The sequence below is a fragment of the Sphingomonas hankookensis genome (assembly GCF_028551275.1).
GTDB classification, from domain to species: domain Bacteria; phylum Pseudomonadota; class Alphaproteobacteria; order Sphingomonadales; family Sphingomonadaceae; genus Sphingomonas; species Sphingomonas hankookensis_A.
The window spans coordinates 57672-168808 of sequence record NZ_CP117026.1 but is presented as its reverse complement, the minus strand read 5'-3'; the positions used below and the strand labels follow the sequence as shown (position 1 = coordinate 168808).

The 111137-nt window shown below is 65.1% G+C and carries 120 protein-coding genes and 9 pseudogenes (2 of these 129 cut by a window edge); 91 read left to right on the top strand and 38 right to left on the bottom strand.

Annotated elements, in window-relative coordinates; all coding sequences use genetic code 11:
• From PPZ50_RS17850 to PPZ50_RS17840, 3 genes and pseudogenes are all read left to right on the top strand, one after another.
• A protein-coding gene (locus tag PPZ50_RS17850; RefSeq protein WP_062126477.1) for a strawberry notch family protein crosses the window boundary here: on the top strand, nt 1–3454 show its 3' portion. The gene continues 761 nt to the left of window position 1, outside the view; the window shows 3454 of its 4215 coding nt (coding positions 762–4215); its start codon lies off the left edge, out of view; the stop codon is at nt 3452–3454.
• A 164-nt stretch (nt 3455–3618) separates the two neighbouring features.
• Nucleotides 3619–5667 (top strand): ParB/RepB/Spo0J family partition protein, encoded by a 2049-nt coding sequence (locus tag PPZ50_RS17845; protein WP_037447387.1) that lies wholly within the window; start codon nt 3619–3621, stop codon nt 5665–5667.
• A 125-nt stretch (nt 5668–5792) separates the two neighbouring features.
• Nucleotides 5793–5948 (top strand): annotated as a pseudogene (locus PPZ50_RS17840) (ArdC-like ssDNA-binding domain-containing protein); the annotation flags it as partial.
• Nucleotides 5949–6294: 346 nt separating this feature from the next.
• Here PPZ50_RS17840 and PPZ50_RS17835 read toward each other — a convergent pair.
• Nucleotides 6295–7410: an IS110 family transposase gene (locus PPZ50_RS17835; RefSeq protein ID WP_004206949.1), complete on the bottom strand. Its 1116-nt coding sequence runs from the start codon at nt 7408–7410 to the stop codon at nt 6295–6297.
• Nucleotides 7411–7486: 76 nt separating this feature from the next.
• The gene (locus tag PPZ50_RS17830) at nt 7487–10456 is read right to left on the bottom strand and encodes a Tn3 family transposase (protein WP_093068233.1); all 2970 of its coding nucleotides are present in this window, start codon (nt 10454–10456) and stop codon (nt 7487–7489) included.
• 136 nt (nt 10457–10592) lie between these two features.
• On the opposite strand from PPZ50_RS17830, the pseudogene PPZ50_RS17825 reads away from it, so the two are divergent.
• A pseudogene (locus PPZ50_RS17825) lies at nt 10593–11192 on the top strand (recombinase family protein); the annotation flags it as partial.
• 24 nt (nt 11193–11216) lie between these two features.
• On the top strand, nt 11217–11381 hold the full coding sequence (locus PPZ50_RS18960) for a DUF7673 family protein (protein WP_420794433.1): 165 nt from the start codon (nt 11217–11219) through the stop codon (nt 11379–11381).
• A gap of 359 nt (nt 11382–11740) precedes the next feature.
• On the opposite strand, the gene PPZ50_RS17820 is transcribed toward PPZ50_RS18960, so the two are convergent.
• The 6 genes from PPZ50_RS17820 to PPZ50_RS17795 form a co-directional block, all read right to left on the bottom strand.
• Nucleotides 11741–12778, bottom strand: a complete 1038-nt coding sequence (locus PPZ50_RS17820; RefSeq protein WP_272815848.1) for a zinc-dependent alcohol dehydrogenase family protein — start codon at nt 12776–12778, stop codon at nt 11741–11743.
• Nucleotides 12779–12861: 83 nt separating this feature from the next.
• On the bottom strand, nt 12862–14037 hold the full coding sequence (locus PPZ50_RS17815; protein ID WP_272815847.1) for a serine hydrolase domain-containing protein: 1176 nt from the start codon (nt 14035–14037) through the stop codon (nt 12862–12864).
• A 255-nt stretch (nt 14038–14292) separates the two neighbouring features.
• Nucleotides 14293–15648 carry an IS1380-like element ISKpn23 family transposase gene (locus PPZ50_RS17810; protein WP_003168745.1) on the bottom strand — a complete coding sequence of 452 codons (1356 nt, stop codon included), beginning with the start codon at nt 15646–15648 and terminating at the stop codon, nt 14293–14295.
• Between the two features lie 210 nt (nt 15649–15858).
• The gene (locus tag PPZ50_RS17805) at nt 15859–16392 is read right to left on the bottom strand and encodes a DUF4142 domain-containing protein (protein WP_052811626.1); all 534 of its coding nucleotides are present in this window, start codon (nt 16390–16392) and stop codon (nt 15859–15861) included.
• Between the two features lie 40 nt (nt 16393–16432).
• Nucleotides 16433–17338, bottom strand: coding sequence for a DUF1259 domain-containing protein (locus tag PPZ50_RS17800; RefSeq protein ID WP_042491071.1), 906 nt, complete (start codon nt 17336–17338; stop codon nt 16433–16435).
• Between the two features lie 29 nt (nt 17339–17367).
• A complete protein-coding gene (locus tag PPZ50_RS17795) occupies nt 17368–17733 on the bottom strand; it encodes a Rap1a/Tai family immunity protein (protein ID WP_042491069.1) in 366 nt (121 codons plus the stop codon).
• Nucleotides 17734–17819: 86 nt separating this feature from the next.
• Between PPZ50_RS17795 and PPZ50_RS17790 the strand changes: the two genes are divergently transcribed.
• The 11 genes from PPZ50_RS17790 (at nt 17820) to PPZ50_RS17740 (ending at nt 25651) form a co-directional block, all read left to right on the top strand.
• The gene (locus PPZ50_RS17790; RefSeq protein WP_245613536.1) at nt 17820–18767 is read left to right on the top strand and encodes a chromate resistance protein ChrB domain-containing protein; all 948 of its coding nucleotides are present in this window, start codon (nt 17820–17822) and stop codon (nt 18765–18767) included.
• Nucleotides 18768–18847: 80 nt separating this feature from the next.
• Nucleotides 18848–20011, top strand: a complete 1164-nt coding sequence (gene chrA, locus PPZ50_RS17785) for a chromate efflux transporter (protein WP_052149378.1) — start codon at nt 18848–18850, stop codon at nt 20009–20011.
• 136 nt (nt 20012–20147) lie between these two features.
• A complete protein-coding gene (locus PPZ50_RS17780; RefSeq protein ID WP_004206949.1) occupies nt 20148–21263 on the top strand; it encodes an IS110 family transposase in 1116 nt (371 codons plus the stop codon).
• A 365-nt stretch (nt 21264–21628) separates the two neighbouring features.
• Nucleotides 21629–22399, top strand: a complete 771-nt coding sequence (locus PPZ50_RS17775) for an ArdC family protein (protein WP_336314568.1) — start codon at nt 21629–21631, stop codon at nt 22397–22399.
• 15 nt (nt 22400–22414) lie between these two features.
• The gene (locus PPZ50_RS17770; protein WP_016510938.1) at nt 22415–22906 is read left to right on the top strand and encodes a hypothetical protein; all 492 of its coding nucleotides are present in this window, start codon (nt 22415–22417) and stop codon (nt 22904–22906) included.
• Between the two features lie 40 nt (nt 22907–22946).
• On the top strand, nt 22947–23261 hold the full coding sequence (locus tag PPZ50_RS17765) for a DUF7673 family protein (RefSeq protein WP_010408907.1): 315 nt from the start codon (nt 22947–22949) through the stop codon (nt 23259–23261).
• An 84-nt stretch (nt 23262–23345) separates the two neighbouring features.
• Nucleotides 23346–23537: a hypothetical protein gene (locus PPZ50_RS17760; protein WP_024310640.1), complete on the top strand. Its 192-nt coding sequence runs from the start codon at nt 23346–23348 to the stop codon at nt 23535–23537.
• A gap of 51 nt (nt 23538–23588) precedes the next feature.
• Nucleotides 23589–24233 carry a hypothetical protein gene (locus tag PPZ50_RS17755; protein ID WP_010408914.1) on the top strand — a complete coding sequence of 215 codons (645 nt, stop codon included), beginning with the start codon at nt 23589–23591 and terminating at the stop codon, nt 24231–24233.
• A 37-nt stretch (nt 24234–24270) separates the two neighbouring features.
• Entirely contained in the window at nt 24271–24894 is a 624-nt protein-coding gene (locus PPZ50_RS17750) for a DUF6927 domain-containing protein (protein ID WP_126015169.1), read from the top strand.
• Entirely contained in the window at nt 24891–25136 is a 246-nt protein-coding gene (locus tag PPZ50_RS17745; RefSeq protein WP_079247040.1) for a hypothetical protein, read from the top strand. The genes PPZ50_RS17750 and PPZ50_RS17745 overlap by 4 nt, the downstream gene beginning before the upstream one ends.
• Complete coding sequence (locus PPZ50_RS17740; RefSeq protein WP_024310646.1) at nt 25133–25651, top strand: thermonuclease family protein; 519 nt, start codon at nt 25133–25135, stop codon at nt 25649–25651. Before PPZ50_RS17745 ends, PPZ50_RS17740 begins: the two co-directional genes overlap by 4 nt.
• 63 nt (nt 25652–25714) lie before the next feature.
• On the opposite strand, the gene PPZ50_RS17735 is transcribed toward PPZ50_RS17740, so the two are convergent.
• Nucleotides 25715–26239 carry a hypothetical protein gene (locus PPZ50_RS17735; RefSeq protein WP_024310647.1) on the bottom strand — a complete coding sequence of 175 codons (525 nt, stop codon included), beginning with the start codon at nt 26237–26239 and terminating at the stop codon, nt 25715–25717.
• Between the two features lie 75 nt (nt 26240–26314).
• On the opposite strand from PPZ50_RS17735, the gene PPZ50_RS17730 reads away from it, so the two are divergent.
• Nucleotides 26315–27622 carry a hypothetical protein gene (locus PPZ50_RS17730; RefSeq protein ID WP_024310648.1) on the top strand — a complete coding sequence of 436 codons (1308 nt, stop codon included), beginning with the start codon at nt 26315–26317 and terminating at the stop codon, nt 27620–27622.
• A 60-nt stretch (nt 27623–27682) separates the two neighbouring features.
• Here PPZ50_RS17730 and PPZ50_RS17725 read toward each other — a convergent pair whose 3' ends face one another.
• A complete protein-coding gene (locus tag PPZ50_RS17725) occupies nt 27683–27865 on the bottom strand; it encodes a CsbD family protein (protein ID WP_024310649.1) in 183 nt (60 codons plus the stop codon).
• 132 nt (nt 27866–27997) lie between these two features.
• Here PPZ50_RS17725 and PPZ50_RS17720 point away from each other — a divergent pair, with 132 nt between their 5' ends.
• From PPZ50_RS17720 to PPZ50_RS17570, 31 genes are all read left to right on the top strand, one after another.
• On the top strand, nt 27998–28186 hold the full coding sequence (locus PPZ50_RS17720; RefSeq protein ID WP_024310650.1) for a hypothetical protein: 189 nt from the start codon (nt 27998–28000) through the stop codon (nt 28184–28186).
• Nucleotides 28156–28563, top strand: coding sequence for an antibiotic biosynthesis monooxygenase (locus tag PPZ50_RS17715; protein WP_196803788.1), 408 nt, complete (start codon nt 28156–28158; stop codon nt 28561–28563). The genes PPZ50_RS17720 and PPZ50_RS17715 overlap by 31 nt, the downstream gene beginning before the upstream one ends.
• 94 nt (nt 28564–28657) lie before the next feature.
• Nucleotides 28658–29326 (top strand): DUF7007 domain-containing protein, encoded by a 669-nt coding sequence (locus PPZ50_RS17710; protein WP_164523912.1) that lies wholly within the window; start codon nt 28658–28660, stop codon nt 29324–29326.
• A gap of 13 nt (nt 29327–29339) precedes the next feature.
• Entirely contained in the window at nt 29340–29894 is a 555-nt protein-coding gene (locus tag PPZ50_RS17705; protein ID WP_024310653.1) for a hypothetical protein, read from the top strand.
• 16 nt (nt 29895–29910) lie between these two features.
• A complete protein-coding gene (locus tag PPZ50_RS17700; protein ID WP_010408937.1) occupies nt 29911–31116 on the top strand; it encodes a helicase HerA domain-containing protein in 1206 nt (401 codons plus the stop codon).
• The gene (locus tag PPZ50_RS17695) at nt 31113–32387 is read left to right on the top strand and encodes a hypothetical protein (protein WP_024310654.1); all 1275 of its coding nucleotides are present in this window, start codon (nt 31113–31115) and stop codon (nt 32385–32387) included. Before PPZ50_RS17700 ends, PPZ50_RS17695 begins: the two co-directional genes overlap by 4 nt.
• Nucleotides 32384–32569, top strand: a complete 186-nt coding sequence (locus tag PPZ50_RS17690) for a hypothetical protein (RefSeq protein WP_024310655.1) — start codon at nt 32384–32386, stop codon at nt 32567–32569. Before PPZ50_RS17695 ends, PPZ50_RS17690 begins: the two co-directional genes overlap by 4 nt.
• A 93-nt stretch (nt 32570–32662) precedes the next feature.
• Nucleotides 32663–34360 (top strand): ATP-binding protein, encoded by a 1698-nt coding sequence (locus PPZ50_RS17685; protein WP_062126492.1) that lies wholly within the window; start codon nt 32663–32665, stop codon nt 34358–34360.
• A 1-nt stretch (nt 34361) separates the two neighbouring features.
• Nucleotides 34362–34556: a hypothetical protein gene (locus PPZ50_RS17680; protein ID WP_062126497.1), complete on the top strand. Its 195-nt coding sequence runs from the start codon at nt 34362–34364 to the stop codon at nt 34554–34556.
• A complete protein-coding gene (locus tag PPZ50_RS17675; protein WP_062126500.1) occupies nt 34553–35518 on the top strand; it encodes a hypothetical protein in 966 nt (321 codons plus the stop codon). The genes PPZ50_RS17680 and PPZ50_RS17675 overlap by 4 nt, the downstream gene beginning before the upstream one ends.
• Nucleotides 35519–35561: 43 nt before the next feature.
• A complete protein-coding gene (locus PPZ50_RS17670; protein WP_062126565.1) occupies nt 35562–35921 on the top strand; it encodes a DUF3768 domain-containing protein in 360 nt (119 codons plus the stop codon).
• Between the two features lie 50 nt (nt 35922–35971).
• Complete coding sequence (locus PPZ50_RS17665) at nt 35972–36976, top strand: deazapurine DNA modification protein DpdA family protein (RefSeq protein ID WP_066278431.1); 1005 nt, start codon at nt 35972–35974, stop codon at nt 36974–36976.
• A gap of 11 nt (nt 36977–36987) precedes the next feature.
• Complete coding sequence (locus PPZ50_RS17660; protein ID WP_062126506.1) at nt 36988–37794, top strand: Mom family adenine methylcarbamoylation protein; 807 nt, start codon at nt 36988–36990, stop codon at nt 37792–37794.
• Between the two features lie 77 nt (nt 37795–37871).
• Nucleotides 37872–38165 carry a hypothetical protein gene (locus PPZ50_RS17655; protein WP_010409087.1) on the top strand — a complete coding sequence of 98 codons (294 nt, stop codon included), beginning with the start codon at nt 37872–37874 and terminating at the stop codon, nt 38163–38165.
• A gap of 16 nt (nt 38166–38181) precedes the next feature.
• On the top strand, nt 38182–38496 hold the full coding sequence (locus PPZ50_RS17650; protein ID WP_010409090.1) for a hypothetical protein: 315 nt from the start codon (nt 38182–38184) through the stop codon (nt 38494–38496).
• Nucleotides 38497–38560: 64 nt separating this feature from the next.
• A complete protein-coding gene (locus PPZ50_RS17645; RefSeq protein WP_010409093.1) occupies nt 38561–39070 on the top strand; it encodes a hypothetical protein in 510 nt (169 codons plus the stop codon).
• A gap of 44 nt (nt 39071–39114) precedes the next feature.
• Nucleotides 39115–39831 (top strand): hypothetical protein, encoded by a 717-nt coding sequence (locus tag PPZ50_RS17640; protein WP_062126508.1) that lies wholly within the window; start codon nt 39115–39117, stop codon nt 39829–39831.
• 6 nt (nt 39832–39837) lie between these two features.
• Nucleotides 39838–40959, top strand: coding sequence for a phosphoadenosine phosphosulfate reductase domain-containing protein (locus tag PPZ50_RS17635; RefSeq protein ID WP_010409098.1), 1122 nt, complete (start codon nt 39838–39840; stop codon nt 40957–40959).
• Between the two features lie 22 nt (nt 40960–40981).
• Nucleotides 40982–41530, top strand: a complete 549-nt coding sequence (locus PPZ50_RS17630) for a hypothetical protein (protein ID WP_035386550.1) — start codon at nt 40982–40984, stop codon at nt 41528–41530.
• Entirely contained in the window at nt 41527–41721 is a 195-nt protein-coding gene (locus PPZ50_RS17625) for a hypothetical protein (RefSeq protein WP_010409103.1), read from the top strand. The genes PPZ50_RS17630 and PPZ50_RS17625 overlap by 4 nt, the downstream gene beginning before the upstream one ends.
• Before the next feature lie 72 nt (nt 41722–41793).
• Nucleotides 41794–42078: a hypothetical protein gene (locus PPZ50_RS17620; protein ID WP_066675310.1), complete on the top strand. Its 285-nt coding sequence runs from the start codon at nt 41794–41796 to the stop codon at nt 42076–42078.
• A gap of 22 nt (nt 42079–42100) precedes the next feature.
• Nucleotides 42101–42619 (top strand): hypothetical protein, encoded by a 519-nt coding sequence (locus PPZ50_RS17615; protein WP_272815846.1) that lies wholly within the window; start codon nt 42101–42103, stop codon nt 42617–42619.
• Between the two features lie 113 nt (nt 42620–42732).
• Nucleotides 42733–43260, top strand: a complete 528-nt coding sequence (locus tag PPZ50_RS17610; protein WP_033967159.1) for a hypothetical protein — start codon at nt 42733–42735, stop codon at nt 43258–43260.
• A 165-nt stretch (nt 43261–43425) separates the two neighbouring features.
• The gene (locus PPZ50_RS17605; protein WP_033967161.1) at nt 43426–43947 is read left to right on the top strand and encodes a DUF736 domain-containing protein; all 522 of its coding nucleotides are present in this window, start codon (nt 43426–43428) and stop codon (nt 43945–43947) included.
• A 321-nt stretch (nt 43948–44268) separates the two neighbouring features.
• On the top strand, nt 44269–44727 hold the full coding sequence (locus PPZ50_RS17600) for a hypothetical protein (RefSeq protein ID WP_052192542.1): 459 nt from the start codon (nt 44269–44271) through the stop codon (nt 44725–44727).
• Between the two features lie 187 nt (nt 44728–44914).
• The gene (locus tag PPZ50_RS17595; RefSeq protein ID WP_024310589.1) at nt 44915–45391 is read left to right on the top strand and encodes a DUF736 domain-containing protein; all 477 of its coding nucleotides are present in this window, start codon (nt 44915–44917) and stop codon (nt 45389–45391) included.
• 268 nt (nt 45392–45659) lie between these two features.
• Nucleotides 45660–45926 (top strand): type II toxin-antitoxin system Phd/YefM family antitoxin, encoded by a 267-nt coding sequence (locus PPZ50_RS17590; RefSeq protein ID WP_010409116.1) that lies wholly within the window; start codon nt 45660–45662, stop codon nt 45924–45926.
• A gap of 136 nt (nt 45927–46062) precedes the next feature.
• Nucleotides 46063–46320 (top strand): hypothetical protein, encoded by a 258-nt coding sequence (locus PPZ50_RS17585; protein WP_062126514.1) that lies wholly within the window; start codon nt 46063–46065, stop codon nt 46318–46320.
• Nucleotides 46321–47010: 690 nt separating this feature from the next.
• The gene (locus PPZ50_RS17580) at nt 47011–47349 is read left to right on the top strand and encodes a single-stranded DNA-binding protein (RefSeq protein ID WP_010409121.1); all 339 of its coding nucleotides are present in this window, start codon (nt 47011–47013) and stop codon (nt 47347–47349) included.
• 137 nt (nt 47350–47486) lie between these two features.
• On the top strand, nt 47487–47960 hold the full coding sequence (locus tag PPZ50_RS17575) for a hypothetical protein (RefSeq protein ID WP_062126517.1): 474 nt from the start codon (nt 47487–47489) through the stop codon (nt 47958–47960).
• A gap of 561 nt (nt 47961–48521) precedes the next feature.
• Complete coding sequence (locus tag PPZ50_RS17570) at nt 48522–49526, top strand: SLOG family protein (RefSeq protein WP_010409124.1); 1005 nt, start codon at nt 48522–48524, stop codon at nt 49524–49526.
• A gap of 368 nt (nt 49527–49894) precedes the next feature.
• Here the strand turns inward: PPZ50_RS17570 and PPZ50_RS17565 are convergent, their stop codons facing one another.
• Nucleotides 49895–50272, bottom strand: coding sequence for a hypothetical protein (locus PPZ50_RS17565; RefSeq protein ID WP_010409127.1), 378 nt, complete (start codon nt 50270–50272; stop codon nt 49895–49897).
• A 370-nt stretch (nt 50273–50642) separates the two neighbouring features.
• Here PPZ50_RS17565 and PPZ50_RS17560 point away from each other — a divergent pair, with 370 nt between their 5' ends.
• Entirely contained in the window at nt 50643–51197 is a 555-nt protein-coding gene (locus tag PPZ50_RS17560) for a hypothetical protein (protein WP_010409130.1), read from the top strand.
• A 180-nt stretch (nt 51198–51377) separates the two neighbouring features.
• On the opposite strand, the gene PPZ50_RS17555 is transcribed toward PPZ50_RS17560, so the two are convergent.
• Nucleotides 51378–51596 carry a hypothetical protein gene (locus tag PPZ50_RS17555; protein ID WP_010409132.1) on the bottom strand — a complete coding sequence of 73 codons (219 nt, stop codon included), beginning with the start codon at nt 51594–51596 and terminating at the stop codon, nt 51378–51380.
• Nucleotides 51597–52231: 635 nt separating this feature from the next.
• On the opposite strand from PPZ50_RS17555, the gene PPZ50_RS17550 reads away from it, so the two are divergent.
• From PPZ50_RS17550 to PPZ50_RS17490, 13 genes are all read left to right on the top strand, one after another.
• Nucleotides 52232–52405 (top strand): hypothetical protein, encoded by a 174-nt coding sequence (locus PPZ50_RS17550; protein ID WP_154651477.1) that lies wholly within the window; start codon nt 52232–52234, stop codon nt 52403–52405.
• Complete coding sequence (locus PPZ50_RS17545; protein WP_033967470.1) at nt 52398–54917, top strand: type IV secretion system DNA-binding domain-containing protein; 2520 nt, start codon at nt 52398–52400, stop codon at nt 54915–54917. Before PPZ50_RS17550 ends, PPZ50_RS17545 begins: the two co-directional genes overlap by 8 nt.
• A 3-nt stretch (nt 54918–54920) precedes the next feature.
• Nucleotides 54921–57995, top strand: coding sequence for a MobF family relaxase (gene mobF, locus PPZ50_RS17540; RefSeq protein WP_010409137.1), 3075 nt, complete (start codon nt 54921–54923; stop codon nt 57993–57995).
• A complete protein-coding gene (locus tag PPZ50_RS17535) occupies nt 57992–58234 on the top strand; it encodes a hypothetical protein (RefSeq protein ID WP_010409139.1) in 243 nt (80 codons plus the stop codon). Before mobF ends, PPZ50_RS17535 begins: the two co-directional genes overlap by 4 nt.
• A gap of 312 nt (nt 58235–58546) precedes the next feature.
• The gene (locus PPZ50_RS17530) at nt 58547–59278 is read left to right on the top strand and encodes a hypothetical protein (RefSeq protein WP_010409143.1); all 732 of its coding nucleotides are present in this window, start codon (nt 58547–58549) and stop codon (nt 59276–59278) included.
• Complete coding sequence (locus tag PPZ50_RS17525; RefSeq protein WP_010409145.1) at nt 59265–60026, top strand: hypothetical protein; 762 nt, start codon at nt 59265–59267, stop codon at nt 60024–60026. Before PPZ50_RS17530 ends, PPZ50_RS17525 begins: the two co-directional genes overlap by 14 nt.
• Before the next feature lie 91 nt (nt 60027–60117).
• Nucleotides 60118–60327: a hypothetical protein gene (locus PPZ50_RS17520; protein WP_010409146.1), complete on the top strand. Its 210-nt coding sequence runs from the start codon at nt 60118–60120 to the stop codon at nt 60325–60327.
• Between the two features lie 26 nt (nt 60328–60353).
• Nucleotides 60354–60683, top strand: a complete 330-nt coding sequence (locus PPZ50_RS17515) for a hypothetical protein (RefSeq protein WP_010409148.1) — start codon at nt 60354–60356, stop codon at nt 60681–60683.
• A 10-nt stretch (nt 60684–60693) separates the two neighbouring features.
• Complete coding sequence (locus tag PPZ50_RS17510) at nt 60694–61533, top strand: CsgG/HfaB family protein (RefSeq protein ID WP_016509815.1); 840 nt, start codon at nt 60694–60696, stop codon at nt 61531–61533.
• Nucleotides 61530–62684, top strand: a complete 1155-nt coding sequence (locus tag PPZ50_RS17505; RefSeq protein ID WP_010409151.1) for a nuclease-related domain-containing protein — start codon at nt 61530–61532, stop codon at nt 62682–62684. Before PPZ50_RS17510 ends, PPZ50_RS17505 begins: the two co-directional genes overlap by 4 nt.
• Nucleotides 62681–63178, top strand: a complete 498-nt coding sequence (locus PPZ50_RS17500) for a hypothetical protein (RefSeq protein ID WP_010409153.1) — start codon at nt 62681–62683, stop codon at nt 63176–63178. Before PPZ50_RS17505 ends, PPZ50_RS17500 begins: the two co-directional genes overlap by 4 nt.
• Nucleotides 63175–63666 carry a hypothetical protein gene (locus PPZ50_RS17495; RefSeq protein WP_010409155.1) on the top strand — a complete coding sequence of 164 codons (492 nt, stop codon included), beginning with the start codon at nt 63175–63177 and terminating at the stop codon, nt 63664–63666. The genes PPZ50_RS17500 and PPZ50_RS17495 overlap by 4 nt, the downstream gene beginning before the upstream one ends.
• A 96-nt stretch (nt 63667–63762) precedes the next feature.
• Complete coding sequence (locus tag PPZ50_RS17490; protein WP_010409157.1) at nt 63763–64167, top strand: hypothetical protein; 405 nt, start codon at nt 63763–63765, stop codon at nt 64165–64167.
• Here the strand turns inward: PPZ50_RS17490 and PPZ50_RS17485 are convergent.
• Nucleotides 64152–64583 carry a response regulator gene (locus PPZ50_RS17485; protein WP_010409159.1) on the bottom strand — a complete coding sequence of 144 codons (432 nt, stop codon included), beginning with the start codon at nt 64581–64583 and terminating at the stop codon, nt 64152–64154. The two genes, PPZ50_RS17490 and PPZ50_RS17485, sit on opposite strands and share 16 nt — an antisense overlap.
• Nucleotides 64584–64622: 39 nt before the next feature.
• Nucleotides 64623–65075: pseudogene (locus tag PPZ50_RS17480) on the bottom strand (transposase); the annotation flags it as partial.
• Nucleotides 65076–65200: 125 nt separating this feature from the next.
• On the opposite strand from PPZ50_RS17480, the gene PPZ50_RS17475 reads away from it, so the two are divergent.
• From PPZ50_RS17475 to PPZ50_RS17465, 3 genes are read left to right on the top strand one after another with little or no spacing between them, the layout of a single operon-like run.
• Nucleotides 65201–65416, top strand: a complete 216-nt coding sequence (locus tag PPZ50_RS17475; RefSeq protein WP_062126525.1) for a hypothetical protein — start codon at nt 65201–65203, stop codon at nt 65414–65416.
• Complete coding sequence (locus PPZ50_RS17470) at nt 65394–66170, top strand: energy transducer TonB family protein (RefSeq protein WP_063113157.1); 777 nt, start codon at nt 65394–65396, stop codon at nt 66168–66170. The genes PPZ50_RS17475 and PPZ50_RS17470 overlap by 23 nt, the downstream gene beginning before the upstream one ends.
• Nucleotides 66167–66607 carry a hypothetical protein gene (locus PPZ50_RS17465; RefSeq protein WP_062126531.1) on the top strand — a complete coding sequence of 147 codons (441 nt, stop codon included), beginning with the start codon at nt 66167–66169 and terminating at the stop codon, nt 66605–66607. Before PPZ50_RS17470 ends, PPZ50_RS17465 begins: the two co-directional genes overlap by 4 nt.
• Here PPZ50_RS17465 and PPZ50_RS17460 read toward each other — a convergent pair.
• From PPZ50_RS17460 to PPZ50_RS17435, 6 genes are all read right to left on the bottom strand, one after another.
• On the bottom strand, nt 66602–66874 hold the full coding sequence (locus PPZ50_RS17460; RefSeq protein WP_062126535.1) for a WGR domain-containing protein: 273 nt from the start codon (nt 66872–66874) through the stop codon (nt 66602–66604). The genes PPZ50_RS17465 and PPZ50_RS17460 overlap by 6 nt on opposite strands.
• Nucleotides 66875–67255: 381 nt before the next feature.
• A complete protein-coding gene (locus tag PPZ50_RS17455; RefSeq protein ID WP_024310576.1) occupies nt 67256–67519 on the bottom strand; it encodes a DksA/TraR family C4-type zinc finger protein in 264 nt (87 codons plus the stop codon).
• A 127-nt stretch (nt 67520–67646) separates the two neighbouring features.
• On the bottom strand, nt 67647–68543 hold the full coding sequence (locus PPZ50_RS17450; RefSeq protein ID WP_062126538.1) for a bestrophin family protein: 897 nt from the start codon (nt 68541–68543) through the stop codon (nt 67647–67649).
• Between the two features lie 67 nt (nt 68544–68610).
• Nucleotides 68611–68688, bottom strand: coding sequence for a DUF2474 family protein (locus tag PPZ50_RS17445; protein WP_240893678.1), 78 nt, complete (start codon nt 68686–68688; stop codon nt 68611–68613).
• A 38-nt stretch (nt 68689–68726) separates the two neighbouring features.
• Complete coding sequence (gene cydB, locus PPZ50_RS17440) at nt 68727–69731, bottom strand: cytochrome d ubiquinol oxidase subunit II (RefSeq protein WP_062126541.1); 1005 nt, start codon at nt 69729–69731, stop codon at nt 68727–68729.
• Between the two features lie 2 nt (nt 69732–69733).
• Entirely contained in the window at nt 69734–71146 is a 1413-nt protein-coding gene (locus tag PPZ50_RS17435; protein WP_062126544.1) for a cytochrome ubiquinol oxidase subunit I, read from the bottom strand.
• Between the two features lie 288 nt (nt 71147–71434).
• On the opposite strand from PPZ50_RS17435, the gene PPZ50_RS17430 reads away from it, so the two are divergent.
• The 13 genes and pseudogenes from PPZ50_RS17430 (at nt 71435) to PPZ50_RS17370 (ending at nt 87292) form a co-directional block, all read left to right on the top strand.
• Nucleotides 71435–71725, top strand: a complete 291-nt coding sequence (locus PPZ50_RS17430) for a metal/formaldehyde-sensitive transcriptional repressor (RefSeq protein ID WP_062126547.1) — start codon at nt 71435–71437, stop codon at nt 71723–71725.
• Nucleotides 71726–72051: 326 nt separating this feature from the next.
• Complete coding sequence (locus tag PPZ50_RS17425; RefSeq protein WP_062126550.1) at nt 72052–72972, top strand: LysR family transcriptional regulator; 921 nt, start codon at nt 72052–72054, stop codon at nt 72970–72972.
• Nucleotides 72973–73203: 231 nt separating this feature from the next.
• The gene (locus PPZ50_RS17420) at nt 73204–74415 is read left to right on the top strand and encodes a glutathione-independent formaldehyde dehydrogenase (RefSeq protein WP_020486678.1); all 1212 of its coding nucleotides are present in this window, start codon (nt 73204–73206) and stop codon (nt 74413–74415) included.
• Nucleotides 74416–74756: 341 nt separating this feature from the next.
• Nucleotides 74757–75866, top strand: coding sequence for an S-(hydroxymethyl)glutathione dehydrogenase/class III alcohol dehydrogenase (locus PPZ50_RS17415; protein WP_017980840.1), 1110 nt, complete (start codon nt 74757–74759; stop codon nt 75864–75866).
• 52 nt (nt 75867–75918) lie between these two features.
• Nucleotides 75919–76317, top strand: coding sequence for a VOC family protein (locus tag PPZ50_RS17410; protein ID WP_062126553.1), 399 nt, complete (start codon nt 75919–75921; stop codon nt 76315–76317).
• Nucleotides 76318–76464: 147 nt separating this feature from the next.
• Nucleotides 76465–77295, top strand: coding sequence for an S-formylglutathione hydrolase (fghA, locus tag PPZ50_RS17405; protein ID WP_062126555.1), 831 nt, complete (start codon nt 76465–76467; stop codon nt 77293–77295).
• A gap of 20 nt (nt 77296–77315) precedes the next feature.
• Complete coding sequence (locus tag PPZ50_RS17400; protein WP_062126557.1) at nt 77316–78650, top strand: NAD(P)/FAD-dependent oxidoreductase; 1335 nt, start codon at nt 77316–77318, stop codon at nt 78648–78650.
• A gap of 40 nt (nt 78651–78690) precedes the next feature.
• Complete coding sequence (locus PPZ50_RS17395; protein WP_082824897.1) at nt 78691–79965, top strand: DUF3422 domain-containing protein; 1275 nt, start codon at nt 78691–78693, stop codon at nt 79963–79965.
• Between the two features lie 64 nt (nt 79966–80029).
• On the top strand, nt 80030–82006 hold the full coding sequence (gene uvrB, locus PPZ50_RS17390; protein ID WP_062126562.1) for an excinuclease ABC subunit UvrB: 1977 nt from the start codon (nt 80030–80032) through the stop codon (nt 82004–82006).
• Between the two features lie 22 nt (nt 82007–82028).
• Nucleotides 82029–84683, top strand: coding sequence for an excinuclease ABC subunit UvrA (locus PPZ50_RS17385; RefSeq protein ID WP_126014096.1), 2655 nt, complete (start codon nt 82029–82031; stop codon nt 84681–84683).
• A 56-nt stretch (nt 84684–84739) separates the two neighbouring features.
• Nucleotides 84740–85837, top strand: coding sequence for a Dyp-type peroxidase (locus tag PPZ50_RS17380; RefSeq protein WP_082824898.1), 1098 nt, complete (start codon nt 84740–84742; stop codon nt 85835–85837).
• Nucleotides 85830–86658, top strand: a pseudogene (locus tag PPZ50_RS17375) (family 1 encapsulin nanocompartment shell protein). Before PPZ50_RS17380 ends, PPZ50_RS17375 begins: the two are co-directional and overlap by 8 nt.
• Before the next feature lie 52 nt (nt 86659–86710).
• Nucleotides 86711–87292 carry a PRC-barrel domain-containing protein gene (locus PPZ50_RS17370; protein WP_062127261.1) on the top strand — a complete coding sequence of 194 codons (582 nt, stop codon included), beginning with the start codon at nt 86711–86713 and terminating at the stop codon, nt 87290–87292.
• Between the two features lie 11 nt (nt 87293–87303).
• Here PPZ50_RS17370 and PPZ50_RS17365 read toward each other — a convergent pair whose 3' ends face one another.
• The 3 genes from PPZ50_RS17365 to PPZ50_RS17355 form a co-directional block, all read right to left on the bottom strand.
• Entirely contained in the window at nt 87304–87600 is a 297-nt protein-coding gene (locus PPZ50_RS17365) for a type II toxin-antitoxin system RelE/ParE family toxin (protein ID WP_021233331.1), read from the bottom strand.
• Nucleotides 87597–87875, bottom strand: a complete 279-nt coding sequence (locus PPZ50_RS17360; RefSeq protein ID WP_021233332.1) for a type II toxin-antitoxin system ParD family antitoxin — start codon at nt 87873–87875, stop codon at nt 87597–87599. Before PPZ50_RS17360 ends, PPZ50_RS17365 begins: the two co-directional genes overlap by 4 nt.
• A gap of 116 nt (nt 87876–87991) precedes the next feature.
• Nucleotides 87992–88357, bottom strand: a complete 366-nt coding sequence (locus tag PPZ50_RS17355; protein WP_198356474.1) for a hypothetical protein — start codon at nt 88355–88357, stop codon at nt 87992–87994.
• A gap of 68 nt (nt 88358–88425) precedes the next feature.
• Here PPZ50_RS17355 and PPZ50_RS17350 point away from each other — a divergent pair.
• A pseudogene (locus tag PPZ50_RS17350) lies at nt 88426–89258 on the top strand (IS3 family transposase); the annotation flags it as partial.
• Between the two features lie 214 nt (nt 89259–89472).
• On the opposite strand, the pseudogene PPZ50_RS17345 reads toward PPZ50_RS17350, so the two are convergent.
• Nucleotides 89473–90769 (bottom strand): annotated as a pseudogene (locus PPZ50_RS17345) (IS110 family transposase).
• Between the two features lie 154 nt (nt 90770–90923).
• On the opposite strand from PPZ50_RS17345, the pseudogene PPZ50_RS17340 reads away from it, so the two are divergent.
• A pseudogene (locus PPZ50_RS17340) lies at nt 90924–91262 on the top strand (integrase core domain-containing protein); the annotation flags it as partial.
• A gap of 34 nt (nt 91263–91296) precedes the next feature.
• Here PPZ50_RS17340 and PPZ50_RS17335 read toward each other — a convergent pair.
• Nucleotides 91297–91653 (bottom strand): annotated as a pseudogene (locus PPZ50_RS17335) (IS21 family transposase); the annotation flags it as partial.
• Between PPZ50_RS17335 and PPZ50_RS17330 the strand changes: the two are divergent.
• Nucleotides 91654–91944, top strand: a pseudogene (locus PPZ50_RS17330) (integrase core domain-containing protein); the annotation flags it as partial.
• Nucleotides 91945–92048: 104 nt separating this feature from the next.
• Entirely contained in the window at nt 92049–94193 is a 2145-nt protein-coding gene (locus PPZ50_RS17325) for a TonB-dependent receptor (protein ID WP_037569529.1), read from the top strand.
• A 65-nt stretch (nt 94194–94258) separates the two neighbouring features.
• Here PPZ50_RS17325 and PPZ50_RS17320 read toward each other — a convergent pair whose 3' ends face one another.
• The gene (locus PPZ50_RS17320; protein WP_037569531.1) at nt 94259–94714 is read right to left on the bottom strand and encodes a hypothetical protein; all 456 of its coding nucleotides are present in this window, start codon (nt 94712–94714) and stop codon (nt 94259–94261) included.
• A gap of 471 nt (nt 94715–95185) precedes the next feature.
• Here PPZ50_RS17320 and PPZ50_RS17315 point away from each other — a divergent pair, with 471 nt between their 5' ends.
• The 4 genes from PPZ50_RS17315 (at nt 95186) to PPZ50_RS17300 (ending at nt 97558) form a co-directional block, all read left to right on the top strand.
• Entirely contained in the window at nt 95186–95860 is a 675-nt protein-coding gene (locus PPZ50_RS17315) for a YgjV family protein (RefSeq protein ID WP_082731248.1), read from the top strand.
• Between the two features lie 119 nt (nt 95861–95979).
• Nucleotides 95980–96423 (top strand): GNAT family N-acetyltransferase, encoded by a 444-nt coding sequence (locus PPZ50_RS17310; protein WP_050794213.1) that lies wholly within the window; start codon nt 95980–95982, stop codon nt 96421–96423.
• A gap of 306 nt (nt 96424–96729) precedes the next feature.
• Nucleotides 96730–96990: a hypothetical protein gene (locus PPZ50_RS17305; RefSeq protein ID WP_021320008.1), complete on the top strand. Its 261-nt coding sequence runs from the start codon at nt 96730–96732 to the stop codon at nt 96988–96990.
• A gap of 259 nt (nt 96991–97249) precedes the next feature.
• A complete protein-coding gene (locus tag PPZ50_RS17300; RefSeq protein ID WP_010409222.1) occupies nt 97250–97558 on the top strand; it encodes a hypothetical protein in 309 nt (102 codons plus the stop codon).
• A gap of 2 nt (nt 97559–97560) precedes the next feature.
• On the opposite strand, the gene PPZ50_RS17295 is transcribed toward PPZ50_RS17300, so the two are convergent.
• Together PPZ50_RS17295 and PPZ50_RS17290 are read right to left on the bottom strand one after the other, a co-directional pair.
• The gene (locus PPZ50_RS17295; RefSeq protein ID WP_007406368.1) at nt 97561–98820 is read right to left on the bottom strand and encodes a Y-family DNA polymerase; all 1260 of its coding nucleotides are present in this window, start codon (nt 98818–98820) and stop codon (nt 97561–97563) included.
• A 5-nt stretch (nt 98821–98825) separates the two neighbouring features.
• Nucleotides 98826–99239, bottom strand: coding sequence for a LexA family protein (locus PPZ50_RS17290; RefSeq protein ID WP_007406310.1), 414 nt, complete (start codon nt 99237–99239; stop codon nt 98826–98828).
• Nucleotides 99240–99355: 116 nt separating this feature from the next.
• Between PPZ50_RS17290 and PPZ50_RS17285 the strand changes: the two genes are divergently transcribed.
• The 3 genes from PPZ50_RS17285 (at nt 99356) to PPZ50_RS17275 (ending at nt 103211) form a co-directional block, all read left to right on the top strand.
• The gene (locus PPZ50_RS17285) at nt 99356–99805 is read left to right on the top strand and encodes a hypothetical protein (protein WP_007406364.1); all 450 of its coding nucleotides are present in this window, start codon (nt 99356–99358) and stop codon (nt 99803–99805) included.
• A gap of 225 nt (nt 99806–100030) precedes the next feature.
• A complete protein-coding gene (locus PPZ50_RS17280) occupies nt 100031–101500 on the top strand; it encodes an ISNCY family transposase (RefSeq protein ID WP_231729986.1) in 1470 nt (489 codons plus the stop codon).
• Between the two features lie 280 nt (nt 101501–101780).
• Nucleotides 101781–103211, top strand: a complete 1431-nt coding sequence (locus tag PPZ50_RS17275; RefSeq protein ID WP_066760133.1) for an ISNCY family transposase — start codon at nt 101781–101783, stop codon at nt 103209–103211.
• Nucleotides 103212–103344: 133 nt separating this feature from the next.
• Here PPZ50_RS17275 and PPZ50_RS17270 read toward each other — a convergent pair whose 3' ends face one another.
• From PPZ50_RS17270 to PPZ50_RS17250, 5 genes are all read right to left on the bottom strand, one after another.
• Nucleotides 103345–104109 (bottom strand): molybdopterin-dependent oxidoreductase, encoded by a 765-nt coding sequence (locus PPZ50_RS17270; protein ID WP_066760134.1) that lies wholly within the window; start codon nt 104107–104109, stop codon nt 103345–103347.
• Entirely contained in the window at nt 104106–104897 is a 792-nt protein-coding gene (locus tag PPZ50_RS17265; RefSeq protein WP_066760136.1) for a cytochrome b/b6 domain-containing protein, read from the bottom strand. The genes PPZ50_RS17270 and PPZ50_RS17265 overlap by 4 nt, the downstream gene beginning before the upstream one ends.
• 259 nt (nt 104898–105156) lie before the next feature.
• Nucleotides 105157–105888 (bottom strand): DUF1223 domain-containing protein, encoded by a 732-nt coding sequence (locus PPZ50_RS17260; RefSeq protein ID WP_066760138.1) that lies wholly within the window; start codon nt 105886–105888, stop codon nt 105157–105159.
• Between the two features lie 30 nt (nt 105889–105918).
• Entirely contained in the window at nt 105919–106635 is a 717-nt protein-coding gene (locus tag PPZ50_RS17255; protein ID WP_241215454.1) for a cytochrome c biogenesis CcdA family protein, read from the bottom strand.
• A 19-nt stretch (nt 106636–106654) separates the two neighbouring features.
• A complete protein-coding gene (locus PPZ50_RS17250) occupies nt 106655–107050 on the bottom strand; it encodes a thioredoxin family protein (RefSeq protein ID WP_082731213.1) in 396 nt (131 codons plus the stop codon).
• A 265-nt stretch (nt 107051–107315) separates the two neighbouring features.
• Here PPZ50_RS17250 and PPZ50_RS17245 point away from each other — a divergent pair, with 265 nt between their 5' ends.
• Nucleotides 107316–107843, top strand: a complete 528-nt coding sequence (locus PPZ50_RS17245; RefSeq protein WP_066760140.1) for a sigma-70 family RNA polymerase sigma factor — start codon at nt 107316–107318, stop codon at nt 107841–107843.
• A 5-nt stretch (nt 107844–107848) separates the two neighbouring features.
• Nucleotides 107849–108499, top strand: coding sequence for a DUF1109 domain-containing protein (locus PPZ50_RS17240; RefSeq protein WP_066760187.1), 651 nt, complete (start codon nt 107849–107851; stop codon nt 108497–108499).
• A 9-nt stretch (nt 108500–108508) separates the two neighbouring features.
• Here the strand turns inward: PPZ50_RS17240 and PPZ50_RS17235 are convergent, their stop codons facing one another.
• The 5 genes from PPZ50_RS17235 to PPZ50_RS17215 all read right to left on the bottom strand — a co-directional run.
• Nucleotides 108509–108970, bottom strand: a complete 462-nt coding sequence (locus PPZ50_RS17235) for a YkgB family protein (protein WP_066760141.1) — start codon at nt 108968–108970, stop codon at nt 108509–108511.
• A gap of 474 nt (nt 108971–109444) precedes the next feature.
• Nucleotides 109445–109639, bottom strand: coding sequence for a hypothetical protein (locus tag PPZ50_RS17230; protein WP_010409232.1), 195 nt, complete (start codon nt 109637–109639; stop codon nt 109445–109447).
• A 174-nt stretch (nt 109640–109813) separates the two neighbouring features.
• A complete protein-coding gene (locus tag PPZ50_RS17225; protein WP_066760143.1) occupies nt 109814–110095 on the bottom strand; it encodes an HU family DNA-binding protein in 282 nt (93 codons plus the stop codon).
• A gap of 43 nt (nt 110096–110138) precedes the next feature.
• On the bottom strand, nt 110139–110762 hold the full coding sequence (locus PPZ50_RS17220; protein ID WP_066760145.1) for an SOS response-associated peptidase family protein: 624 nt from the start codon (nt 110760–110762) through the stop codon (nt 110139–110141).
• A 68-nt stretch (nt 110763–110830) separates the two neighbouring features.
• Nucleotides 110831–111137: the 3' portion of a hypothetical protein gene (locus tag PPZ50_RS17215; protein ID WP_272815859.1), read on the bottom strand. Its footprint extends 89 nt past the window's final position; the window shows 307 of its 396 coding nt (coding positions 90–396); the start codon falls outside the window, past its right edge; the stop codon is at nt 110831–110833.

Here is a 111137-nt window from a genome sequence, read left to right as displayed (position 1 = left end):
GCGCACCTCGATCCGGCTGACCCATGCCTATGGCAAGCACGGCACCGGAGTCGCGGTGCGACTCTATGTCATCGACAAGACGGTGGGTGATACCACGACGGTCACGCTCCAGCGCGGCGCCGTAAGCGACCTGGTCGAGGCGCTGGTCATCCCGCCCCGGCAGGATCTGATCCCGGAGGCCGCCACTCCGGCGCCGGTCAAGCGGGGCGGGGGGCTGTCCCTCCTGCGCAGCGTGAGATCGAAGCCCGCTGCCACCCCGCGCATCTTCCGCGCTCTCGCCAGGAACGAGGTTCTCCCGGTCGGCTACCAGGTACTCGAGACGCCGGCGCCACTCGCCGAGCAGTCCGGCGTCTATCTGCCCTATCGGCCGAGCCGTATCGTGTTCGACGCTGCCGGCGAGCATCCGACCGCGCTGGTGGAATCGATCGCGATGGGCTCGATCCCCGCGCCGATCCCCGTCCATGTTCCGTCGCTGCCCGAACGCACCGTCACCGAACGCCTCCTGTCCTCCTCGCAGCTCGAGACCGTCGTTTACGCCGGCCATGCCTGGACCCAGTATATCCCGGGCCTGAGCAAGCCAGACAAGGAGGGCGTGGGGCTGGTGCTCTCCGACGACGGACGCGCGTACCGCAAGGGCTATTTCCTGGGCGACGGCACCGGGGCAGGGAAGGGGCGGCAGGTCGCGGCCGTCATCCTCGACAACTGGCTGGCGGGTCGTCGCAAGAACATCTGGATCAGCAAGAACGAGGCGCTCCATGCCGACGCGATCCGCGACTGGACCGCGCTCGGCGGTCTCGCGGCCGATGTGCAGCCGCTCTCGCGCTGGAAGATCGACGAGCCCGTCACGATGGACGAGGGCGTCCTGTTCGTGACCTATCCGACGCTGCGCTCCAACCGCGGCGACGCCACCCGGCTCGATCAAATCATCGCCTGGGCCGGTGCCGACTTCGACGGCGTCATCGCGTTCGACGAGGCGCATGAGATGGGCGGCGTCGCGGGTGGCGAAGGGTCGATGGGCACCAAGAAGGGCTCGCAGCAGGGCATCGCCGGCGTTCTCCTGCAGAACCACCTGCCCGACGCCCGCGTGCTCTACGCCTCGGCGACCGGCGCGTCGGAGGTGAACAACCTCGCCTATGCCGTGCGGCTCGGCCTGTGGGGGCCGGAGACCGCCTTCGCCAACCGCGAGGCGTTCATCACCCAGATCCGGCAGGGCGGGATCGCGGCGATGGAACTGGTCGCGCGCGATCTCAAGGCGACCGGCCTCTACACCGCGCGCGCGCTGAGCTTCGCCGGGGTCGAATATGACATCCTCCGCCACGAGCTGACGCCTGAACAGATCGCGGTGTACGACACCTATGCCGATGCCTGGGCGATCATCCATCGCGGCCTTGAAAAGGCGCTCGAACTCACCGGCGTCGTCGACGGCAACGAGGGCAAGACGCTCAACTCGGGCGCGAAGGCCGCGGCGCGCTCGCGGTTCGAAAGCTGCAAGCAGCGGTTCTTCGGGGCGCTCCTCCTGTCAGCGAAGCTCCCGACCGTCATCGCGGCGATCGAACAGCATCTGGCGGCCGATCAGTCGGTCGTGCTGCAGCTGGTCAGCACCGCCGAGGCGATCCTCGACCGCCGCCTGGGCGAACTGTCGCCCGACGAGCGCGCCGACCTCGACATCGATCTCTCCCCGCGCGAGGCCGTGATCGACTATCTGACGCGGGCATTCCCGGTCCAGCAGATGACCTTCTTCCGCGATGACACCGGCGAGGTGCGCTCGCGACCGCTGTTCGACGAGAGCGGCCACCCGGTCACCAACCCCGAAGCCGAAGCCGAGCGCGACAATCTGGTCGAGCAGCTTTGCGCGCTGCCGCCGATCGCGGCCGTGCTCGATGCCATCATCACCCGGTTCGGCACCGAGATGGTCGCCGAGGTGACGGGGCGCACCAAGCGCCTCATCACGGTGAGCGGGGGAGGGCAGAAGCTCGAATCGCGCTCGGCCCGCGCCACGCAGGCCGATTCCGCCGCCTTCATGGAAGGCACCAAGCGCATCCTGGTCTTCTCCGACGCCGGCGGGACCGGGCGGTCTTATCATGCCAGCCTCGATGCGAAGAACCAGCAGCAACGCGCGCATCTGCTCCTGGAGCCGGGCTGGAGGGCCGATCGCGCGATCCAGGGCCTGGGACGTACCCACCGCACGCATCAGGCCTGCTCGCCCCTGTTCCGGCCCGTCACGACCGACTGCAAGGGCGAACTCAGGTTCACCTCGACCATCGCGCGGCGTCTAGACAGCCTCGGCGCTCTGACGCGCGGCCAGCGCCAGACCGGGGGGCAGAATCTGTTCGACCCGGCCGATAATCTCGAAAGCGACTACGCCAAGGCGGCGCTCATCAGCTGGTATCACCTGCTCGTCGCGGGGAAGCTGACCAGCACCAACCTCACCGATTTCCAGCATCGCACCGGCCTGGAACTGCTCGATACCGACGGCGTGTTGAAGGAGGATCTCCCGCCCATCCAGCGCTGGCTCAACCGGTTGCTGGCGCTGCCGATCGGGCTCCAGAACTGCATCTTTGACGAATTCCTGGCGCTGGTCGAGGCACGGGTCGCGGCCGCGCGCGAGGCGGGGACACTCGATGTCGGCGTCGAGACGATGACGGTCGAGACCGCGACCGTGCTCGACGATACGATCCTGCGCACCGACCCGGTCAGCAAGGCGACCTCGCACCTGCTGACGATCGAGGTGACCCGGCGCCGCAACCCCATGTCGCTCGAGCGCGTGCTGCGCATCGCCGATACCGACCAGACCGCCGTGTTCGTGCGCAACGGCAAGTCGGGCAAGGTCGCGCTGCGCACCAACGCGCGCTCCTGGCTGACCGAGGACGGGGTGGCGGTGTCGCGCATCGAACTGATGCGTCCGACCCGGCACGAATATCTCGCACTCGACGATCTCTACGAGACGGCCTGGGAGGAATGCAGCCGCGCACGGTTCGAGGCGGAATGGTCGGCCGAGGTCGACGAGATCCGCGGCAAGCTCGACGTCGAGACGATCCGGCTCGCGACCGGCCTTCTGCTGCCGATCTGGTCGGCGCTGCCGAGCGACCATCTCGTGGTCAACCGCGTGGTCGATGCCGAGGGTCGCTCCTGGCTCGGGCGCATGGTGTTCCCGGGCGACGTGCCGGCGCTGTTCTCGAAGATGGGCCTCGACAGCAACGACGTGCTCAGCCCGGCCGAGGTCGCGCGCGCCGCGATGGAGGGCGGGACGGTCACGATCCGGCGACCGTTCGTGTGCGAGGTGAAGCGCGTACGCGTCAACGCCAAGCCGCGCATCGAGATCAGCGGCGCACCGGCCGACCAGCTCGCGTGGCTCAAGTCGATCGGCTGCTTCACAGAGATCATCGCCTACAAGACGCGCGTCTTCATCCCCGTCGAGACGGCCGATGCGGTTCTCGCAAAGCTGATGGCCTGACCGACACGATAACAGCCAGCTAGCAGCAAGGTAGCCGCTTGTCGGCGAGCCCCAGTCGCCCTCCCGCCCAAGCGGGAAACGAGAGGGGAGAAGGAGCGGGGAGGGTGTCCGGGTCGGGGGAAACACCCGTGCACCGGACACTTTCCCGCTCATGGAGACGATAGATGACCCAGACCGTCAAACTCGCGAAGCTGAAGCGTTCCGAGAAGAACGTGCGCACCACCCCGCCCAAGAATATCGAGGCGATGGCCGCCAGCATCCGCGCTCGCGGCATCATGCAGAACCTGCTGGTGACCGCCGCCCGCCCGAAGGGCATGTTCGAGATAATCGCCGGCGATCGCCGCTATCTCGGTGCGATGATGCTGGCCGAAGCCGGCGAGATCGTTGCCGCCGACTATGACGTGCCGGTCAAGATCATCACCGGCGACGAGGCGGACCTGCGCGAGGTGTCGCTGACCGAGAATTTCCAGCGCGAGCAGATGACCGTCGCCGAGGAATGCGTCGCGTTCCAGCACTTCCTCAAGACCGACGGTGACGTCGACGCGGTCGCCAAACGGTTTGGCCAGACCCGCCGCTTCATCGAGGGACGGCTGCGCCTCGCCGATCTTGCCGAACCGATCTTCGAAGCCCTGGCCGCGGGCAAGATCTCCTACGAGATGGCCAAGGCCTACGGCTCGACGGCCGACAAGGCCAAGCAGGAGCGCGTGTTCGAGCAGTATGGTCACTCGTCCTACGTCAACGCCGACCAGATCCGTCGCGCGATCGCCAACGACACGATGAAGGCGACGGATCCGATCGCGATCCTGGTCGGTGCCGATGCCTATGTCGCCGCGGGCGGCCGCATCGAGCGCGAACTGTTCAGCGAGGACGGTGACCGCTGGACCGACCCGGAACTCGCGCAGACGCTCGCTGCCTCGCTGATGGAGGCCGAGGCCAAGCGGCTCGGCGAGGAACTGGGCGTCGCATGGGTGCGCCCCGTCGCCACGACCAGCCTCTACGGCATCACGTCCGACCTCCACCGCGTGACGCTGCCGGCAGCGCCGCTGACGGACGAGGAACAGACGCGCTGCGACAAGATCGAGGAGCGCGTGCAGGTCATCGAGAGCGATATGGAGGACGAGGGTATCGATGACGACACCTATGCCGCGCTCGATGCGGAATCGGATCGGCTGCGCGAGGAATATCAGGCGATCCACGACAAGGCGCCCGAGCTGACCGACGAGGTCAAGGGCCAGGTCGGCGTCTTCCTGACGCTCGGCCGCGACGGCAAGATGACGCTCGACACGACCTATTACAGCGAAACGCCGATCCGCCTGCCCGGGGACGATCGGCCGCTGCCGTCGTCGCCGTCGTCGCGTCGCACCGCCGACCTGCCGCCCGAGGCGGTCGCTCCTGGCGGCAAGCCGCTCAGCGCGCGGCTCCATGACGAACTGGCGGTCCAGCGCCGCGACATCCTCGCCGCCTCGATCCTCGGCGATCCGGGGCTCGCGCTCGACTATATGCTGTTCTGCCTCGCCGACCCCAGCCACGGCTACGGCCGCTACGGGACGACGGTTCGGGCAGGGCGTCCGCAGGACCCGCAGATGCCCAAGGATCAGCCCGCCACGCAGGCGCAGGTCGCGATCGCCGAAGCCCGCGAGGGTCTCGACACGTCGTGGACGGAAGGGTCGAACCCGGTCGAGCGGTTCGAGGCGTTCCGCGCGCTCAGCGACGACGCCAAGGCGGCCTGGCTCGCGGTCGTGGTGGCGACCTCGCTCGAGGCCAAGCCCGATTACAGCTCGGTCACCACCAACCCGCTCCATGCGCGGCTCGCCTCGATCCTCGAGATCGAACCCGCCAAATGGTGGCGCCCTACCTCGGCGAACTTCTTCGACCGCGTGTCGAAGGGTACGCTGCTGGCGCTGCTCACCAACGTCGGGGGCGCGCCGCTCGCGGCCCGCTACATGGCCTCGAAGAAGGGCGAGATCTCGACCAGCTGCGAGAAGCTGTTCGCCGGCGAAGCGATCACCGAGGCGGAGACCAAGGACGCGGCGCTGGCCTGGGTGCCCGACGCGATGCGGTTCGATCTCGTGTCGGTCGCCGGTGCCGACGAGGCAATCGACGACGAGCCCGGCGATGAGGGCTTCGACGACGACGACTACGGCGACACCGATGATCTCGGTGCCGACGATGCCGGGATCGACAGCGACGAGGCGCTGATCGCGGCCGAATAGCCCCCCGATACCCCCGGCCCGTTCGTCTCCCGGGCACACCTTGGCGGCTGTCCCTCACCGGGGCGGCCGCCTTCTTTTTACCCGCGGACCGTCACGCGTGGCCCGCGCATCGAGGGAGCTTTCCCATGACCTTTCACCGCAAATCGACTGCGCCACGCCGCGATGTCGCGGCCGAGATCACCAACCTCATAATCGCCAAGCTTGAAGCCGGCGTCCTGCCCTGGTCGCGCCCCTGGGGACTGACCGGGGCAGGGGGGCGACCGCTGCGGCATTGCGGCACGGGGGCCGGTGAGAGAAGGCCCGAAAACGTACGCTCTCATGACTGCCATCCGAGACGCTGGCCGAGTTTACTCCTTCGCTGGCCTCGAGACCAGCGGTCGCATTGACCTTGGCGGGTGTGCCGCGGGCGCCTGATCGACGACGATTGATCATGCTCTCATCCGCGGGTTGATTACCGCACTACCCGTATCCGTCGCTGGGCCTATCCTCCGTCTAAGTTCGGGCGTCGGACGAACCTGCCCCACCGTACACCGTGGATTGCCCATCACAGTCGGGTGCCCGCGGCACGCCGGCCAAGGCTATGCAGTTGGTGCGCTGGCGCCTCCTCTCGTTAATGTCGTGGGTGGATCAGCCGGCTATCGCCGGCGACACCCGACGGGCGATGTCCCAGGCATAGCCGACCAGTTCACGCGCGATCGCGGTGGTCACCTTGGGCTGAGGCTTGCCCGTGGCCGCCAGGCGACGGTAGCGCTGGCACAGGCGAACCTGCGCTTTCCACCCGATCGCCTGGATGTCCTCGGACAAGTCGATGACCCGCTCACGGTAGCGTCGTTCCTCGCGAGCGGGCAGTCGATACGACCAGCCCGCCTCAATCAGCATGGTTCGTGCCTGCGCGTTGCCCGCGCGGGTGATCCGGCCCCGTTTGGTCCGAGCGCCGCTGGAGTGCTCGGACGGCACCAAGCCGACATACGCCATCAGTTGCTTGGGATTGTCGAAGCGGGTGAGATCGCCTACTTCAGCGACCAGCGTCGCAGCGCTGACCAGCCTGATACCGCGCAGGACCTGTAGATTGCGGACCAGCGGCGCAAAACACCATGCGTCCACCGCTTCAGTCAGCGCCGCTTCTAAGCGCCCAACCCGTGCCTGCGCCTCCAGCACCCGCTTCTGCATTTCCTCGAATGCCAGCTGTTGGTGGGGAAAATCGAACCGCTGCTCGGACAACCACCGCCAGTACATTTTCGTCCAGGCCGCCTTGCCACCGAAACGACGATCATGACGCAACAGGAAGCTGCGCACTGTCTGCTTGGCTCCGATGGCATCATCTTGCGCGCTGCGTCGCGCGCGGATGAGATCGCGTACCGCCTCGTGCGCTTCGTCCGGTATCCAGATTGCGGTGAGTTCGCCAGCGCGTAGCAGCCGCGCCAGGGTCATCGCGTCACGCCGGTCCGTCTTTACATGGTCACCCGGGCGCCGCGGCATCATCGAGGGGGCGATGACGATGCAATTCTGTCCCAGCTTCGTCAGCAGCCGATGCAAGCCATACCCGCAGGGACCAGCTTCGTAGCAGACGTTCAACGTCACGCCCGGTCCAGTCAGCCGCTTGACCAGCTTCCTGATCGCATCGTCCTCGTTGGCGACCGTGCCGACGAAACGCACCTCGCCTCCGCGTTCCCCATCGGCAACCGCGACCGCAATGGTTTCCTTATGAACGTCCAGACCAACGTATTTCACCGTCTCCGTCATGACTCGTCTCCGCTGCTGACAAATCCATCATCAGCATCTCAGATTCGAGCCTCCGAGGCTCTGGCAGTCATGGGGTCTAAGCCCGTCGGTCAGTTGCGGTGAGCCGGAGCGGCCTGAACCGCTCGCGCGGGCGGTCGAGTTCGCTCCAAAGATAGTCGCCGGTCAGCCCGATGTGCTCCCACCCGAGCGGAGCCACGTGGGCGAGCAGTTCATCCGGCACGTCGACGCCGGTCGACCGAAGATGCCGGACGGCGCGGTCGAGGTACACCGTGTTCCACAGCGTCACCGCCGCGGTGACCAGCGTCAGCCCCGAGGCTCGGTGCCGCTGGTTCTCGAACGTCCGGTCGCGCAGCTCGCCAAGGCGGTTGAAGAAGATCGCGCGGGCAAGCGCGTTCCTGGCCTCGCCCTTGTTGAGGATGCTGCCGGTTCGGCGCCGCTGCTCGGGATCGTCGAACCAGTCGAGCATGAACAGCGTGCGCTCGACGCGGCCGACCTCGCGAAGCGCCCGGGCGATCGGGTTCTGGCGAGGGTAGCCCGCCAGCTTGCGGAGCATTGCGGACGCGCTCACCGTGCCCGCCCGGATCGAGGCGGCGAGGCGCAGCGTCTCGTCCCAGTTCTCCTCGATCGCGCGGACATTGACCGGCCCGGCTACCAGAGGCTGAAGCGTCGGCCAGCTCTCGAGCGGTGACAGGCTGTATAGTCGCCGCTCGTTCAGATCGCGGATGCGCGGCGCGAACCGGAATCCAAGCAGGTGGCAGAGCCCAAACACATGGTCGACTGCTCCCGCGGTGTCGGTCGCGTGCTCGCGGATGACGAGTTCGCTTTCATGGTCGAGCAGCCCATCGATGACGTGCGCGGCTTCGCCCGCGTTTGCGGCGATCACCTTGGTATGGAACGGTGTGAACCGGTCGGAGACGTGGGTGTAGAACAGCACCCCCGGCTCCGAGCCGTAGCGGGCGTTGTGATCGGCCCGCGCCTCACCGCGACCTCCCGCCCGGAAGAACTGCCCGTCGGACGACGACGTATCGCCCGGTCCCCACACCGCCCCGAGCGGGTGCGCGGTATGCGTGTCGACCATCGCGGCGAGGGCCGACAGGTACGTCTCGTCGCGGACGTGCCATTCGGCTGTCCAGCGCAGCCGGGCGAGCGTCAATCCGCGCGAACTTTCGGCCATCCGGCCCAGCCCCAGGTTGGTCGCGTCGGCGAGGATTGTGCCCATCAGCGCCGACTGGTCGGACGCCGGCTCGCCGCTGCGCGCATGAACGAACTGGTCCGCGAAGCCCGACCACGCAGCGACTTCGACCAGAAGATCCGTGACGCGCACGCGCGGCAGCATCGCATAGAGGCGAGCTTTCAACGCTTCAGCCTCATCGGGAACCGAACGGCGCAGCGGTGAGATGGTCAGCTCCCCGCCCGTGATGGCGACGTCAACCAGTTCACCGGCAGCCGCGGCCTGCTCGACCTCGGTCATGCGCCGGGTAAGCAGATCGCGCCGTTCGACGTGCCAGTCCCGGAACCCGGAGGCCACCGCGAGTCTAAGCCGTCCTTCGGCGCGCATCGCGGCGAACGCGGGCTGAGGCAGAAGATAATCGTCGAGGGTGCGATAGGCGCGACTGCCATCGACCCAGATGCCACCCGACGCCAACCGCTCGCGCAGATGAACGACAACGGCAATCTCATAGGCACGCCGGTCGATGCCACCCCCGGCCGCGAACACCACCTTGCGCCAGCGCGGGCGAAGAAAGGTGGTCGGGACGCGCTTGGGCAGGACCGAGCGGCCGTCCTGGTACATGCGCCGCAGCACCTCGATCGCGCTGAGCAGCGGGTCGCCGGAACGAGCGGCGTGGAACGAGAACGCAGCCAGGAAGGTAGGTGCGAACTTGCGGACCGCGGGGTAGCGCTCGACCACCTCGTCCAGACCGTCGTCGGTGGGTCGGGTCAGCTCCTCGGCATCGCGAACGCTGCGTTCGAGCTGCTCCCATCCGATGCCGTCGGTGATCGCGCGCAGCGGGTCGCGGCCGCTCGCGCGCGTTTCCATCAGCAGGCGACCGAGCCGCGCGTGGACGCGAGCGGTGTCTTTGAGCAGCCGGGCGGCCCCAAGCAGTCGTTCGGAGCGCATCCGGTCCGCCCGCCGAAACAACGAGCCGACCAGCTTCTCGACCATGACCAGAGCGGCGTCAGTTAGCGCCGCCTCCATTTCGATTGCGAACGCGATCAGCGTGGCCAGTCGCCGGCGACGCTCCAGGCGGCGAAGGTGCTGCGCTGTCACAATGCTCGCGACGCGCGCGATCACGGCATAACGTGCGCCGTGAATGCGGCGGGCTCGGTCGGGTTCGATCCCGAGAGAGCGAACTCGATCGAGGCGCTCGACCAGCGCTTTCAGGTTGGACGCTGAGGGTGCCTCCGACCAGTCCCGGATCCAGCCCAGGCCCGTCCGGCCGTGTTCGCCAGCGTCGATCAGTTCATCGAGCCCTGCTTCTTGGTCGTCCGAGCAGTCGCGGATCAGGCCTGCGAACGCGGATCGGCGTGCCTGAGTGCGCGCGATCAGGGCAACCCGTTCCAGCGACGATGCCGCGGGGACCACCACGCGGGTCAGCCGCAGTCGTTCAACCATCGCCGCGACGATCGGCTCGCCGCGATCGGTCGATGTCGCGACCTCAATGCCGAGCGTCAGCATGGCGCGCATGTCGGCACGTTCGAACGCGCGTAGCACGAGCAGCGTCTCGATCTCGGCGCGGTGCTCGCGCAGGGTCGGTCCGCGATCGGCGTAGCCAAGGAAGGCGGCAGGCTCGCCACCCAGCTGCTCGCACAAGGTCGCAAGCATAATGGCGGGCGGTGCCTCACCTGGCGCGAGCGCTCGCCCGGGATGGCGAAGATAGCAGAGCTGGACCGCGTAGCCGATCCGGTTGGCACCGCGTCGACGGCGACACACTTGGACGAGGTCATCCGGCCCAAGCGTGTAGAGCCGATCGATCGTTTCCCGATCGGTCGGCGGGTCGAAGATCGCGGCACGCTGCCCGGGCGAAAGGATCGTCTTGGTCGACATCGCACCGGTTCCCCGCAATTGTCACATATTCTTCTACTCAGGCTGTTGGTGGAGCATAGACAGGAACACGGGTTAAGTGACAAAGTAGCGGGATCGTGGCGAGCATTCCGGTTTTGTCACGCAGACGGACGAATATGTGACAACGCTCATCGGCTATGCACGGGTCTCGAAAACGGACGGCAGCCAGGTCCACGATCTGCAGCGCGACGCGCTGATCGGCGCCGGGGTCGATCCCGACCACATCTACGAGGATACGGCCTCGGGGCGGCGCGACGATCGCCCCGGTTTAGCGGGCGCGCTCAAGGCGCTCCGCTCAGGCGATACGCTCGTCATCTGGAAACTCGACCGGCTCGGGCGCGACCTGCGCCACCTAGTCAATACGGTCGGCGATCTAACCAAGCGCGGCGTTGGCCTGAAAGTGCTGGCGGGGGAAGGCGCGTCGATCGACACCACCACCGCCAATGGTCGGCTGATCTTCGCGATCTTCGCCGGACTCGCCGAATTCGAGCGCGAACTGATCGTCGAACGCACCAAAGCGGGCCTTGCCTCGGCACGCGCCCGCGGCAGACATGGCGGGCGACCGTTCAAGATGACGCCCGCCAAATTGCGGCTCGCCCAGGCCGCGATGGGGAAACCGGAAACTAAGGTGGGTGAGCTGTGCGTCGAGCTCGGCGTCACGCGTCAGACGCTCTACCGGCATGTCACGCCCGATGGTCAGATCCGCTCCGATGGTGAGAACGGGCATTTCCCGATCATCCACTTGTGCAACGTCGATGCCGTCGATGCCGTCATTGCCGAGGATATGCTTACGGTCATGGCCTATCTGGCGCAGGAGTCGACCACCTACGCCGATGCCTGGGGCTACCGCGACGCGATGGGCGACCTTTGGGTGCGCTATCGCGGCGACCCCGCAGAGAGCGTTTAAAGCCGGATCGCCCGGCCGGCGCGCCAGAGCGGCGATCTTTTCGGGCAGGTTCTCGACTATTTGGCTGAAAGCAACAGCCATGTGGAGACCATCTACCGGCTGGACCAGCGGAGCGCTTTCAAGGACGGGGCGGATGGGCCGGCGCGTGACTTCGTGCTGGACCGGGCGGCCTTCGGCGCTTCGATGTTGCGGGACATGTTGTATCGGGCCTGGCTGGAAAGCGCCGAGGCTGGGACCGGGGAAGCCCGTCCGCAAGACCCCGGGGCACCGCGTTACGATCCCCAGACAGGAAGCGCGCCTGCCCCCTGACGGGGGCGAGGCGGCTCCATGGATGCGCCATAGCGCGCTTCACCCGCTCGTCAGGCGGTGAGTATCACCTTCATCGCCTTTTCCTCCGCCGCATTGCCGAATACGTCATAGGCCTTGGTGATGTCGTCCAGTGCGAAGCGATGAGTGATCAGCCTGGACGGATCGACCCGGCCGGAAACAACGGTCTTGAGCAGCATGGGCGTGGTGTTGGTGTTCACCAAGCCCATGGAAATATTGATATTCTTGATCCACAATTCTTCGATCCGCAACTCGACCGACCGGCCGTGAACGCCCACATTGGCGATGCTTCCGCCAGCGGAAACGATCTTTTGGCAGATGTCGAACGTGGCCGGGATGCCGACCGCCTCGATCGCCACGTCCACCCCCTGACCGTCGGTCATCGCCAGGATCGCGGCGGCGGGGTCTTGCGCGCCGACCTGCACGGTGTCGGTCGCGCCGAACTGGCGGGCCAGTTCCAGGCGTGCGGGGTCCATGTCCACCATGATGATGCGCGAAGGGGCATAGAATTGGGCCGTCAGCAGAACGGACATGCCGACCGGGCCGGCCCCCACGATGGCGACGGTGTCGCCCGGCTTCACATTGCCATATTGGACGCCGATTTCCAGCCCCGTGGGCATGATGTCCGACAGCATGACCAATGCTTCTTCGTCGCTGCCGGCGGGAATGGGATAGAGCGAGTTTTCGCCATGGGGGATACGCACATATTCGGCCTGCGTACCGTCGATCAGATGGCCAAGGCGCCAGCCGCCGTCCGCGCAATGGGCATAGAGCTGACGCTTGCAATTGGTGCACCGCCCACAGGAGGTGATACATGAGATGAGCACATGGTCGCCAGGCCGGAAATTGCTGACTGCCGCGCCTACGTCTTCGACGATGCCCACGCCTTCATGGCCCAGCGTGCGTCCTTCCGCGACAGCCGGCACGTCGCCTTTCAGGATATGCAGGTCGGTGCCGCAGATCGTCGTGCGCGTAATACGGACGATAACGTCCGTCGGCTCTTCGATCACGGGTTTGTCCTTATCGATCCAGGCCTTGCGGCCCGGACCTTGATAGACCAGTGCTTTCATGTCTGTTCTCCATGTACGGCATCGCGCGTCATGCGTATGCCGGGCTGAACATGCCCGGACACTATAGCGCATCCGCAGGCCAATCAGTCGAGATAATCGTAGAAGGCGGTTTCGAATGCCATATATTGGCTGAACGAAACCGGATCGCCAAATGGCAGGATTTGCGTGGCCCAGAAGCCGCCATAGCCATTCTTGCGATCTATCCAGTAGAAGAGATTGGCCAGACCGGCCCAGCCCAGCGACCCCGCCGGGCGGCCCGTGGGCGCGGTGGCGTTGTTGACCATGAAGGTGAAGGACCAGGATTTCGGCAGGCCGGGAAAAAATTCGGCGTCATTCGACAGGGTGGGGTCTACCCCCTTGAGCATCCCGATCCTCATGTCGCCCATCTGGTTGCGTTCCGCCATCCGAACCGTGTCGGCTTTCAGCACGCGGCCATGTTCGCCCATCCCGTCGTTCAGCCACATGCGGATGAAGCGCATATAGTCGGGAACCGTGCCATATAGGCCATGGCCGCCCATATGCACTTCCGGGTCCGCCGGCAGCTTCAGGTCCAGCGGGGTCAGGCTGCCGTCGTCATTGCGGGCATGGATCGGCGCCAATGTCCGTTCGACCCGCCCGTCAATCTCAAAGGTCATGGTCGATATGCCCAATGGCGCGAATATGTCGTCCCGGAATACCTCGCCCAGTCGTCGCCCGGTGATATGTTCGACGATCTGCCCGCACCAGTCGATGTTGGACCCATATTCCCATGCCTCGCCGGGGTCGAACAACAAGGGGGTCATCAGGCTGAGCTTGGAACTGGAAACGATGCTGGGGTGACCTTGTTCAACCAGTCGCAGATAGGCGGCGTTGAAGAAGTGATAGCCAAATCCGGCTGTATGGGTCATCAGCATCCGGGTGGTGACGGGGCGCTTGGGCGCGCGCAATTTCGGCGTGCCGTCGGCCTGGAAGCCCTCCAGAACCTGAAGCTTGCCGATTTCGGGCGCATAGTTGCTGGCAGGCGCGTCTAGGTCCAGCCTGCCCTGTTCCACCAATTGCAGCACCGCTGTTCCGGTGATCGCCTTGGTGGTTGAAAACAGGGCGAAATGGTCGTCCGTCGCTATCGCCGTTTCGCCGTCCTCCTGCCGTTTGCCAGCGGCCCCTTCATAGATGTTGCCGTTCCGGTCGGTGACCATCGCCACCACGCCGGGCACATGGTCGCCCGATTCCGCGGCCGTTTGCAGAACCCTGTCCGCAGCCTCCTTGAAACCGCTTTTCATTGTTGTTCCTCTCCGGTTGAGCTGTTGTTTTCAGCATACATTCCCCAAGTGGCATGCCGTCTGACGTGAGTTTCGCCTGAATCCGACCGCAGGACAATCATTTTCCGTCCCGAGCGGCGTCGTCGGGCGCGCAAGGCGCTGAGACAGGGCAGATCGGCCCGCGAAGCCGCCGTGTTGTGCCCTGGTGGCGGTGTTTTTCAGCGCAGCGGACAGACCCATCCTGCCGTTTTCGTTCAGTTTGGGCGTGGATGGCGGTCATGCGCATAGCGGAGGCGCTCGCAATCGGCGGATGGCGGCGAGGATGGCGCGGACCATCGGACCGGTGACGGCCACCTCGGCCAGCTGGAAGGTGATGGCGCGGGCATGGCGGACGACACGTGCCCCGATCTTGATCAGCTTCAGTTGCAGGCTGGTCAACGACCAGTCGGCCATCGTCTCGGGCAACTCGATGCAGCGCAAGAAGATGGCCAGGTTGTAGGCCAGCGCATGCAGTTGCAGTCGCACCTCATTGTCGCGGAACTTCCGGCATGACAGCCGCGTCCAGTGGAAGGCATATTTACCTTCCTTGATGTGCTGCTCGGCGGTGCCGCGCTGGTTATAGAACCGCACCACCCAGTCGGGCTCCATCGGCAGGTTGGTGACGATGAAGCCGACACGCGGGAACAGTTCGCCCGGATGCCATTCGATCTTGGCGATCACCCGGCGTTCCTTGTCCCAGGATGCCGCCTGATACTCGAAGTCTTCGTAGAAGCGCTTGACCTTGGTCAGCGAAGGTCGCCCGACAGGGCGCGTCAGCCGATGCGCGATCTTCTCGCGCAGGACGTTGTTCGCAGGCAGCCGGATGGCGTAGAAGAATCGGGCTTCTTCCAGCCGCTCATAGATCGCGGGGATCGCGTAGGCGGCGTCAGCCCGGAAGAACCGGCCGCAAAGGTCGCGCTCCGCGTAGCGGGCGATGACGGGGTCGAGAACGTCCCGCCAGCCATCGGCGCTGTGGACGTTGCCATGGCGCAAGGCGCAGCGCTCCAGCATGCCGAACTGGTTGAACAAAAAGTTCGGGTGATAGCAGGTGCAGTCGAAATGCCCGTTCCAGGCCGCGCCCTCCTGATCGCCATGGGTGGGGCTGACCGAACTGTCCATGTCCAGAACGATGTACTTCAGCCCGTTACGGTCATGGAACCGGTCGATCCATTGGCCATTCAGGTCGGCCAGCGCGGCACGGTTCTCGGGCTGTGCCAGTGTCTCGGTCTCGAACCGTCCCATCTGCGAGGCCGAGGCCGCTTGCGCATCGACAGCCCTTCCACCCACGACCTGGCGCATCACCGGATCGAGGGCCAGGCGGTCGGCGTCGTTCACATCCTCGTATCCGGCCAGTCGCCCGAACACCGATTGCCGGAACAACCCGTCAAGCCGGTGGACCGTGTTCTTGCCGCGCCGGGTGTCGCGCAATGCTTTTGCCGCCAGATCGGACAGCCCGAGCGCGTCATCCAGCTCGCGCATCACCAGCAGGCCGCCGTCGGAACTGAGCTGCGCACCTCGGAACTCCACATGCACCCGGCGGTCGAACTCGACCCGATCTGCCCGCTTCGAACCCGCACCCTCTGGGTGATCCATCAAACGCGCCCCTCACGGCCATCAACACCATGATTTATATCGGAAATATTGAGATCCTGACAGCAAAATCAGCGATTTACTTGGGGAATGTGGGGAGAAGCTGCTCGAGCAAAGATCGCTACGTACAACTGCCTGACGGTCATATGATCATTCTCGATCGGAGCGACTCACCAACTGGATAGTTGCGCTCGCGTGCCGGCCGAAACTGTTTCAGGCTCCGGGCAGCTTCCGCGCTTTATCGAGGTGCTTCCGGGTCACGAGCCCGCCCGCTTTAGCCTTCTCCCGCACCGCCGCGTTACTACCCTTCGTCGCGTAGGCGTTATGGACCTTCAACGCTTCCTCGTGCGCCGCGATCTGTCCCCGCTTGTACGCCGCGTCGAATTCGGCGCGGGGCGTGTTCTCTAGCGTGTCCAGCATCTGAGACAGAGGCCCGACCAGCGCGCTTCCGGAATCGGTGGCGGCGGGCATGCTCAGTACGCTGGCGTGCTCCGCCATCATACGGGTGTGATGGTCGACCATCGTTTGCGCAAACAAGCGTGAAGCTTGGGATTGGGATCTGGTCAGCACGAGCCGGCTCGCATCGACCTCGTACCTACTCAGCGCGTGCATGGCACCGAGATAATCCCTGGTTTCGACAGGAGCAGGGTTCGTGCTGATCCCGGCCTGCGCGAGGGACGCCGACAACGGCGCAGCAAGACACGCCACCGTGATCGCGGTCAGAGCCGCGCCGACTGACTTTCGCATTGGTCCACCTCCTGATTTTCGTTCTTGTTCATGCATGTGCTCAACTCGCGCCGGGCCGTGCGACGTTGGTCTTGTCCAGCGCCGCCCGGAGTCCGCGCGCAAGCTTCGCCGCGTCATCGATCGCCCAGAAGTGCATAAAGAACAGCCGCGGCTGGTCATCAAGCATGTGATTGTGGAGCGCGGTCACCTCGATCCCGTTGGTGCGCAACGCCTTGAGCACCGGGTCGACCTCGGCCGCGGTCAGCACAAAATCACCCGTGATCGCCGCCCGCCCGGAGCCGGTCGGCTGGAAGTTGATCGCGGTCGCCGTCCCCATCGAGGCGGGCGCGGGCATCCCGCCGTCGGTCAGCTTCTCGGCGCGCGGAAAGCTGAACTGATATACACCGCCGTTCGGCTTGCCCTTGATCCCCATCACCTGGTCGAGCGCCGCGGTGTCGAGCGCGATCGGTGATGACGAGCCCGCGCCGGCCGAAGGTGGCTGCGAGTCCCTGGACGGGGCCGCGAGAGGGGTTCGGCTGGCGGCGAGCGCTTCGCGAAGCGCGGTCGCGAGCTTCACCGGGTCGCCATGGCCGCCGATGTGCATATACATCGTCGCCGGCGCGGAACGGAGCAGGTGGTTGTGGAGCGCCGTGATCGTGAACCCGCTCGCCAACAGTCGGCTCATCACCGGGTTCACTTCCGCATGAGTGAGAACCAGGTCGCCCATGACCATCACCTGATCACCCATCGGCTGGAACGCCGCCCAGGAGCCCAGCGCCAAGGCGGGCTTCACGGCAACGCCGTCAAGCGTCACGTTAAGGTCCGATCGTGGAAAGCCGTAGCGACGGACGCCGCCCGCCTGTTCGGTCCCGACGCGGCCGAGCGCGCGGTCGACCGCGGCCCAGTCGGGGGCGGCCGACGCCGGCGCGGCAAAGGTCACGGCGACCGCGACCGCCAGGGGGAGCATTAGGTGGCGCAAAACTTCTCTCCTCGATCTCAACTGGTCGGCCGGCATGGAAAATGCTGGCGCAACGCTATCGTCACACCCGCAAGCCGGGGCATGTTCGCCATTTGCCGGTTGTCGGCCGCCCATGCCAGAAAGATGCGGCTCAACTCACCGGCCCTGACACCCCGCCCGCAAATGCCGGCCTCGCTGCCGCCGTTGCCGAACGCGGAAAGCGTCTCGGCCGCGCCGGCGAGGTACGCCTCGCAACGACCGTTCACCTTTTTCTTCTGCTCGTCGGCGCACATCTGGTGAAACTGCGCCACCGTCTCGTAACGTGGTTGCGCCAGAGTGGGCGAGGCGGTCGCGAGCGCGAGACCCGCCAGGATGGCAGAAGCACTTGATTGGACGGTTTGCATCAAAGTCTCCTCGCCCCAAGCTTTAACTCGCCACCCTCAAACGATACAAGTGTACGGTTGTATCCGCCTCATGATACAGGCGCTGCATGGCTGATGCTTCTCCATCTACGCCGCACGACTGGCTGCTGCTGATCCCCCAACTCCCGGCTAAGCCCGCCTACCTGCGTGTCCGGGTGTGGCGGCGCTTGCAGGCGATCGGTGCCGCCGCGCTCAAGAACGCCGTCCACGCGCTTCCTTCGCGCGACGACACGCGCGCGCTGTTTGAGGAGCTGAGAACGGAAATCATCGCAGGCGGCGGCGAGGCGCTGATCCTGGAAGCGCGGCTCGTGGATGGAATGACGGACGCAGAGCTTCGCGCCGTGTTCGATGCGGCCCGCGACGCCGACTATGACGAGCTTACGCGCGAGGCGCGCTCGCTGAGCGACGCCGGCGACGCGACCGACACTCGGCGCTTGCGCAAGCGCCTGGACGAGATTGCCGCCATCGACTTCTTCGGCGCGCATGGTCAGCAAGTAGCGTTGGCGGCCCTCGCAGATGCGGACCGCCGCGACCATGAACATCCCGACGTGAGCGGGGCGGGTGCGCCGGAGCTGATGCCCGCGGAGTTGAAAAGCCGCACCTGGGTCACGCGCCGACACGTCCATGTCGACCGCATCGCGTCTGCTTGGCTGATCCGGCGGTATATCGACGTGGATGCCAGCTTCAAATTCGTGGACGGCAAGGAATACACCCCCCAGCCGAGCGAGCTGCGATTCGACATGGCGGACGCGGAGTTTACGCATGAAGGCGACCGCTGCACCTTCGAGACGCTGGTGTCCCGCACCGGGCTCGATGGCGACCAGGCGCTCCGCGCGCTCGCCGAGATCGTCCATGATCTCGACATCGCCGATGGCAAGTTCGGTCGTCCGGAGACGGCGGGCATCGGCGCGCTCATCAACGGCATCTGCGCTGGCACGGACGACGACATTGAGCGCATCGCGCAAGGATCGGGCGCGCTCGACGGCTTCTACGCGCACTTCGCCAAGCGGCGCTGAACAGATGGGAGTTGATCATGGCGAGCATCGAACAACCCGTTCCGACAAGCGCGGTCGGCGATGACACCCGCCCGCCCGACCTGAGCTATCCCGCGCTATTTGTCCGATTCCTACGCTTCGGCATGATGGCGTTCGGCGGTCCTGTTGCGCAGATCGCGATGATCCGGCGCGAGCTGGTCGACGAGGAACGCTGGATCGGGAGCGACCGGTTCAACAAGCTCTTGGCCGTCATGCAGGTGTTGCCCGGGCCGGAGGCGCATGAATTGTGCGTGCATCTCGGCGTCCGGGCCAAGGGGCGGCTGGGCGGCTTGCTCGCCGGGCTCGGCTTCATGCTGCCGGGCTTGGTCCTCATGCTCGCGCTGGCATGGCTCTACACTCGGCTGCCGATCCAAGGAACGCTACTCGGAGCGGCGCTCCTCGGCGTCCAGGCGGCGGTGATCGCGGTAATCGTCCGCGCGGTGCATAGGATCGGCGAGCACATCCTGCTTGACCCATGGCTCTGGGCTGCGGCTATCGCCGCAGCGATCGCCTCGCTCGCCGGTGTCAGTTTCTGGATCGTGCTGCCAGCCGCAGGCGCTGCCTATGCGCTCGCATCGACCGGGCGCTACGCGCTCCCTGCGGTCGTCGTCGCGATCGCCGTTGGCTTGGCGGCCCTGACCTGGGCAGGAAGCCTCGGGAATGCCAGCGTGGCGGTCGCTCGGGAACCGGCGCCCACGGTCGCCGCGCTCTTTTGGACCGGGCTGAAAGGCGGGCTGCTGACGTTCGGCGGGGCCTATACCGCCATTCCGTTCATCCGGAACGACACGGTGGGCCGGGGCTGGATGACGGACGCGCAGTTCCTCGACGGCTTAGGGTTGGCCGGCATCCTGCCAGCCCCACTCGTAATCTTTGCGACCTTCGCCGGCTGGATCAGCGGCGGCCTCGCCGGGGCGCTCGCGATGACGGCCGGCATGTTCCTCCCCGCGTTCGCCTTCTCGCTCCTACTCTACGACCGGTTGGAAGCGGTGGTAGAGCACAAGCGGCTGCAACTCTTCTTGGCGGGCGTCGCGGCCGGGGTCGTTGGCGTTATCGTGGTGACGGTCACGGACCTCGCCCGGACCACGGCCGCACGCACCTCAAGCCCAATCGCGAGCGCGCTCATCTTCGCCATCGCGCTGGCCATCATGTACCGCTGGAAAAGCAAGCTCGCCACGCCGGTTGTCCTGGCGATTGGGGCAGTGATCGGGGCATCCGCCCTGAGCTAGAAGACCGTGCGGTCGCCGTAAGTCGAGGTCTCGATAATCGATCGATACCAATTCACTTAGACCCCATGACTGCCAGAGCCTCGGAGGCTCGAATCTGAGATGCTGATGATGGATTTGTCAGCAGCGGAGACGAGTCATGACGGAGACGGTGAAATACGTTGGTCTGGACGTTCATAAGGAAACCATTGCGGTCGCGGTTGCCGATGGGGAACGCGGAGGCGAGGTGCGTTTCGTCGGCACGGTCGCCAACGAGGACGATGCGATCAGGAAGCTGGTCAAGCGGCTGACTGGACCGGGCGTGACGTTGAACGTCTGCTACGAAGCTGGTCCCTGCGGGTATGGCTTGCATCGGCTGCTGACGAAGCTGGGACAGAATTGCATCGTCATCGCCCCCTCGATGATGCCGCGGCGCCCGGGTGACCATGTAAAGACGGACCGGCGTGACGCGATGACCCTGGCGCGGCTGCTACGCGCTGGCGAACTCACCGCAATCTGGATACCGGACGAAGCGCACGAGGCGGTACGCGATCTCATCCGCGCGCGACGCAGCGCGCAAGATGATGCCATCGGAGCCAAGCAGACAGTGCGCAGCTTCCTGTTGCGTCATGATCGTCGTTTCGGTGGCAAGGCGGCCTGGACGAAAATGTACTGGCGGTGGTTGTCCGAGCAGCGGTTCGATTTTCCCCACCAACAGCTGGCATTCGAGGAAATGCAGAAGCGGGTGCTGGAGGCGCAGGCACGGGTTGGGCGCTTAGAAGCGGCGCTGACTGAAGCGGTGGACGCATGGTGTTTTGCGCCGCTGGTCCGCAATCTACAGGTCCTGCGCGGTATCAGGCTGGTCAGCGCTGCGACGCTGGTCGCTGAAGTAGGCGATCTCACCCGCTTCGACAATCCCAAGCAACTGATGGCGTATGTCGGCTTGGTGCCGTCCGAGCACTCCAGCGGCGCTCGGACCAAACGGGGCCGGATCACCCGCGCGGGCAACGCGCAGGCACGAACCATGCTGATTGAGGCGGGCTGGTCGTATCGACTGCCCGCTCGCGAGGAACGACGCTACCGTGAGCGGGTCATCGACTTGTCCGAGGACATCCAGGCGATCGGGTGGAAAGCGCAGGTTCGCCTGTGCCAGCGCTACCGTCGCCTGGCGGCCACGGGCAAGCCTCAGCCCAAGGTGACCACCGCGATCGCGCGTGAACTGGTCGGCTATGCCTGGGACATCGCCCGTCGGGTGTCGCCGGCGATAGCCGGCTGATCCACCCACGACATTAACGAGAGGAGGCGCCAGCGCACCAACTGCATAGCCTTGGCCGGCGTGCCGCGGGCACCCGACTGTGATGGGCAATCCACGGTGTACGGTGGGGCAGGTTCGTCCGACGCCCGAACTTAGACGGAGGATAGGCCCAGCGACGGATACGGGTAGTGCGGTAATCAACCCGCGGATGAGAGCATGATCAATCGTCGTCGATCAGGCGCCCGCGGCACACCCGCCAAGGTCAATGCGACCGCTGGTCTCGAGGCCAGCGAAGGAGTAAACTCGGCCAGCGTCTCGGATGGCAGTCATGAGAGCGTACGTTTTCGGGCCTTCTCTCACCGGCCCCCGGCACGCCCTACACCGGCATCAACGCGCTCTATCTCTGGGCGATCGGCGACGCCCAGGGGTTCTCTGGCCGCAACTGGATGACCTACCGACAGGCGACCGAGTTGGGCGGACAGGTACGGCGCGGCGAGCATGGCGCGCACAGCGTCTATTATTCGACCTTCTCGAAAACCGAGGCGGACCGCGTCACCGGCGAGGCGGCGACGAAGAATATCCGGTTCCTGCGCTCGTACACGGTGTTCAACGTCGATCAGATCGACGGTCTCCCGGCGTATTATTATCCGGTGCCCGCACCGCCCGAACCGCGCATCGAGAGCCGGCACCGCGCCGCGATCGATGCCTTCTTCGGAGGCCTGCCGGCGACCGTGCGGCATGGCGGCGATCAGGCATTCTATTCGCCGATCGGCGACTATATCCAGCTACCGCAGCGCGGCGCGTTTCGCTCGGACGATCATTACGCCAGCACGCTCGCGCACGAATATGTCCATTATTCGGGCGCGCCGCAGCGCCTCAACCGCGAGTTCGGCAAGAAGTTCGGCGACAACGCCTATGCGTTCGAGGAGCTGGTCGCCTGCATCGGCCAGTGTCTGGTGTGCGCCGACCTCAATCTGCCCGGCGAGCTGCACGACAACCACGCCAGCTACGTCGATCATTGGCTGAAGATCCTGAAGGGCGATTCAAGCGCGATCATCAAGGCCGCGGCGAAAGCCGAGCAGGCGGTGACCTGGCTCCATAACGCCGCCGCGGGTGGCGCGCCCGGGATCGACCAACCCGAAGCCCTCGCAGCATGACCTGGAGATCGCACCATGCACATCGAATTGCGCAAGCTGAAGGTGGTCGACGCTTTGTCCGAGGAAACGACCTGCTACTCGGCCGAGATCTGGATCGATGGGCAGCGCGCCTTCCTCGCCTCGAACCGCGGTCATGGCGCCGCGGACGATTACCATGCCGTCGGCAGCGTCACCGAACAGGCGGTCGATGCCTGGCTCGCCGCCAACCGGCCCGTCTCGCGGCTCGGCGACAGCGTCATGCCGCACTGCCTCGAATTCGAGGTGGCGGCGCTCATCACCCGGATCGAGGAGGCGAAGCGGCTGCGCCGGCAATGCCGGACGAAGCTGGTGACGATCGAGGGCGACCAGGTGTTCTGCTATCGGCTCAAGGGCAGGACACCCGCCATCGTGTTCGCCGGCGTGCAACGCCTCACCCCGTCGGCGCGCATGGTCAACGGCGATGACGCCGCGCTCGACGAGGCGGTCGCCGTGATGATCGCCCAGGCCGGGAAGCACGCCCCATCCTGATCGCATGACAGCTTCCACCCGACAGGACAGGATACGCACCATGCAACCGCAACGCCGCCCCCTCATCCGCGCACTCGCCTTCGACGAGGTCGGCGCCGCGATCGGCCGCCTCGTGGATGTCGCCTCGTCCGATACCGGGCAGGCCGCGCGCGTCGCGGACTTCCTGCTGGCGTGGTGGAATGGTGACGACAACGGCCACTTCCCCATCCTCCACCTCAGCAACTGCGACGCGATCATTTCCGAGGACATGCTAATTGTCATGGCCTGGCTCGCGCAGGAGCCTGCGATCTATCCCGATGCGTGGGGCTATCGTGACGCAATGGTCGACCTTGTCGGCCGATGGAGGCTGCGATGAGCGCACGGCCGTTACAACCATTATGGGCCTGCTTTCGTTTGCCCCGAACGCAATCATGGCGGCAGACCGTAGTGGGAGACTGGCATGAGCGATAATATACGGCTCGCGCTAATGCGGCAGGCGCTCGCGCTTTATGACGCGACCGACGACGGAGCGACCGTTGCCGCCTGTCATCTGCAGGCCGCGGTCGATGCGGAGCAGGGTCTGCGGCCTATGCAACCGGGCGAGGACATCGATCCTGAAATACCGGAGCAATTACGTAACTGGTTATCGTGAAGGGGAGGGGGAGCGAATTTCTGAGCGCGTGAGGCGCTCGGGAGATCGCTCATGCCCTACGATGTCGCCTTCCGCCACCAGCAGGCGCTCGACCCGAGCGCGCTGGTCACGATTGGAGCAAGCCTTCACGCCATCACCCGCGCGATCGACGACTGCCGCAACGCCGGCATCGCCTTCGAGACCGATCCCGCGGTCATCCTGCTCGCCCGCCATCTCGCAAGCGTCACCGCGCGGCAGTCCGAAGACGCGCTCCTCAAGCGGCGCTGCATGGACCGTATCGCCGAGCTGCGACAGCACCCGGCGCTGCTGACGCTCGCGGTGCGCGGCGTCGCGCACGATGCGGCCGCCAAGGATCGCTTCCACAGCGACGGACGCAAGGCGCTGCGCCGGCTCGCCGAAACGCTGGGGCTCGACCCCGCGCACTACGACCTTCGCTCGAACCGCAGCCACGCCTCCCGGTCCGGCGAGATCACCCTCCACGGCGAGGAGCTGTGGATGCAGCTATCGCTCCACGGCACCATGGCCGACCGCGAGGTCATCTACCGCCGCGTCAGCGGTCGTCACGATCACCTCGGGGAGCGCGACTGCTACGCCTCGATCCGCGACCTGCTCGCGCCCGAGCGGTTCGCCGTGCGGCTGCGCAAGGAATTGCGGCTCACACCGCCGGTCGCCGAGCCGGTCAGCCTGTTCGGCTGATCGATCACCCGTCCACACACGCGAAAGGACCGCCATCATGGGCTGGCTAAGCATGCCGCTGTCGTCGATGTTCCCGCACACAGGCCCCAAAGCCTATCTCGACGCGCAATTCACCTACGACAACCGCAATGCCGACGGGAAGGGCAAGGCGCTGCGCGTCATCGCCTCTTCCTGCCTGCGCAACAAGGTCTGGTACGCGGCCGTGGTGCCGTCGACCGACGGCACCGACGAACCCGCCTTCGCGGCCGTCTGCCTGGTCAGCTGGAATCCGCGTGCCAAGGACGGATTCGTGTTCGCCTACAAGGATATGACCGAACACGCCGGGCCATGCGAGGCCGAATGCCCCGAGCGCATCCTCTCGCTGCTCGGCGATACCGACGATCCCGGTGCGCTCGACTGGCGCCGACGCTGCCTCGAGCGGCTCGCGACCCCGGTACGCCCGCTCGAACACGGCATGCACATCCGCTTGCCGAGCAAGGTCACCTTCGTTGACGGCTATGAGGGAGACGAGTTCATCGTCCACAAGCGCGGCCGCAAGATCTCGCTCGCGATCCCCGGCAACAGCTACCCGAAATATCGGATCGGTAACCTTCGCAAATGGGCGTGGACACTCGTGCCGCCCAAGCCCGAAACTCGCGTCCACAAGACGGTGTTCGGTTGATCGCCGACATCCCCCACGTCAGGATCATCGCCATGTCCGCCCCGTATCCGCCCGTCACACCCAGCCCGAAGCGGTCGCAGCTCTGCAGCCGCGCCCATGCCCAGCGCGTCGCCATGCGGATGTTCGATGCCGGCGCACGCCAGGTCTCGATCGTGCGCACCGGCGATCCGCTGCAACCCTTCCGCGTCCTCCCGGTCATCGTCGACGGGCCGAACGTCGAAGTCGAATTGCGCTACGCATGAGGGGCGCGCTGCTCCTCGGCATCGCCGCGCTCGCCGCCTGCGGGGCAGGGGCACCCCAGGGCCACGACGGTGCGACGATCACCGGCGAGGGGCGGGCGATCGACGGCGACACGGTTTCGGTCGATTTCCGCCTGTCGGGGGCCGACGCCTTCGAGCGCAAGCAGATGTGCTCGAAGGACGGTGCCTGCTATCCATGCGGCAAGTTTGCTCAGGATTCCGCCTCGCGTATCCTCAAGAGCGGTGTCGCCACGATCCGCATGACCGGCGCGAGCAGCTATGGCCGCCCGATCGCCATCGTGACGGTCGACGGCTACGACCTGGGCGAGCAACTCATTTTGCAGGGTCTGGCGGTGCCGGCGACGCAATATCTGCGCGGCGATCCGCAACGCGCCGCGCGCTATGTCGCCGCGGCAGAACAGGCCCGGTCAGCGGGTCACGGTGCCTATGCGGGGGAATTCATCGATCCGGCGCGCTGGCGGCGCGGGGAACGCCTCGCGTGCGAGGCGCGTTATTGATATCCCCCCCTTGGAAGAGGCGGTCCGGCATGCTCCCTTGCCGAACCGCCTTTTCTTTTGTCGTCAGCCCTTGAGCTTCGGACCGGGGCCACGATCGTCGGAATCGTAATCGGGTCCCGGGTCATGCGACCAGGACGCGCCGATCGCGAACGCCGCGTCGAACCGGCCCAGCGGACCGTCCGGCTCGGCCGCGACATACGGGTTGACCAGCGGCTTCACCGGCAGCTTGTTGCGGTAGATGTGCCCGGCGATGCGACCGCGCGCCTCCAGCAGCTTCTCCAGCCAGACGAGATCGTCGAGCATGGTCACGACGCCCTTGCCGGCGACGCAATAATAGAGGCACCGCTGGAAATCGTCGCACGCGGTGCTGAGGATCGTGGTCAGCTTGACCTTGCCCTCGTTCTCGCCCTCATGAATCCATTCGAGCGATTCCCGCAACTCGCGCGCCGAGAGATACGCATCCTCCGGATTGCTGCCGATGCACGCTCCGGCGAGCATGCGCCGGGTGACGCGAATATCCAGATCGACCGACAATTCGGTGAGCACCGCGTCGAGGTCGAACTCTCCGATAAATTCCGAACGCTTCATGGCCAGCTCCTTTGTTCATTGAACGTAACGTGAACAAAGGCGACAAGGCAAGCATTATGGAGTAGCATCACCACCATGTGGCTCGTCCCGCGCGATACCCGGGGTCTAACCTCCCGCTCGCCCGTCCCCGACGTGGTGCGCGAGGCGCTGGTGCGCTGGTATACCGGCGAAGGCGAGGACAGCGATCACCGCGCGTCGGTCATCATGGTGGTCAAGGCACGCGACCATCACCAGTGGATCGCCTGCGACTGCCTGGGGGAGGGGACGGACCCACCGCTACTCTCGCCGGCCTATCTCTCCGAAGCCGAAACCTATTACCTGCGACGCCTTACCAGTATCCGCCAGCGTCGCCCCGAGCATGACGTCGACTGCCCCTTCTTCCGCGAGCAGGCACCGCCCCGCATCCGCGAGAAAGCGACCGCCACCCCGCGCACGATCAACGAGCCGGACGGGCTGTTCTCGGCGCACCGGCTCGCCCCCGAGAAACTGGCGCAGCTGCCCGACGACAGCGAACCCGACGATCGCACCCGCGGCGTCGCGATCCCGCGCCTCGCGCGGCTGCTGTGGCAGCTGATGGAAATGGCGCAGGTCAACGTCGTCGAGCCGCTTGAGGTCGGCGAGCCGCGCACCACGTCGATGGCGAGCGAATTCGCGGCGATGCGCGCCGCGGCCGAACGGGTCCAGATCGCACCGGGTATCCCGCTCGCGCGCCATCTCTACACCCACATCGACCCCTACGAACGCGGCATCGTATTCGCGAAACTGCGCGAGGCGGCGAAGAAATGGCCGAGCGAGCACGCCCCGCAGGCCTTCCTCCTCCTGTATGCGATCGACGTCTCCGGCTCGACCATCACGCTTGCCGAAGGGCGCGAGCTGATCGTCAAGAACCGCATCCGCCACATCGGCGTCCACCAGCGCCACATCGGACCGCCGTATCTGGTCCTGGCCGTCGTCGGCGAGCACAACCCGCGCGAGGGCTATGCGTGCCTGCGCGCCTATGCGCAGCCGATCGCGCGCCCCGCCAATTTCGTCGCGATCCACAATCTCGCCGAACGCAAGACGATCGTCGGCCTGCTCGATCTCCAGTACCGGCTTCGCCGGCGCGGCATCGGCGTCGGATTCAAGCGCCTCCTGTTCGACATCGCGACGTCGATCGGCGACGTCCGCCCCGACCTCATCCTGGACCTGCGGGACTTCACCACCGGCGAGGTGATCGAGGCGGCGCTCGAAGTCGTCACCGGCGACAATCCCGATGCGCTGGGGCTGAAGCTGCGCCAGGTCGAAAAGCTGCGTGAGATCGCGCCCGTCGTGACGATCCATGCCGAGGATCTCGAAGGCGATAATCTGGAAAGCGCCGTTCTCGATCAGCTTCATATCGGCTGATACCGAAACGGCCGCCCCGGTTTCCCGAAACGGCCCTCGTCTTCACACCGGAATCTGCGGTCAGATGTTGTCGCCGAGCGCGCCCTTGACCGAGCCCTTTACGTCCTGAGCGGACCCCTTCAGCTTCTGGGCCTTGCCCTCCGCTTCGAGGCTCGCGTTGTCGGTCGCCTTGCCGATCCCTTCCATGACGTTGCCGGCCAGCTTGTTGCCCGCAGCGTTCACCTTGTCGGTTGCTTCACCCATGATCGAACTCGTTTGAGCGATATGTTGATGGGTGAAAACCAGTACCCACCAGCCACGGTTCCGTAATGGCTGGCGTACCGCTGTTCTCCCGGATACTCCTTTCGAGCCCGATCACCGGGCAGGAGATTAGAGATGCGCACAATCGTCGCCGCTACTGCCGCGCTTTCACTTCTCGCTGGTGTCCCGGCACTTGCCGCCCCCTGCAAGGATGCCAAGGGCCGCTTCGTCAAATGTCCCGAGAAGCCCGCCAAGCCCACGCGCTGCAAGGATGCCAAAGGCAAGTTCGCCAAGTGCGGCACGCCCGGCAGCAAACCCGCCTGACCACCATGCCGGACCGGGTGCCCCCGGTCCGATCCTTCGCATCCGGGAGAGAACGCCTGACCAGCTCCGTCTACAAGGTCGACAAGTTCGCCGTCCCTGCCGCCAGCATCGACGCCTTCGTCGCGAAGCTTACCGAGACGCATGCCTTTCTCGACGATATGGAGGGCTGCATCCAGAACCTCATCCTCACGCAGGAAAGCGGCCCGGGCGGCTATAACATCGTGACCATCGTCGAGTGGCGCGACCAGGCCTGTCTCGACCGTGCCAGATCGCTCGCGGCCGAACGGTACCGCGAAAGCGGCTTCGAGCCGGCGACCATGATCGATGCGCTCGGCATCCGGGCGGACCTCGGCAACTATCGCGTCGTCGAGCATTGAACGGCCCTCGGCCGCCGGCGAGGAGACCGGGACGCCTCTTCGCCCGGTAGAGGAGGGGGAGGGATAGCTGTCAGATCCATGAGGGAGATGACAGATGACCCGGTTCAAGCCCAGCCCCCGACCCGACACGACCCCTTGGGACACGCCCGATCGCGCCGACCAGGTGCTGCCCGGCATCTGGCGCGTGTGGACGCCCAGCCATGGCGGCTATGTCCTGTCGGACGAACGCCAGTCCGCGATGCCCGACGCGCTGCGCCGCGACGATCCGTTTTATGAGGAAGACGTCGATTACGCGCTGGTACTCTACGCCTTCGGCAGCGAGTTTCGCCGCTTACCCATCCCCGGCATCGCGCTGCAGGTCGAGAACGCGCGCCGGTCGGTGCGCTGCTGGCATCCCGACCGCTGGACCGCGCTGACCGGCGAGGACGTGCCGGTCCACGACAGCCACGTCGTTCGCCGCCGCGCCGCCTATCAGGCGATCATCGGCCAGTATGAGAGTGTCTCGGCGTCGGGTTCCTGGGCGGACTGGGTGCCCGAGGGCAAGGTCGGCTGCGTCTTCCGCCGCGTTGTCAGCGTCGATGCGCTCGGCTTCGCGCGCCACGAGGGCGCGCCGATCCACGGTCTCGTCGACAAGGACCGTTACGAACGCCGCCAGATGCCCGAGACGTTCGAGAGCCTGGACGCGGTCCGCGTCGAGAGCACCGCACCGATCTCCAAGCAGGTCGACGCGAGCGCGCTCGCGCACCTCCTCCCCAGCGCCTGAAAGGACCGCCACGATGAGCGTCTATCTCTATCTGTTCCACGGCCGCGCCACGCCCGACGAGGACGTCGAAGACTGGGGCTGCGAAGGCCCCGCGATCGGACCGCTCGACTATATCCACACCACCTATGGCAGCGAGGTGAAGATCCGCGGCGCGAAGGCGGTCCTGGAAAAGTTCTTCCCGAATTCGGAAATCCATTTCCACGAGGGCTATGGCGAACACGCCATCCAGCTCGCCGGCGACTGTCTTCCGCACGACGGCAAATTCTACGGTGACTGGTCGATCTGCACCGAGGATCGCCTCCGTTTGCCCGCCGCCTCGCGGATCAAGCCGGTGTGCGACGAGTGCGGCAGCGACAACGTCACCAAGGACGCCGTCGCGGTGTGGGATGAGGCCGAACAGGCCTGGGTGCTGCTCAGCACCTACGATTCCACCACCTGCCAGACCTGCGAGCGCGAGAGCGACGACATGCTCGAATGGCGGACGCTCGACGGTGCGCCCGCTCCCGATCCCGACGCTCCCGCCGTCCCTACCAACGACCCGGCGCCGCCCGATGCCGATGCCGCCTGACCCGGAGGACCGCGCCATGACCTGTGTTACCCCGATCCGCGCGCCCGAGGCCGCGGACAATCGCGTACCGCTGGGCCATCATTCGACCGGCACGCTCAGCCTTGACCTCGATCGCCTGCTTGCCGGACGCCTGCTCATCCAGGGCAGCTCCGGGGCGGGCAAGAGCAGGACCTTGCGCCGGATCATCGAGGAGGCGTTCGACTATACGACGCTTGCGATCGTCGACCCCGAGGGGGAATTCGAGAACCTCGCCCGCCATATCGGCGCGACCACGATCCGCGCGGTCGAACTCACCGCCGACGGGCTGACGGCCGCGGCGACGCGCAGCCGGCGACATCGGCTGTCGATGCACATCGACCTCACCGACCTCGATCCCGACCAGCGGATCATCAAGGCAGCCGCGTTCTTTGCCGGCCTGGTCGGCGCACCGCGCGAGGACTGGGCGCATACCATGCTGGTGTGCATCGACGAGGGCCATCTGCTCGCACCGCATGTCGCCGGTTCCGCGCTCGATGCCGATGCCCGCCGGCTCGGCGTCGCCACCCTGACCGACCTGTGCGCGCGCGGCCGCAAGCGCGGTCTCGCCCCCGTCATCGCCACCCAGCGCCTCGCGAAGCTCTCCACCTCGGTCGTGTCCGAGCTGCAGAACGTGCTGGTCGGGCTCAACGTCTTCGACCGCGACATCGCGCGCGCGGCCGACCTGCTCGGCTTTCCCGCGCGTGACGCCGACCTGCTGCGCAACCTCGCCCCCGGCGATTTCTTCGCGATGGGTCCGGCGCTGTCGGCAACCCCGGTGCTGGCGCATATCGATCCCACCATCACCGAACATCTCGGCAAGACCCCGGAACTGCGTGCCGCCGCGTCCGTCGATGCCGACGAGGCGGCGAAGCTGCTCGATCTCGCGGGCCTGGCCGAGGTCGCGGACCACGGCCCCGCCATCGCCCTCAAGGGCACGCGCGCGCTCGACGCGTTCCTGCTCGATCCCGCTGCGACCGACGCGGCCGCGATCATGGACGCGCTGAAGCGCATCTCCCCCAACGCCAGCACCGCGCGCGACCTCGCACGGCACCTGTCGCTCGACGCCGAGCGCACCGACCGCGCGCTCAACCTCCTGTCGGCGATCGCCGCGGTCGACACCATGCCCAAGGGCGACGACCGCATCGCCCGCCTGCATGCACGGCTGCGCGCGCGGCTGAGCGACGTCGCCGTGGTGTCGCTGTGACCGACCTCGCGCCCGATATCGTCGAGCTGGTCGCGTGTCCGAAGCTGCCCGAGCCGTGCGGGCGCCTGCGCGAGATGCCGTTCCGGCACGATGCCTGGACCCCCGACGAGATCGCCACGGTCGAACGCATGTTCTGCGACGACGCTGCGATCGACGACATCGTCGCCGCGCTCGGTCGCGGCCGCGCCGGCGTGCGCGACAAGATCGCCAAACTGGGCCTGCGCCGCAATTCGTCGCGTCCGTGGTCGACCGACGAAGACGCATGGCTCACCCGCGAATATGGCCTTCGCCCCACGGCCGATCTCGCTGGAGATCTCGGCCGCGCCTGCACCAGCGTCTATGCCCGCGCGGGCGTGCTCGGGCTGACCGAAGGAAATCCTCCAAAATGGAGCGACTGGGAGGATGCCCAGCTGCGCGCCGGCTACGCGCAGGCGATCCCGATCGCACAGATCGCCACGCTGATCGGACGCCCGCTGTCCGGCACCGCGACCCGTGCCAACGCGCTCGGTTTGCGCCATCCCAACAAGCCCGCTGACTGGACCGAGGCCGAGGCGACGCGGGCGCTGACGCTGGCCGGGGAGGGGCTTCGTTATATCGCGATCATCGACATTCTCGCCACAGAGGGCTTTCCGCGCAGGACCAAGGCTGGCTTCGGGCCGCACCTGCGCAAGCTCGGCTATGGCCGGGGATGGGGCCGCAACTGGACCCCTGACGAAGACACACTGCTCATCCGCGCCTATGCCGACGGGGCAAGCCTGACCCCGCTCACGACCAGGCTCGGCCGCACGAAATGCTCTATCCGCTGGCGCGCCGACTATCTCGGGTTGCGCGGCACACATGCCAACCGCGACGGGTTCCGGGGCGGGCCGGTGTGGAGCGACAATGATCTGGAAAGGCTGCGCGACCTTTACGGCACGATGCCGATGGACGCCCTGGCGACGAAGATGGGTCGCACCAAGGCTTCGCTGTTCACGCGCGCGAACATCCTCGGCCTTGTCCACGGCTATCACCGGAAATGGACCGAAGAGGAGATCCGGGCGCTGCGCATCGCGCACGACTTCGGCGTCGCGCTGCCTGATGTTGCGGCAGCGATCGGCCGCAAATATCCAGCGGTCCACAAATATGCCGAAAAGCACGAGCTTCGCTTCTCGCGTCGCCCGCGCCGCGCAGCCCCCTGGACGCTCGCCGAAATTATCGCGCTCGATCCTTCGGGAACGGGCGTCACCGACCATGTTGCCATCCCCGGCACAATCGATGAGGAAAAGCCATGACGCCGCTTCGCCTCGCCCGCGATATCGCAACCGGCGCGCCGATCGACCGCGACACCCGGCGTGCCCGCCTCCTCGCGGCGCGGCGCTATGCGATCAACTCGGTCCCGCGTCGCGGTATCCTCAGCGGTCACTGGGACGCGGGCACCGTGGTCGGCGCGTTCCGCGACGGCAAGGCAGGCTGACCAGGGCTCGGCCCGATGCGCCGATGAAGGAGAGAGGGAGCGGGGAGGGAAGGCGTGACGGACGCCTGAGCCCTTTTCCAGGAGCGCACTCCCATGATTCCCGCCACCATCGCGACCGCGGTCGCCCCCGAGACGATCGCCAAGGTCACGCGCCTGTTCAACAATACCGCGTTCGACGTCATCTGCGAACTCCTCCAGAACGCGCGCCGCGCCGGTGCGACCGGCGTCGCGCTCGCGCTGAACGGCGCCGGCGCCGAGCACTTCCTGCACATCACCGATGACGGCCACGGCATCGCCGATCCGGTGAGCATCGTCACGCTCGGCCGCTCGGGCTGGTCCGACGAGACGCGCCGCGCCGAAGATCCCGCCGGCATGGGCGTGTTCAGCCTCGCAGGCCGCGACGTCATCATCCGCTCCTTCTCGAAACCCGACCGCCAGGGCTGGATGGCGCATATCCCGGCCTCGGCGTGGGAGACGAGCCGCCCGATCGCGATCGAACCCGATCCGATCATGCGCGGCACCGCGATCACCGTGCGCGTGCCCGACGAGTGGCTGAAGACGCTCGAGCGCGACGTGGCCCGCGCCGCCAAACATTATCCGGTTCCCGTGACCTGGAACGGCGCGGTCCTTCCGCAGGAGGACTGGCTGAAGGACGCGGTCCATGTCGAGGAATGGTACGGCGTGCGCATCGGCGTGTTCCAGAAACACCCCTCGCATTATTCCTCGCGCGACGGACGCCTCAACTTCCACGGGCTGACCATCCCGTGCGACCTGCCGTATGTTCAGGAAGTCGACCGGGGCGGCCACTGGATCGCGCGGGTCGACATCTTCGACGCGCCGCAAATCCAGCTCGTCCTCCCGGCGCGCAAGGAAGTGGTCGAGAACACCGGCATCGCCGCCCTGCGCGATGCGGTCCGGCTCGCGATCTACCGCGCGATCGAGGCCGCGGGGACGCACCGGCTGTCGGCGCATGACTGGCGCGAGGCGCGCTCGCTCGGTATCGCACTACCCGAAGCCGAGCCCTATCTGTTCGCATGGACCGCCTATGCGGCCGACAGCTCGCGCAACTACGAGAGCGGCGCACGCGTGACCGACACCGGCATGGTGCTGATGCCCGACTTCGATGCGCTGATCGGCCAACCCGCGCAGGCGGCGATCGCGAAGCATAATCCGTTCGGTGGTCCGCTGGTCGAGGCCCAGGACGCGTTCAAGGGCTATGGCTGGTACGATATCCTCGCCCGTGTCGAGGATATGCGGTTCCGCGTCACCCAGGGCGACCGCACCTTCATCGTCTCCGACAGCCGCGAAGCCCCCGCCGAGGCGGAAAACGGTTGGGTCGAGGCTATCACGCTCGAGGCGACGATGAGCCACGCCGGCGCATTCATCGAGGTATCGACCGACGCGGATGTCGCCTTCGCACCCGACCAATGGTCGTGCAACTCGGTCGACGAGACGTCCGTCTTCGTCCGCCGGGGCAGCGAAATCACCGCGCTCGGCGTCGCCGACATCCTCGAAAGCGCGATCTTCTATGCCAGCGACGACAGCGATGCCGACAGCTACGATACGCAGCTCGAGCGCTTCCAGGCCGATGCCGCCGAACGAATCATCGGCCTGCTCGAAGGCGACGATGCCGCGCTTGAGAACCGCATTCGCGACAAGCTGGCGGGGCATTATTTCCTCGTCCCCGAGGACCGGACGGTCACCGTCGTCATCAATCGCGACCGGCTCGACGTGACGATCACGCCCCGCGCGGTTCCCGCCGCGCCCAAGGCCGCGGCGGAGGACGCGTGACATGGCGCGCTACAACCACGCCTACACGCTCGCCTTCAGCCTCGTCTCGAACGACGACAAGGGCCACGACGTCGATGCGCGCCAGCTGAAGGCGGCGCTGCTCGCACGGATCGAGAATCTCGACGAGGAGGGTAGCTGGATCGAGTCTGCCGGTGCGCCCTATGACACCTATCTAGAACCGGAGGAGGCGCCATGACCGGCGCGCCAGTTCCGGTCGTGCCGCTGGCGCCGCCGCCACCAGTGGTGCTGGCCTACGGCATCGGCGTCGACAGCACCGCGCTGCTGATCGAGAAGCACGCGCGCGGCGAAGCGCCTGACCTCGTGCTGACCGCCGATACCTCGGTCGAGAAACCGGCGACCTACGAATATCTCGACGTGATCCGGCCCTGGATGCGCGACCGCGGTATCCGTTTCGAGCTGGTCAGCTATGTCCCGAAGCGATTCAAGCACTGGCCGCCCTATTACGGCATCCTCGAGATGTGCCTGACCAATGCCACGCTGCCGAGCAAGTCGCTCGGCGGGTCGAGTTGCAGCCTCAAATACAAGAAGGCGCCGCAGGACAAATTCCTGTCGACCTGGCAACCAGCGGTCGACGCTTGGGCGCGCGGGCAGCGCGTCGTTCGCCTGATCGGCTATGACGCCGGACCGCGCGACACCGCGCGCGCCAACCATGCGCTGTCGATCGACGATCCGCTGTACGACTGCGAGTACCCCTTGCGCGAATGGCGATGGGACCGGCCCGACTGCGTCGCCCGCATCCAGGCCGAGGGTCTGCCGGTGCCACCCAAATCGGCGTGCTGGCTGTGCATCGCCAACCATCCGAGCGAAATCCGCGGCCTCCCGCAATGGTGCCTGCGACTCATCGTGCTGGTCGAGGCACGCGCCGCCCCGCGACTGCACACGGTCGAGGGCCTGTGGCGCAGATCGACCCGCGCGCGCCCGGGATCGATGACCGCCTTCATCCGCGACGAGCACCTCCTGCCGGCTGACGAGATCGACCGGATCATCCGCGATGCGCCGCTCGACCTCATCCGGTTCCAGGATGTCGCGGCCGTCATCCCGCTCGGCGAGCGCCCGACGATGGGCGACTGGCTCGACCGCTTCCATGCGGCCTTTCCCGAACGAGGCCGGGGACGAAGCGACGCGCTCGCCGCCTGAAGTCCCCGCCACCATCGCTATCGACCAAACGGAGGATCATCACATGATTTCGACCGCCACCGAAACGCGCCTCGAAGCCGTGGCCAGGCTCAACGACCGTTGCCGCCAGGGGTTCGACCGCACCGCGAAGATCGTCATGACGCGCGCGTGCCTCGGCGCGCTGTCGAACGGCACGCTCGCCTCGGAAGCCGTCGCCCAGGCGCATGTCCTGCAGGCGCTGCGCCGCTACACTTTCCCCGCCGACTGTCCCGAGCGCGATCGCGGCCAGTTCGAGCTGTCAGGCGAGACGATACACTTCCGTATCGATTATTATGACGTGGCGCTGGAATGGGGATCGGAAGACCCCGCCGACGCCAGCATCACGCGCCGTGTTCTCACGCTCATGCTGCGCGAGGATCTGTGATGCGTATTGTCGGAATGGCCGACAGCTATCAGCTAGCTGGCCGCTAGACGATGACGATCGAGATCATCCTCGGCCTGCCGCATCTCGCAAACGGGCCTATCCTTCAGCGCGCGGTCGCGCTGCAAGCACCGGTGCTGATCTCGGCCAATTGTCTGTCGCGCTGGCGCAAGGCCGATGGCTGGCGCGAGTGGTCGGGATGGCGCACCGGAACGCTCGCCAACGCGCGACCGCTCGCCAGCGTCGACCTCGATTCCGCCGGTTACACCATGATGGTCCGCTATGGCGGGCTTCCCTGGAGCATCGCCGATTACATGGCGCTCGCCGCGTCATGGCCGTTCCGACGCATCTCGTCGGTCGATTACTGCTGCGAAGAGGGCGTTGCCCACGACCGCGAGGAAGTGCTCGACCGCATCGCGCGCACCACCGCCACCAACCGAGAATGCTTTGCCCGCGCCGACGACTTGGCCATCCGCGACCGGCTGATGCCCGTGCTGCAGGGCCGCGTGCCCGACGACTACGTCCGTTCACTCGACGCGATCGGCGGTCTGATCCTGCCCGGCACCGTCGTCGGCATCGGCAGCATGTGCCGGCGACCGATCCACGGTCCCGAAGGGCTGATCGCCGTCGTCGAGCGGCTGACCCGCATCCTGCCGATCGGCGTCAAGGCGCACCTCTTCGGGGTGAAAGGCGATGCCCTGCCGTACCTCACGCCGTTCGCACGCTGGATCGCCTCGATAGACAGCCAGGGATGGGGCGTAGGCGTGCGACAGCACGCGCTCAGGCATCGCATCGCCAAGACCGACGCGCTCGGCGCCGACTTCATGGAACGCTGGTATCGCACGCAATGCGCGCGAACGCTCGAAACACCGCGACACCTGCCCGAGGCCGCGGCGTCTGCTCCACCGCCACCAACCGCCGACCCCTGGGAACGCGCGATCGCGCAGGCTCGCGCCGAGATCCGCGCCCTGATCGAGAGCGGCGATCTCGATCACGATGAGATCACCACCGGATGGATCGAGACCTGGGCGGCCGAGATCTACGCCGACGCGGCCTGACGGAGGTAACCATGCTCACCGACCGCTCCCAGCGCTGGCGCGACCGGCGCAGCTTGTTCGTTGCCGGCGACAGCGTGATCGACCCGCGCCGCTACGCCGTCGATGTCGTCGCCCATGATACTGCCCGCGCATTCCTCGCCGACCATCATTACCTCCCGCGCTATCCCGCCGCCCAGCTCGCCTGCGGGCTGTTCGGTCCGGGCGACCCGGGCAGATCCACGTTGGTCGGTCTCATCGTGTTCGGCGTGCCGGCGACCGGCGCGGTCATCACCCGGCACACCGGCTATGCCGATCCCGCTCGGGGCTGCGTACTGCAACGGCTCATCTGCCTGCCCTCGGTCGCCGCGAACGGCGAAAGCTTCTTCACGTCGCGCGCCTTCCGCCTCCTGCGCCTCGCCAAGCCCCGGATCGACGCTGTCGTCAGCTTCTCCGATCCCGCCTTCGGCCATTGCGGCGTCGTCTATGCCGCGCTGTCGGGCGCCTATCGCGGCCGCACGAGGCCGCGGACGGTGCTGCGCATCGCCGGCGAGACGATCTCGGAGAGAACGCTGTCGAAGATCCGCAACCTCGAATCCGGCCATGCCGGGGCGATCGACCAGCTGGTGCGGCTCGGTGCGCCGAGGCCGGAGGCGCACGAACACCCCGCCGACTGGCTCGCGCGGCTCCGTGCCGACAATCTGCTCCGCCCGCACCGGCAAAGCCCGCTATTCACCTATTGCTTCGAGCTGACGCGCGACGCCCGGCGCACCGCGCGCGATCTGCCCCGGCTTGCCTATCCGCGCCGGAGCGACGCGATCCGCGAAATCCTCGCGGCATGATCCCCGCGCCAGCGGCGCGAGGGAAGGGGAGCGGGAGCGGGCGGCATGTCACCGACATGCCGGAAGGAGCACCGCCCGTGGATATCCATCTCGCCATCGCCAGCGTCCAGGCCGACGCTGCCCGCATCGCGCGCTACACCGATCGACGCGACCGTTTCCTCGATGCGCTGGACTGGTCCGCGCTCGACGAACAGACCGCGCGCGAGGCCGCGATGCTCGACGATCTGCTCGCCGGCGATCTCGCCGACGCCGCGCTCTACATCCTCTGGCTGGAAGAACGCCTCGCCAGCGGCGAAACCGATGTTCCAGGCGTTCTTCGCTTCTACCCGCACCCGCGCCCCTGGCACGGCGAGTGGATCTCGCTGCACTGACCCTGAAAGGATCGCCATGAGCCGCCACCAGTTTCCCGGTATCGAACCCGGCACCAGCGTCAGCATCGGGTGGGACCGCCCGCTTGGCACCTTCTTCGTCCAGGTGCTGCGCCCGCACCCGCATCTCACGGGTGAGGACGAAACCGTCGCATGGCATGGCGCGCACCCCGGCGAGCTGACCACAGCGGCCGCCGCGGTCACCATCGCCTCACGCTGGGCCGATCTTCCCGCCGATCTCGCGATCACGCTCGAGACCGACCGGCTGATGACCCTCGGCCAGTCCGATGGCGAGGCGCAGATCGCCATCAAGCGCCGCTTCTTCGGCGACTGAGTACCCGACAAGAAAGGGGAGGGGGATGGGGCGCGTCGATCAATGACGATCGACGGAGAGCCCCATGCCATATTTTATCGATCTCGGTGCCGGTCCCGCCGAGGAGGATTGCGCGCAACTCGGCCAGTCGCCCAACTTCGACAGCCTCAACCGCCTCGAAATCGCGGTCTACAAGTCCGCGCTGATCGCACGCTACGGCCCGCCGCCCCCGGGATGCCGCCTCGCCGGCCTGTCCAACCGACACGATTTCGGTCGCTATGTCGAACTCGTCCTCCATATCGAGAACGAGCTCGACGAGGCCGTCGCCGACTATGCGACACGCGTCGAGGAGGGACTCGCCACCTGGCGCGAGGCGGGCTTCACCGCGCCGGTCGAGTATAACGGCGAGACGCCCACCATCGTCCATGCCGATCCGGCCGATGCCGTCATCAGCGCGCTGCTGATTACCCGGCCCGGGCCGAACGGTCTTTTCCCGATCCCGGATTTCGCGGTCCTGCACGGCAATCTCACGCAGGCTTACCCCGCCGAGGCCGCGGCCGCCAACGCGCGTCTCGCCGAGGCCGCGGACGCCTGAGCGCGACCGCACAGAGCGATTTCCCATCATTTCGGAGCATTCCCATGGCGAACACCTACACCAAGGCCGCGTTCACGCTGACCATGAGCCACGCCGACGCGGCGTTGCTAACCATTGCCGAACAGGCAGTCGATATCCTCGACACCAACGGCGACGATGCCGACCTCGCCCACGAATATGACGCGCTCGATCCCGCGTTTCACGCCGTGTTCCCGGCGAAGGGGCCGATGAAGTTCGAAAGCTTCCTCGAGATATTCGACGATTGGCATTTCCCTTATCTCGACTGCGCGATCGACATCGACTGGAAAGGCGAAGACGGGAACGCGCGCGTATTCTTCAGCGGCGATCAATTCGGCGTCGAACAGGTCGCCCAGCTCATCTTCCGCGCTTGCAAGTCCGCGCTCCCCTGCGGGTTCGCATGGATCTCCGACTGCGACCGGCTGCGCCCCGGCGAGTTCGGAAGCGGCTGCGTCATCATTACCGACGCGGGGCTGACGTTCCACAGCACCCAGGACATCCTCGATCGCGCCGCGCGCAGCGCCGCAGCCGATCCCGACACCCATGGTCACGAGGGTCGCTTCGGTTTCGTGCTCGCCTCGCGCGACCAGGACGGCCACGCCGTCTTCTGGAACAACGACGACGGCTTCGGGGCACTCGCCAGCGCGACCGTGTTCTCGAAAGCCGAGGCCCGCGCACACGATCCGGTCATCGCCAACGACGAACCCGAGTGGCTGGCGCTGCCAGCGCCGCTCGCGGCCTGAACGGCCATGTTCATCGACATCGGACGCGGCCTGGTCGCCGGCCTTCCGGCCCTCGCCCTGCCGCCCGCCATCCTCGACGCGGTCGAACGCGGCGCATGGATCGTCTTCAACCTCTCGGGCGGCAAGGACAGCTCGGCCGCGATGTTCGCGGTCAACCTGATCCTCGATGCGCTCGGCCATCCGCGCGAGCGGCGTATCGCCATTCACGCCGACCTCGGCCGTGCCGAATGGGACGAAACGCCCGCGACGGTCGAGGATCTCGCGGCCCACGCCGGCGTCCCGCTGACGATCGTCCGGCGCAACGCCGGCGACCTGTTCGACCGCTGGGCCACGCGCTTTGCCAACGGCAAGGCGCGCTACGAGGCACTCGAAACCTATAATCTGATCGGTCCCTGGTCATCCTCGGCGCTGCGCTTCTGCACCTCAGAGATGAAGGCCCATGTCATCGGGCCGCACCTCGCCAGACTGCTGCGCGGCCAGACTATCATCAACGTGCTGGGACTGCGCCGCGACGAGAGCATCGCTCGGTCACGCACACCCGAATGGAAAGCAGACGCGCGCTACGCCGCTGCCGGCAATCCGCACGGCACCGCGATGATGCTGTGGAACCCGATCGCGCACTGGACGACACCACAGGTCTTCGCCGCGCACGATACGCTCGGCATCCCGCTGCACGTCGCCTACACCTGTTACCAGTCGTCACGACTGTCGTGCCGCTTTTGCGTCCTTCAATCGCTCGGCGACGCCCAGGCATCGGCTTCGGCACCGGCGAACCGTCCCGCGCTGCTCCACCTGGTCGGCCTCGAGGCGACCTCAACCTTCTCGTTCCAGCCCGCACGCTGGCTCGCCGACGTCGCACCGCGTCACATACCGGGTAATTTGAGGAACCGGATTTCCCTCGCCAAGGCCGATGCCGCCGAGCGGCGACGGCTCGAAGCCGCGATGCCGCCCGACCTGCGCTACGTCAAAGGCTGGCCGCCGCGCATTCCCACCATCGAGGAGGCCGGCATCATCGCCGCGTCCCGCGCACCGATCCTCTCGCGGCACGGTCTCGCCGATCTCTATCCCAATGCCGGCGCGGTGCGAGACCGCTTTTCCGACCTGATCGCGCTGAAGCGTGCCGCCTGATCCAGAGCAAGGAGCTTTCATCATGCCCGATATCACCGATCTCCCCGTCATGACGCGCGCCGACGCGATCGCCGCGGGCTTCGCCGGCTACAACGACGTGCCGCACAAACCAATCGACGTGCCCGACGGCGCGTTCACGATCACGGCGAAGACCAGCGAGGGTCGCCGCGTCACCTTCTGCTTTCTCGAATCCACTTATGGTGGCCCGCCCCGCTTCATCGACATCCAGTTCCACGACCGCGGCACCACGATCCCCAACGCCGATAACGGGGTATCACCCACCTTCAACGCGTTCGCGATCACGCGTGGCGGCAAGTTCGTCGCCGACAGTCGACCGCTCGACGAAGAGATCAAGCCCTCGATCCTCGTGCTGATGCTCGACAAGGCCGGGGAAGAACCCGCGCGATCCGCGACCAACCCGGCGCCGATGTCGGACATTGACCTCGCTGCGCTGCTGACACGCGCGGCCGAAGTCGTGGCTGCGCCCGACAGCCGGATCGCGTCGCATCGCAACACGCTTGCCGGCCAGCTCATCGCCGAGGCCGCGATCAGGCGGGCGCGCCCGTCATGACCACCCCCTCGCGCAGCGACGGGATGCACGTCGCCCATACCGCAACGGGCTGGGTCGTGTTCGACAACAGCTTGTCACACCCCTCTCGCCTCTCGGGCGCCTATCCGTCGCGCGCCGCGGCGACCGCCCGCAAGCGGGCGCTCGCGCGTGCGCTGCGCCACCAGCGTCCCGACGAAGCACCGGACGTCTGAGGAAGGGGAAGGGGGACCGGCTGTTATGAACCGGGAGGATCATCCGACCCGGTGACAACCGGAGCTGACCCCATGCGCAGCATCCTCGCCTTCTACGAAATCGACCGTGCCTGGGGCGGCCCCGAGGAAGGGGGATGGTGGTACGACACCGGCACCTTCGTCCGCGTGATCGCCCTCCATTACCACGACGAGGCCGCGGTCGCGGCGATGCGCCGCGCCAACCGGCTGCTCGAGCGCCTGCAGCGGCATCGCCCGCCGGTGGATTCGGCTGCCTACACCGGCGGACGCTTCCGCGCCTTCAGCTTCTCCGGCCTCCCGCCCACGCGGTTTCCCGCACGTCGCCCGGAATATTCCTGACCCAGCAGAAAGGGACCAGCCCATGCATCGCGTCCATTATTTCGACACCAGCGAAGCCGCGCATGACGCCTGTCTCGATGACGGTCCCTGCATCGAGGAAGGCGACGTTCTCGCCATCCTGTCGGAGGGCGTCATCGGTCTCGCCTCGACCGATCCGATCGCCGTCACCCTCGACCCCGGCGCACTGCGCATCGTCCGCCCGATGGCGATGGACGTGCTGCTAGCAGAACTCGTCCACGGCGCCTCCCAGATCCGCCGCGCGGTCGCGACCGCCCTCCTGCACCATTTGCCCGTGCAGCCCCATTTCCTCGCCTTCGTCGCGCCGGCGCTGCCCTATCCCTATCCGCAGACCGTCGTCGCGCTCTCGTTCGACGATATCATGCTGACGATCGATGCGATCCACCACCGTATCACGGCGCTCGAACGCCGGTTGGGGACACTCGAATCCGACAGCGCGCACGCCTTCTTCCTGCAACGCTCGATCGATCATCTGTCGGCCGCCCGGAAGCGCCTCATGCGACATCCGCGACCGCCTCGCTGAACGGCACGGCATCGCCTCGCGACGATGCCGGCACCGGCTGCGCCGGAAGGAGAGAGGGACCGGATCGGCATCCTGGACATGGGGTCCGGGCATTTTGCCGAAAGGTCACGATCATGTGCATCGATCCCAACGCCGAGCCCGTCGCCTTCGCGCTCGACACCAAACTCTGCCACCTCCTGCCCACGCTGACCGAGCCGCACCGCGAAGCCATCGCCCAGGATCTCGCGCGCACCGCCATCTTCATGGCGACCGCAATGGCGGCCGACATGGCGCAGGACGCGGTGAACGGCCTCGTGCCGATCCCGAAGATGCCGACGCTCGGCAAGCCGCCCGCACCCGCGCTGGTCCCACAGGCGCAAACGCCGCGCGATACCGTGCTGCTGACCCCCGCGGTCGCGCCCGTCGTCACGATCAAGGCCAAAACGACCGACGTCACCGTCGCCGGCTTCGACCAGCGTCAAGGCTACACGTTCGGGATCGACAACAAGTCCGACCGGCTGATCGACATCCGCCACGCCGGCAAATGCTGGTGCATCGATCCGAGCGACGAGGCGACCGACGTCGTCAGCCGCGCGATCGGCGCGCTCGCCGCGGCGCACGCCGATATCGGCACCGCGCTCACCGACCAGCTCGCCCACTGAGCACCGACATCGTCCGCCTGCCGCACGATCCACCGTCCGCGTGAAGACGCGGTCGGTGAGGGGCGCTCATCGCGCCCTGCCCGGCCGAAGGGCCGGGGAGGGGAGGAGGATTGAAGATCGGTGTCGAGGACATGGGGTCCAGCACGACATCACAGGAGACACGTCATGAACATCGGTCAGATCAAGCAGAACGACGCGGGCATTTTCATGGGCCGCATTTCCACCCTCGCCGTCGCGATGACGATCGCGCTCAAGCCGGTCCAGTCGTCCAACCCGCGCGCGCCGCGCTACGAGATCCACGCGCTCACCCCGGGCCGGACGTGGGTGCAGGTCGGGGCGTTCTTCGAACTCACCTCGAACAACACCGGCGAGGCGTTCCTGAACGGCCGCATCGACGATCCGTCGCTCGCCGCGCCGCTGCAGGTCTCGGCCTTCCGCCAGGACGACGGCTCGTACAACGTCGTGTGGCAGCGCGCCCAGAAGCGCCGCGATGTCGGTGCCGCGCTCGGCGTCAAGGCGGATGACGATCTGTCGCCGCCGTTCGGCGCCGATGGCGGCCCGGTCGGCAACGGCCCCGATCACGATGCGGGCACCACCGACAACGGCCTGGGCGAAACCACCGCCCCGGTCGAGGAGCCGGTCGGCAAGGGCCGCGGTCGCCGCCAGCGCGTCGCCGAGGACGCCTGATCCACCCCCGGTGCCGTGCACTCCCTCACGGCACCGCATGGCGCACGGGCGCGCCCCCTTTCGCTCCCGCACGCCGAAACTCGGGGCAACGCCGGCACACGGCGTCGCCCTTTTTTTGCTTCATGGGCTCCAGTCCCGATTCAACACCGTATCGGATCGATAATTTAGCTATTCCTTCGCTTTATCGCCGTATAAGCACAGGATATCGCAGTTCGAACCTGGGCCACGCTCAAGGGAAGGGGGTGATGAATGGATAGCCGGGCGAATGGTGATGACACCGCTCGCGGGACCGGCACGTCCACTTCATCACGAGGTCCCGACATGGCCGACCGCGTCTCCGTCTCCATTACGATCGGGGGGAAACTTCCCGCCGATCGACTGCCCGAACTGTACAAACTCGCCGATTTCTACGGCCTCTCGACCGAATGGGGGGGAGAACCGCTTGAATCCGTTACATCCGGCGAACCCCTGCGCCTCCATGCTCACGAGGTCCAGAACGGCAATATCGAGGATATCGAGGACTTCTGCTGCACCAACGACCTTCCGTTCAGGACGTGGTCGGGAGGCTCGCCCGGGTCGTTCTCGCCCGAGGTTCGGGTCTGGCCAGGTCATGGTCCGCGCGCGATATTCTCGGCCGACGACAACGAAAGCGTCGTGCTGACGCTTCAGGAATACAATGCTCTAGGTGACCTCGCCGCGATCGGTGAGCACTTCCGGTTGGGTGGCTTCAAACCGCCTGCGCTCTCCATCGTCCCGGGAAAGCCTGAGACCGATAGCTAACAGCGCCATCGGCACATCCTCCTGACCTAGCCCGATCCGCGTCCCGCACGCACCACCGTCCGCGTGAAGAACGCGGTCGGTGAGGGGCGCTCATCGCGCCCTGCCCGGCCGAAGGGCCGGGGAGGGGAGGAGGATTGAAGATCGGTGTCGAGGACATGGGGTCCAGCACGACATCAGGAGACACGTCATGAACATCGGTCAGATCAAGCAGAACGACGCGGGCATCTTCATGGGCCGCATTTCCACCCTCGCGGTCGCGATGACGATCGCGCTGAAGCCGGTCCAGTCGTCCAATCCGCGCGCCCCGCGCTACGAGATCCATGCGCTCACCCCGGGCCGGACGTGGGTGCAGGTCGGCGCGTTCTTTGAACTCACCTCCAACAACACCGGCGAGGCGTTCCTCAACGGCCGCATCGACGATCCGTCGCTCGCCGCGCCGCTCCAGGTCTCGGCCTTCCGCCAGGACGACGGCTCGTACAACGTCGTGTGGCAGCGCGCCCAGAAGCGCCGCGACGTCGGTGCCGCGCTCGGGGTCAAGGCGGACGATGGCGAACCCGCGCTGCCTTTCACCGCCGATGGCCGTGACGTGGCGACCTCGGGCGCAGGCGATGACACCGGAGACGGGCTGGGTGCCAGCACCGCGCCGGTCGACGAGAGGGTCTGACCGGCATCGGGCGGCGCTGACGCGTCGCCCGTATCGCCACCTCGACGGGGATCGCTTCATCGCCGAAGCGGTCCCTGTTGCCGTTAGTGCCTGTTGCAGCCGCGCGGTCCGTGGTGTACGGATTGTCTTCCGTTTTACGGAAGATACGGATTCCCATGTAACAGAAAGATGGCCGTTACAACATTGGCAGGACCAGATGAGGGTCCCATCCTGGAGGGACGCAGGGCTTAATCGATCCCCGGCCGCGTAACGAAAGATGAGGGAAACCATGACCCCTACAATCGAAAAGGCCAGATCGACCGACGTGTCGAAGCGGTTCGGCTTCTATTACGACGAGGCGATGACGCATCCGATCGCAATCGAGCGCAACGGCGCTGCCCGCGTGGTCATGCTACCCGCCTCCGAGTTCGAACGCTTGTCCCGCCTCGATCACCTCGCGCTCTCGCCGCAGGAGTTGAGCGATGAAGCCATCCACGCCATCAGGACCGCGACGCCCAGCGCCGGGTCCGTCCAGAACGATCAGTACGTCGATTGAACCGCAAGCCGGTGACCTGATCTGGTATTTCTACCTCTGGCGGCATGAACATAACCGGGGCGACGAGGACGGCTCGAAACTCCGCCCCTGCATGGTGGTTGGCAGCTATCGCTCAGCCGGAAGGCTCCGTGTCCTGATGGTGCCACTGACGACGCGCGATTATTCACCGGCTGCATCCATCCCTCTGCCGCCGCGATTCATTGAGGCCTTCGGCCTCGATGACCGATCACGCATCGTGTGGGACGACGTGAACGATTTCGCATGGGTCGGACCCGACGTTCGCGCCGGTAACGACGGTAGCACCATCATCGCCGAGGTGCCGAGCCGCATCGTACAACGTGTCGCGGCGCTGATCGTCGAGCATCGGATCACCCCCACCCGGCGAACCGAGTAGGCGATCGATCCTCGCCAACCCGAAGGGCGGCGCCCGCAGACACAGCCCGGTTCGCTGGCCGAGTGGAAAGATCATCACGATCGGCGATGATCCCGCAGCCGGGCGGCGCGTAAAGCCGTCGCTGTTCTGCCAGCGGGTATCGGCAGGCGTTTGCCCCCTATGGCGATGAGGACGCCCAGGTCCGATGCGGTTGCCGGCGATCGCCCTGGCGAGGGTCGGCCGTCGGGCGACCTTGCGGCATCCGGTCTCCTTGCCGGTGCGTCGTCGCCCGGGCGCGGCCGTCCTTGTCGAGCTTCGGAGCGGCACCACGTCGGTCAGCGAGCGACGCTGGCGGCACGCCTGCCTTCGCGCCGGGTCGTTCGGGGGTACGGGTCAGGCGACCGACATGAGCGGTTCACGAGGTTTGTCCATGGCAATGCCTGCGGGAACCTTGGGCTGATCGACGGCCCATCCGCCGTTTCGTGTCACCTGCGCCGCGCCCCGGGGCCTCGCAACCCCTTTGGCAGGGCCGTGTTGCCGCGCTTCGCGCGGCTGCCCGCACCACCCCTGCAAAAGGGGTTCCCCTCCGGTCGACCAGGCCCGCCGCCTGCGCGCCGGCCCAGCTCGCCCTCCGGTGCGACGCCCCGAACCGCGACGCCCTTCAGGTGACACCGGCGGACGGACCGCCGACCAACCCAAGGAGGCAATGCCATGAACAACGTGAACCTCGTCGGCCGCCTGACCCGCACCCCCGAACTGCGCGAAGTCAATCGCGCCACCAGCGTCGCGACCATCTTCGTGGCGACCGATCGCCCGAAGCTCAACAAGGACGGCCACACCTACAAAGGCGACGACGGCTTCACCGTCAAGGAGACCGAATACCACAAGGTCACCTGCTTCAACGGCCTCGCCAAGGCGATCGCCGGCAACCGCAAGAAGGGCGACCTCATCGCCATCGAGGGACGCCTGCACTACACCCGCTGGCAGGACAGCGACGGCAACGACCGCTACGGCTGCGAGATCATCGCCGATCGCGCCGAGTTCTACTGACCGGCCAGCGAACCGGGCGGCGCCTGCGGGCGTCGCCCTTCGCGCATGCTTCTTCATCGCCAGCTCGGACGCTTCGGCCACGTTGCTTCGCACCGCGGCCTTGCGCCCGCGCGCGCTCACCTGAAAGGTCCGGCACCATGACCGTCCAGCGCGACATGTTCGACGGCGACCCGTTCGCGCCCGAGCCGATACCTGCGGCACCGGACCCGGTCGCTCGGGTCGACGAGCCGGCACCCGCCGGCGGCGACCACGACGGCAATGCCGTCGCGCTCGCCCCGCTGGCGGTGCCGTGCGGCTTCCGCAACCGTCGCAATGAACCCTGCCGGCGTCTCGCCGAGCGACCCATCCTGATGAACGGCCAGCCCTTCGTCCATCGTGGTCACCAGCTGCTCCAGTGTCCGCGTTCCTGCTGGCTAGACGATGACAGCGCGGTCGAGCCGGACATTGCTGACCGGATCGGTGAAGATATCCGGTTCGCAACCGAACCGGATATCCAGACCGACCCGCACGGCGAGGACCCCGATGCCAACCGCGATCCAGACGACCCGGGAATCCAGGAGATGCCGGATTACGATGCCGGGGATGACGGTGGCGAGTATGAATGGGACTGATCCTGCTGATCCTGCTGTGCTGGCTGTGGGACGGCCGTAGAGGGGCAGGGGGGGGCGTCCCGCCTTGTGGGCGGGACCGGGCTCTATTCGGCCCTGGCGGGCCTCACGGAGCCCCCTGGCGGGGTCTCCGCCCTGCGGGTGACGATCCCTATGCCGGCGCCGGGCGTCCTGCGCGCGGGCGGCGGCAGCTGGCTCGCCCTCCCGGGCTCACTGGCGCTGCCTTTGCGGCGCTGCGCCGTGCCGGCGCATCACCGCCGCCCGTGCTCGGTCCGACCCGGCGTGCCCACCACAACATAATATTTTCTCTCTCTGTGATGAGGAAGTCTGGCATGCGGGGTTGGCGGGCCGTCAAGGACGCGCGGTCCCCCCAATTTTCACGCACCCTTCCGTCTCCGCTTCGCTCCGCCTCCAGGGCACGAGAAAATCGGCTCCCCCGCGCGCGAGCGTTAACCGGGGTCCGCGACCCTGCGGGCCGCGGCTTCCCGGTTAACGTCCCTGACCGCCCTGACCGCCGCATGCCGGATGAGATTCCTCACCGAGAGAAGGTGAGATTTTCAACTCATGGAGGCTATCATGACCAAGTACAGCAACTTCAACGACATGGGCCGCGCGATCAACGAGCGCCGCGCCGACGAGCACACCACCGAGACCTATCAGGGGGCGTTCATCGAGGCGAGCGAGATGGCGAAGCTTTCCATCGTCAGCGAAGCCGAGAAGCTGGACATGCCCGACCCGGAGCAGGCCGCACACGCCGTCGAGCAGATGCTGGCGACGATGTTCGACGTGTTCCGCGACACTCGCATGGAGGAGTTCGCCGCCGACCTCGCATGGGGCTTCGTCAACAGCTTCCACATGGTGGCCAAGCGCATCGAGGGCCGTGAGGATGACGCCGCCAAGAAACTTGGCGACCTGGTGCGCAGCTACGACCCCTCGGAGATCTACGCGGTGGAGCTCGAAGAGACCCAGCTGCTCTGCCAGACCCTCGAGAATTGCGCCGAGGCGATGCGCTGCATGCGGGACCACGCCGGGAACGTGTATCGCGTCGAGACCGGACGGCCCTTCTCGACCGTCCGCGGCAGCAGGGTGTCGTCCAAGCTGACCGCCTCGATGATCGACGGTGCCGACTATCTGGCGGCACGCGCGGCAAAGCGTCGGGACGAGCACAACCCGAGCGGCCCGATTGTCGCCTTCTCGGGCGGCATGGAATGGCACGACCACGAGCAGCTCTTCGAACGCCTCGACCAGATCAAGCGTCGCATCCCGTCGATGGTCCTGATGACCACCGCCATGAACAAGGGTGCCGACGCCATCGCAGCGTCGTGGGCGGCCTCGCGCGAGGTCAAGCTGGTGCGCATGTTCCTCGACAAGCGCCACGGCAACCGGGGCGGGTTCCTCCGCAACGACCGCATCGCCTCGCTGCGTCCCGTCGAAGCGATCGTCTGCGAAGGATCGGGCGTCCAGATCGACTTCGCTCGCAAGTTGCGTACCGCCGGCGTACCGCTCCACGTCTTCCGCAAGGACGGACAGGCACCGGTGCAGCCGAGCCAGCGCAGCCGCCGCGCCTGACGCACCCACGGAAGGGCTCCGGGCAACCGGAGTCCTTCCCCTTTTTTACGTCGCCCTGGGCGGCGCTCCGGGGCATCGAGCCCCATCGCGCCGCGTGGGACTGACCTATCGGTCGATCACGCCACGTTGCCCGCTCGGCACGGCTCGCTCGCGGCAGGGCAATGCCGTCGCATTGCCACTGCCAGCTACGCCTCGCCGGTGCCGGGGTCGATACCGACACCCGTCGCATCGCCTCGCTCGCTTTGCGGTCATCGCTGAATGCGATGACCAGCGCGCTACGCCTCGGCCGATACGACTGGCGATCGTCGTTGAACACCAATCGGCACGCCTCGCTTGCTTCACGGCGATCCCTTCGGATCGCCGGTTCGCTACGCATCGCCGTGCCGATCGCGTTGGCTTATCGACCGCGCCGTCTCGCTCGCATCGCGGCCACGCCTGCGCGTGTCACGCTCGCTACGCATCGACCGGCGCGGTTCAACCGGCGTCACGCTTGCGGCATCAGCACGGCTCGCTGGCGGGCGCGGCGATGCCGTCGCATCGCCTGCACTGCCGCTGCGCATCGCGCCGTGCCGATCGCACCCATTGATCGGCCACGCCGTCTCGCTCGCATCGCGGCCACGCCTGCGCATGTCGCGCTCGCTACGCATCGACCGGCGCGTCTCACCCGGCATGTCGCTTGCCGCATCGGCACGGCTCGCTGGCGGGCGCGGCGATGCCGTCGCATCGCCTGCGCTGCCGCTGCGCATCGCACCGTGCCGATGCCATCGCGCAGGAGCTGACCGGCACGGCTCGCTCGCTTCACGGCGATCCCTTCGGATCGCCGGTTCGCTACGCCTCGCTCGTGCCGATCGCACCCGCTTATCGACCGCGCCCGTCTCGCTCGCATCGCGGCCACGCCTGCGCGTGTCGCGCTCGCTACGCATCGACCGGCGCAGTCCGACCGAAGCCCGGCTCGCTCGCGGTGCCGCAATGCCTGCGCATTGCGAGCACCAGCTACGCATCGCTCGGGCACCCGGTCCTGCGGACCGACCCATGACCCCGTGATCGGCCATGCCGATCCTGACGGATCGGAAGGGGAGGGGAACCGGAGATGATGGTTCCAATGGGAGACAGACCATGTCGATCACCTTCTTCCTCAGCGTCGATCGCAAAGCCGACGCCGCGCCCGCCGTCATCACCGCCCGCCAGCTTGCCGCGTTCCGCGCCTTCGCCCGCGAACGTGGCCAGCTGCTCGAAGACGAGGATGATGACCCGCTCGTGTCGTGCTCGTTCGAAGCTCGCGTCTGCCCCTGGTCGCTCGCGTCGATCTGCGCGATCTTCGATCACGATGTGGGTGTCATCGCCGTGGTCGAGGAAGCCCAGTTCCGTGGCCTCAACGTGCGCTTCTGGCACGATGACGCGACCCGCACGATCACGATGCGCGTCGCCAGCACCCCGGACGGCGCAGCGGAGATCAATCTCGCGAACGGCAACGCCTTCCACGTCCTCGACGCGCTACGACTTTCGGACGATAATTGCGGCAGCATGCCCATCGGGCAACTACGCGAAACACTCGGCCAGCCCTATGTTCGCCGCGACCTTGGTCGCCTCGATGGTCGTTACCTCGAACGCTTCGACACCCTCGCTGCTCAGGCCGACACCAGTGAAGGGATACGCATGGTCTGGGGATAGCCTCCCTCCAGTCGCCATCGCGTCGGGGAGCATCGGGCTTCGCCTCGATGCTCCCCATTCTTATGCCTGAATGGACCGAAGCTTCGCCAACTCGGCCCAAGCATTGAAAAGGGGAGCGCCTAACGGCAGCTCCCCTTCTATTTGCATGATGGGCTTGAGCCCGCTTTCGCGCTGACCCGCTTACGCGGTCAGGCGCTTCACGGTCTCGGCGATCCCGAGTTTCTTGATCGCTCCAATGATCGCGCTGAACTGGGCAGGATCGGCCTTCATCAACCCCGACCGTTCCACCTCCTTCAGCAGCTCCGAACGCTCACGATCGGCCAGTTGCTTGCGGCGTTCGTTGAGCCGCTGTTCGTCCGCCTCAAGCTGTGCCCGTTCCTGCTCGATACTCCGTGCCATATGACCTGCCTTTTCTGATCGTGGATCGGCCTCCATTTCCCACGATGCCAGCACCGCTCCACCGGCACAATAGCGACACTCATAATCGCTCGCTGGTCCGGCTTTACCGGACCAGCATGAGGCGACGGACACTGACCTTCGGCCAGGTCCGTCGTCGGGCGGGATTGCTCCGCCCAATACCCTTCGGTCCAGTCCGGTGGTCGCCTGCCTGCGGCGCTTACTCTCCCGGAACCCAGTCCAATGATCGGACATCCAGCCATGATGCCACCACCACCGCGACAGTCCCTAAGGATTTGCACACCGTACGCGGCACGCCGCAGGTTAAGTGTCTGTAATTGCCGGTGTTTGCAGGGGCAAACATGTTTGCCCCTGCAAACGCCTTGGTGGTTCTCCCCTAAGCGCTTGAGAACGCGCGAAAATCCCTGTTTGCAGGGTGAATGCGTTTTCACTCTATACCTCGGGACCAGGCTGTAGTATTTTCCACTCTCCGAAAACCCCACCAGCCACTTTCAAGTGGGTGGTGAATGTCTAACTCGACGATAGCTTTCAGACTTTCGTCTGAAGAGATTGCGGCACTTGATCGTGTAGCCGCGAAACGGTCGTGCTCCCGGTCTGAGGCCGCGCGCACTGCGCTTATGTTCGGTATCCGTTTCGCTGAGGCCGAGCATACTTTCAACATCACCCGTGCGGTCCTCGTTCTCGAGTACATGCAGGCGGCGATCGACGTGATTATCACACGCGATCACGGCGACGTCGTACCCCAGCTTCGCGAAGCCGCGAAGGAGCGCCTGGCGACGTTCCATGCGTAGCGGCGACATCCGGTTCAACGGTCAGGCGGCGACCGTAAAGCACCATTCCGCGCGGGGGCGGATCACCCGCAACTCGGGCAATTTCACCCGCGGTTCGCAGCTTCTCGCCAGTCAGTACAAGATGACCTGGGCGGGCCTCCAGGTGCCCATCTGGATATGGCTGGGGACGTTCATCGTCCTGTTCAATATCTTCGTCTGGCTGGGCCTCGCCGAGCATGAATTCCAGCTCGACCTGATGAAGCTCTATTCCGCCATCTGGACGTGGGTCGGCGGGGACAAATTCCACCTCATCAACCTGACCTTGCCAAACGGCATCGTGACCAAGGTTCCGATCGGCTACGTCCCCTACGAACCCCATGTCGTTCATGCCTGGGCGAAGACGGTCAAGATCTTCCTGACGACACTCGTCATGTCGGCCTTCATCGCAGCACCGATCATCATGTGGTTCATCATGTGGGCAAACAAGCGCGGCAGCGACATGCTCCAGGAACGCCACAACCGCGGCGCCCTGTTGGTCGAGCGTGACGTGCTCGTCAAAACTGTCAGCGGCCACAACCGACGCAAGTTCCGCACCGAGTGCGCCGAACACGATCCGCCGTACGTCCCCGAACTCGTCGCCAAGGCTCCGATCCTCGATCGGATCGACCGGGGCATCCACGTTCCATACACGATCGCCGGCATCCCCTATCCGTGGCGGCTCGAACAGAGCCATACCATGCTCATCGGCACCACCGGCACCGGCAAGACGACCCAGCTGCGCAGCCACGTCTCGCAGCTTCGCGCGCGCGGTCATCGCGCGGTCATCTTTGACCTGACCGGCGTGTTCGTGGAGACGTTCTACAACCCAGAAACCGACGTCATTCTCAACCCTATGGACGAGCGTTGCGCGCCGTGGACGCTGTTCGACGAATGCCGCAACTATGCCGACTTCGTTTCGGCCGCATCGGCCCTCATTCCCTCGCATCCCGACGACAAGGAACCGTTCTGGCAGAACGCCGCGCGGATGCTCTTCATCGAGATGTGCCTGAAGCTTCAAGAGATGGGTGAGGCGAACAACGCCGCGATCGCGCACCACCTGATGCAGGCCGATCTGAAGTCGATCAACGCCAAGCTCGATGACACCATCGCCGCCCCGCTGACGACCGAGAAAGCCGCCCGCATGGCGGAATCGATCCGCTCGGTTCTGAACGTCAACGGACAGGCGCTACGCTTCATGCCGGACCCTGTCCCGGGCGGCCCGCCCGCCTTCTCGATCCGCGACTGGATCGCGACCGACAATCGCGACGGCTCGATCATGTTCATCACCGGCTCGTACAACGACCTCGAGATGACCCGCGGTCTGTTCACGCTGTGGATCGATCTGGCCGTCAACAACCTCATGCGCCTGCCCAAGACCCGTGACCTGCGGACCTGGTATCTGTTTGACGAAGTCCATGCGCTTCACGCGCTTCCTGGTATCGAGCATGGCCTCCAGTCGGCCCGCAACTTCGGCGGTGCGTTCGTCCTTGGGATCCACTCGTTCGACAAGCTGGTCGCGACCTATGGCTTGCAGAACGCGACCGCGCTCACCGGACTTGCGCGCACCAAGCTGATCCTCGCCACCGCCGATCGAACCACAGCCGAAAAGTGCTCCGAGTTCATCGGCAGCCGCGAGGTCCGCCAGATGGATGAGGCCTACAGCTACGGCTACAACAACACCCGCGACGCCTCGACCCTCACGCCTCGCACGGCGATCGAGCCGCTGGTCATCCCCGACGACATCAACAACCTGCCGTCGCTCCACGGCTTCGTGAAGTTTCCCGATGGATTTCCCGCTGCGCGGATCGAACTCAAATACCGCTCCTATGCCGAGGTCGCGCCGGGGGCGGTGCCCCGCAAGAACTTCAAGCCTACCGAATACGTCTCGCCGGAAGACCGGCGTCGTCAGAACACCCGGAACAATGGCGCGGATGAGGGGGGTGAGGGTGGCCGCGAGCATACCCCCACACGGCCTGTGGGGGGCGTGGAGGCGAAGGAAAGGCAAGAGCCGGACCTGACCGCCTCGCAGCCCGAGAAGCCGCGTAGCGAGGCTGAAAAGGCGGCTGCGGCGATGGAGGTCACCGGGTCGCTGCCGGTGGTGATCGATCAGATAACCGGCAAGGGCGTCGCCAGCAGCCCGACCGGCGTCGATGCCGTCCGCGCGTCGGATGCCGCAACGAGGGTCGGGGGCGAACCTTCCAAGCCTGTGACGGGAGGTTCATCCAGTCTGGATGCCCAACTCGGCGGCATGGGCATGTCCCTGATCGAGAACCGTGCGGGTCCGCAGAGCGGGGTGGATCCGACGCGCGGCGAGGCGTCACGCCATGCCCCGGAAAGCCGGTCCGATCGCGGTGATGCCGATCGCCACGAGGACCAGGCGACCCGCGAATTGCGCGATGGGTTTGCGACGCAGCGCGACCCCGATCACCACCATCGTCATCACGGCCCGGATCATTCGCCGGAGATCGATGACGACATGGACATGGGGATGTAGCCGATGCTGTCGGTCGCTTCCGTCAAGTCCGCCTCCGGCGCGGCGCAGTATTTCGCCAAGGACGATTACTACACCGCCGAGCATTCGTCCGAGGCGACCGCCTGGGGCGGGGTGGGCGCGGCCGACCTTGGCCTCAAGGGCGAGGTGACCAAGGAAGACTTCGAGAAGATCCTCAACGGCGAGATGCCCGATGGCGAAAAGGTCGGGCAGGTCGAGGGTCGCAGGCTCGGTGTCGACCTGACCTTCTCGATGCCGAAGTCCGCCAGCGTAATGGCCTATGTCGCTTGCGACACCCGTGTCCTCACCGCGCATATGAACGCCGTAAAGGCGACGATGGGATGGGTCGAGAAGACCTTCGCCGAAGGCCGCACCTACGATCAGTCCAGGTCAGGGGATGCGGTGCGAACCGGCAACCTCGTCTATGCGCTGTTCCAGCACGACACGAGCCGCGCTCTCGATCCGCAGGGCCACATCCACGTCCTTATCGCCAACATGACCAAGATGGCGAACGGGGCATGGCAGGCGCTCCACAACCAGCAGCTCTGGAAGAACAACACCACGATCGGCGCGGCCTATCACGCCCAGTTTCGCGCCGAGCTGGCAAAGATCGGCTACGAAACAAGCGTCACCGGCAAGCACGGCCAGTTCGAGATCGCCGGCGTGCCTAAGGAGGTGATCGACACCTTCAGCCAGCGGCGCGCCGATATCCTGGCGAAAGCCGGCGAGCTCGGTGTCACCTCCGCCGAGGCGTTGCGCAAGGTGACCAACAATACCCGCGACGCCAAGCTGAACGTCGAGGATCGCGATGCCCTGCGCCAGGAATGGCGTGACCGGGCGGCCGCGCTCGGATTCGACGGCAAGGCACTGGTCGATGCCGCGCGCGAGCGTGCTGGCGCCAGCGGCCTCGATGCCCAGCCACGACCGATGGAGCGCCTCGGTGACGTCCTGGCCAATCTCCGCGAAAGCCTGGGCGAGTTATTCCGACCCGCCGATCCGCTCGTCGCCAGCGGCCTCGACCGGCTGCGCATCGCGCCGGTGGATCTGCGCGCCCAGCACGCCGTCGCCTCCGCGATCCGCATCCATGCCCAACGCGAAGCCGCGTTCGCGGTGCCGGACATCACCAGGACCGCGCTCGACCTCGGGCTGAAGGGTGTCACCGCCGCGCATGTCGACGCGCGCGTCTCCGAGCTCATCCGCAACGAGAAGCTGATTCCGGGCAAGGATGACCGGATCGACAGCGTCGTCACCCATGTCACGACGCCCGAGGCGCTCGCGACGGAGCGCGGCATCCTTGCAGAGATCGAGCGCGGCAAGGGGGAGGGGCGGGTGATCGTCTCCGCCGACACCGTTATCGAGCGGATCAACGCCGCATCGGGCGACAAGGAACTCAATGCAGGGCAGATGGCGGCCGCGACGATGGCGCTCACTTCCGCCGATCGCATCGTCGCGGTCCAGGGCGTCTCGGGCGCCGGCAAGTCGACCATGCTGGCGAGCGTCGCGCGCAATGTCGAGCAGGAAGGCGGCAAGGTGGTCGGTCTCGCGCTCATGAAGGCGACCGCCGATCGTCTCGGCGCCGAAGCCGGCATCGAGAGCCGCACCGTGTCCTCGTTCGTCCACAGCTATGCCCGCCACGCGCTCGCTGGGAAGGGCGCGGGCTATGACGGCGCGCGAGACGCGCTCGCCGGCACCACGCTCATCCTCGACGAAGCCTCGATGGTCGGCTCGGAGCAGATGAAGCACCTGGTCGGCATCGCCAATGCGCTCGGCGTCGATCGCTTCCTGATGATCGGCGATCGCCAGCAGATCACCGCGGTCGACGCCGGCAAGGCGTTCGCGCTCGCGCAGGCCGGCGGGATCACGCTGGCGCGGATGGACGAGAATCTGCGCCAGCGCACCGAGCAGCTGCGCACCGTCGCCGCGCTGACCAACCGCGGCGAGGTGCGCGAGGCGATGGCGATGCTCGGCGACAAGGTCACCGCCAACCCCGAGCATGTGAAGGCCGCGGCCGAACACTGGCTGGGCCTAACCCCCGAACAGCGCGAGACCACCGCGATGTTCTCGTCGGGCCGCGTCGCGCGCGCAGAGCTCAACGTGCGCATCCAGGACGGCCTCGCCGCGGAGGGCACGTTGAAAGGGGACGGCGTCGTCACCCCGGTCCTCGACAAGGTCAACGTCACGCGCGAGGAACTCCGCTACGCGCATACCTATAAGCCCGGCCAGGTGATCGACCTGCGCCATGCCATGCGCGAGCTCGGCCTCAGCCCCGGCACCTATGACGTGCTCGGCGTCGACGCGAAGGGGCGCGTTCAGGTCCAGATCGGCAACCGGGTACGGACCTTCGATCCGCAGAAGATATCGCCGGTCGACAAGACCGACGCGATGCAGCTCGCCCAGCGCGAGCAGATCAAGCTGCATGAGGGCGACAAGATCCGCTGGACCCAGAACGACAAGGACCGCGGCCTCAACAACAACGATATCGCCCGCGTCGTCTCGGCCGACCCGTCGGGGATCAAGGTGGAGGCGAGCGACGGCACCCTCCACGAGCTGAAGGCGGGCGATCCGATGATGGAGCGGATCAGCCTCGCCTACGCGCTCAACATGCACGCGGCGCAGGGCATCACCACCGACACCGCGATCGCGGTGATGAGCCACAGGGAATCGAACCTCTCCAACCAGCGGCTGTTCAACGTCACCGTCACGCGCGTCCGCGACGACATCCAGCTGTTCACCGACGACCGCGAGAAGCTGACCGCCGCGATCGAGCGCAACGAGGGCAACAAGACCTCGGCGCTCGAGACCACCGGCGCGCTGTCGATCGACCCCGATCGCGGCGCTGCCGGCGCAGCCACGAAAGCCGGCGCGGGCGAGACGTTCAACCCTTCGCTGCCGCCCGACCTCGATCGCGGACCGGAGAAAGTCGGAGGCGAGCCGAGCGCAGATACAGCCCGCCCCTCGACCGGCGGCAAGATCGACATCCGTACCGATCCCTCGCTCGACCTCTCCCGGTTCAGCGTCCCGGTCGAGCCCAAAGGGCCTGAACTTCCCTACCCCGAAAAGGACATCGGACTGGAGCTATGAGCATGACCACATCACCACCGACCTGGGACCAGGTGATCGCCACCAAGCACTGGCACGCCTGCGACCTCGACACTCATACGCTCACGCAATGCAGCCAGCTCGCGCGGCGCGACGATGCGCTCGACTGGGGCGGCGAAACGCTTGCGATGGCCGCGATTTTCGGCCTGACCTACGTCTTACTCCTGCCGCTCACCCGCGCGCTGCGTGCCCTCCGGGTCCGGTCCGAGCCAGCACGATGAGCCTCGCCGACCGCGACTATATGCACGGGCCTCCCCGCATCGGTCGGACCTCGCGGCTCGACACGCCGCCCTGCGACGCGATCGAGGGAACGGCCGAGTATGGCCATCAGGCCCGCAGGAAGCCCGTGGAGCCACGGTCAACCGCACCACGCATGATCGTCCCGCTGACGCGCCGGTTGCGTCAGGCGGGACTCCTGGCGGCCGCGGTGGCGGCTTTCACCTTCGCCTGGGCGGTCGGATGCGGAATCGTCAGCGCGTCGCTTCACACCGATGGTGGAATTTTCGTTCCGCCCGCAACCCAAGGTACGCCCGGTGGACGGTAGTTTCCCTTTTCGCTTCCGGCGCCAACCCGAGCCGACGCACGCGACCCTCACGATCGCCGAAACCGCGGATCTGACGGAAGCGGCGCTTGAAGCGGTCCGCGCCGGTGACGGGGGCCGGCTCGCGGTATTCGGCGATGGCGACGCGATCGCCGAACTCGCCGACCAGGTCCGCGACCAGCTGATCGACCCCGCGCGCGGCAACTGGGACTTCTTCGCAGACCATCCGAGCGACTATGCACGCTCGTCCGCGATCGAAGCGTTCCTTCCCGACGATCCTGACGTTTGCTCGGGCTACACCTGCGCTTCGCGCTATGTGCTGCTCCGCGCGATCCAGCATGCCGGCGATGAACCTGGTGCGACCCTTTCGGCCGTCCGCGATCTGATACGGGATCTCCCGCCGGAAGCCGTCGCAGAGGCGGCGGGACACGATTCTGGAAACGGTCACGCCCTGCGTTGGGGAATGACCGTGCTGGCCGGCGTGCGACGAGCGACCCACGCTTTCGCCGACCACGACCGGCTGATGCCCAGGATCTCCATCGCGCGCTGGCTGGCAGGATCGGCGTCGACCATCCTGTTCGTACGACGCGAACCTGGACTGACTTCGAGCGAGGTTGTCGCCGTCGAGGCCTCGCTGCGCGATCACGCGATGCTGTCCAGAATGGACGTGTTTCCCCTGGCTCTCCCCTCGCAGTCGATGGAGGTGGTCGATGGGCATCGATGATCGCGACTATATGCGCGATCGCTACCGCAAGCGGCAGGGGCTCGATCCCGGTGCGACGCAATGGAACGATCGCAAGGCACGGGTCGAGCTGAACCGCTTCGGGTTCAGGAAATCGGTGCCGCTGGGGAGCGCGAGCTGGATATCTGGCGGATCGAAAGGGTCGTGGTTCGAAGCCAGGAACAGGGGCCACGATTATCAGCGCGGTCGATGGCGGCCCCGCCCGCGCTTCACGCCGGCCCCTTACTGGCAGGCGCTGGGCGTCGGTGTTGCCATCGCACTGGTCCTTGCGGCCTGGGCCGGGCAGGGCCAGATCAAGCGCGCAACCTCCAGCCTGTTCGCGTCAATCGTGGGGACGAACACCGGTTTTCCGGAATCGGGAACGGTCGCCGTCTCCTCCAGCGTCGACCTGCGAACCGTCAGAAGCCACCTGACCATTCAGGGTGCGGCAGACAATAGCATCGTCCAGCTGCTCGATCCGGCGACGGCGAAGAACCGGCTGTCGGTCTATGTCCGCGCCTTCGAGCGTGTCACCGTGCCAGCCCCGCTCGGCCAATATCGCGTCCGCTTCATCCACGGCCGCGAATGGGCAGATTCTCGGACCTTCTTCGGCAAGGGCACGCTGCACGACGAGGTTGCCGGCGTGATGCTGTTCACGCGACGGGTCGGGCACACGCTCGATCTTCGTCTGGGGGCCGACAGCAATCTCGTGGTCCGGCGCATCGCCGCCAAACCGGCCTCGATCCAGTGACACTGTCCTTCATCCACGCGCGGGGATTTCGCATCGCACCGCCAGGACCGGCCCCCGCGCGCCGGCACGGCGATCAACCGGGACAGGAGACATGAGCAACTGGGATTTCGAGGAAATGGGCGAGTTCGGCTCGGATGCCGACGCAGACCGCTGGGCGAAGCGCAACAACATCGCCCCGCAGGATGTCCGCATTCGCCGCAAGGGGGACGGGGTTGAGCTGGAGGTCCGGCGCTCGGCGCTGGGCGACAGCAGCGCCCGCCACGATGACCGTCGCGACGGCCGACGCAACGGTTTCTTCTGAAAACGGCCAGGGAAGGAGTACACACGATGAAACTGAAGATGATCGCCGCGCTGGGGCTTGCCGCCCTCTCCGTGGCCTTGCCGTCGGCCGCCAGCGCGCAGTCGTCGGCGCCGGTCCTGCTCGCGATGGCGAGCTTCGCCGGAAGTCATGCCGGCACCGATGCCGCGCGCGAGGTCGAGGCGAAGAAGGCGCGCTATCGCGCGCACGCGCTTCACAACGGCAAATGCAAGGACTGCGCGGACTGTCCCGACTGCAAGGACTGTGACGAAGCCGCGAAGAAAGTTGCGGCGGACGAGGAGCGTGCCGGGATCTGCGATCCCGCAGCGCATGCGAAGAAGGCGGGCGCCGGTGCTTGATCGCACCCGCATGCTCGTCGTGACGGCCGCGCTCGCGGCCGTCACACCTTCAATGGCCCACGCCCAGAAGCTGGGGCAGGGCGGCACCGGCGTCGACGAGACGACCGCCGTGCCGCAATGCCAGGTGCCGCTCGGCGTTGCCGCGCTGGTTGAGGAGAAGGCCGCCAACCCGGCCGATGGCCTGTCGCCGCAACTGCAGGCGCTCATGCGCATGGCGGAGATGCAGAACGGCGGTTCGACCGCGCGCGTCGACGCGCTGCCACTGGTCAAGCTGATGATCGCGCGATCCAATTGCTTCCGCGTCGCCGATCGCGGCGAGGCGTTCAGCGCGCTCGAACGCGAACGCGCGATCAATGGCGGGACTGCCACAACCCGGCCTGTCACCAAGGCGGATTATCTGATCGAGGTGAAGGTGGTCTATTCCGACGCCAAGTCGCGTGAGAGCGGGGGCGGGGTCGGCGGTGTGTTCGGCGGGGCGGTCGGGCTCAAGTCGAAGACACTCGAAAGCCAGGTGCTGATGACGCTGGTCGACGTGAACACCGGCATCCAGGAAGCGGTCGCCAGCGGGTCGGCGCGCAAGAAGGATATCGGCGTCGTGGGCGGTGGGCTGTTGCTCGGCCTTGGCGTGGGTGCGCTCGGTGGAAGCTACGCCTCGACCGACATCGGCAAGATCACCACGCTGGCGACGCTCGATGCGTTCCGCAAGCTGATCGAGGATGCACGGCCACGGCTCGAGGCGAGGCTGGTGCCGGCCAAGCCGCCCGCAATGGTGCCTCCCGCCTCCGCGCCGCTACCGGCGCAGGCGGTTCAACCGCTGCCGCAGCCAAATCCGGGAACGCCGAAACGATGATCCGCAAGAAATCGACCCGCGCGGCCGAGATCGCATTTGCCGACGAAGTGATGGCGTCCGACGAGTTCGCGGCTCTCCCCGAGCGCGTGCGATCGACGGTGCGGAACCATCGCCAGGGGATGCGGGGCGAGCGCGAGACCGCCTATATGCTCGATCACCAATTCGGGCCTGACAACGACCGCAACCTGCTTATCCACGATCTGCGCCTGCCGGACGGGCAGGGCGGGTTCGCGCAGTTCGATCATATCCTGCTGTCGCGGGCGTCGCGCACCGCCTCGATCTTCGAATCCAAGAACTACTCTGGCCGGATCTCGAAGAACGAGCATGGCGAATGGATGGTCTGGTATCGCTCGCAACGTCAGCCGCAGAACATCCCCAATCCGGTCGAACAGGCCAAACGACAACGCAAGGTGCTGCAGGCGTGGCTGAAGCGAAAAGGGCATGACAGGGCGTTCGCGGAGGTCGGCGTATTCGTGTCCGTTCCGCCCACCGCGATGATCGACCGTTCCAAAATCGGCAGCGACGAGCCGATCTACAAATGCGACAACCTTTACAAAGCCTGGGTGCCGTTCGGCGGGTCATCGCCCCTGGGACGAATGTTTTCGACCGGCGTCACCGCCGCGCAGATGGTCGAGATCGCCGACCAGCTCATCGCCGACCATGTCCAGGAGGGCGATATCTATACCCGCCTCGGCATCGTTCCTGACAGCACGGACGCCGCCGATACGTCTCATACCGGCGACCCGTCTGGGCCGATCAACATGCCCATCGTCCAGGCCGCGTCTGTGCCGGAATTGCCGCCGTACGTCGAGGCAGAGCCTGTCACTGTTCATCCGGCGCAAAGTCCCTCCACATCGGTAGCGGTTGAATGCACCGTTTTGGAGGTATCGCCCCCTGCCAAGGCGGTTCCCGTCAAGGCGGGCGCACCTATCGAGGTATGCGCCGGGATCGTCGAGCGGACACTGCCAGATGGCCGCATCGCATTCAGGGCCGCGCGCGACGATGAGATCGGCAGGGAGGTTCTTTCCGCGTTGTGCAAGGGCAAGGCGATCTGGAACCCGAGATTCTCCAACTGGATCTGCGTGCCCGACGTCGCCGACGTGATCCGGGCTGCACTTCCCGATGCGATCAGGGTCGGCCACGTCGCATGAATATGATCAGCCTGCCCCGGCCCGAATGCCCGTATTGCCATGAGGCGATGCGCCGCTGGCCGCTGGGGCAGCACATGCTGGTCTGCGACACCTGCCGCCGTCCGATCGTGCGCTACCTCGCTGCGCCCTCGCGTCGGATCTTTCGGCTGCGCCCGCTCTACAGCGTCATCAACGCCATCGCGCTGTTCATTCTGGTCGCGACCTTTCTCGCCATCGTGATCGCCCGCGCCGACATCCGGCATATCATGCTGGCCGTCGCGATCCCCATCGCGATGTTCGGCGCGAGCGATATCGGCGATGGCTGGCTGTCCTGGCGTACCTCGCTCGATCGAGGGTGGAACCACCTTCGCAAGGGTCGCAAGGCGCGGCTGATCGGGCTGGCACGCGCAGCGTTCGGCATCGCCGGCTGTGCTGTCGCCATCTTCGGGCTACTTGCCTACGGCGACATGACCACTCCACGAAAACCGCTTGCCCATCAGGCTGGTCGGCCATGATTCCCTTCTGCCTGATCCTGGGCGACAGCACCGCGGTCGGCACGGCGCAGGCATTGGCAGCACAGGGCATACGCTGCGAGGTTCATGCGCGCGTGGGTGCCGGTTCGGCCGAGATCGAGCGGCGGGTGAGGGGCGCTTCGGCCGCCACCGTCGCCCTCATCGCACTCGGGTCGAACGATGCCGCCAGTCCGGCGCTCCCAACCAACCTTCTTGCGCTCAGGCGGCGAACCACCGCCGTCAAGGTGGCCTGGCTTGCCCCCTACGACCTGCGCGCGTCATCCATTGTCACGTCGATCGCGGCACGTTTCGGCGACACCGTCATCCCGCTGCGGGCGCAACCGAGCCGGGATGGCATCCATCCGGTCAGCTATCGCCCCGTCGCCAAGTCGCTGCGGTGGGGGGCGGTCGCCCCCTTCAGAGCCGGCGTAGCGCCGGCGCCGATCGCGCGCGCGACCGTGCTGGTGATGAGCAGCCCACTCGGGTCGTGATCGCCATCTTCATGCCGCGAGCATCGGTCGCCGGAACCGAACGGCTCGACTCAATCCCGCTGGAACAAATCCGGCCCATATGACAGGCTGAACGTCATGGACCATCGCATCACCCACACCTGCGGCCATGAGCAAACCCATTTCATTGCCGGGTTCGCGTCGCAGCAGGAGCGCAAGGCCACCTGGCTGCGCACGACGGTCTGCGGCGCGTGCTACCGCAAGCAGCGCCAGGAAGAGAACGAGCGCGACGCCGCGGCCTCGCAACAAGCCGTTGCCCATCTGTCGCTGGCGCCGCTCAACGGCTCGGAACGACAGGTCAGCTGGGCAACGACCATTCGCGCGAAACGGATCGCCTTGCTGCGCAAGGATCAACCTCTCGATAGCGTCGAAACCGGCGCGGCGCTGCTCGGCATCGCGGACGCCAAATGGTGGATCGACAACCGCGACGCGACCGACGCGCAGTTGCTCGCCTCGGCAGGGGTGGCTCAGGCTCCCGGCTGAACCGGCGTCGTCACCGCATTCTTCAGCGGCGCGGGCTTCTTGCCGTCAGGCAGCGTCCTGCGGAGGTGCTCGTGGACGATCGCAGCCGAGAAGGGCTTCGGGATGAACGTCGCCTTCTCGGGCATGTCACCCGGATTGGGACGGATATTGCCGCTGGCGATCACGATCTCGATCCAGGGCCAGTGCTGTGCGACATGACGCGCCAGCGCAAAGCCGTTGATCGATCCCGGCATCTCGACATCGGAGAACAGCAGGATGGTGTTGTCGGCCTGCTCCTCCAGCAGCACGATCGCGGTATCGCCGTCCATCGCCTCATGACAGCGAAAGCCGGCGTCCTCCAGGATCAGCGTCATGTCCATCAGGATGATCGGGACGTCATCGACCGCGAGCGCGAAAGGTACGGTCGAAGTGTTCATCACCTCTACAACCGCCTGTATCTGTAGGCGCTTGCAATCGTAACTGGCGCAGTAGATGTCGATCATCGCGGACATCATCCTGGCCAACTCGCGTGTGGTCGGCGCATTTTCCCACCGGCTCATCGTTGGTTGGCTGGCCAGCCCCGCGCCCGATCCCGGCAGCTTGCCCAGCGCCAGGCGGAAGCCCGGATCGTCACGCAGAGCGTCGAGATCATCGGCGTCCTCGTAGCCGCACGCGATCGCGAACACGCGGGCACGCAGTATGTCATCAAGGCGATGGATCACCCGCGCAGGATCGCGCGGATCGGCAATGCAAGCCGCAAGCCGCCGGCAAAGCCCCATCGCGCGCTCGGCCTGTGCCAGCAGCAGAACACCGCCATCCGAGGTGAGCCGACCTCCGTCGAACGCGGCTGTGATCTTCTTGCGCCCGATCGCTGGAAACGAAAATCCCGGCGCGCTATCATCGCTCCCGGCGGGTGTGGTCCGTGGCATAAATTGCCTCGCTGCAGGAATGGCCTAGACACCCATTTTCCTACATCAAAGCAATCGCTTAAACCACTCCCGCCAACCCTTCTGACCGAACCCGATGAATAAGCCGGGCTAGAGGCGGCCGAGTGATGAAACGGCATCGCTCCACCTTTCGCCGTCAATGGTCGTGGCCGATCGCCCTCGCGGCGCTGACCCTGTTCGGCTTGCTCTCGGCGCTGTTCGGCGAAGGCGGCATCTGGTGGTGCCTGTCGTGGGCGGCGCTGGCGATCCCGCTGCTGGTGATCGCGCGCCACGTCCTGCGACCGACAGGGAGGCCGCAACATGCTCGCCACCATGCGCCCTGACGGCGACGACGCGCGCCAGGCGCGCGACGATGCCGAAACGCTGCCGATCGTGCTGCCGCTCCCGGTCGAGCGGCATCCCTATGCCCCGCCGCCCGAACACAAGATATTCGGCTTTCTCGGCACATGCCTGGTCTTTGCCGTGGCCTTCGCCGGCCTGCTCCTGACGTTCGAGCATCATTTCAACCCGCCGCCGCCCTCGGCGCCGCTGGTGGTGAGCCTGCTTCCGCTCGCCTCGCCGCCCGAGACGCCGCCCAAACCGAAAGAGGCGCCCAAGCCGGTCGAGAAGCACCAGCGCCAGCCCACGCCGCAAAAGGTCGTGCCGGTCGAGCGTCCGATCATCCCGGTCCCGACGATCGCGCCGCCCCCACCCGCGCCAGCGGTGAAGCCCGTCGATCCGACGCCCCCGCAACCGGAAACCGCCGCGCCCAAGACGGCGCCGGCGCCCCCCGCGCCGCAGGTATCGAGCAACGCGCCCGATACGTGGGAGGGCCGCGTTCTCGCCCGCTTGCAGAAATACCAGCGCTATCCCGGCGCGGCGAAGAGCGCCCGCCAGCAAGGCGTCGCCTATATCCGGTTCCGGATGAACCGCGACGGCCATGTGCTATCCTCGTCGCTGGTGCGGAGTTCCGGCTTCCCGGCGCTCGATCAGGCCGCGCTCGACACGCTGCGCCGCGCTGATCCGCTCCCCAAGATTCCGCCCGAACGGCCCGACGAAATCGAGCTGGTAGTGCCTGTGGAGTTCCTATTACGTTGAGCGCGCCCTTCTCCCCGATCGCGCTGCGTCGCCGCCCCGCGCTCGAACGCCGCGCCCTCGCCATGCTGCGCGGCGACGAACAGCATTTCCATGCCGATGAAGATGCCCGCGCCTCGGAGCCGTCGCGCCAGGCCGCGAAGTCGCAAGCGCTGTTCTTCGCCGAGCTGCGCCGCGTGGCGGCCCGCCACGGCATCACCGTGCTGCCGCCCGGTTCCCGCCTCGTCGGCGAGGGCGAAATGCTGCTGCTGACGTGGCTCGCGCAGGAACAGCGTATCACCAGCCACGGCCGCGCCATCCCGGCCGATCCGCTGCTGATCGCGGCCGTCGCCCGCTGCGCAGGCCTGCTCGATGCGCTCGGCATCCATCTCGGCCCGAATACCCTCTATGGGGCGCGGCTGCGCGGAAATCACGCGAGCGGGGCCGGGTCCGCCCTATAGCGGCCGATAGGCGACGCCGATCCGGTTCTCGGCCGAGTTGCGCCGGCGCAAGGTCGCGGCGATATGGCGCTCGGCCGCCTCGCGATCGGCGAAGGCGTGGGAACGGGCCTGACCGCGCGCGCCGATCCGGCCCCAGCGGGTTTCCACCAAGATCATGCCGAACAGGTCGAGGCTCGCGGTGATGCTGTAGCCGCGCCGGACGTTGCGGGCCGGGTCAAGCGCCACCAGCTCGATCGGATCACAAAGCGGGAGAGCTGCGCCATTCATGGCGCAAAGCCTACAAAATCAGGCCCGCGAAGTCCGGCGACATTCCTGAATCAGTGCGGGGGCGGTGATTCACAAAAGCGATCAGCGCGCCCGTGGTGCAGATTTCGATACACCGTGTTCAGCCGTTGAACACCGCCCGATCGGCTTGCCCATGACCGAGATGGCGAAGCCTGCTAGAAGATCGATGAAGCTGCGCGAACGGAGGGCGGCACATGGTTCAGGGCATCGTCATCGTCGCCATCCTGGCCGGCGCCGTTTGGTTCCTGATCCGGCATTTCAAGCGCGGCTGCTGCGACTGAGGTTCGGCCTCGCTATTGGGCGGCCTTCAGCTCCGTCGTACAATACACCGGATTCTTGGCCTTGGCCGCCCTCCATTCGTCATCAGCGCAACTGGCTGTCCTTGCTGCCCCGGCGATTGATGCCGGTGAAGGTGGGGCGCTTATCGCGTTCGCTTTGACAGGCGACACAGGTTCTTACGCCGGGTATGGCCGTGCGGCGTTTCGCGGGGATTTCGTCGCCGCACACCTCGCAGTCGGTGCTACCCTCGCCGGAAGGCAGACGCGATCGGGCGGCGAAAACCGCGTCCATGATCGTTGCATCAATCTGGTCCTGCACCGCACTATCGGGTGCCCATCCATTTGCCATCGCCGCAAGCTCCTCGATTTTGACCTTGGGGGTCAGATAGTCGGGGGCGCATGGGCCAAGCACGCGACTATCCAGCACAGCACCCGAATATAGGGTACTCCCTGCCAGTATCAAGGAGTGCGCAAATTTAGCTCAGGACGGATTTATGGGGTTCCAGTGGAGCGGGTAGATCTTCTTCGCCAAGCAGCGACAACATATCCCGCTCGATTGTCCGCTTCATCGCATAAAGCGGCAGACAGTTGGGCTCGACGCCGAACGGGTCTTCCAGCTCGTGTCCCAGCGCGTCGAGGCCGAAAAAGGTATAGGCGGTAAGGAGCACCGGCAGGAGCGTCCACCAGTCGAGTGATCCTGCGAGCGCGAAGGGAAGCATCACGCAAAAGATAATTGCGGTGCGATGAAGCAGCAGAGAATATGCGAACGGCACGGGCGTCGTGGATATCCGCTCGCAAGCGCCCTGAACCTTGCCGAAGGATCGCATGTCTTCTGCCACGACGGCATAGTGAATCGGCGTAATGACGCCAGTCTGCTTCAGGTGGAGCAGCCTACGCCCCATACGATCGAGCACGAGGTTGGTGACGTTCGGGCTCTTTGTCGCCGGGCCGATTTCGACCCACGGCGCAATAGCGGCGATTTCGTCCTCGCCGCGAAGGCGTGCGGTGAGGCCGCAGGCAAAGCCACATATGCTGTGGAGCAACGCTCGCCGATCCTCGTCAGGGAGAAGCGATGTCTCGCGCGCGAACGAACGGGCCGAGATAATCAGCTCGCCCCATAGCTGCCGCCCCTCCCACCATCGCGCATAGCAGGCATTGTTGCGAAAGCTCATGAAGATCGAGAGCGCGATGCCGATCAGGGTGAAAGGGATCGTCGAGATACGCGCGAAAATGCCGGGATGGGCTTGGGCGGCCAGGATGGCGATCACACTGACGATCGCTATCGCCGCCAGCCTCCGCGCGATGCGCGGCAAGATCGAGCCATGCACGGTGAAAATGATATCTTGGAAGCTCGGTTGCGATCGAACGATCATGGTCCGTGGAATGTCCTTCGCCTGTTTGCCGGCATTTCCCTCGGCAGCTCGTCGAAACGAGCTGCCGTCAGGGTTTGAGGATGAGGCGAATGACCTGCGCGACAGCCCCCAGCGCCAAAACGCTGGCCGCCCAGATTAAGACCATCCAGGCGAGCCGTCGACCGAGCGGTTTTTGCTCATCCATCAGTGATAGCCGTGGGCGCCGACCTTACCGCGGAACACCCAATAGGCCCACGCGGTATAGCCGAGAATGATCGGAATGATGATGGCCGCACCCGCCAGCATGAAGAGCTGGCTTTGCGGGGGAGCGGCTGCATCCCAGATCGTGACGGCGCGGGGAACGACATAGGGATAGATGCTGATCCCCAGCCCAACGAAACCGAGAAAGAACAGGCCAAGCGCCATAATGAAGGGCAGACGCTCCGCGCCGCGCTTCAGACTCCAGAAGAAGGTTGCAGCGCAGATTGCCACCAGCAGAGGAACCTGCGCGGTGAGAAGCACGCCGGGCATCGCAAACCAGCGTCGCCAATAGTCATAGGTCAGGAACGGCGTCGCCGCACTGACGGCGAAAAGCGCGAGTAGCGTCGCACCGCCGAGCCAAAATGCCAGTCGACGGGCGCGTTCCTGGCCCGGCCCTTCGGTTTTCCAGACCAGCCAGGCCGCGCCGAGAAGCGCATATCCGATTACGACTGCCGCGCCGGTCAAGAGGCTGAACGCGCTCAGCCAATCCAGCCATCCCCCGGCATAGGCATCGGCCTCGACCCGCACGCCTTGCAGGATCGCGCCCAGCGTGATCCCCTGCGAGAACGCCGCGAGAACGGACCCAAAGCTGAAGGCGACATCCCAGAAGGGACGATGGCGTGGATCTCGCCAACGAAACTCGAATGCCACCCCGCGGAACACGAGACCGAGCAACATCGCGATGATGAGCGGGTAGGTCGCGGGAAGGATGATGGCGTAGGCAAGGGGAAAGGCCGCGAAGAGACCGCCTCCGCCCAGCACCAGCCATGTTTCGTTGCCATCCCAGACCGGCGCGATCGAGTTCATCGCCTGATCGCGCTCCCCTCCGACCGAAAGGCTCGGGAAGAGGATGCCGATCCCCAGATCGAACCCGTCCATCACGACATAGGCGAAGACAGCAAAACCGATGATACCGGCCCAGATTATGGTGAGATCGAGGTGCTCCATGTTCATGCCTCCCGTCCGGTCGATGCCACGACGCCGCTCGCCGGCGTAATGCCCGCCGCGCGTTGCGGCACCTTGGACGGTTCCGGCTCACCGGCTGCGGGCGGCTTTGCCATCATCCGGAGCAGATAATAGGTGCCGGCCCCGAAGGCGCCGAAATAGACGAGGATGAAAGCGACGAGGGACGCCGCGACGGCGGGTGCGGCCAAGGGGGAATGGGACTCTGCGGTTCGCAGCAGGCCGTAAACGGTGAAGGGCTGTCGCCCAACCTCCGTCGTGACCCATCCTGCTATGACCGCGACGAAACCTGACGGACCAAGCGCGACAGCGGCGCGGTGAAGCCAGTGCCAGTCATAGAGCTTGCCGCGCCAGCGGGCGAGCAGGCTCCAAAGTCCCAGCCCCAGCATGGCGAGGCCCATCGCCACCATGATCCGAAACGACCAGAAGACGATCGGCGTGGGCGGCCAGCGATCGCGCGGGAAGTCGTTGAGGCCGGGGAGGGGCGCTTTGGGATCGTGCTTGAGGATAAGCGATCCCAGATAGGGGATTTCGACCTTGCCGTGGACCACCGCATCCTTGTTGCTCGGGAGGCCGAAAAGGATGAGCGAAGCGCCGTCGGGGCTGGCCTCATAATGACCTTCCATCGCGAGAACCTTCGCCGGCTGATGCTCCAGCGTGTTGAGGCCGTGCTGATCGCCCGCGAGAATCTGGATCGGAGCGACGAGCGCCGCCATCCACATCGCCATCGAGAACATCTTGCGCGCGCCGGGATTCGCGCGGTCGCGCAGAAGGTGCCATCCCCCGACCGCACCGACGACCATCGCCGTCGTCAGATAGGCCCCGATGACCGTGTGAACGAGGCGGTATGGAAAGCTCGCGTTGAAGATGATCGGAAGCCACGAACCTGCGGGCACGAACTGGCCCTTGGCATTGATCGCATAGCCTGCCGGCGTCTGCATCCAGCTATTCACGGAAATGATCCAGGTCGCCGAGATGAGCGTCCCGACGGCGACCATGCAGGTCGCGAAAAAGTGCGGCCCTTTGCCCACCTTGTTGATTCCGAACAGCATGACACCGAGGAAGCCCGCCTCAAGGAAGAACGCGGTGAGAACCTCATAGGCCATCAACGGGCCGATGACGGGGCCGGCTTTGGCCGAGAAGACCGACCAGTTCGTCCCAAACTGATAGGACATGACCACGCCCGAGACCACGCCCATGCCGAAGGCTACGGCGAAGATCTTGAGCCAATAGCGGTAGAGGTTGGCGTAAACGCCGCTCCCCGTTTTCAGCCACAACCCTTCAAGCACCATCAGGTAGCTTGCCGTGCCGATGGAGAAGGCCGGAAAAATGAAGTGGAAGGAGACCGTGAACGCGAATTGCGCGCGCGCCAGGATTACCGGATCGAGATTCGCAAGCACCAGATTTTCTCCCTGACTTTCGGCCTCCTCAACTGCGACCAGCGTTGTGGTGCTGCGGCGCGTGCTCGGCGAAAGGTGGAACAGCCTTGCGCACTTTAATACCATACTCCCCACCAGTATCAAGGGGGCAGGGAACCATAGATCAGCTCCTGATGTTTGGAGGGGGAAAGCGGGCCGTTGCAGCTATGAATCGGCAGAGGCCGTCGACGAGCCGCGACCCTTAATTCACAAGCGGCTTGAAACTCCCCCCCTGTATAGTATGTAGTGGTGATCTTTCAGGAAAGCGCGATGCCACATTCACCAGAGGACAAGAAGCGGGCCATCACACGCCTTCGCCGTATCAAAGGGCAGGCGGAAGCGCTGGAAAGGGCGATCGAGGCAGGTACGGACTGCGCACCCCTGCTCCAACAGATCGTGGCAATGCGGGGAGCGACCAACGGATTGATGGCGGAGGTGATGGAGAGCCATCTTAAAGAGACGTTCGGACCCTCAAGCAAGGCGATTGGGGGGCAGGACGGTGACTCTTACGATAATGACATGGAGGGGGTCATGAAGATATTGAGAACATATCTCAAATGAGCGCGGCCAAGATCATCCCGTATAGGTAATTATCTGGATATCTGATGCGTATGTATCGGTAATGTGGTGGTAATAATGAAGATACGACCAATCTTCGCTTGGTACGATTTGTGGGTTGGCGTTTTCATAGATCGTCCGAAGAGGCGGATATATATTTTTCCGGTTCCGTGTCTTGGATTGATGATTCAGCTTCAACACGCCGCCGCATCCTGACCGATCTATCTTCCAAGGGTCTCAGTGCAGGATTGCCGCCGCCATGCCCGAGCGAGTCGAGCGCAATTGCGAATTGTCGCTGCGCCGGATGCCGCAGGCAGATGGGATAGCATATGATCGTCAAGAATTTCGAATATCTCATAGCGCTCGATCGCGAGGGTCACTTCGGGCGGGCCGCCAAGAGCTGCAACGTGTCGCAGCCGACGCTTTCGGCGGGGATCAAGCAGCTAGAGGAAGATCTGGGCGTCGAGATCGTGCGGCATGGCCGGCGATATGACGGTCTCACATTGGAAGGCGGGACAGTGCTCGCCTGGGCCAAGAAGATCGAACGGGACTGTGACGGGCTGGAGAGTGACCTGTCGGCCCTCAAGCGAGGGCTGGAGGGCCTGTTCCGCTTGGGCATGGTATCAGGCACTTCGGCTGTCGGCGCGATCGTCAGCGCCGCTCTTGCGGATCAAATCCCCTTGCTGGGGCAAACCGTGACGGCGAGTGGCACTGCTTCGCTGTTGAGATCCTTGCTGGATCACGAAATGGACATGGCGCTGACCTATCTCGGCGAGGTTCCGAAGGACGAGTTCGAGACCCATCATCTCTACCGGGAACATACGACCCTGTTCCAGATGAGCAAAGAGCCGCAGCCCAAGCGAGTCGCGTGGGATCATGTCGTGAGCCTGCCGCTTTGCATTCTGGCAGGCGCGCTCCCCAGCGAGGCACAGTTGCAGCTCGCGCACTGCTCGGCCGCGACGATCAACACGGACACGATCGACATTCTGGCGGCGCATCTGGCCACAGGGCGTTACGCGGCAGTCTTGCCCCAATCGCTTGCGACCCGCCTCGCCCACATTCCAAACCTTCAGGCTTCAGCACTGACGGGTGCGGGCGCGCACGCAGATGTTGGATTCGTCAGCGTCAAGGGGGAGGCAAAGTCGCCGCCCTCGGCAGCCCTTCTTGAGCTGGTCCACACTCCCAAAGTCGTGTCTCCTTTGCAGGAAATCCTTGCATTGCATCGCCAATTTCAGCCTCGAAAGGGCTGAACCGGCAATGTTGCGGTGCGAAAAACGCTCATAGGAATTTCCTATCTCAAGATAGAAACTTCGAGTTTGCTGTCACATGCAGCCAAAGCCATTCTGCATGGACGATAATGAAGAGGTCTGGATCGCCAAAGGCGTATTGTGTTGATTTAATTCAGCGCAGCTCCTTTGGCGCGTCCGGTAGAAACTTCAACATTATTGAGGGGTGGCGGACGAGAGCTAGGAGATAATTCGATGGCTACCGGAAACAGGATCGTCACATTCGAGAAGCCGATGGAGATGAAGGTCAACACCTTCAAATTCCCGGAGCTGATTACGCCGCAGGGCAAGAAAGCCCCCCACGGCGCCATTCTCAAGATCGTCACCACCAACATCTGCGGCAGCGACCTTCACATCTACCGCGGTTCGTTCGAAGTCCCCAAGGGGATGACGATGGGCCACGAGATGACCGGCGAGGTGATCGAGGTCGGCTCCGACGTCGAATATATCAAGGTCGGCGATATCGTGTCCGTTCCCTTCAACGTCGGCTGCGGACGCTGCTACAACTGCAAGCACATGCGCTCGGACGTGTGCGAGCACACCAACCCCGAAGTCGATTGCGGCGCCTACGGCTTCAACCTGGGCGGATGGACCGGCGGTCAGGGGGATTACCTGTTCGTGCCCTATGCAGACTTCAATCTGCTGGCCTTCCCCGACAAGGACGCGGCCATGGCGAAGATCCGTGATCTGACGCTGCTTTCGGACGTGCTGCCGACCGCGTTCCACGGGTTCGCCGCGCCCGACTGGCCGGCGCAGCCTGCGTATATCGTCGGCGAGAACGTGCTGATCTTCGGCGCGGGGCCTGTCGGTCGCGCGGGCGCAGCCTGCGCGAAGCTCCTCGGTGCCGGCGCCATCATCGTCGCCGACTTCATTCAGGAGCGGCTCGATCTGCTCAAGCCGCACGGCGTCGAGACCATCAACCTGTCGGACGGCATTCCGATCGAGGATCATCTGGAACGGATCACCGGCAAGCGCGAGGCCGATCGCGTCATCGACTATGTGGGCCTCGACTGTCGCGGGTTCGGGGCGGAGTCCGACCAGATCGTCGAGAACGCCGTCACCAACGCGCTGCTGAAATATGTCCGCTTCGGTGGGATGACCAGCACGGTCGGCGTTTACTGCCCCAATCCGATCTCCAAGAATAGGGACAACAAGAAGGGCAGCATGGAAGTCGATTGGGCCAGTGGCTGGATCAAGTCGCCGCGGATGTCGGCAGGCCAGTCGCCGACGGCGAATTACAACCACGCCCTCATGCGGGCGATCCTGAACGATCGGATGCCCTATCTGACCCCGATGATGAACACGAAGATCATCAAGCTGGAGGATGCGCCGGCGGCCTACAAGGAGTTCGATGACGGATCGGCGTTCAAGTACGTCATCGATCCGCACGGCTCCGTAGCGGCCTGATCTTCTTCTAACCCGGAATATCCCCCGGTCATGACCGGGGGATATTCTGAGTCGTAGGGGGCGGACTGCTTTCCGCACGAACACCCCCTTCCGGCTTGTCGATCTAACTCCCCCCCGGATCGGCAAGCCGCCCCTTTCCGGAAACGCAGCATCAACGATCGCGCTGCGCTTTCCCAAGCCATGACGTCCTGTCAGGCGCCTCCATCCCTCAGTCGATATCCCTCTTGCATACTGGCTAGGAGTATATTAGACATACTCCCGCCAGTATGTGTTTGTCCGAGAGTCGCGCTTCGCCGGGCTTCACAACCGGCGGTCCGATTCAACCAACGAGGGAAATCAAAATGAAATCTCGCGCCGCCGTAGCCTTCGAGGCAGGCAAGCCGCTCGAAATCGTCGAGATCGATGTCGCACCGCCCCAGAAAGGCGAAGTGCTCATCAAGGTCACGCATACCGGGGTATGCCACACCGACGCTTTCACGCTGTCCGGCAACGATCCGGAGGGCATTTTCCCGGTCGTTCTCGGTCACGAGGGCGCGGGCATCGTCGTCGAGGTCGGCGAGGGCGTCACCAGCGTCAAGCCGGGCGATCACGTCATTCCGCTCTACACCGCCGAGTGCGGCAAGTGCGAGTTCTGTCTGTCCGGCAAGACCAACCTGTGCGTCGCGGTCCGCGAAACGCAGGGCAAGGGCCTGATGCCTGATGGCACCACGCGCTTCTCCTACAACGGCCAGCCCCTCTATCACTACATGGGCTGCTCGACGTTCAGCGAATACACCGTCGTCGCCGAAGTCTCGCTCGCCAAGATCAACCCGGAAGCGAACCCCGAGCATGTCTGCCTTCTGGGCTGCGGCGTCACCACCGGCATCGGCGCGGTCCACAACACCGCCAAGGTGCAGCCGGGTGACTCGGTTGCCGTGTTCGGTCTGGGCGGCATCGGTCTCGCCGCGATCCAGGGCGCGCGTCAGGCCAAGGCAGGCCGCATCATCGCGATCGACACCAACCCGACGAAGTTCGAGCTGGCACGTCAGTTCGGCGCGACCGACTGCATCAACCCCAAGGACTATGACAAGCCGATCCAGCAAGTGCTGATCGAGATGACCGGATGGGGCATCGACCACACGTTCGAGTGCATCGGCAACGTCCATGTCATGCGGGCCGCGCTGGAATCCGCGCATCGTGGCTGGGGCCAGTCGATCGTCATCGGCGTTGCCGGCGCGGGCCAGGAAATCTCCACCCGTCCGTTCCAGCTCGTCACGGGCCGCGTCTGGAAGGGGTCGGCCTTTGGCGGCGTCAAGGGGCGCACCCAGCTTCCCGGCATGGTCGAGGACGCCATGAAGGGCGAGATCGATCTGGCGCCCTTCGTCACCCACACCATGGGTCTCGATGAGATCAACGAGGCGTTCGACCTGATGCACGAAGGCAAGTCGATCCGCACCGTGATCCACTACTGATCCGACAGATTACGCCGTTTAGTTTCAAACACTAACCTCAAGGAAGAATATCATGGCTGACCCCGTTATCTCCGGCAACGGCGTGTTCTCGCACGTCTTCATCGGCGCTGCCGACGTCGAGCAGTCGTCGGCGTTCTATGACGCCGCTCTGGGCGCCCTGGGCGTCAAGAACCTCGGCCCCTTCGGCAATGGCTGGGTGCTGTACGGTCGCGACAAGCCCGCCTTCATCATTGCCCGTCCCGGCAATGGCGAAGCGCCCTCCAGCAACGGCGTGACGGTTGGCTTTGCCGCCGCGACGCCCGCCGAAGTGGACGCTTTCCACGCGGCCGGCCTCGCGGCCGGTGGCACCGACGAGGGCCAGCCCGGCCCGCGTGGCCATCTGCCGGGTGCCTATGCGGCCTATCTGCGTGATCCGGCGGGCAACAAGGTCTGCTCGTACACCTTCATCTGAAGCCGGAAGGTGAGGGCGATACCCGCAACCCTATGACTGGCTGTCGCCGGCGCTGAAACAGGCGCCGGCGCTTCCCCCCGCACAACAGCCAGCAAAAGGGCTCCTATCGCCACACCGTCCACCAACCGTCGAAGCAAGGAAACAAAAATGGAACGTGTCGAACATCACGCCAGCTTCGGCGGTTGGCAGGACGTCTATCAGCATGACTCGATCAGCCTCGGTTGTCCGATGAAGGTCGGCGTCTATCTGCCTCCCCAGGTGAAGGACGGTCGCGTGCCGGTGCTGTATTGGCTGTCCGGCCTGACCTGCACCGAGCAGAATTTCATCACCAAGGCTGTCGCGCAGCGTTTCGCGGCCGAGCACGGGATCATCCTCGTCGTGCCGGACACCAGCCCGCGAGGCGAAGGCGTGGCCGACGATCCCGGCTATGATCTGGGGCAGGGCGCCGGCTTCTACGTCAACGCGACGCAGGAACCTTGGGCCGCACACTACCGCATGTACGATTATGTCGTCGAGGAATTGCCGGCGCTGATCGAAGCCACATTCCCGGCCGATGATCGCCGGGCTATCGCGGGCCATTCCATGGGCGGGCATGGCGCCCTTGTTGCCGCCCTGCGCAACCCCGGACGCTATCGCAGCGTATCGGCCTTCTCGCCGATCGTAGCGCCGAGCCAGGTGCCTTGGGGCGAGCGTGCCTTCACGGCCTATCTGGGTGACGATCGCGAGGCGTGGAAGCAATATGACGCCATCGAACTTATCAAGGCCGCCCGCGAGCGTCTGCCGTTGCTCGTCCATCAGGGTCTGGATGACGAGTTTGTCGAGCGCGAGCTGCGCCCCGACTTGCTGGAGGCGGCGTGCAAGGCTGCCGAGCACCCGCTGACGCTCCATCGGCTGCCTGGATACGACCACAGCTATTATTTCATCGCGAGTTTCATCGGCGAACATATCGCCCACCATGCCGCGGCGTTGTCCCAATGACCGGGCCGTCACCTTCAACCATGCGCGAAATCGCGCCCAGCCATGAGCCGGCTCACGGCCGCCATCGCGTGGTGGTCGTGGGGGCGGGCTTCGGCGGCCTTGAAACCGTGCAGCGGCTCGCCGGGAGCGGCGTGGACATCACGCTCGTCGATCGCCGCAACCACCATCTCTTTCAGCCGCTGCTCTATCAGGTGGCGGGCGCCTCGCTGTCGCCATCGGAGATCGCATGGCCGATCCGTTCGCTCTTCGCCAAGCGGAAGGACGTGCGGACCCTGCTCGGCGAGGTTGAAGGTGTCGATACAGGCGGTCGGCGCGTCATTCTGGAGGACGGCTCGACGGTTGCCTATGACACGCTCGTCATCGCGACGGGCGCGCGGCACTCCTATTTCGGCCACGATCAATGGGAACCGTTTGCTCCCGGCCTGAAATCGCTGGAGGATGCAACCACCATTCGCCGGCGCCTTCTGGTCGCCTTCGAGGAAGCCGAGCGTGAGACGGACCCCGCGCGCCGTGCCGCTTTGCAGACCTTCGTCATCATCGGTGGTGGCCCGACCGGCGTGGAGCTGGCCGGCACGATCGCGGAGCTTGCCCGCCTGACGCTGGTGCGGGATTTCCGGTCGATCGACCCGCGTGCGACCCGCGTCGTGCTGATCGAAGCCGGGCAACGGCTCTTGCAGGCTTTCCCGGAAGACCTCTCCGCCTATACCCGGCAGGCGCTCGAAAAGCTCGGCGTCGAAATCAAGCTCGGCACGCCGGTCACGGAATGCTCCGCCGATGGCGTCGTCGTGGATGGGAAGCAGATTCCCGCCGAAACGATCCTGTGGGCAGCAGGCGTCCAGGCATCGCCCGCCGCGCATTGGCTGAACGCTGAAGCCGATCGCGCTGGCCGCGTGATTGTCGGACCGGACCTGACGGTGCCGGGTCATCGCGACATTTTCGTGATCGGCGACACCGCGGCCTCGAACGGGTTCGATGGCAAGCCTGTCCCCGGTCTTGCGCCGGCTGCGAAGCAGGCGGGTCAATATGTCGCCCGGCTTATCCGCCAGCGCCTGAAGGGGCAGAACGAGGTCGCGCCCTTCCATTACCGGCATCAGGGCAATTTGGCGACTATAGGCCGCAGCCTTGCCGTCGTCGACATGGGTCGGTTTAAGTTGCGCGGGGCCCTGGCGTGGTGGATGTGGAAGCTCATCCACATTTATTTCCTGATCGGGGCGCAGAACCGGCTTAGTGTGGCACTAAGCTGGCTGTGGACCCATGGCATAGGATATCGTGGCTCTCGGCTGATTACTTATGGCGATCTAGATCATCGCGACGTGGGGGAGAAGGATGACAAGGGGGGAAAACCGATTGAGTGAAGCGGGCAGCGCTCCGAATGGCGGTTCGACTGTCTATGGTATGCCGACCTATGAAAATAGGCGGGTTGCCATCGACGAGGTACATGCGCGCCCATATCTCCTGATCGAGTCACCGCGCGCCCTGGTGCAGCTCGCCTTCATGAATGAAGGCAATCTGGCCAAGGATAAGGCGACGCTCGCGGAAATATCGAGCCGAATGGGCGCGTCGCTGCCCGATCAGAACTCCCCCCTTCATGGCCTGACCTGGGATCAGGGCAAATTGCATTGTGAGAAGCATACGGAGTTTTCGACCTACCTGTGGAGCGCGCCTGTTGATCCCGACACCGGGGATCTGGCGGGCGAAGACCCGTTCAAGCACGGCTTCACCCCGCCTGGGCCGGTCATTTGCGGCATCCGGTTGGACGTGGTGGCGTGGACGGAAGAGACCGCGACCTACATTGACCGCTTCGATCCGATCAGCCGCTGCCATTCGCTCGTCGAGGACGGCATGGCGGATATCGTTACCGATTTCCGTCAGGATGCAGATGGGCTGACCCGCATCCTCATCCTCGATCGCGGCCTGACGCCGATCCGGCTTGGCGCGCTGGCGCAGCGGCTCCTTGAAATCGAGACCTATCGGACGTTGGCCCTGCTCGGTATTCCCCTGACCCAATCGCTGGGTCCGCATCTACGCAATATAGAAAAGCGCCTCGCCGCGATCACGGATGAGATGCGCAAGTCGGCTCGGCGCAACAGCGAGGCGCTGCTTTCCAGATTGACGGATCTCTCGGCCGAGCTGGAGGCGGACACGGCGTCCAGCCTCTACCGCTTCGGCGCGAGCCGCGCTTATTACGAGATCGTCGAGGAACGGCTTGCCGCACTCGGCGAAACCTTCGTCCCCGGCTGCTATCGCTGGCGCAGCTTCCTGCATCGCAGGATCGCCCCCGCCATGCGGACCTGTCGCGTGATCGAGGAGCGGCAGGCCAATCTCTCGGACAAGCTGGCGCGCGCGACCACCTTGCTGCGATCCTGGATCGATGTGCAGCTCGAACGCCAGAATAGCGACCTGCTCGCCTCGATGAACAACCGGGCGAAGCTGCAATTGCAGCTTCAGCAGACGGTGGAGGGCCTGTCTGTCGCCGCAATCTCCTATTATGTGATCGGCCTGCTCTCCTATTTCATCAAGGGCATACCGGGCATTCACGACGCAGTGGCGCCTGAGCTGGTGATCGCAGCTTTGGTTCCCCTTGTCCTCCTTGGTGTCTGGTGGACCGTTCGGCGGATCAGGCACGCACACAAGGACCATGGACAGCCGCCCGCGAAGGGGCAGATGTGACCCGACAATCGTTTTTGGGCACGCTTGAGGCGTTCATGGCCTGGCCCTGGCAGGAGGATATCTGATGTCGACTGGCATATTCATTTTGCACTCCGACTATACCCCGGCGGGCGATCAGCCCGAAGCGATCGCGCGGCTCATATCCGGCATCGAGGAGGGGGCGCACCATCAGACCCTCAAGGGCATCACGGGGTCGGGCAAGACGTTCACGATGGCCAACGTGATCCATCGCCTGAAGCGTCCCACGCTGATCCTGGCCCCCAACAAGACGCTAACGTCGCAGCTCTATGACGAAATGCGGCGATTTTTCCCTGAAAACGCCGTGGAGTATTTCGTCTCCTACTACGACTATTTCCAGCCAGAGGTGTATTTGCCGGGCCGCGATGAGTTCATTCCGAAAGATTCCTCGATCAACGAGCATCTGGAACGGTTGCGCCTTTCGACGACAAAATCCCTGATTGAGCGCCGCGATACGATCGTCGTTGCCTCGGTATCGTCGATCTATGGCATGGGCGATCCCGACAATTATCGCGCGCTCCAGGTTCCGCTGACCGAGGGCGCGCGGTTGGGACAGGAAGAGCTTCTTCGCGGCCTGGCGCGTCTGCAATATGATCGGGCCGAGCACAAGCTGAAGCGCGGCACCTATCGCGCTGATGGCGACGCTGTTGAGGTTTACCCGGCGGATTCGGAATATAAGGCCCTGCGGGTCGGATTGGCGAACGGCCTGATCGCGTCCCTCCAGTGGTTCGATGCGGCGACCGGAAGGCAGCTAGAGAGCACCGATCACTATCTCGTATCGCCCAAGACCGTTCTGGCGGCGACCGCCGATCAGGCCCGCAAGGCCGCAACGGCGATCCTCGCAGAGATGGAGACGCAGGTCGAGCGGCTGACCAGCGAAAATCGCCTGACGGAAGCGGCGCGCCTCTATGATCGCATCACCAACGATGCCGAGATGTTGCGCGAGGTCGGATATTGCTCGGGCATGGAAAATTACGCCTGCTATCTGAGCGGCCGTGACCCAGCGCTCCCGCCCATAACCCTGCTCGACTATCTGCCCAAGGATGGGCTGCTGTTCGTCGACGAATCGCATGTGATGATCCCGCAGATCTCGGCGATGTTCCGGGGCGACCAGGCCCGCAAGGATACGCTGATCGATTATGGCTTCCGCCTGCCATCCTCGAAGGACAGCCACCCCTTGAGCTTCCACGAGTTCGAACAGGTCAAGCCGCAGACGATCTTCGTGTCCGCCACCCCCGGCGCCTATGAGGTAAGGGCCTCGCAAGGCAGGGTGGTCGAACAGATCGTTCGGCCGACCGGCCTGCTCGATCCGAAAGTGGAAATCCGCCCGTCCCAAGGCGCGCGGGATGATTTGCTACGCGAGATCGCGCAGCGCACGAAGCGCGATGAGCGCGTGCTGGTCACGACGCTGACCAAGGTCGCGACCGAGGAGCTGCACGCATTCCTCGAAAGCCAGGGCGTGCGCGCGCGCTACATGCACTCTGACGTCAAGGTCGAGGATCGGGTCGCGATCATCGAGGGCCTGCGCGCGGGCGAGTTCGACGTGCTGATCGGTATCAGCCTGCTACGCGAAGGGCTCGATATCCCCGAAGCGTCGCTGATCGCGATCTTCGATGCGGACCGCGCGGGCTTCCTGCGCTCGGCCCAGGCGCTGATCCAGATGATCGGCCGCGTCGCGCGCAACGTGAACGGCACCGCAGTTCTCTACGCCGATACCGTGACGCCGGCGATGAGGGCCGCGATCGACGAGACCGAGAGTCGGCGACAGCGCCAGATCGCCTTCAACGAAGAGAACGATGTCACCCCGCTCTCGTCGGTTCGCGGCCTGGCGTCGGCGCAGCCCGACCGGGAAGAGCCGTCGGTCCATTCGGAGGCTTTCTGCGAAAATCTGTACGAGCTGTGCGACCGGATCACCGCGAAGGAACAGGCGCTGCTGACGGCAGTAGATAACGATGACGAGGATCGGGCGGAGACGATCCGGGGCGAGTTGGACGGCCTGTACCGTCAGTTCATCTATCTGTGATGCGCCGAGTGAAAGTGACCGTATGAGCAAGGATCAGGAGCCTCAAACCACCCCCGGCAAGGAACGCGCGCCGCGCTCCGGCTTCGTTCAGGTACGCGGCGCGCGGCAGAACAATCTCAAGAATGTCGACGTGGACGTGCCGCGCGACGCCTTCGTGGTGTTCACCGGCATATCCGGATCGGGCAAATCGAGCCTCGCTTTCGGCACCCTCTATGCCGAGGCACAGCGCCGCTATCTGGAATCGGTCGCGCCCTACGCCCGCCGCCTGATCGATCAGGCCGGTGTGCCGGAGGTTGACGCTATCGACGGGTTGCCTCCCGCAGTCGCGTTGCAGCAGCAGCGCGGCTCGGCCAATGCGCGGTCCTCGGTTGGGAGCGTGACGACGCTCTCCAGCCTGGTACGGATGCTCTACTCGCGCGTCGGCGAATATCCGCGCAATCAGCCCATGCTCTATGCGGAGGACTTCTCGCCAAACACAGTCGCGGGCGCCTGCCCGACCTGCCACGGCATCGGGCGCGTCTATGACGCGACCGAAGAGACGATGGTGCCCGACGACACGCTGACGATCCGGGAACGCGCCATCGCCGCATGGCCGCCCGCGTGGCACGGCCAGAACCTGCGCGATATCCTCGTCTCGCTCGGCTATGATGTCGACACCCCATGGCGGGATCTTCCGAAGAAGGATCGCGACTGGATACTCTTCACCGACGAGACGCCGACGGTGCCGGTCTATGCGGGTCTGACGCCCGAGCAGACGCGCGTCGCCCTCAAGCGCCGCATGGAGCCGAGCTATCAGGGCACCTTCACCGGCGCCCGTCGCTATGTGCTGGAGACGTTCGCCAACACCAAAAGCGCGCTGATGAAGAAGCGCGTCTCGCAATATATCATAGGCCGCGATTGCCCGACCTGCGACGGCAAGCGGCTGAAGCGCGAGGCTCTGTCGGTGAAGTTCGCGGGCCTCGACATCGCCGAGTTTGGCGACCTGACGGTGCTGAAGCTCCGGGACTTGCTCACGCCTGTCGCGCATGGCGAGTATGGGGGCGCCGCGGCGGCCCCGAAGGGCCATGTTCTTGGCAAGGCGGCCCGCGATGCGGCAGTTGAACGCAGGGTCGCGGCGGGAGGCTCGGCGCACAAGGCAGCGCCCGACGTGCGCCGCACGCCCAACCTCTCCGATGAGAAGCGGGTCGCCGCGCAGCGTCTCGCATCCGAGCTGCTCGAACGGCTCGGCCCGCTGATCGATCTTGGCCTTGGCTACATCTCGCTCGACCGAAGCACGCCGACGCTTTCCTCCGGCGAGCTGCAACGCCTGCGCCTTGCCACTCAATTGTCCTCGCAGCTTTTCGGCGTGGTCTATGTGCTGGACGAGCCCTCGGCGGGGCTGCACCCGGCAGACGGCGAAGCTTTGCTCACCATCCTTGAGCGGCTGAAAGCGGCGGGCAACTCGCTGTTCGTCGTCGAGCATGATCTTGACGTGATCCGCCATGCCGAATGGCTGGTCGATGTAGGGCCAGGAGCAGGCGAAAAGGGCGGTGAAGTGCTCTACAGCGGGCCGATCGCGGGACTGGCCGACGTCGAGGCGTCGATCACGCGCCGCTATCTGTTCGCAGAGCCCGTCGCCCATGACCGGACCCCGCGCGAAGCAAAGGCTTGGCTCCGTCTAGAGGGGGTGACGCGCAACAACCTGCGCGGCCTCGACGTCGAGCTTCCGATCGGTTGCTTCACCGCTGTCACCGGGGTTTCGGGATCGGGCAAGTCCAGTCTGGTCAGCCAGGCGCTGCCGGAGCTTGTCGCGGAACAGCTCGGCGGCTCGCCGGCTGCCGAGGAAGAGGATGCCGATCCGCTGCTTGATGTTGCGCAGGAAGAGACCGAAGGCCGCATCGTTGCGGGCATGGAGCATGTGCGCAGACTGGTGCGGGTCGATCAGAAGCCGATCGGCCGCACCCCACGCTCGAACCTCTCCACCTACAGCGGCCTGTTCGATCATGTGCGCAAGATCTTTGCCGGCACTCCGTTGGCCAAGAAGCGCCGTTACAGCCCCGGCCGCTTCTCGTTCAACGTCGCCGAAGGCCGCTGCCCGGTATGTGAGGGCGAGGGGTTCGTGATGGTGGAGCTGCTGTTCCTGCCAAGCGTCTATGCGCCGTGCTCGACCTGCCACGGCAGCCGCTACAACCCGCAAACGCTCGAAGTCGAATGGAACGGCCGCAACATCGCCCAGGTGCTGGAGCTGACGGTGGACGAGGCGTGCGACTTCTTCGCGGGTGAGGCGTCCGTCATGCGCTCGCTGGATGTGCTGCGGGAGATCGGCCTTGGATATCTGAGGCTCGGGCAGCCGGCGACGGAACTGTCGGGCGGCGAGGCGCAGCGCATCAAGCTTGCGACCGAGCTGCAACGCGCCCAGCGCGGCAACACCATCTACATCCTCGACGAGCCTACTTCGGGGCTTCACCCGTCCGACGCGGACCGGCTGATGCGGCACCTGCAGGGCCTTGTCGACGTGGGCAATACGGTTGTTGTCGTCGAGCATGACATGCGCGCCATCGCACAGGTGGATTGGGTCATCGATCTCGGACCGGGAGCCGGGGAGGAAGGTGGCCTAATCATCGCCAGCGGCGTCCCTAGCGACGTTGCAGAGGCGGAAGGCAGTCTGACCGCGCCCTATCTCAAGGCGGCGCTTTAGCCGCCTCTTGGGTGTGTGCCATAACGATGGGCCGGGTCCGGCCATAGGAGACGAGCTTGCCTTCCACTGTCGCTCAGGATGTTACCGCACGTTCCCAGGCCGTCGATGCCCGGCTCACTCGTGCAGCCATCTTCCTCGTGGTGTCGATGGGCGCGGGTGCAAAGCCCGAGATGGCGGTGCGAAATCTCTGCGCAATCCTTTCCTCGCTGGTGCGTGGCGTCGGCTTTAGGGCAGCGGATGGAGGGCTTTCCTGCATCATGGGGATCGGCTCCGATGCCTGGGACCGACTGTTCGGGGCACCGCGGCCGAAGGAGCTGCATCCGTTCCGGGAAATTCATGGCGTCCATCATGCGCCTTCGACACCCGGCGACCTGCTGTTCCACATTCGCGCCGCACGGCAGGACCTGTGCTTCGAGATGGCCGCGCAGATCGTGAAGCGCCTCGCCGGCGTCGCCTCGGTCACGGACGAGGTGCATGGCTTCCGCTACTTCGATGATCGCGACTTACTGGGCTTCGTCGATGGGACGGAAAACCCCGTCGAGCAGGGGGCGAGAGATGCCACGGTGATCGGGGCGGCGGACGATCCGGTCTTCGCTGGCGGCAGCTATGTGATCGTCCAGAAATACCTCCATGACCTCGACAAGTGGAACGCGATTCCCGTCGAGCAACAGGAGAAGATCGTCGGGCGCGAGAAACTGTCGGACATCGAGCTGGACGAGGCAGCGAAGCCGAGCTTCGCGCACAACGTCCTCACCAACATCGAGGAGGACGGCGAGCAACTCCAGATCCTGCGCGACAACATGCCGTTCGGCGATGTCGGCAAGGGGGAGTTCGGCACCTATTTCATCGGTTACGCCCGCTCACCCACGCGGATCGAGCGGATGCTCGACAATATGTTCATCGGCCTGCCGCCCGGCAACTACGATCGCCTGCTCGATGTCAGCCGGGCCGTGACCGGCTCGCTCTATTTCGTGCCGTCGGCCGACTTTCTGGACGCCGTGACGCCGGGGCCGCCTGCGGCCGATGGCGACGATAGCAATGGCGATGAAGCGGTGGCTGCGCCGGCACCCACGGCTCCGACCCCGGAGGCTCCAACGGCATTGGACGGATCGCTCCGCATTGGATCACTCAAAGACGAGGCCGGACATGAATAACCTCCATCGCGAACTCGCCCCGATCTCAGACGCCGCCTGGGCACAGATCGAACAAGAGGCGACCCGAACCCTCAAGCGCTATCTGGCCGCGCGCCGCGTCGTGGACGTGCCGGACCCGAAGGGGGCTACGCTCGCGGCCGTGGGCACGGGCCACACCAAGCCGATCGATGCGCCGAGCGATGGCGTCCAGGCCGTGCGGCGTGCGGCGTGCGGCCAATGCCGTAGTCGAACTGCGCGTGCCCTTCACGCTGACCCGCGCTGCGATCGACGATGTGGAGCGTGGCTCCGAAGATTCCGACTGGCAGCCGCTCAAGGAAGCTGCCCGCACGATCGCCTTTGCCGAAAATCGTGCGATCTTTGATGGCTATGCCGCTGCCGATATCGGCGGCATCCGTCCCGGCGCGAGCAACGAGCCGGTGCCGCTGCCCACGGCCGTCGCCGGATATCCCGCCATCGTCGCCCAAGCCGTCGACCGGTTGCGCCTTGCCGGGGTCGAGGGGCCTTATCGACTGGTGCTGGGCGATGATCCGTTCACCGCGATCAGCGGCGGCAGCGAGGAGGGCTATCCGGTGCTCCAGCACATCAATCGTCTGGTGGATGGCGATATCATCTGGGCGCCGGGCATCACGGGCGGCGTCGTCCTGACAACACGGGGCGGCGATTTCGAACTCGATCTCGGACAGGACTTGTCGATTGGCTATCTCAGCCACACCGCCGAGGTGGTTGAGCTGTACCTGCAAGAGAGCTTCACCTTCCGGCTGCTGACGAGCGAGGCGGCTGTTTCGCTCCCGACAGCGGAAGCGTCGGCGCAGCCGGCGTGAAGGCGTTGCCGGTTGCGCCGCCCCCACGCGGGCCGCAGCGAGGGGTGGGACGATGATAAGTCTCGTCGGTTGGCTCGCCACGATCGCGACGATGATCGCGGCGATGATGACGGCTTCCAACCTGGGCGCGCGCGTGACGGGCTGGGGCTTCGTGGTGTTCAGCATCAGCTCGGTTTGCTGGACCACATTGGGCTACGCCACAGGACAGACAGCCTTGGTTGCCACCAATGGATTCCTGATGCTGACGAACCTCGTCGGTATCTGGCGATGGTTGGGGCAGCAGACCAAATATGAGGATGGCGGCCGATCGGCCGAAACAGCCAGCCAAAGATCCGATACGCCGAACCTGTTCACCGCGACCGGCCTGATCGGCATGGCGGTTGATGACAAGAGCGGGATGAATCTGGGCCGGGTTGTCGAGGCCCTGATCGAATGTTCGACCGGCAGGATAAACTATGTGGTGATCTCGGACGAGCGATATGCCGGTCTTGAAGAGACATTGCGAGCGGTGCCGCTCGAATCCCTCAGGATCGGCTACACGCGCATGACGCTGTTGCTGGACGGCCCGAGCTTCCTGTCACAGCCCGGCCTCAAAAGTCGTGACTGGCCCGCCTTCGCTCCGATCAATCCCTAGCAAGCGATCGCTCAAACCAATTGGAGCGCGCGATCATGATCTTGACCGGGGCCAAGAAAGCGCAGGATCAGGATACGGTGGGCTTCTGGCCGGTAGAGGATGCCATAGCGGCGATAGGAACGGCGACGGATACCGTAGCGCTCATAGCGAGGCACCAGAGGATAGCCCTGGGGCAGATCGGCAAGGCGACGGGCCGCCTCACGCAATTCCTCGACAAAGCTGATGGCTCTCGCGGGATTGTCCTTTTCGATATGTTCGGCGATGTGATCGAGGTCGGCCAGCGCATCCGGCGTCAGGATGACTTTCATTGCGGCTGAGCGCTTGCCCGTGTCCGAATCCTGTCGATGATAGCATCGCAGGCGTCGTCGAGGTCGTGGGTGCGCCCCGCCTCCGCATCGGCAAGGCCGCGTTCGATCGAGGCGTCAAGATCATGCAGCCACCGTTCGACATCCTGCGTCTCACCCTGATCGCGCCGAATGAGATCGCGAACATAATCACTCACGCTGGCATAATGCCCGCTGTCGATGCGGCGCTGGACGTAATCCCGCATGGGGTCTGGAAGGGAGACGTTCATCGAAGCCATAAATCACCTCACTACCATTATGGCAAAAACTGCCATTGGTTTCAAGGCGCCTGCCTCTCTTGTGCAGCCGTTCCCCCTTCGGGTCATCCCACCGGCGAGGGCAAGATCACATAACGCTAAGCGACCTTTGCCTCGCCCACCATAACAATATGTTGGAAAAGCTTGCTGGTGCGTTCCCCGGCAGGGGCGGCCATGGCGGCGGCGATCGCGGCTTGGTTCAAGCGGTGGTGGGTCGGGGCCGTGCCGCCGCCTCCGGATTGCGGCCCAGGACCATGAGCAGGCGGGGCCGAGCCAGGGGCGCCATTATCATCCGCCTCGGCCGCGGCGATCACCCGCAGGCTGTTTATCGGTGCGGTGGGGTCGGGTCGAATGTTCGGCATTTGCGGTGCGGGGATCTTGGTCAGTGCGACCATGGCCTTCTCCGTATAATAGCGGATTTTCTTGCCATAGACGGGCGGGATGCCGAGGCGCAGGACGATCATGTCCTTGAGCTGCCCCCTTCTGAGTGGTCCATCGACTATGACAGTCTGGACCAAGGAAGGGACGACGAATGCCTGCGAAGAAGCACAAGCCCGAAGAGATCATCGGGAAGCTGCGTGAGGTTGAGATCATGCTGGGTCAGGGCGGCACGACCGCTGAGGCTTGCCGGCGGATCGCAGTCAGCGAGCAGACCTACTATCGCTGGCGCAAGGAATATGGGGGCCTGAAGACGGATCAGGCTCGGCGAATGAAGGATCTTGAGAAGGAGAATGCCCGGTTGCGGCGCGCGATCTCGGACCTGACGCTGGACAAGCTCATCTTGCAGGAGGCGGCAAAGGGAAACTTCTGAGCCCCGCACGGCGCCGACGCTGCGTCGATCAGGTGCGGGCTGTGCTGGATGTGTCCGAGCGGCGTGTGTGCCGCGTGCTCGGCCAGCACCGGTCTACGCAGCGCAAGGAACCGTGCGGGGCAGATGACGAGCAATTGCTGACCGAGGATATCATTGCCTTGGCCAGACAGTACGGGCGCTACGGCTATCGGCGGGTGACCGCGCTGCTGCATGCGGCGGGTTGGTCAGTGAACCACAAGCGGGTGGAACGTATCTGGCGACGCGAAGGGCTGAAAGTCCCGCAGAAACAACCCAAGCGCGGGCGGCTGTGGCTGAACGACGGTTCGTGCATCCGGCTGCGACCACAATATCCAGGGCATGTCTGGGCCTATGATTTCGTCGAAGGGCGCACCCATGATGGGCGCAAGTTCCGCATTCTGACCATCATCGACGAGGCCAGCAGGGAATGTCTGGCGCTGGTGGTCGCGCGTCGGCTCAACCATGAGGATGTGCTGGCGGCACTCGCCGAGCTGTTCATCGAGCGCGGTCCACCAGCCCATATCAGGTCCGATAACGTCCTATGTCGGGAAGCAGCGGCGGGTTTCGGCCAGCAGATATCCATGCGCCGACATCTATCGGCGCGGCATGCAATCTGAGCCAGATGGCTCCCACCGTCAACGGGATCGCTCCCTGCCATAGCAAACATAGGATCCAGCGGCGCCGGGGCGGCCGTGGTCCTCACCATCCTTAAAACGAGATACGCACCCAGGTGGAAGGCCCGAACATTATCTACAGGGTCGCTCGACGAGCGCCCTCACGGCACTTGCAGAGAGGGGTCCTTCCACCTGGCATCCGACCGTTCGAGAAACGGCCGGTACTCTGTCCCCGTCTTGACGACGGCGTGAGCCACGCGCGCCATCTTGGCGGTGAGCGCCGTCATCGCCTTGCGGCGACGGTCGGCATCGTCCGCGTGCCCAGCGGTGTACCGTCCGAGCTTGTCGCGGAAGCTGTTGTCGCGCTGACGCGCGGCGACCTGGGCAGCCATCCAGAAGGTGCGGCGCAGCCGCGCGTTACCATACTTAGACAGCTTGGTGCGGCCACGAAACGTGCCCGACTGACACGTTGCGAGATCGAGACCGCAGAACTTCAGGAACTGTCGATGATGGTTAAAGCGACGTAGATCACCGGCCTCGGCCAGGATGGTCAGCGCGTTGATCGGACCAATGCCCGGAATGTTGCGCAGCAGCTGGTAGTCGACGTCATCGGTGAGCCGCGCATGGGCCAGCCGCTCGATCTCGTCGCGCTGGTGGATGAGGCTGCGGCCCTGCGCGATGACCATGCGGAACATGGTGATGGCGGCTGAGTCCTCCGGCACCGGCAGTGCCGTCGAGGCGGACGCCGTCTCGTAGATGTCGTTGATGAGGCGTGCCTTGGAGACCTTGCGGCCGATGAGCGGCCACGCCGCGGCCGAGAACGCCTCGCGGTCCAGCGCCGTGATGGTGGCCGGTGTCGGAAACTGCTCGATGAGCGCGAGGAACCAGTCGGACCGGCTGTTGCCTGCGAAGCGGGCAATCTCGGGGAAGTACAGCGGCAGGTAGTGGGTCAGGATCCGGTGCCAAGTCTGCGTCTTCATCCTGGAGATCGTCTCGTGGGTCTTCGAGAGTTCCTGCAGGTCATTGATGCCCGCAGCAAGCGGGTCGACGTAGCGCTGCGTCGCGCCGATCCGCAGCATGTGCAGGATGACCTGCGCGTCCTTGGGGTCGTTCTTGTCCCAGCCGTTGTGCAGCGCCTCGCGCGTTCGGGCGAGCGCGACCGACGATATGAGGCGCAGCTCGAACCCCGCCGTCAGCAGCCGATGTGCCAGCGTGCGATGGTAGTTGCCCGTCGCCTCGAAGCCGACGACGATGGGGCGGCCGATGGCCGCGAGTTGCTCGGCAAAGCCGTCATAGTCCTTCCTGGTCGCCATGACGGTCAGCCGCCGGCGCCGGCCGCCTTCGGGGCGCTCGATAAGGACCTCCTGCCGGTTCTTGGACATGTCGATGGCTACCAGCACGGCGCCGGCAGGCGTAGAAGTGAGCTTGGTCATGGTCGGTCGGCCTCCAAAGTGTTGTCTCGACAACCTCACTTTAGATACCTGCTGGCCGGCCATGGCTTGCCCTGATGAAGCCTGCGGCCGCTACGCGGCCTTGTCTTCATCAGGGCCATAGCGGCTCCCGAACCAGCGCTTCCCGATGTGCTACGGCAGCGAGTTCATCGCGACTGCGGTCCAGAAATGGCTCGGGAAGATCGGCGTGACGACGCTCTACATCGCACCGGGTTCGCCTTGGGAGAACGGCTATAACGAGAGCTTCAACGGCTCGCTGCGCGACGAACTGCTCAATGGCGAAATCTTCTACAGCCTTGCCGAGGCCAAGGTGCTGATCGAGGCATGGCGGCGCCACTACAACACCGTCCGGCCACACAGCAGCCTGGGCTACCGCCCGCCAGCCCCGGAAGCGGCCGCACCGCCATTGCCGATCTCCGGTTCCGCTTCGCTCCACCTCCGACCGGCAATGGCGGTAGAGACGACGATGCACTAACTATCAACCCGGACCACCCGGTGGGGGCTGCTCAGAGCACCGCCCGTTCGGCTGCCCATGCCTGGGCGACCGTCAGTTCCTTCCGCTCGGGATGCCGGTGCATGTCGGCCCAGCGCCGACACTCGGCCTCCAGCCAACCGTTCAGCTCCTCGAGGCTGGTAAATCGCAGGCGTGGCTGGAAGAAGCGGCCGCGCGCGGTCTGTACCTGGTTCTCGACCTGACCCTTCTCCCAGCCCGACGCCGGTGAGCAGGCGGTCGGCTCGACCATGTAATGGTTGGCCATGACCAGGAAGCGCCGGTTGAAGACCCGCTCCTTGCCCGTGAACACGCTCGTCACCGCCGTCTTCATGTTGTCGTAGATGCCGCGCGTCGGCACGCCTCCGAAGAAGGCGGCGTGAACACGCTCTACATCACGCCAGGCTCGCCATGGGAGAACGGCTACAACGAGAGCTTCAATGGCTCGCTGCGTGACGAGCTGCTTAACGGAGAGATCTTCTACAGCCTCGCCGAGGCCAGAGTGCTGATCGAGGCGTGGCGGCGCCACTACAACACCATCCGGCCACATAGCAGCCTGGGCTATCGCCCACCCGCACCAGAAGCGGCGACGCCGCCATTGCCGGCCTCCGGTTCCGCTTCGCTCCACCTGCGCCCGGCAATGGCGGCGGAGACGACAATGCACTAACTATCTACCCGGACCACCCGGTGGGGGCTGCTCACGAAGGCTATTGCGACGCACTCTCAAATCACCTATTGCGTTGGTGAGAGAGATTCGCAAAAGGGTCAACGGTGAGAAATCTTGGTATTGGAACTGCACTCGGCTTCGGGCTGCTCACCGTCCCGGCAATGGCTCAAGACCAGTTCCTGCCGGGCCCCGGCAGCACCTCGCAAACGATCATCGTGACCGGCGTCCGCGACGGCTATCAGATCGATGCGACCAGCACCGCCACGCGCACACCGACCGAGCTCAACGATGTCCCCCAAGCGGTATCGATCATCACGGAAACGCAGATCGACGACCAGGCGATGCGCTCTATTGCCGATGTACTACGCTATGTCCCCGGCGCCGTAATCTCTCAAGGTGAGGGACACCGCGATCAGATCATCCTGCGCGGGAACAGCAGCACCGCGGACTTCTTCGTCGATGGCTTGCGTGACGACGTGCAATATTATCGCGGCCTCTACAATGCAGAGAGGATCGAGGTTTTGAAAGGTCCCAACGCGATGATCTTCGGGCGCGGCGGCGGCGGGGGCGTGATCAACCGCGTCACCAAGCGCCCTGTCGCCAACGCCTTCATCAGCGGCAGCGGTTCGGCGGACACATATGGCGCATGGTATGTCGACGCCGACATCAGTCAGCCACTCAGCGAGTCCGTCTCCACCCGGATGAACGCCGTTTACGAGGAGTTCCGAAACAATCGCGACTTCTATGACGGGCGCCGGGTTGCGATCAACCCGACCGTCGCGCTCTCGCTCGGCGGTGCGACTCGGATCGATCTGGGCTTCGAATATAACAGCGACAAGCGAACGATCGACCGAGGCGTCCCCTCGGCCGTCCAGGGCTCGCTCACGAGCCCATCACGTCCGCTTACCGGCGTCCGCGACACCTTCTTCGGTGTGCCGGGGTTCAACGTCAGCGATTTCGAGGCCAAGGTCCTAAATGGCCGCGTTGAGCACCGCTTCAGCGACAATCTGACCCTGACCAGCCGGATCCTGTACGGTGATTATGACAAGCTCTATCGGAACGCCTTTGCGGTAACCCCGGTCACGCCGCGCGGCGGCGTCCGCAGCGTCGGCCTCGAAGCGTATAGCGATCCCACGACGCGCACGAACCTGCTCAACCAGAACGACCTTGTGTGGACCGTCACCACCGGCCCCGTTCGCCACGTGCTGCTCGCCGGCTTCGAAGTTAGCGACCAGCGCACGCGCAACCAGCGGATCAACGGCTTTTTCGGGGGTGGCGATATCGTCAATGGGGGGCGGCGCGTCTTTGTCGGGTTGGCCGACCCGATCACGGTGCCGCCGGTTACGCTGCGCACCGCCGCCAACACCGGCTACCGGTCGGTCCGCACGAACGCCGACGTCACTGCCTTCTACGTGCAGGACCAGATCTCGATCGGCGACCATGTCGATGTCATCGGCGGCGTTCGCCGCGACCGCTTCACGCTCAACGTCGACGACCTGGTTGCCGCACAGAGCTATAGCCGCACGGACACCCTGTGGTCTCCCCGAGTGGGCGTGGTGCTCAAGCCGGTGCAACCTGTCTCGATATACGCCAGCTATAGCCGGTCCTTCCTGCCGCAGTCGGGGGATCAATTCTCATCACTCGATATCACTAGCGCCGCGCTGGAACCGGAAAGGTTCGACAACTACGAGCTTGGCCTCAAGTGGGATATCCTGCCCACGCTGAACCTGACGGCCGCCATCTACCAGCTCGACCGCACCAACACCCGCGCGGCCGACCCCAACGACGCCGCGCGGACGGTGCTGACGGGTGCTCAGCGCAGTAAGGGGTTCGAACTCGGCCTTAGCGGTGCGATCACAGCACAGTGGCAGATCAGCGCGGGCTATGCGCTGCAGGACGCGACAATTCGCAAAACGACGAGTGTCGCCCCGGCCGGGCGCGAGGTTCCGCTGGTTCCCAAACAGCAGGCTTCGCTGTGGACCCGCTACGACCTCACCCCTCGCCTTGGGGCCGGGGTCGGGGTCTATCACCAGTCGAAGAGCTTCACCTCCATCAGCAATACCGCCATCCTACCCGCCTTCACGCGCGTCGATGCCGCAGCATTCTTCAAGCTCACCCCCCAGATCGAGGCGCAAATCAACGTCGAGAATCTGCTTAACAGCGATTATTTCTCGTCCGCCTACAACGACAACAACATCATGCCCGGCGCGCCGACGACGGTGCGCGCGACGGTTAGAATGAGGTTATAACGGCCAACTTGGTCGGTTGCGAGCATATGAACCTTGCAAAAGTCGGTGAGACGCCGCTGGCCGGTTTAGAAACCAGTCTTCGCCGATGGATCACAGGACTGGCGCATGAACTCCAGGGCATCACCGACGCGGCGCACCGCGTCGTTGTCCCCGACGAATATATCGAGACCCTCGTAGGGCTGCGCGCCCCCTTTGATCTCCACCGACGCCTGGGGCGCGTTGGCCGAGTAAAGCGGTCGGATCGCAACCACCTGATCGAGTTTCACGCTGAGGGCGCTTTTGTCGGCGAGCGTGAGCGTAACGAGGCAACCACCTTTCACTCCTACGCTCGTGATCCTGCTGCTCCGCACGAAACCCGGCCAAGGCTTTGCGACGGCTGTGCCGCGGGTCAGCATGTCCTGGATGAATTTCGAAGCACCCGCCACGGTTCGTGGCGCGGCAGGCACCGCTTGCTGAGCCGCCACGGGCGCGGCGCTGCCGAGCGAAAGTGCGCAGATCAATAGGTGAGGACGAAGGAGCATCAGTGAACTGTAGCCGACCCTAGTCTTGCGTGGCGATAGGGAAAGGCGGTGCGGGCGCCCGATGCCGGGCAGGAAACAACGGCACGCCACCCCTGTGATGGCCGTAGCCGTAATCACCTACGTCGAGCTGAAGAAGGCAATTCGCATAGCTCTCCGTTCCAGGCTGGAAGCCATAACTCGCACACGCCGCCCGATGGCGAGCGGCCATTTCTCGCGGACTGACACAGCCAGAAAGCACGAGCGACGTCGAGATGGCGAGAAGCTTGAAAGCGTCACGCACCATTGTCCTGGTCCAAACACGGGCGGAACCCAAAGGGAAGAGCGCCGCCCTAGGCGCAGAATGAACCAGTCCGCAACAAAAGCCAAATGCCATTGTGGCCGGGACTCGCGATGGGAAAGCGGTCGACAACAACGTCACATTAACCTTCTTCCTTCACGGTGGAAGCCGGACCAACCCCGACGCGAGCATAGATGTCGCTTTTCCTCGATCAGACGTTTGCGAGCACCGGGTTAGCTGCGATCCTATTCGGCATCGTCGGCCTCGGCTGCGTGGTGAGCTGGCCGCTCCTACCCTCGCGCCGGGGAGCGCTCATGGTGCAAGGCACCGGCGCGTGCGCCTTCGCGCTGCACTTCGCGCTGATCGGCGCGCCTACCGCTTCGGCCGCATGCGTTCTTTCCCTGATGCAGCTCACCGTCGCGCTGGTGGTTCGTGACCGGGTTGCCAAGCTCGCGCTCGACGGCGCGACGTTGCTCGCGCTGCTATTGCTTACCGTGGCGACCTGGCATGGGCTCCTATCCGGCCTTGCCGCTTGCGGCGGGGCTGCTTCCTTCATGGCACGGACCCAGCGATCAACGACGCGGATGAAGATGGTCTTTCTCGTGGCCGCCCCCTTCTGGCTGGCCCACAATCTTCTCATTGGCGCACCGTTCGCCTTGGCCGTTGATCTTGTATCTGTCGCAGGCAATCTGCTTGGGCTTTTTGCCTTTTGGAAGCGGAAACAGCGTGGAGCGGACGGGCCACGCAGCCTAAGCTGTCCGACGCAGCTTTCCCCACGTCACGCTTTCCGCTCTGGTCACCTATCCCTCGGCAAACTCGCGATTCCAAAGCGCGCGCGCGCGTTACAGGGAGCCCAAGTCTTCACATGACACAGGCGATATACGCGCCCCCACTCCCGCCGGCGCGTTCGATAGCTCAAGTAGGCGGAAAGCGGAGTTGGAGCGAGCCACGCCCGGCGAACCTTGCCGACGCTAAAGCTTTGGTACGCTTGAAGATCGCCCTCGCTCGCGAAGCGGAACATATGATCTTCGATGTCCGAGATCGAGGGGAACTCCTGCGCCGCACAACTGTGGAGCTGAGCGCCGCCGTAGCCGGCGAACGAGGCATCTTCGTCCTGCAACGCATAGGCGACCTCGTCGGCTACATAGATGTGCGGAGCGTGTGCATCGAAGGCGCTGCCGAATTTGCCTCGTTTAATCTGGCTATCCGGACACGGTGGCAGGGACGTGGGCTCGGAACAAGTCTGGTGAAATCCGCCGAGGAATGGGTACGTCGCCGCAGGATACCTTTCCTGATCTTCCACGTTGCTGTTCGCAACGACCGGGCGTTCGCACTCTACCAACGGCTTGGCTATACCGTGTGCGGAGATGTGGTGGCGGCCAACAAAGAATCGGGCGCTACACGTAGCGGCGTGTGCTCGCAAACAGCCTGATTTCCTGCTCACGCTTTCTGCCACTGGCGGGGAGCGTCCTGCTCGAATTATCTGCCAGTGTGCTCGCCATCACCGGCGCTGCTTGCAAACGGGGCGTTGTGCTCACGCTCCGTGCCAATGGGCTCTCCAAACCCGTAGCCGGCAAGCGCTTTTGCGAAGCAGGTTTCCAGAACAGTTCTGACAAGCGGCGGGCCGCAGAAATGCGTTGTCGTCATGGCCCGCCCGCGAGGTCGTCAGAAAGGAAGGTTTTCGCGAACAGGGCCAGCGCATAATAGGCGATGACACCACGCAAGCGGAAAGGGTGCGATGACCAAAACCGAAATGCTGGAGACGATGAAACGCCTCGACGCCCATGCGAATGCCCTGCTGCTGATCGGTGCTTCCGATATCGATCTGCTCGGCGGCATGTTCGACGTGATGCCGGACTTCAAGGCGCTGCTCGATGCCGGATACGGCGAAGAGATCGAGAGAAACGCCGGTCGCTTCCCCGGCCTGCACCGCTACGCCGTCATGCTCTCAAATATCGCCGAAGGGATCGCGGACGGCTCCATCCGGGTGCCACGCTGACGCCACTCCCGCTGGCAGATAATGTGAGCAGGCGACCATGACTGCGAGCAGCGCCGGATGATGGCGAGCACATTGGCAATTAGCGTGAGCAGACTGCTCCGCCCATTGTCAGATAATCCGAGCAGAAAATCGCTCCGTTTGCGAGCACACGCCGCTACGATTGCAAGCGCCTACATGCATCCATAATCGCTCCCGCGACCGGCACGATGCTGCCGCCAAATCGTTGATGGCCTGACGGAAATTCGAGGGAGAACATCGAATGCGTAGCCTGGTTGCTGTGTTCACGGTCGGGATATTCGCGATCGCGACCCCTGCCGGCGCGCAGGACATGCCCGGCGCAGTCGATCTGGGCGCGCAAGCGCGCACCCAGGTTCAGTCAGCGACTGCTCGTGGCTATGCCGAACGGGGCGGGGCGGCGACCGCGCGAGGTCCGAACGGGGTGCCACTGTCCGCTCGCGCGAAAAGCTATTGCGACAGCTATTCCGCACGGTTGCGCCAGTACGGCGCGAAGGATGGGCGAGTGATGAAGCTGGCAGCGGCCTGCCGGCAGGCAGGCTATCGCTATTGATCTCACCGCGCGATCGGCACCTGATCGATCCGCGTGGTCCAGGACGGGCTCTTGAAAGCACGCTTGGTGTCGTAGCTCTTCTGGCCAAAGCCCTCGGAGGCAAGCCGCATCGTGTTGCGGCCGAACCGCCCGTTGAGCCCGTCGATCGCGGCGAGCAGGGCAGGGGATCGCGGATCGGGCACCGCGAACAGGTCGGCCTGGTGCGCGGTCATCGGCTCCAGCCCCTCGAGCATGACGCCGCACTTGGTGTAGACGCCGCCAGTTTCGTACATGACATCCGCCATGCGGCCCGCCATACCGCCGATCACGCGCGGATCATTGGTCGCCGGCGACAGCCGCGCTATGCGCGAGGCGGACGGCGCGTTGGGCTTGAACCGGCTTCCGTGGGCAAAGGCGATCAGGCGGGTGGCAGCGAGATCCTGCGCGCGGATCTTCTCGGCCGCGCGGACCGCGCGGCGCACCATCGCCTCGCGCAGCGCCGCGACCTCGCGCACCGGCTCACCGAAGCAGCGGGTCACCGCGGTCGCCTTGGACGGGGGCGGCTCCGGCTCGAAATCGGTGCATTCGACGCCGTTCAGCTCGCGCACGAGCCGCTCCAGCACCACCGTCCCCACGTCGCGCGCGACCTCCGGGGGGAGGGCGGCAAGATCGGCCGTCGTCCTGACGCCGAGCGGTCGCAGCCGCTCGGTCATCGCTCGCGCGATGCCCCAGACCTCCTCGACCGGCCATTGCGCGAACAGGCGCCGCCGCAGCTCGATGTCGTGCAGGTCGACCACGCCCTTCCAGACCTTCTCCGACGCCTTAGCGAGGGCGTTGGCAACCTTGCTCAGCGTCCGGGTCGGGCCAAGCCCGATGCGGATCGGCAGGCCCGTCGCACGCTTGACGGCCGCGATCACGCGGTGCGCGGCCGCCACGTCGCCCAGGCCGTTCGGGAGCACCGGCAGGCGAAAGAACGATTCGTCGATCGAGTACACCTCGACCGTGCAACTGTGCTCGGCGAGGACCTGATTGAAGCGACGATTCATGTCGGCATACAATTCGTAGGAACTGCTGCGGTATTGGATGCCATGCTCGCGGACGATATCACGAATCTTGAACATCGGCGCACCCATCTTGATGTGCAGCGCCTTGGCCTCCTCGGAGCGCGCGATGGCGCAGCCGTCCCCGTTACTCAGCACGATGAGCGGTTTATCGCGCAGCGACGGGTCGAATACCCTCTCCGACGAGCAATAGAAGTTGGAGACGTCAGCGATCGCCCACATGGCGGTCAGCCCTGCAGGTTGCGCACGGAGGCGCGGACGACGCCCCACACTTCGACACTCTCATCCGCGATCACCGCGTCGTAGCGCATCCGCGCGTTGCGGGCCTCGAGGACCGGCTTGCCGTCGCGCCAGACCAACTGGCGGATCACGAAGCCCCCGTCGACCACGGCGATGACGATGCGGCCGCTAACCGGCGTGGCGTCGCGATCGACCACCACCACGTCGTCATCATAGATTCCAGCGTCGATCATGGACTGTCCGCTGACCCGGAACACGAAGCTGGCGGCGCGGTCGAGGCGCAGCAGCGCCACGAGATCGATCGCGGTTTCCTCCCAGTCCTGGGCAGGCGAGGGGAAGCCAGCGCCGGCCGCGCTCACCACCCTCAGGCGAAACGCTGGCGGCAGATCGGCGATCGGCATCGGTTGGGACAGGGGAATCACACACGCGGACATGCGCGCATGATATGCTGGATAAGAACATGAAGGGAACGAGATTTTCCTTTTGTTCTCATTTCGCATGACTCATAGAGTCATGGATGCCGATCCGCCCCGAAAACCGCTGGCTGTACCCGATCGACTGGCCGCTGCTGTCGGACCAGATCCGGTTCGTGCGGGCAGGAGGGCGCTGCGAACGCTGCCGGCGACCGCATCTTCGGCACGTCGCGCATCTGGGCGATGGGCGCTGGTGGGATAGCGAAGCGCGATGCTGGCGATCGGGAGAGGGGCGACGGGTGAAGGTCGGCGACCTCTTCGCGCTCGACGTCGTGCGGATCACCTATGTCGTGCTGGCCTGCGCGCATCTGGATCATGATCCTGGCAATAGCGCGCCGCGCAATCTCGCCGCGCTATGCCAGCGATGTCACATGCTCCACGATGCCGAGGAGCATCGCTGGCAACGCTGGTGGAATGCGTTTCGGCTGCGCGCGCTGCAGGATCTTTACGAAGATCCGCGACACGCTCGCGCGCGAGAACGACGGCGCGGCTAACTCGCGACTGACTGGCAAGCCTTAGCTGCGAAAAAGCCACGTCAGTCTCTGCAAGAACGATGCCGGAAATCTGCTAAGCCATTGATTTAACATAAGATATATTATCGAACAAAACAGGTGTAGGCGCTAAGTAGAAATGACACTGCTCCGCTAGATAGAAAAGGCACACAGTGCCAGCGGGTCGCCGGTGTCATGGCCATCCTCGGCAGCGAGGATGTGCGAACGATGACGGTGCTGACGATGAGTACTGCCGAGGTGAGCCGGTTCGACACGCTGATGCGGCTCGACCGCGGTGAGATCCGGGTTGCAGACGCGATGGCGCTACTGAGCCTTGAGCGTCGACAGATCTACCGGTTGCTGGAGCGAGTTCGGCAGGACGGCGCAGCCGGGCTGATCTCGCGCAAGCGTGGCCGTCCGAGCAACCGGCGTTACGGCGATGCCTTTCGTGACCAGGTCGTCAGCCTCGTGCGCGAGCAGTATAACGGGTTCGGGCCCACGCTGGCGCGCGAGTATCTGGCCGAGCGGCACGGCATCCGGGTGTCGTGCGAGACGCTGCGGCAGATGATGATGGCAGCGGGGCTGTGGAAGGACCGCGCAGCGCGTCGCCCTCGCCCGCACCAGCCGCGTTACCGGCGGGACTGCCGCGGCGAGCTGATCCAGGTCGACGGGTCCAAACACTGGTGGTTCGAGGACCGGGGCCCGCAATGCACGCTGCTGGTCTATATCGACGATGCGACCAGCGAATTGATGCACCTGGAGATGGTAGAGAGCGAGAGCACCTTCGCCTACATGCGGGCCACGCGGACGTATATCGAGCGCCACGGAAAGCCGGTCGCCTTGTACTCCGACAAGCACAGCGCGTTTCGCAACAACACCGCTTCGGCGAACGGTGACGGCATGACCCATCTCGGGCGGGCGCTGCATGCGCTCAACATCGAGATCATCTGCGCCAACTCGCCGCAGGCCAAGGGGCGTGTCGAGCGGGCGAACGGCACGTTGCAGGACCGGCTGGTCAAGGCGATGCGACTGGAGGGCATCTCCACCATCGAGGAGGCCAATGCCTTTCTCCCCGCCTACATGGCCCGGCACAACCGGCAGTTCGCCAGGACGCCGTTCGACCCGCGCGATCTCCACCGCCCGCTGGCGCCGCACGAGAACATCGAGGCAGAGATGGTCTGGCGCGAGCAGCGCACGGTGACCGCGGCGCTGACGCTGCACTACAACAAGGCGCTGTTCATCCTGGAGCCGAACCGGGTCAGCCAGGCACTGGCGCGCAAGCGGGTAGATGTCTGCGAGTTCCCTGACGGGCGGATCGAGATCCGACACGACGGGCAGGCCTTGCCCTATCGCGTGTTCGACAAGATGCAGCGGGTGAACCAGGCAGCGGTGGTCGACAACAAGCATCTCGACGCGGCGCTGGCGATGGCGCGGCTCCTGCAGGAAACGGCACCACACCACCGCAAGCGGAACAACAACGAGCCGGCGCGGACCGCCCAGACTGGCGGTATGTTCGCCGCCTCGGCTGCTCCGACTGCATCGAAGGTGGATCGCCGCACGCTCTGCACGCCCAAGCTGAAGCGTGGACCGCGCCTTCCCAACACGGAACTCGTCGCGCGTGGACTGGCCGAATACGCGGGCCGAGATCGGAACACGCCGCCTCAGGAACCTGCCTCACTGCCTGCTGTTCTAGCGTGACCGGGCCCGCTGCTGGCGCAGCGGGTCCGTAGCCCTCTCAGAACTCACCGCATCAGCGGGGTCAGCGCTGCGCTTGTGGATGGCTCCACGCTGCCCCCGCTGCTACCAACGGTGTGTCAGTTCTATCTGGCGACGAATGTGTCTTCTCTAAGTGGCAGCAACAACAGGTGTAAGCGCCAGATACAAATGACACCGTCCTGCTAGATAGAAACGGCACTGCCGGTGCTTTCAGTGGGTCGCCGGTGTCATAGCCTTCCTCGGCAACGAGGACGCGCATGGTATGACGGTGCTGACGATGAGTGCTGCTGAGATCACCCGGTTCGACACGCTGATGCGGCTCGACCGCGGCGAGATCCGGATCCCGGACGCGATGGAGCTTCTTGGCCTCCAGCGGCGGCAAATCTACCGGCTGCTCGATCGCCTTCGACAGGAAGGCGCTGCTGGACTCGTGTCGCGCAAGCGCGGACGCCCGAGCAACCGCCGCTACAGCGACGCCTTTCGCGCCGAGGTCGTCGCTCTCGTGCGGGAAAACTATGCCGACTTCGGGCCGACGCTCGCGCGCGAATACCTTGCGGAGCGGCACGGCTTGGGCCTCTCGTGTGAGACGTTGCGTCAGATCATGATGGAGGCGGGCCTTTGGAAAGACCGCGCGGCCAGGCGCCCGCGCCCCTACCAACCCCGCTACCGGCGCGACTGTCGCGGCGAACTGGTCCAGGTCGACGGCTCGAAACACTGGTGGTTCGAGGACCGCGGCCCGCAATGCACGCTGCTGGTGTTCATCGACGACGCGACGAGCGAGCTGATGCACCTCGAGATGGTCGAGAGCGAAAGCACCTTTTCCTACATGCGCGCGACGCGGACGTACCTCGAGCGGCACGGCAAGCCGGTCGCCTTCTACACGGACAAGCACAGCGCGTTCCGCAACAACACAGCCTCGGCGAACGGCGACGGGATGACCCATCTCGGGCGGGCACTGGACCGGCTGAACATCGATCTGATCTGCGCGAACTCGCCGCAAGCGAAGGGGCGCGTCGAGCGGGCCAACGCGACGCTGCAGGACCGGCTCGTCAAGGCGATGCGGCTCCACCGCATCAACACCATCGACGAAGCCAACGCCTTCCTCCCCTCCTATATGGCGCAACACAACCAGCGGTTCGCCAAGGCGCCGTTCGACCCGCGCGATCTGCACCGACCGCTGGCCATCCACGAGAACCTTGAAGCCGAGATGGTCTGGCGCGAGCAGCGCACCGTCACCGGCGCCCTCACCCTGCACTACAACAAGGCCATGTTCATCCTGGAGCCGACCCCGGTCGCTCAGGGGCTAGCGCGCAAGAAGGTGGATGTGTGCGAATACCCGGACGGCCGCCTCGAGATCCAGCACGAGGGCGAGGTCCTGCCTTATCGCGTCTTCGACAAGATGCGCCGCGTGAACCAGGCACCGGTGGTCGACAACAAGCACCTCGACGCGGCGCTGGCGCTCGCCCATGCCATCCAGCAGGTGCAGCCGCACCACGCGAAGCGCAACAACAACGAACCGGCGCGTACCGCTCAGCCCGGCGGGGTGTTCAAGGCCCCCTCGCCCGTACCACCCGGGCCGAAGCTGGACCGCCGCAAACTTGGCAATCAGCGCCTGAAGCGAGGCCCCCGCCTCTCCAACGACGAACTCGTCGCGCGCGGCTTGGGCGAGTATGTCCGCCAACAGACGGGATAACTGCATGGCGCCCCTGCCAGCGTCTCACAAAGGATGGTGAAACGGGAATGTCAGCTTTCGCTGGCGGAATGTCGGACACGTTCAACGTCCAAACCACCGCCAGCATAGAAATTTATCGTGTGATCGCGATCTCTCAGAGTCCTGCGTACCACTCATATCCTGCAGCATCCTCCCAATACCCACCCTTGCCGCCATAGATGCCGGCAAGGCTTGGGACCGCCTCGATCCGCTGGACATATTTCGCGTGTTTATAGCCGAGCTGCCGCTCTACCCTGAGACGTAACGGCGCGCCGTTCTGGACCGGAAGCAGCTGGTCGTTGATCCCCCAAGCCAGGATCGTCTGCGGATGAACGGCGTCGATCCGGTCGATCGATTCATAGTACATGGTCCCGTTGGTCTGTGGGTCGGCACAATGAAACACGATAAAACGGGCTTGCGGACTGACACCTGCGCGATCCAGCAACAGCTTTAGGGGCACACCGTGCCATTTCGCGATCGCGCTCCAGCCCTCCACGCAGTCATGACGTGTGATCTGGGTTCGGGTCGGCATCGCCCTGATCTGGTCGAGCGAAAAGGCTTGCGGGTTAGCGACAGCGCCGTCGACCACCAGCCGCCAATCGTTGAAGTTGACGGCAAGATGCCGTGCATAATCGGTTCCGCCCGGCATCCGGGTGCCATTCGCTCGAAAAACGGGCGAGCGCTGCGAAGGAGCGAACTCCTCAGCTAGCGCCGTCCGGTCCTGCAATAGCCTCTGAAAGGCATAGTTGCCCCGCTCGCCGGATGCGAGGAGCGCGCGAAATTGCTCATTTTGCCCTAGACGGTCGCAGCCTGAGAGTATCGTGCCGGCGCCGGCTGCAAGGCTGCCGACAAGAGCGCGGCGTGTGAGAATCGTTGTCATTGCGTGTCCAAGGTCCGCTTGAGCTTGGCGATATGTTTGTCGGGATCGGGTGGCACTCGGAACCAGCCGGTCAACATCGAACGGACCTCGTTGATCGGACCCGCCAGTAGCACCAAAGTCAGGTGAACGACGATGAACGCAGCTATGATACCAGCGCAAATGAAATGCAGAGAGCGGGCCGACGAGCGACCGCCCAAAAGATCGAGCGGCCAGTGCATGACTGCGTTGAATCCGGGAGACAAGCTCAGCCCGGTCAGGATCAGCAGCGGGATAACGACGAATACGATCGAAATATACGCGATCTTCTGTAGGACGTTATACCGGAGCGCTTCTTGACCAGTGGGGAATTTTAGGCGCGCATGATCCTTCACGTCTTGCCAGAGGTGGGAAGGAGCAAGTTCGCTGCGCCGTAGCGTCAGGTCACGCTGGATGTGCCGGTTGACCAGACTGATGACCAGATGAGCAAGCAGGCCAAACGCGAGAATCCAAGCGAAGAACAGATGCCAGTGGCGAGCAAGCGCCAGATTGTATGTTGAGGGGATTGTTGCCCAGCCCGGAAAGCGCGGCGGAGACCACCACGGCTGATCGAAATTCGCGCCATACTCACCCCAATAAAGGTGCGGGTGGGCGTTCGAGATCATCAACCCGCTCATTAGCAGGACGATGATCGCCACCGCATTGGTCCAATGCCAAAGCCTTGTCGGCAATCGATGCCGGTACACCAGTTCGCCGCCGTGCTCTGCACGCTCGCGGGTCTCGGTGGCTGAAGTCGATAGCGGCTCGATCATCTGCAGCCTCCTCGGTACCGCACACCATCGGCTTCGTGCCGATAGTCGCGAGGGTTTTGTAACCCGGGGCCTGCATCCGGGTGGTCTGCCCAAGCGCCGGTCCGGCGTGTCGAGCGCATGGAGTGGAAAATTCCCATCATCATAATCCCAACTTCGATCGCTGACCGGCCGGAGTTACACGGCCGATGAAATATCGTCGGCCGATGTGCAGCCTCGCTAACTCGGCCGATCCCCAGCCGCGGACGGCACCGCCAACGGCTTACAGCTTGCGCGCTGCGGTGATCGGCCCGCCCGTACCCTGCTGCACCAGAACGGCGGAGCTCAGCCCGCGGGGTGCGCTGGGCAGCGGCAACTCCGTCACCGCGCCGGACCAATTGCCCAGCTTTACCAATTCCCGCACGATATTGCGGTGGGGGAGCGTCCGCCCCCCATTCTCTCCGGCGCGGATCGGCACCTCGACCGTCCGCGGATCGTAGCGGACCAGCCAGATCGTCGATGGAACGTCTTTGCCGGCAGCCAGAGTCAGGGCTCCATTGCGCACCGATATGGCAGGACCGCCACGCGCAGGGCCGGCGCGCTGTATAGCCGCTTCGAGCTGGGCACGATTGCTGCCAACGATAGTGGGCCCGCCGTTGATGATCACCTGCGGTGTCGCCACCTGTGGGCGACCAGCGGCACGCGCATAGTCCCATTGCCGCGCGGTCCAGGCGGGGGAGCCGAAAGTGTCCTTCCAGCCGAGCCGATCCCAGTAGGTCACGGCGAAGGATAAGGCGAGCACGCCCGGCGCATCCGCAATGGCGTTCACGTTGGCGTTGGCAGGCGGGCAGGACGAGCAGCCTTGGCTTTGGAACAGTTCGACCACCACAGGCGCGGCGGGCGTCCCGACGACGAGTGGTTTGACCGGGCGGGGCTGTGCGGCAGCTCCGGCGGGCGCCTGCCCGCAGCCGGCCAGCGCTAACAGGGACAGCAGGGAGAGGATGTTGTGCGTCATGCAGAGTGCCTCGGTGGGAGAGTACGAATGTTAAAAGGCGGTCGACCATTCGGTTACCCGGTCGGGCAGATGATCGAGTAGGAAGGCTTCGAGTTGGCGATCCACCCCTGTCAGGATGAAAATGCCGACGATTAACAGCAGTCCTCCAAGCACGATCTTGCCGCGACCGCCCGCTGCCATCATCCGCCCCCGCCAGCGGGCGAGCGCGCCGCGAGCGGCAAAGGCGATGACCAGCAGCACGGTGGAGATACCTAGTCCGAAGGCCGCCATCACCAGCGCTACTTCGCCCAGATCCTTCCCTTCCGCCGCCAGCGCCACCGCCGCGCCGAGCGTGGGGCCGACACAGGGTGCCCAGACGATGCCGAGCAATGCCCCGATCAGCGCTTGACCCCACAACCCGGCGCGGTCGTCGAGTGCGCTTTGCTGTCGGCTCGCCCAGGCTGCGGCAGGCGTGGCGATCCGTGAAAGCCCGTCCTGAAGGCGAGGTATCAGCAGGACGATGCCCACCAGGCACAGGATGATCGCGCCGGCGTTCCGGACGACAAGCGTATCGATCCCGAGCGCCTGCCCGAACGCGGCGACGACGAAGCCGGTCGCGGTGAACGCCAGCACCAGTCCCGCCGCAAGTGCCACGGGCGCGAAGCGGTGACGCTGCGCCGCCGACGACAGGACGATCGGTACCAGCGGCAGCACGCACGGCGACAGGATGGTGAGCGCGCCCGCCACATAGGCGAGCGCGGGGTTCAACGCCGAGGCCATTAGAGGATCAGGCCAGCGCGCCGCGGATCACCGCGGATACCTTGGCATCGTTGGTCTCGTGAGCGATGCGGCCGGTTTCGCGCTTGCCGCGAAAGCCGATCAGGGTCGACTGCATCGTCGCGCCGAACTTCTGCCAAAGCGGCTTCTGCGTGTCATAGTCGATCCGGAAGACCTGCATGTCGCGATAGGCGGGTTCGGCGATGACACGCTCGATCGTCTTTGCCTGCTGACGGCATACCGGGCACCACGGGGCATGGACCCAGACAAGGATCGGCTTGCCCGCCTTCTGCGCTGCATCGAACGCGGCCTGATTGAACGGTTTGACGGTCGGTGCCGCATGGGCGGGCGCCGCGATCGTGATGGGCGCGGCGATGACGGCGACGGACAGAAACATGGAACGCATCGGTGACCTCCCTTGATGGTTCCTGTCACTACGGGACAACCAGGAAGCCGGTTACACGGCACATGAATGAAAAGATGCCGTTGTAACCAAACGCCGCGCTCCCGCGTAGTCCGTGCACCGGCGCGTTGGAGGGTAGGACTGCATGGACGACGAACAGGTGCCGGTGACGAACGCTGGTCGTTCCGGACTATGCTTGGACGCTATGCCCCTTGATCATTCGCAATATCCCGCTCGATACTGATCGACGCGGCGTTGCGGGGTGTAGATGGGGCAAAGCGAAGATCAGCTCAAGGCATTGATGATCGGGGGGCTGGATGGCGACGCTGCCGCTCACGCTGCGCTACTGCGCGCGCTCGTCCCGCTGCTGGAACGTTTTTATCGCCGGCGGCTCGCCGGCAGCAACGAAGTGGATGACCTGGTGCAGGAAACCTTGATCGCCGTGCATGGCCGCCGGGCGACCTGGGATCGCGGCCGCCCCTTCACGGCGTGGCTCTATGCCATCGCACGCTATCGCATGATCGATCACCTGCGCCGACAGCGCCGGCACATCCCGATCGAGGACGTGGAGGCAATGCTGGTGACGGAGGGTTTCGAAGCATCCGCGAATGCCCGGATCGATGTCGCCCGTCTGCTGGGCACGCTGCCGCCCAAGCAGTCGCGAGCCATTCGGGACACGCATATCGACGGACAAAGCATCGCGGAGGCCGCTACCCGAGCCGGGATCGGGGAGTCCGACGTCAAGATTTCCGTGCATCGCGGCCTTCGTGCGCTCGCCGCCCGGCTGAAAGGGTGACGGCAATGAGCACTGAGAGCACCGAACAGTTGATCCGACAGCTCAGCCGCGACGTAGCGCGTGTGCCGCCTAACGCCGTCGCGCGGCGCATCGCCATCGGGATCGCGACCGGATGCGTCCTCGCGGCTCTCTACATGGGCGCCACGATCGGCGTTCGCCCCGATCTGGATGCGGCGATGCAAGGATCGTCCTTCTGGATCAAGGCCGCCTACACCCTGTCGATCGCGATGGTGGCGATGTCCACGGCGGTGAAGCTGGCTCGTCCGGACGCGAGCGTCCCGCGCGGCCTATGGCTGCTGGCGGTGCCGGCGCTCCTCCTGGCAGGCGTCGGGGTGGTCGAACTCGCCTCGACGCCCTCTGGCGACTGGCTGGCGATGTGGCTGGGCCAAAGCTGGCGGAGCTGTCCGTGGCACGTCCTGACCCTGTCGATCCCGATCTTCGCCGGATTGCTGTGGTCGTTCCGGCGTCTCGCGCCGACACACTTCAGGGCCGCCGGTGCTGCAGCGGGACTGAGCGCCGGGGGATGGGCGGCGACGATCTACTGCCTTCACTGCCCCGAGGTATCGGCCATCTTCGTGCTTACCTGGTACACACTAGGAATTGCCCTCGCCGCCAGCGTAGGAGCGCTGATGGGTCCAAGGCTCCTGCGCTGGTGACCGCGTGCGTCAGTCGCCGCGCGGCATTCGGCGTTGTCCGTCGACCGCGAGTGCGTAACAGGCTGCCAGCAGCACGGCGTCCTTCATCAGGAACTGGCCGGTCGACCCGAGAAACGGAGCGCCGTATCCCGCCTGCCAGAACGCGGGCGCACCCAATGAGAAGCTGAGCGTGACGCAAAAGGTGAATACGCCCATCGCACCGCCGGCGAGGCTTGCGAACGGATAGCGAGCGCCGAGCGCGATCATTGCTCCTGTCAGCAACTCGATAGTACCGATGACGTTGCTTGCGCCACGCTCGCCCCAGATCGGATACATCCAGCTAAAGAGCGGATAGTGGCTTGCGATCTTTGCCACGCCCTCGGCCTCATATGCCGCGAACTTGGCGATGCCGAATAATGCGAAAACGATGACGATCGACCATCGCAACGCAGCGATGGTGGTGGCGTCGTTCGGAACGTAGCTAGTCGTCATAAATCTCCCCTTTGGGAGCGCTTACGAAGCGGGACGGAGATGGGTTACAACGCCTCCCCAGCCAAGGCTCGCCCCCGACATTCCCGATTGGGAAGGTCGATCGAGATCCTGGGCCGCAAACCGGCTACGCCTCGCGGCTCCGGGGCTGATTTTCCCGAAATATGTTCCCGATTGTATTTTCCCGAAATGCGGCATCGGACATGGAGTTTCGGGAAAGGTCAGCCGCGTGAAAACCAGGGTAACCAAGCCCGCTGCTGGCGCAGCGGGTCCGGGGTCAGGAGCCGTGAGGTAATGGCATCAGCGGGGGCAGCGCTGCGCTGTTTGGATGGCTCCACGCTGCCCCCGCTGCTACCAGACGGTGTCATTTCTATCTGGTGACGATTATGTCTTCTCTAAATCGCGGGAACAACAGGAACGTGGCTTGTGCCGGCTTGGCAACAGCGGCTTAACCAGCGGCCGAACTCTTAACTTGGCTCAATAGTCGAGGTTGCGTTTTTCCATCTGTGCGGCCGCGAGGTCCGCGACCGGACCAGCGCCTTCGGCCAGCTCGTAGATCGCTATCACAGCCCTGTCGTCGAGACGCTCGACCATTGCCTGGACCGCTGACCAGTTAGCCACGTCGAGCGCGACCGTCGTGCTTTCGTTACCGGACACGGCGATCGGCCGCATCAGCCATCTTCGACCAGCGATCGGCCGAATGCAGCATACGGTCCCTAGCATGGGGCAGAACGAGCTGCTGGGCCTCGGCAAGGTCGGCCGCTGCCCTCGCGCGGTAGTCGGCTGCGGTATCGGCCATGAAGTCCCCTCAGTTTAGGCCAGCGTTCTAAAACCCTGGCCCGTTTATCACTTGCCGTTCATCCGATCGCGGACCGCCTTCGCCGGCGCGAACGTCAGCTTGCGTGACGCCGCGATCGTGATCGCCTCGCCCGTCGATGGGTTGCGCCCCTGACGCTCGGGGGTGTCCTTCAGCTTGAACTTGCCGAACCCGTTGAGGCTGACTTCCTCGCCGGTCGCGACGGCCGCGGTGATGTTCGCAAGGATCGCATCGATGACTTTCCTGGCGTCGGCCTTTGCGAGGCCATGGGTGTTGGAGATCTGCTCGGCCAGATCGGATGTAGTCGTCATGAACACGTCCCGGTGGTGAATGATTGTACCGGCCTAGCCCGGTTCATGCCGAACCGCCATCGGGAGTTGCCTCCTGCGCGCTCATCTCACCCTCGTAGGGGCGGACGAGCTTCAGGGCATCTTCATGGCTCCCGTCGAGCCATGTCGTAAAATCGCGGGGGTGGAGGATCGCCGGCATCGCCTTGGGATGCCAGGGCGCGACGGCGGGGTTGGGAGAGGTGGTGCAGAAGGCATAGGCATCGCCGCGCTCGGTCGGCCGCCACAGACCGGCGAAGAAGGCGATGGGCTGGTCAGGCAGCGAGAACCACATCTGGCGGGGTTTGCCGTCATCGCCCTTCCCGCCCTCGGGATGTGGTTCGGCGAAATGCGTGAACGGGACCAGGCAGCGGCGATCGGGACTGGCGATCGACGGCTTCCACATCGACGATGAGAGATTCCGCGCATTGGTGACGAACTTGTCCAGCTTGACCGCCGGGTCGCGCTTGCTCGCTACCTTGGTCGGGAAGCCCCATTCCATCGCGATCGGCTCAAGCGGGCGGTTACGCTCCCCTGCCCGCCTGACGACCAAGCCATAGCGCGCGGTCTTCTTGCCGGTCGGGAAGATCTCGCGCGGCACCGGGTAGGTCTCGTCCTCGGGATACGGCGGCTCGAACCCGACCGACCGCATCACCGCGGCCTGTTTGGCGCTCAGGCGATATCGGTTGCAGATCGGTCCACTCCTTTAATCTGTTTGGCTCAGAAGAACTCCCGGCCACCACGATACTCGCGCCAGGCATTATCCCATTTCGTGCCGACGTCGCCACTAACCGGCCGCGCGCCGACGTCGAATCCGGCCATCACGTCGTCGATATGCGGTGCCGGCGCCGGCGTGTTGAACGGCGCGATCCCGCGCGCCTTCAGGTGCCAGACATAGGCGCACTCGTGATCGGTGACCGGCGCGGCCTTCCCCCACGCCACGTCCTGGAACTGGCGCTGCGCCGCGCTCCTCGGCCGGCGCTCGCGCAGACGCAGCGCATCGTAGAACAGCAGATGCTCGCGCAGC

Coding starts and splice junctions, on each gene's coding strand:
- PPZ50_RS17820 (WP_272815848.1), bottom strand. CDS start 12,778: ATGAAAGCACTGGTCTATCAAGGTCCGGGCCGCAAGGCCTGGATCGAT.
- PPZ50_RS17790 (WP_245613536.1), top strand. CDS start 17,820: ATGGCTGATGCTTCTCCATCTACGCCGCACGACTGGCTGCTGCTGATC.
- PPZ50_RS17585 (WP_062126514.1), top strand. CDS start 46,063: ATGGTGCCACTGACGACGCGCGATTATTCACCGGCTGCATCCATCCCT.
- PPZ50_RS17570 (WP_010409124.1), top strand. CDS start 48,522: ATGGAGGCTATCATGACCAAGTACAGCAACTTCAACGACATGGGCCGC.
- PPZ50_RS17560 (WP_010409130.1), top strand. CDS start 50,643: ATGTCGATCACCTTCTTCCTCAGCGTCGATCGCAAAGCCGACGCCGCG.
- PPZ50_RS17755 (WP_010408914.1), top strand. CDS start 23,589: ATGCCCTACGATGTCGCCTTCCGCCACCAGCAGGCGCTCGACCCGAGC.
- mobF (WP_010409137.1), top strand. CDS start 54,921: ATGCTGTCGGTCGCTTCCGTCAAGTCCGCCTCCGGCGCGGCGCAGTAT.
- PPZ50_RS17220 (WP_066760145.1), bottom strand. CDS start 110,762: ATGCGGTCGGTCGGGTTCGAGCCGCCGTATCCCGAGGACGAGACCTAC.
- PPZ50_RS17800 (WP_042491071.1), bottom strand. CDS start 17,338: ATGCTCCCCCTGGCGGTCGCGGTCGCCGTGACCTTTGCCGCGCCGGCG.
- PPZ50_RS17630 (WP_035386550.1), top strand. CDS start 40,982: ATGCCCGATATCACCGATCTCCCCGTCATGACGCGCGCCGACGCGATC.
- PPZ50_RS17720 (WP_024310650.1), top strand. CDS start 27,998: ATGCGCACAATCGTCGCCGCTACTGCCGCGCTTTCACTTCTCGCTGGT.
- PPZ50_RS17300 (WP_010409222.1), top strand. CDS start 97,250: ATGCGTAGCCTGGTTGCTGTGTTCACGGTCGGGATATTCGCGATCGCG.
- PPZ50_RS17415 (WP_017980840.1), top strand. CDS start 74,757: ATGAAATCTCGCGCCGCCGTAGCCTTCGAGGCAGGCAAGCCGCTCGAA.
- PPZ50_RS17590 (WP_010409116.1), top strand. CDS start 45,660: ATGACCCCTACAATCGAAAAGGCCAGATCGACCGACGTGTCGAAGCGG.
- PPZ50_RS17225 (WP_066760143.1), bottom strand. CDS start 110,095: ATGACGACTACATCCGATCTGGCCGAGCAGATCTCCAACACCCATGGC.
- uvrB (WP_062126562.1), top strand. CDS start 80,030: ATGTCGACTGGCATATTCATTTTGCACTCCGACTATACCCCGGCGGGC.
- PPZ50_RS17305 (WP_021320008.1), top strand. CDS start 96,730: ATGACCAAAACCGAAATGCTGGAGACGATGAAACGCCTCGACGCCCAT.
- PPZ50_RS17700 (WP_010408937.1), top strand. CDS start 29,911: ATGACCTGTGTTACCCCGATCCGCGCGCCCGAGGCCGCGGACAATCGC.
- PPZ50_RS17395 (WP_082824897.1), top strand. CDS start 78,691: ATGCCGACCTATGAAAATAGGCGGGTTGCCATCGACGAGGTACATGCG.
- PPZ50_RS17640 (WP_062126508.1), top strand. CDS start 39,115: ATGGCGAACACCTACACCAAGGCCGCGTTCACGCTGACCATGAGCCAC.
- PPZ50_RS17635 (WP_010409098.1), top strand. CDS start 39,838: ATGTTCATCGACATCGGACGCGGCCTGGTCGCCGGCCTTCCGGCCCTC.
- PPZ50_RS17615 (WP_272815846.1), top strand. CDS start 42,101: ATGCATCGCGTCCATTATTTCGACACCAGCGAAGCCGCGCATGACGCC.
- PPZ50_RS17670 (WP_062126565.1), top strand. CDS start 35,562: ATGATTTCGACCGCCACCGAAACGCGCCTCGAAGCCGTGGCCAGGCTC.
- PPZ50_RS17535 (WP_010409139.1), top strand. CDS start 57,992: ATGAGCATGACCACATCACCACCGACCTGGGACCAGGTGATCGCCACC.
- PPZ50_RS17410 (WP_062126553.1), top strand. CDS start 75,919: ATGGCTGACCCCGTTATCTCCGGCAACGGCGTGTTCTCGCACGTCTTC.
- PPZ50_RS17645 (WP_010409093.1), top strand. CDS start 38,561: ATGCCATATTTTATCGATCTCGGTGCCGGTCCCGCCGAGGAGGATTGC.
- PPZ50_RS17280 (WP_231729986.1), top strand. CDS start 100,031: ATGACGGTGCTGACGATGAGTACTGCCGAGGTGAGCCGGTTCGACACG.
- PPZ50_RS17315 (WP_082731248.1), top strand. CDS start 95,186: ATGTCGCTTTTCCTCGATCAGACGTTTGCGAGCACCGGGTTAGCTGCG.
- PPZ50_RS17490 (WP_010409157.1), top strand. CDS start 63,763: ATGGACCATCGCATCACCCACACCTGCGGCCATGAGCAAACCCATTTC.
- PPZ50_RS17290 (WP_007406310.1), bottom strand. CDS start 99,239: ATGCCGATCGCCGATCTGCCGCCAGCGTTTCGCCTGAGGGTGGTGAGC.
- PPZ50_RS17520 (WP_010409146.1), top strand. CDS start 60,118: ATGAGCAACTGGGATTTCGAGGAAATGGGCGAGTTCGGCTCGGATGCC.
- PPZ50_RS17400 (WP_062126557.1), top strand. CDS start 77,316: ATGCGCGAAATCGCGCCCAGCCATGAGCCGGCTCACGGCCGCCATCGC.
- PPZ50_RS17235 (WP_066760141.1), bottom strand. CDS start 108,970: ATGACGACTAGCTACGTTCCGAACGACGCCACCACCATCGCTGCGTTG.
- PPZ50_RS17320 (WP_037569531.1), bottom strand. CDS start 94,714: ATGCTCCTTCGTCCTCACCTATTGATCTGCGCACTTTCGCTCGGCAGC.
- PPZ50_RS17295 (WP_007406368.1), bottom strand. CDS start 98,820: ATGTGGGCGATCGCTGACGTCTCCAACTTCTATTGCTCGTCGGAGAGG.
- PPZ50_RS17230 (WP_010409232.1), bottom strand. CDS start 109,639: ATGCGGCCGATCGCCGTGTCCGGTAACGAAAGCACGACGGTCGCGCTC.
- PPZ50_RS17650 (WP_010409090.1), top strand. CDS start 38,182: ATGAGCCGCCACCAGTTTCCCGGTATCGAACCCGGCACCAGCGTCAGC.
- PPZ50_RS17625 (WP_010409103.1), top strand. CDS start 41,527: ATGACCACCCCCTCGCGCAGCGACGGGATGCACGTCGCCCATACCGCA.
- PPZ50_RS17425 (WP_062126550.1), top strand. CDS start 72,052: ATGATCGTCAAGAATTTCGAATATCTCATAGCGCTCGATCGCGAGGGT.
- PPZ50_RS17600 (WP_052192542.1), top strand. CDS start 44,269: ATGGCCGACCGCGTCTCCGTCTCCATTACGATCGGGGGGAAACTTCCC.
- PPZ50_RS17675 (WP_062126500.1), top strand. CDS start 34,553: ATGACCGGCGCGCCAGTTCCGGTCGTGCCGCTGGCGCCGCCGCCACCA.
- PPZ50_RS17285 (WP_007406364.1), top strand. CDS start 99,356: ATGCCGATCCGCCCCGAAAACCGCTGGCTGTACCCGATCGACTGGCCG.
- PPZ50_RS17845 (WP_037447387.1), top strand. CDS start 3,619: ATGACCCAGACCGTCAAACTCGCGAAGCTGAAGCGTTCCGAGAAGAAC.
- PPZ50_RS17680 (WP_062126497.1), top strand. CDS start 34,362: ATGGCGCGCTACAACCACGCCTACACGCTCGCCTTCAGCCTCGTCTCG.
- PPZ50_RS17360 (WP_021233332.1), bottom strand. CDS start 87,875: ATGGCTTCGATGAACGTCTCCCTTCCAGACCCCATGCGGGATTACGTC.
- PPZ50_RS17770 (WP_016510938.1), top strand. CDS start 22,415: ATGCACATCGAATTGCGCAAGCTGAAGGTGGTCGACGCTTTGTCCGAG.
- PPZ50_RS17450 (WP_062126538.1), bottom strand. CDS start 68,543: ATGATCGTTCGATCGCAACCGAGCTTCCAAGATATCATTTTCACCGTG.
- PPZ50_RS17835 (WP_004206949.1), bottom strand. CDS start 7,410: ATGACGGAGACGGTGAAATACGTTGGTCTGGACGTTCATAAGGAAACC.
- PPZ50_RS17555 (WP_010409132.1), bottom strand. CDS start 51,596: ATGGCACGGAGTATCGAGCAGGAACGGGCACAGCTTGAGGCGGACGAA.
- PPZ50_RS17665 (WP_066278431.1), top strand. CDS start 35,972: ATGACGATCGAGATCATCCTCGGCCTGCCGCATCTCGCAAACGGGCCT.
- PPZ50_RS17260 (WP_066760138.1), bottom strand. CDS start 105,888: ATGACGCACAACATCCTCTCCCTGCTGTCCCTGTTAGCGCTGGCCGGC.
- PPZ50_RS17610 (WP_033967159.1), top strand. CDS start 42,733: ATGTGCATCGATCCCAACGCCGAGCCCGTCGCCTTCGCGCTCGACACC.
- PPZ50_RS17735 (WP_024310647.1), bottom strand. CDS start 26,239: ATGAAGCGTTCGGAATTTATCGGAGAGTTCGACCTCGACGCGGTGCTC.
- PPZ50_RS17245 (WP_066760140.1), top strand. CDS start 107,316: ATGGGGCAAAGCGAAGATCAGCTCAAGGCATTGATGATCGGGGGGCTG.
- PPZ50_RS17580 (WP_010409121.1), top strand. CDS start 47,011: ATGAACAACGTGAACCTCGTCGGCCGCCTGACCCGCACCCCCGAACTG.
- PPZ50_RS17485 (WP_010409159.1), bottom strand. CDS start 64,583: ATGAACACTTCGACCGTACCTTTCGCGCTCGCGGTCGATGACGTCCCG.
- PPZ50_RS17420 (WP_020486678.1), top strand. CDS start 73,204: ATGGCTACCGGAAACAGGATCGTCACATTCGAGAAGCCGATGGAGATG.
- PPZ50_RS17760 (WP_024310640.1), top strand. CDS start 23,346: ATGAGCGATAATATACGGCTCGCGCTAATGCGGCAGGCGCTCGCGCTT.
- PPZ50_RS17505 (WP_010409151.1), top strand. CDS start 61,530: ATGATCCGCAAGAAATCGACCCGCGCGGCCGAGATCGCATTTGCCGAC.
- PPZ50_RS17545 (WP_033967470.1), top strand. CDS start 52,398: ATGCGTAGCGGCGACATCCGGTTCAACGGTCAGGCGGCGACCGTAAAG.
- PPZ50_RS17355 (WP_198356474.1), bottom strand. CDS start 88,357: ATGATCGTCCTGCGCCTCGGCATCCCGCCCGTCTATGGCAAGAAAATC.
- PPZ50_RS17250 (WP_082731213.1), bottom strand. CDS start 107,050: ATGCGTTCCATGTTTCTGTCCGTCGCCGTCATCGCCGCGCCCATCACG.
- PPZ50_RS17765 (WP_010408907.1), top strand. CDS start 22,947: ATGCAACCGCAACGCCGCCCCCTCATCCGCGCACTCGCCTTCGACGAG.
- PPZ50_RS17430 (WP_062126547.1), top strand. CDS start 71,435: ATGCCACATTCACCAGAGGACAAGAAGCGGGCCATCACACGCCTTCGC.
- PPZ50_RS17810 (WP_003168745.1), bottom strand. CDS start 15,648: ATGGATCACCCAGAGGGTGCGGGTTCGAAGCGGGCAGATCGGGTCGAG.
- PPZ50_RS17725 (WP_024310649.1), bottom strand. CDS start 27,865: ATGGGTGAAGCAACCGACAAGGTGAACGCTGCGGGCAACAAGCTGGCC.
- PPZ50_RS17455 (WP_024310576.1), bottom strand. CDS start 67,519: ATGGCAAATGGATGGGCACCCGATAGTGCGGTGCAGGACCAGATTGAT.
- PPZ50_RS17710 (WP_164523912.1), top strand. CDS start 28,658: ATGACCCGGTTCAAGCCCAGCCCCCGACCCGACACGACCCCTTGGGAC.
- PPZ50_RS17365 (WP_021233331.1), bottom strand. CDS start 87,600: ATGAAAGTCATCCTGACGCCGGATGCGCTGGCCGACCTCGATCACATC.
- PPZ50_RS17705 (WP_024310653.1), top strand. CDS start 29,340: ATGAGCGTCTATCTCTATCTGTTCCACGGCCGCGCCACGCCCGACGAG.
- PPZ50_RS17805 (WP_052811626.1), bottom strand. CDS start 16,392: ATGCGAAAGTCAGTCGGCGCGGCTCTGACCGCGATCACGGTGGCGTGT.
- cydB (WP_062126541.1), bottom strand. CDS start 69,731: ATGGAGCACCTCGATCTCACCATAATCTGGGCCGGTATCATCGGTTTT.
- PPZ50_RS17510 (WP_016509815.1), top strand. CDS start 60,694: ATGCTCGTCGTGACGGCCGCGCTCGCGGCCGTCACACCTTCAATGGCC.
- PPZ50_RS17370 (WP_062127261.1), top strand. CDS start 86,711: ATGATAAGTCTCGTCGGTTGGCTCGCCACGATCGCGACGATGATCGCG.
- PPZ50_RS17605 (WP_033967161.1), top strand. CDS start 43,426: ATGAACATCGGTCAGATCAAGCAGAACGACGCGGGCATTTTCATGGGC.
- PPZ50_RS17495 (WP_010409155.1), top strand. CDS start 63,175: ATGATTCCCTTCTGCCTGATCCTGGGCGACAGCACCGCGGTCGGCACG.
- PPZ50_RS17475 (WP_062126525.1), top strand. CDS start 65,201: ATGAAACGGCATCGCTCCACCTTTCGCCGTCAATGGTCGTGGCCGATC.
- PPZ50_RS17795 (WP_042491069.1), bottom strand. CDS start 17,733: ATGCAAACCGTCCAATCAAGTGCTTCTGCCATCCTGGCGGGTCTCGCG.
- PPZ50_RS17595 (WP_024310589.1), top strand. CDS start 44,915: ATGAACATCGGTCAGATCAAGCAGAACGACGCGGGCATCTTCATGGGC.
- PPZ50_RS17780 (WP_004206949.1), top strand. CDS start 20,148: ATGACGGAGACGGTGAAATACGTTGGTCTGGACGTTCATAAGGAAACC.
- PPZ50_RS17730 (WP_024310648.1), top strand. CDS start 26,315: ATGTGGCTCGTCCCGCGCGATACCCGGGGTCTAACCTCCCGCTCGCCC.
- PPZ50_RS17620 (WP_066675310.1), top strand. CDS start 41,794: ATGCGCAGCATCCTCGCCTTCTACGAAATCGACCGTGCCTGGGGCGGC.
- PPZ50_RS17690 (WP_024310655.1), top strand. CDS start 32,384: ATGACGCCGCTTCGCCTCGCCCGCGATATCGCAACCGGCGCGCCGATC.
- PPZ50_RS17550 (WP_154651477.1), top strand. CDS start 52,232: ATGTTCGGTATCCGTTTCGCTGAGGCCGAGCATACTTTCAACATCACC.
- PPZ50_RS17660 (WP_062126506.1), top strand. CDS start 36,988: ATGCTCACCGACCGCTCCCAGCGCTGGCGCGACCGGCGCAGCTTGTTC.
- PPZ50_RS17575 (WP_062126517.1), top strand. CDS start 47,487: ATGACCGTCCAGCGCGACATGTTCGACGGCGACCCGTTCGCGCCCGAG.
- PPZ50_RS17445 (WP_240893678.1), bottom strand. CDS start 68,688: ATGGTCTTAATCTGGGCGGCCAGCGTTTTGGCGCTGGGGGCTGTCGCG.
- PPZ50_RS17240 (WP_066760187.1), top strand. CDS start 107,849: ATGAGCACTGAGAGCACCGAACAGTTGATCCGACAGCTCAGCCGCGAC.
- PPZ50_RS17470 (WP_063113157.1), top strand. CDS start 65,394: ATGCTCGCCACCATGCGCCCTGACGGCGACGACGCGCGCCAGGCGCGC.
- PPZ50_RS17565 (WP_010409127.1), bottom strand. CDS start 50,272: ATGCGCAGCGGCAGCGCAGGCGATGCGACGGCATCGCCGCGCCCGCCA.
- PPZ50_RS17385 (WP_126014096.1), top strand. CDS start 82,029: ATGAGCAAGGATCAGGAGCCTCAAACCACCCCCGGCAAGGAACGCGCG.
- fghA (WP_062126555.1), top strand. CDS start 76,465: ATGGAACGTGTCGAACATCACGCCAGCTTCGGCGGTTGGCAGGACGTC.
- PPZ50_RS17685 (WP_062126492.1), top strand. CDS start 32,663: ATGATTCCCGCCACCATCGCGACCGCGGTCGCCCCCGAGACGATCGCC.
- PPZ50_RS17515 (WP_010409148.1), top strand. CDS start 60,354: ATGAAACTGAAGATGATCGCCGCGCTGGGGCTTGCCGCCCTCTCCGTG.
- PPZ50_RS17500 (WP_010409153.1), top strand. CDS start 62,681: ATGAATATGATCAGCCTGCCCCGGCCCGAATGCCCGTATTGCCATGAG.
- PPZ50_RS17740 (WP_024310646.1), top strand. CDS start 25,133: ATGAGGGGCGCGCTGCTCCTCGGCATCGCCGCGCTCGCCGCCTGCGGG.
- PPZ50_RS17270 (WP_066760134.1), bottom strand. CDS start 104,109: ATGACAACGATTCTCACACGCCGCGCTCTTGTCGGCAGCCTTGCAGCC.
- PPZ50_RS17750 (WP_126015169.1), top strand. CDS start 24,271: ATGGGCTGGCTAAGCATGCCGCTGTCGTCGATGTTCCCGCACACAGGC.
- PPZ50_RS17265 (WP_066760136.1), bottom strand. CDS start 104,897: ATGATCGAGCCGCTATCGACTTCAGCCACCGAGACCCGCGAGCGTGCA.
- PPZ50_RS17815 (WP_272815847.1), bottom strand. CDS start 14,037: ATGAAAAGCGGTTTCAAGGAGGCTGCGGACAGGGTTCTGCAAACGGCC.
- PPZ50_RS17460 (WP_062126535.1), bottom strand. CDS start 66,874: ATGAATGGCGCAGCTCTCCCGCTTTGTGATCCGATCGAGCTGGTGGCG.
- PPZ50_RS17275 (WP_066760133.1), top strand. CDS start 101,781: ATGACGGTGCTGACGATGAGTGCTGCTGAGATCACCCGGTTCGACACG.
- PPZ50_RS17830 (WP_093068233.1), bottom strand. CDS start 10,456: ATGTCGACCAAGACGATCCTTTCGCCCGGGCAGCGTGCCGCGATCTTC.
- PPZ50_RS17525 (WP_010409145.1), top strand. CDS start 59,265: ATGGGCATCGATGATCGCGACTATATGCGCGATCGCTACCGCAAGCGG.